Below are 106888 nucleotides of genomic sequence, written 5' to 3'. Positions count from 1 at the left end.
AGCACCCGACACACTGCCCATCTCCCGGTCCAGAGCATCGAAAAACCTCGCCTTCAACCCCTCAGAAACCACGATCCCCACAACTCCCTGAAATCCAGGGTGTTGCGGGGATCGCTAGAACCCGCCCGGCTCAGCCGAGGGAAGGGGGCCTTAACGCGTGTACGGGGTGCGGTGGACAAGTCAGGTTAGTGGCCGTTAACCTACGAGGGCGAGTTAACGACGGCTAACTTGGCGACGAGGAGCCATGGACACACCCGTATTGAGTACTTCGGCCGACCCGGGCAGCGACGAGTACGCCCGCGGCGTCACCTCCCATGCCGAGCTGGTCGAGGATCTGCGCAAGCGGCTCGCCGCGGCCCGGCTCGGCGGCCCGGAGAAATCCCGTACCCGCCACGTCGAACGGGGCAAACTCCTGCCGCGCGACCGGGTCGACACCCTCCTCGACCCGGGTTCGCCGTTCCTGGAGCTGTCCCCGCTGGCCGCCACCGGACTGTACGACGACGAAGCGCCGTCGGCCGGGATCATCACCGGAATCGGGCGGGTCTCCGGCCGCGAATGCGTGATCGTCGCCAACGACGCGACGGTCAAGGGCGGCACCTACTACCCGATGACCGTCAAGAAGCATCTGCGCGCCCAAGAGGTCGCGCTGCACAACAATCTGCCGTGCGTCTACCTGGTGGACTCCGGCGGCGCGTTCCTGCCGAGGCAGGACGAGGTCTTCCCGGATCGTGAGCACTTCGGCCGGATCTTCTTCAATCAGGCGACCATGTCCGCGCGCGGCATCCCGCAGATCGCCGCGGTGCTCGGTTCCTGCACCGCCGGCGGCGCGTACGTCCCGGCGATGAGCGACGAAGCGGTCATCGTGCGCAATCAGGGCACGATCTTCCTCGGCGGCCCGCCGCTGGTGAAGGCCGCGACCGGCGAGGTCGTCACGGCCGAGGAACTCGGCGGCGGGGACGTCCACTCGCGCCAGTCCGGCGTCACCGACCACCTGGCCGAAGACGACGCCGACGCGCTCCGCATTGTTCGCTCGATCGTGTCAACTTTGGGGCCGCGCGCGCCGCGCCCGTGGGACGTCCTCCCGACCGAGGCGCCCGTTGCCGACCCGAACGAGTTGTACGGCGTCGTCCCGACCGACCCGCGCGTGCCCTACGACGTCCGCGAGGTCATCGCCCGGATCGTCGACGGCAGCCGGTTCGGGGAGTTCAAGAAGGAATACGGCTCGACGCTGGTCACCGGGTTCGCCCGGATCCACGGCCACCCGGTCGGGATCATCGCGAACAACGGCGTGCTGTTCGCCGAGTCCGCGATGAAGGGCGCGCACTTCATCGAACTGTGCGACAAACGCTCGATCCCGCTGCTGTTCCTGCAGAACATCACCGGTTTCATGGTCGGCAAGGCCTACGAGGCCGGCGGTATCGCCAAGCACGGCGCGAAAATGGTCACCGCGGTCGCCTGCGCGCGCGTGCCGAAGCTGACCGTCGTCATCGGCGGCTCGTTCGGCGCGGGGAACTATTCGATGTGCGGCCGCGCGTACTCGCCGCGGTTCCTGTGGATGTGGCCGAACGCGCGGATCTCGGTGATGGGCGGTGAGCAGGCGGCGTCGGTGCTCTCGACCGTCCGCCGCGACGCCATCGAGGCACGCGGTGGCGAATGGTCCACAGAGGACGAAGAGACCTTCAAGGATCCGATCCGCGAGCAGTACGAGGCGCAGGGAAGCCCGTACTACTCGACGGCGCGGCTCTGGGACGACGGCGTGATCGACCCGGCGGACACCCGCACGGTGCTCGGCCTCGCGCTGTCCGCGGCGGCCAACGCGCCCCTTTCCGATGTCAACTACGGCGTTTTCCGGATGTGAGCATGTTCGACACGGTTCTGGTCGCCAATCGCGGGGAGATCGCCGTCCGCGTGATCCGTTCGCTGCAAGGGCTCGGTATCCGTTCGGTCGCGGTGTACAGCGACGCGGACGCCGACGCCCGGCACGTCCGCGAGGCGCATACGGCGGTCCGCATCGGCCCGGCCGAGGCGGCGAAAAGTTATCTGTCCATCCCGGCGATCGTCCAGGCGGCGCTCGACACGGGCGCGCAGGCGGTCCACCCCGGCTACGGATTCCTCGCGGAGAACGCGGAATTCGCTCGCGCCTGCGCCGACGCCGGACTGGTCTTCATCGGCCCGCCGGTCGAGGCCATCGACGCCATGGGCGACAAGATCCGCGCCAAGGCGACGGTGTCCAAGGCCGGTGTCCCCGTCGTGCCCGGAGCGTCCGATGTGGACATTCCCGAGGGTGGTTTCACCGCCGCCGCGGAGAAGGTCGGCTATCCGCTGCTGATCAAGCCGTCCGCCGGTGGTGGCGGCAAGGGCATGCGGCTGGTGACCGCGACGTCCGAATTGGACGCCGCCGTGGAGTCCGCTCGTCGTGAGGCCAAGGGTTCCTTCGGCGACGACACGCTGCTGATCGAGCGGTTCGTCACCACGCCGCGGCATATCGAGATCCAGGTGCTCGCCGACACGCACGGCAACGTGATCCACCTCGGCGAACGCGAGTGCAGTCTGCAACGGCGGCACCAGAAGATCATCGAAGAGGCGCCTTCGGTCCTGCTCGATGAGGCGACGCGCGCGAAGATGGGCGCGTCCGCCGTCGAGGCCGCCCGGTCGGTCGGGTACGTCGGCGCGGGAACGGTCGAGTTCATCGTGTCGGCCACCGCGCCCGACGAATTCTTCTTCATGGAGATGAACACGCGGCTCCAGGTCGAGCATCCGGTGACCGAACTGGTGACCGGACTCGATCTCGTGGAGTGGCAGGTCAAGATCGCCGCCGGCGACGTGCTCACCGTGTCGCAGGACGACGTCCGGCTGGACGGTCACGCCATCGAAGCTCGCGTGTACGCCGAAGATCCCGCGCGCGGTTTCATTCCCACGGGCGGAACCGTGCTCGCCGTCCATGAGCCGTCCGGCGAGGGCGTGCGTGTCGACTCGTGGATGAGCGAGGGCGCGGTCATCGGCTCGAATTACGACCCGATGCTGGCCAAGGTCATCGCCTGGGGCCCGGACCGCGCGGCCGCGCTGCACCGCCTCGACCTGGCGCTCGCCGACACGGCGTTGCTCGGCCTCGGCACGAACGTCGCGTTCCTGCGCGGGCTGCTGGCGGACCCCGATGTCCGGAACGGCAAGCTCGACACCGGCCTCGTCGACCGGCAACTGTCCACTTTGGTCTCCGAACAGGTGCCACCGGAGTTCTTCGTGGCGGCGGCACTCGATCGGCTGCTTTCCTTGCAGCCTCAGGGATCGGTCGTCGACCCGTGGGACGTTCCCGACGGCTGGCGGCTCGGCGCGTCCGGCGGGATCGATTTCGCTTTGAAGTCCGGAAGTTCCGAAGCGGTCGTGCGAGTGCAGGGTACCCCGGCGAACGCGCTCGTCAGTGTCGACGGCGGCGTCCCCGCACGGGTTTCCGCGCGACGCGAGGGCGATCTGCTGGAAGTCCGGCACCCCAGCGGATTCCATCGTTACCGGCACGCCGCCGGGCGCGGGAAGACCGTATGGCTCGCGCGGGACGGCCACAGCTTCGCGATCGGTGAGCGCGAGCGGCTGCGGTCGGCCGCCGGTGCCGCGGGCGGGGCGGGACCGGTCACGAGTCCGATGCCCGGCACCGTGCTCGTGGTCAAGGTCGCCGCGGGCGACGTGGTGAGCGCCGGGACGCCCCTCGTGGTCGTCGAGGCGATGAAGATGGAGCACACGATCACCGCGCCGATCGACGGCGTGGTCAGCGAACTCCCCGTCCGGGTGGGCCAACAGGTCGCGCTGGACGAAACAGTAGCCGTTGTGACACCCCAAAAGGATGGCCAATGATCGACTTTCGGCTGGATGACGAATACGAGGCGCTGCGCAAGACGGTCGAGGAATTCGCACGCTCCGAGGTCGCCCCGGTCATCGGCGACCTTTACGAGCGGGAAGAGTTCCCGTACGAGATCGTCGCGAAAATGGCGGAGATGGGCCTGTTTGGCCTGCCCTTCCCCGAGGAATACGGTGGCATGGGTGGCGACTACTTCGCGCTGTGCCTGACGCTGGAGGAACTCGCGCGGGTCGACTCGTCGGTCGCGATCACCGTCGAGGCCGGGGTTTCCCTTGGTGCCATGCCGATCTACCGGTTCGGCACCGAGGAGCAGAAGGAGAAGTGGCTCCCGGAGTTGTGCGCCGGGACCGCGCTCGGCGCTTTCGGACTCACCGAGCCGGGCGGCGGATCGGACGCCGGCGCCACCCGCACGCGCGCGAAACTCGACGGCGACACCTGGGTGATCAACGGCAGCAAGTCGTTCATCACCAACTCCGGTACCGACATCACGAAACTGGTCACGGTCACCGCCGTGACCGACGTGAAGGAGAACGGCCGCAAGGAGATCTCGGCGATCATCGTCCCGTCCGGCACCCCGGGCTTCGCGGTGGCGCCGAAGTACTCCAAGGTCGGCTGGAACTGCTCGGACACGCACGAACTGTCGTTCGACGACGTCCGCGTCCCGGCGGAGAACCTCGTCGGCGAACGCGGCCGGGGCTACGCCCAGTTCCTGTCCATTTTGGACGATGGCCGGGTCGCGATCGCCGCGCTGAGCGTCGGTCTCGCGCAGGGCTGTGTCGACGAATGCCTGCGGTACGTCAAGGAACGTGAGGCGTTCGGGCACAAGATCGGCGAGTACCAGGCGATCCAGTTCAAGGTCGCCGACATGGAGGTGCGCACGCACACCGCGCGGCTGGCGTACTACGCGGCGGCGTCGAAGATGCTGCGCGGCGAGCCGTTCAAGAAGGAGGCGTCGATCGCGAAGCTCGTCGCGTCGAACGCCGCCATGGACAACGCGCGCGAGGCGACGCAGATCTTCGGCGGATACGGCTTCATGAACGAGTTCCCGGTGAGCAGGTTCTACCGCGACGCGAAGATCCTGGAGATCGGGGAAGGGACTTCGGAGGTGCAGCGGATGCTGATCGCGCGGCACCTCGGCGTCGCCTGACCCGGTACGCCTTGACCATGCCGATAACTATACCGGTATAGTTATCGGCATGGTCGAGTTGAAATCCGCCGCCGAGCTGGACGCCATGCGTGAGTCCGGCCGTGTCGTGGCACAGACGTTGCAAGCGGTGAAAGAGGCGTCGGCGATCGGCGTCAGCTTGAAGGAGCTGGACGAGATCGCCGCGCAGGTGATCAGGGACGCCGGCGCGAAACCGTCGTTCCTGCACTACCAGCCCCATTCCGCCCCGACGCCGTTTCCCGCCGTGATCTGCGCGAGCGTCAACGACGCCGTGGTCCACGGGATCCCGTCGGACTACCGGCTCCGTGACGGTGACCTGGTCAGCATCGACTCCGGCGCCTACATCGACGGCTGGCACGGGGACTCGGCGATCAGTTACGTCGTCGGCAAGGCCGATCCCGCCGACCTCGAACTCATCGCGGCCACCGAACGCGCGCTGGCCGCCGGTATCGCGGCCGCGATACCGGGCAACAAGATGGGCGACATCTCCCACGCCGTCGGCACCGTCGGCCGCGAGGCCGGGTACGGCCTTCTCGACGGTCACGGCGGCCACGGCATCGGCCGCGCGATGCACGAGGACCCGCATCTGCCGAACGAGGGCAGGCCGGGTCGCGGCATGCGGCTCAAGCCGGGGCTCGTGCTCGCGATCGAGCCGATGCTCATCGCCGACGGCGTCGACGACTACCGGATCGCCGAGGACGGCTGGACGCTGCAGAGCATGAGCGGCTGCCGGGCCGCGCACGTCGAACACACAGTCGCGATCACCACAGAAGGCCCGCGTGTCCTCACGATGTTGTAGAACGGAAGGATGAACGATTTCGTCATCCGGCAGGGTGGTTCTGGGGACTTTCAAGCGTTGCTGGACATGTTCGACGAGGCCGTCGCCTGGCTGGTCGAACGCGGTAGTGAGGGCCAGTGGGGGACCGAGCCGTGGTCCACGATCCCGAAGCGGATCGAACGGGTGCGCGGGATGGCCGACGGGCCGGGGCTGTACATCGGCGAGGTCGGCGGCGAGGCGGCCGGGGCGATCATCCTCGGCGACCGGTTCCCGCACGTCCCGCCGGTCGAGGAGCCCGAGATCTACGTCGGCCTGTTGCTGACCTCGCGCAGGTTCTCCGGGCACCAGGTCGGCTCGCGGCTGATCGAGTTCGCGCTGGCCGAGGCGCGTGAACGCGGTATCGATCTGGTGCGGGTCGACTGCTGGGCCGGCGGTGACGGCGATTTGCAGCGGTACTACGAGAGCCAGGGCTTCAAGCCGACCGAGCGTTTCGACGTCAAGGGCTGGATCGGGCAGGTGTTCGAGCAGCGGCCGCTGGTTTAGGCTTGGGAGCGCAGCTCCTCCGTTGAGGGCGGTGGCGGGGGCATGGATGGATAGCGTCCTGGCGGCTTCGGGTGCACCATAGTTGACACATCGTCAACAGTGCCCGATGTCGCGGAGGAGCCCCATGGCCAAGCGTGAACGTTCCCTGGCAGGCAAGGTCGTCGTGATCACCGGAGCGGCGCAGGGTATCGGGGCCAGCACCGCCACGGCCTTGTCCCGGCTCGGCGCCAAGGTGGTCATCGGCGACCTGGACCAGGCCCTCGCGGAGAAGACCGCGGCCGGACTGGGCGCGGAGGCGCTGCCGCTCGACGTCACCGACACCCAGGGCTTCACCGAGTTCCTCGACGAGGTCGAGCGGCGCGTCGGCCCGATCGACGTGCTGATCAACAACGCGGGCATCATGCCGCTCGCGCCGCTCGACGAAGAGGACGACGCCGCGACCCGGCGCCTGCTCGAGATCAATCTGCACGCGGTCATCCACGGCACCAGGGAAGCCGTGAAACGGATGCGCCCGCGTGGCACCGGACACATCGTCAACATCGCTTCGATGGCCGGAAAGGCCGGATTCCCCGGTGCCGCCACCTACTGCGCCACGAAACACGCCGTCGTCGGTCTGTCGGAATCGGTGCATCTGGAACTGCACGGAACGGGCGTGCTGGTCTCGTGCGTGATGCCCGCCGTCGTGCGCACGGAGCTGGCCAGCGGACTCGGCGAGGCGAAGTTCTTCAAGTCGGTGCAGCCGGAAGATGTGGCGCAGGCCATTGTCGATGCGTTACGCCGTCCCAAATTCGACGTCTTCGTGCCCGCGTCGCTGGACGCCATGGGCAGGATCACACGGCTGCTCCCTCGGCGCCTCGGCGAAGGGCTCCTTCGGGCACTCGGCGGCGACAAGATCTTGTCCTCCGCAACGCATTCCAGCGCTCGCGCGGAGTACGAATCGCGTGCCGCGCGGAGTGCTCCGGCGGCGGAGAAAAACGCCGATTCTTAACTCGGACGGCCTAGCCACTGTCCGAAGTGGACGGCCTGTGACGGTGACGGTGTTGAGTCGTGCGCCCGCACGCGGCAAGATTACGTCTTACCGCGTTGATTCCTCTGGAGGCACCTCATGGCAACACCCCCGGCACGGCTCGCCGCCGCCGCGTCGAACGTCGTCGGGAAGGTGCTGCACGGTGGTGTCGCCGATCTTCGCCCGGTGCCGCGTGTCCTGATCGACCAGGGCCCCAACCGTTCGGTGTACCGGCTGACGAACGGCAAGGACCCGGCGTCCGGTCCGCCGGTGCTGCTGGTGCCGCCGCTGGCCGCGCCCGCGCTGTGTTTCGACCTGCGCCGCGGTTGCAGTCTCGCCGAGCACCTGGTCGACGGCGGCCGTAACACCTACCTGGTCGACTACGGGAACGTCGCCTTCTCCGACCGGCGCCTCGGCATCGAGCACTGGATCGACGAGGTGCTCCCGCGTGCGATCCGCAAGGTCAGCGAGGACTCCGGCGGCCAGCCCGTGCACGTCATCGCCTGGTGCCTCGGCGGGATCTTCTCCCTGCTGACGGCCGCCGACCAGCCCGATCTGCCGATCGAGTCGATCGCGACCATCGCGTCGCCGTTCGATTTCACCGCGATCCCGCTGATCGCCCCGTTCCGCCCGCTCGTGGATCTCACCGGTGGCCACCTGCTGACCCCGATCTACCGCGTGCTCGGCGGCGCACCGTCCTATTTGGTCAGCCGGGTCTTCCGCGCGACCGGTATCAGCAAGGAGATCACCAAACCGCTGGCCATCCTGAAGAATCTCGATGACCGGGACTATCTCGCGCAGATCGAGGCCGTCGACCACTTCATGGACAACATGATCGCCTACCCCGGGCGCACGTTCGGCCAGATCTACCACCGGTTCTTCCGCGCCAACGACCTGGCCGAGGGCACGGTGGACCTCAACGGCCGCATCATCGCGCTGTCCGGGGTCAAGGTACCGACCCTGGTCATCGCCGGGCAGAACGACACGATCGCCCCGCGCGCGGCCGTCGAACGGCTCACCGATCTGCTGGACAACTCACCGTCGGTGACCTTCGAGACCGCGCCCGGCGGGCACCTTGGCGTCCTCACCGGCCGGAAGGCACGCGGGACCACGTGGCGTTACCTCGACCGTTTCCTCGACGAACAGGCCGCCTGAGGTTCAGTCGGCGAGTTCGTCGCTCTTGCGCTGGGTCATGGCACTGCGCAACGACTGGCGTGGCGCGATCATGTCGACCATTTCGGTGATCTGGAACCAGGCTTCGGTAATCTCGGCGGTCGCGCGGTCGCGTTGCAGGACGATCGTGGACAGCACCAGCGCCGTCATCCCGACAGTGGCGTCGAAGCCCTGTACGTGCAGCATGCGGGGGACAAGCTCGTAGGAACCGTAGGGGCCGTGCCCGCGTACGGCGGCGAAGATCGTGAAAGTGCAGACGCACAGGGAACACAGCAGCGCCCCCGCCTGCCGGAAGCGCAGTGCCGCCCAGACGAGCACAGGAAAGACCACGAACAGCTTGGCCGGAGCGGTGGACGCGAGGAGCGCCGCGCCGGTGGCCACGACCGCCAGCGCGATCGCTTCGCCCCAGCGCGCCAGCGAGATCCGCGTCGGTAGGCGGAACCTCGGCGCCAGGAGCAGCAAAGGGGTGATTGTCAGGACGCCCATCGCGTCGCCGGTCCACCACACGAGCGCCGTGGACCAGAAGTCCCCGGCGCCCAGTGCTCCGTCGAGGACCAGCACGCCGGTGCCCAGTACGGCGCTGACGGCCGTGCCCCCGATCGCCCCGATCGTCACCAGGAGGACGGCGTCGGGAAGCCTGTCGAGCTGGTTGCGGAAGCCCAGCCGTCGCATCACCGTGTAGGCCAGCATCGGACCGATCGTGTTGCCCGCGGAGATCACCGAGACGGCGGCCAGTGAGGGGCCGATCGCGATGTTCGTGAGGAGGGCGCCGAGGAAGATCCCCGGCCAGAACCGGGGACCGAGCAGCATCGGCACCGCCAGCGCGACCCCGGCCGCCGGCCACAGTGGCGAGATCTGCTCCCGCACGATCGCCCACTGGATTCCGATCTGGCCGGTCGCGAAATAGCAGGCCGTCACGGCGAGGACGACGAGACACCAGCGTGCGACGGGGGAGAGCTGTCGAGCGGCGAGCCTCATCACGACTCCGGGCTTCGCGGACAGGGAAGGTTCGAGAGTACCTCTGCCCGGTCGTCGCGGTGGTTCACTTGATGGTGTTGTCGTGATGGCGGAGTTTGTTGGGAATAAACGAGAAAGAGGCCCGTGCAGCTGCACGGGCCCCTTCATGGCACTTCGGACGCTACTTGAGCTCCGCGCTCGTCTTGCCCAGGATCCGGCGAGCCACGATCAGCTGCTGGATCTGCTGTGTACCCTCGAAAATGTCGAGAATCTTCGCGTCCCGGCTCCACTTCTCCAGCAGTGATTCCTCGGTGTAGCCCAAGGTTCCGGCCAGCTCGACACACTTCAGCGTGATCTCGACGACCGAGCGGCCCGCCTTCGCCTTGGCCATCGAGGCCTGCAACGAGTTCGGCTTGCGGTTGTCGGCCATCCACGCCGATTCCATGGTCAGCAGGTACGCCGATTCGTAGTCGGCCTCCAGCTGAAGGAACGTCGCGGCCGCGGCGTGCTGGCTGTGGACGGGCTTGTCGTAGTCGATGGTCACCCCGGCGCCGGTGAGGATCTTCCGGGTCTCCTCCAGCGCCGCGCGCGCGACACCGATGGCCATGGCGGCGACCAGCGGACGGGTGTTGTCGAAGGTCTGCATGACCCCGGCGAAACCCTTGGCGGTGTCGATCTCCGGCGTGCCGAGAAGGTTTTCCTTGGGCACACGGACGTTCTCGAAACGCAGCACGGCGGTGTCGGAGGCGCGAATGCCGAGTTTGTGCTCGACGCGCACCACCTCGAAGCCGGGGGTGCCCTTCTCGACGACGAACGACTTGATCGCCGCGCGGCCCTTCGTCTTGTCCAGAGTGGCCCAGACGACGACGGCGTCCGCGCGTTCGCCCGCGGTCACGAAGATCTTCTCGCCGTTGATCACGTACTCGTCGCCGTCGAGGCGCGCGGTCGCGGTGATCGCGGCCGAGTCCGAGCCGCAGTCCGGTTCGGTGATCGCCATCGCGGCCCACAGCCCGGAGAACTTCTTGAGCTGTTCGTCGGTCGCGACCGAGCCGATGGCGGCGTTGCCGAGGCCCTGGCGCGGCATCGACAGCAGCAGTCCGACGTCGCCCCAGCACATCTCGATCGTGCCGAGCACGATGTTGAGGTTGGAACCGTTGCGGTTGCCCGGTTTCTCGTTCTTCTCGGACCGGCGGACCCCCGCCGCGCCCGCGCCGCCCTCGCCGGAGGAGTTCAGCCCGTCCAGCAGTGCGGCGAACATGTCCAGTTCGGCCGGATAGGTGTGCTCGGCGCGGTCGTACTTGCGCGAGATCGGCCGGAACACCTCGGCCGCGGCCTGGTACGCCTGGTTGATCAGGGTGCCGGCCTTCTTCGGAACCTCAAGGTTGATCATGATTGCCTTTCGAAAGTCCTAGAGAAGGACGGCGCCTTCCATGACGCCGATCGCGCGGAGATCGCGGTACCAGCGTTCGACCGGGTGTTCCTTGACGAACCCGTGTCCGCCGAGGAGCTGTACTCCGGCGCTGCCGATCTGCATTCCCTTGTCGGCGGCCAGTTTCCGGGCCAACGCGACCTCGCGGGCGTACGGCTTGCCCTGTTCGGCGCGGGCGGCGGCGCGCAACGCGACCAGCCGCAGTCCTTCCAGTTCGATGGCGATGTCGGCCACCGAGAACGCGACGGCCTGCCGGTGGCTCACCGGTTCGCCGAACGCCTTGCGCTCGTTGACGTAAGGCACCACGTAGTCGAGGACGGCCTTCGCGGTACCGGCGGCCAGCGCGGCCCAGCCGAGCCGCGAGAGCCGGACGACCTCGGTGAAGACCTCGGCCTTGCCGCCGCCGAGCAGCGCTCCGGCTGGCAGGGCGACCTTCTCCAGATGCAGCTTCCCGGTCGCCGCGCCGCGCAGGCCCATCGCGGGTTCGGTCTCGATGGTGACGCCCGCGTTGGTCGATTCCACGAGGAACAGTGCGGGACCGCGGCCTTCGAGGTCGGCCGAGACGATGAACAGTTCGGCGTCCGCGGCGCGCGGGACCAGCGACTTCACGCCGTCGAGCTGGTAGCCCTTCGGCGTGCGGCGGGCCTTGGTGGCGGGCTTGAACGGGTCGAACAGCGCCGTGCGCTCCTGCAGCGCCAGCGCCGCGGCCGGGACGTTCTCGCCGACGAACGCGGGCAGGTAGTCCGCCTGCTGCTGCTCGTCGCCGTAGGCCACCAGCGCCGTGCTGACCGCGGACGGCGCGAGTACCGCGACCGCCAGGCCGAGGTCGCCGTGCGCGAGAGCCTCGGCGACCAGCGCGTTCGTGACGACCGACCGTTCGGTGCCGACGCCGCCCAGCTCCTCGGGGATACCGACGAGCGTGATGCCGAGTTCGGCGGCGCGGCTCAGCAGACCTTCGGGCGCCTTGAGCTTCGCGTCGGCGTCGGCCGCGGCGGGCCGCAGCTGTTCGGCCGCGAACTCCGTCACGGTCTCGACGATGAGCTGCTGATCCTCACTCGGGGTGAGGTCGAACAGTCCCGTGTCCTCGGCCGGCGCGAGCCGCGCGGGCTTGCCGAGCTTCTGGGCGGATTTGAACGTCCGTCCCGCCGCGCCCGCGACCCGGAAGCCGGTGCGCGTCCCGGTACTGACCAGGTTCTGCACGGGCTTCCGAAGTCCGGCCCGTTCAATGACCTTGCTCCCGGCCAGCCGGGTGAGCGCGGACAGGCCGAAGCCCATCGCGTCTCGTTTCCTAGGCGCACCCACGGTGAGTCTCCCTGCCTCGCTTACCTACTCGTGAGTAGGTTAACTCTCCTCGGGCGGATGCGCTACTACGGGGGAGGCGAACGTCACGCTCGTGAGTGATTTGGGTCCTCCAGGCGACTCGGATTACTCACGAGCCACCAGCTTTCGCGGCGACCGTGGGGCAGGGCCGGTCGCTTCGCCGAGCCGAGCGTGTCGCGAAAGCCACTTTCGGGACATCAGATGTCCCGAAAGTGGCTTTCGCGACACCGGCGCCACCTTGGACGCGCGGACCCCGGACGCGCGATCGAAGAAGAGTTCCAGCGTGGTGACCCTTGTGGTCTTCTTCCCTGGTCACCAGATGCAGGCCGCGTTTCGTGGGCACGCGCACATCGTGCACCGCATGCCTTTGCGGGACACGCGAGCTTGCTAAGAGCTGACTTTCAGGACAGCGTGCATCAGCGCCGTCAGCTCCGCCTCGATGTTCGGGCGGCCGTTCACCCGCCGGGTGCGCGCGAGGTCGTTCGCGATGGTCAGCGCCGCGTGGACGGTGATCTTCACTTCGCGCAGGCTCAGTTCCGGACGGACTTCCGAAGCCAGCGCGATCCAACGCGCGACGTAGTCCCGCTGGACCCGGATCAGGTCCGCCTTGTCGCGTTCCGGCAGCTCCATCGGGCTGCCGGAGAACGACACCAGCAGTTCGGGCGTGTGCAGCAGGGTGTGCACATAGGACGCCGCCAGCCTGCGCAGCGCGTCTCGCTCGTCGTCGGTCCGCAACGCGCGTTCCGCGGCGAGGGCCAGCCTGTCCGCGGCGCGGTGACCGATCGCCACCATCAGTGCGGCCTTGCTGGGGAAGTGCCGGTACACGCTGGGCCCGGCGATCCCGGCGGCGGCGCCGATCTCCTCCATGCTCACCGCGCGGAACCCGCGTCGTCCGAACAGCTCGGTCGCGGCCGCGAGGATCTGCTCGCGCCGGGACGGCTCGCCGAGCGCGATCGACGGCGTCTCGGGGGACGGCTCGACGGGCTCGGGCAGTGTGACATGCAGCACCGACTCCGCCAGCTGCACCAGGATCTGCGCGAAGCGTTTCTTCGCCACGGACGTGTGATGGACGGACACGCTGCCGAAGACGCTCAGCCCCGCCCAGCACAGCAGTTCGGCGTCGTCGGCGGTCAGTTCGGGACGCAGTGCGAGCAGCGCCTTGGACCACGCGGCGAGCACCGCGCCCGACCGGCGGCGGATCTCCCGGTGGCCCTCCTTGGGCAGATGCCTGCCCTCCCAGCGCCACAGCGCGGCGACCTCGCGCCGCTCCACGGCCTGCGCGGCGAGCGTGCCCAACAGGGCGTTGACCTGGGCGGGGACCGGTGTGTCGAGGTCGGCGAGCGTCTCGAGGGTGGCCGTTTCCATGTCGTCGATGCCGGACAGCACGACGTAGGACAGTACCGCCTGCTTGTCCGCGAAATGCCGGTACAGCGCGGGCCCGGTGATCCCGGCCGCGGCGGCGATGTCGTTGATGCCGACCCCGTGGAACCCGCGGGCGCGGAACAGCTCCGCGGCGAGGCCTGCCAGCTGGGCCTTGCGGTCGCGCGGTCGGGCTGAACGCTCGGTCGGGTGATCCATAGGTGAACACACGATAGCGCCGGTTGCGTGCATCGCAACCCATTGACACCATGGGGTTATCGCGGTTTATGTTAATGACCATTAGCATGGCTACTGGCCGGTACGTTTCATCCTGATACAGCGCCGTACGCGGAGGAGTTTTTTCTGTGAGTAGCGAGGCCTACATCTACGAGGCGATCCGTACGCCTCGCGGCAAGAACAAGGGCGGTGCCCTCCACGGCACCAAGCCGGTCGATCTCGTGGTCGGCCTCATCGAGGAGCTGAAGGTCCGGCACCCGAACCTCGACCCCGCCGTCATCGACGACATCGTCCTCGGCGTGGTGTCCCCGGTCGGTGAGCAGGGCGCCGTGATCGCGCGCACCGCCGCGCTGAACGCGGGCCTTCCCGAAACGGTCGCCGGCGTACAGCTGAACCGCTTCTGCGCGTCCGGCCTCGAAGCCACCAACACCGCCGCGCAGAAGGTGCGCTCCGGCTGGGACCAGCTGATCATCGCCGGTGGCGTCGAGTCGATGTCGCGGGTGCCGATGGGCTCCGACGGCGGCGCGCTGTTCATGGACCCCGCCACCGCGTACGACAACTACATCGTCCCGCAGGGCACCGGCGCCGACCTGATCGCGACCATCGAGGGCTTCTCCCGCGAGGACGTCGACGCGTGGGCCGTGCGTTCGCAGGAGAAGGCCGAAGCGGCCTGGTCCGGCGGCTACTTCGCGAAGTCCGTCGTCCCGGTGAAGGACATCAACGGTGTCACGATCCTCGACCACGACGAGCACCGTCGCCCCGGCAGCACCGTCGAGGGCCTCGGCAAGCTGAAGCCCGCCTTCGCAGGCATCGGTGAGCTGGGCGGCTTCGACGCCGTCGCGCTGCAGAAGTACCACTCGGTCGAGCGCATCAACCACGTGCACACCGGCGGCAACTCGTCCGGCATCGTCGACGGCGCCGCGGTGGTCCTGGTCGGCAACGAGCAGATCGGCAAGGACTTCGGCCTGACCCCGCGCGCCCGCATCGTGGCGACCGCGACCGTCGGCTCCGAGCCCACGATCATGCTCACCGGCCCGACCCCGGCCACCGAGAAGGTCCTCAAGATCGCCGGTCTCACCCCCGACGACATCGACCTGTGGGAGCTGAACGAGGCCTTCGCCTCGGTCGTCCTCAAGTGGATCAAGGACCTGCACCTCGACGAGGAGAAGGTCAACGTCAACGGCGGCGCCATCGCGATGGGGCACCCGCTGGGCGCCACCGGCGCGATGCTGGTCGGCACCGTCGTGGACGAGCTGGAGCGTCGTCAGGCGCGCCGCGCCCTGGTCACCCTGTGCATCGGCGGCGGCATGGGCGTCGCGACCATCATCGAGCGGGTCTGAGGAAGAGACAATGACTGAAGCGAAGACCATCCGCTGGGAGCAGGACGCCGACGGCATCGTCGTGCTCACCCTTGACGACCCGAAGCAGTCCGCCAACACGATGAACGCCGACTTCCGCGAGTCGCTCGGCGTGGTCGTGGACCGCCTGGAGGCGGAGAAGGACACCATCACCGGTGTCGTCCTCACCTCGGCCAAGAAGACCTTCTTCGCCGGTGGTGACCTCAACGACCTGATCAAGGCCAAGCCGGAGAACGCGGCCGAGATCACCGAGAGCAGCGCCCTGATGAAGGGCCAGATGCGACGGCTCGAGCAGCTGGGCAAGCCGGTCGTGGCCGCCATCAACGGCGCCGCGCTCGGCGGCGGCCTCGAAATCGCGCTCGCGACGCACCACCGCATCGCGGCCGACGTCAAGGGCAGCCAGATCGGCCTCCCCGAGGTCACCCTCGGCTTGCTCCCCGGCGGCGGTGGCGTGGTCCGCACCGTTCGCCTGCTCGGTATCCAGAGCGCGCTGCTGAACGTGCTGCTGCAGGGCCAGCGGCACCGCCCGGCCAAGGCGAAGGAACTCGGCCTCGTGCACGAGCTCGTCGGGACCGTCGAGGAACTGGTCCCGGCCGCGAAGGCGTGGATCAAGGCCAACCCCGAGGGCGGCGTGCAGCCGTGGGACGTCAAGGGCTACAAGATCCCGGGCGGCACCCCGTCGAACCCGAGCTTCGCGGCGAACCTGCCCGCGTTCCCGGCGAACCTGCGCAAGCAGATCAAGGGCGCGAACATGCCGGCCCCGCGGGCGATCCTGGCCGCGGCCATCGAGGGTTCGACGGTCGACTTCGACACCGCGATCACCGTCGAGACGCGTTACTTCATCAGCCTCGCCACCGGCCAGGTCTCGAAGAACATGACGAAGGCGTTCTTCTTCGACCTGCAGAGCATCAACTCTGGCGGCTCGCGGCCTGACGGTTTCGAGAAGTACACCGCCAAGAAGGTCGGCGTCGTCGGCGCGGGCATGATGGGCGCCGCGATCGCGTACGTCTCGGCGAAGGCCGGTATCGACGTCGTGCTCAAGGACGTCACGCTCGAAGGCGCCGAAAAGGGCAAGGGCTACGCGGTCAAGCTCGAAGAGAAGGCCCTCTCCCGTGGCAAGACCACGCAGGAGAAGTCCGACGCGCTGCTCGCCAAGATCAAGCCGACCGACAAGGCGGAGGACTTCGCCGGGGTCGACTTCGTGATCGAGGCCGTGTTCGAGAGCGTCGAGCTGAAGCACAAGGTGTTCCAGGAGATCGAAGGCTTCGTCAACCCGGACGCCGTGCTGGGCTCGAACACCTCCACCCTGCCGATCACCTCGCTGGCCGAGGGCGTGCAGCGGACCGAGGACTTCATCGGGATCCACTTCTTCTCGCCGGTGGACAAGATGCCGCTGGTCGAGATCATCTGCGGTGAGAAGACCTCGCCCGCCACACTGGCGAAGGTCTTCGACTACACGCTGCAGATCAAGAAGACCCCGATCGTCGTCAACGACAGCCGCGGCTTCTTCACCTCGCGTGTCATCGGCACCTTCATCAACGAGGCCGTCGCCGCGCTGGGTGAGGGCGTCGAGCCCGCGTCGATCGAGCAGGCCGGTTCGCAGGCCGGCTACCCGGCCCCGCCGCTCCAGCTGATGGACGAGCTGACCCTGACGCTGCCGCGCAAGATCCGCAAGGAGACGCGCGAAGCGATCGAGGCCGCCGGTGGCACCTGGGCGCCGCACGCGTCCGAGGCCGTCATCGACACCATGCTCGACGAGTACGACCGCAAGGGCCGTTCCACCGGCTCGGGCTTCTACGACTACGACGAGGCGGGCAAGCGGACCGGTCTGTGGCCGGGCCTGCGTGACGCGTTCAAGTCGGGCAGCGCCGAGGTTCCCTTCGAGGACCTCAAGGAGCGCATGCTGTTCGCCGAGGCGCTCGAGACCGTGAAGTGTTTCGACGAAGGTGTGCTGACCACCATCGCCGACGCCAACATCGGCTCGATCTTCGGCATCGGTTTCCCGGCGTGGACCGGCGGTGTCATCCAGTACATCAACCAGTACGAGGGTGGCCTGCAGGGCTTCGTCGACCGTTCGCGCCAGCTGGCGGAGCGCTACGGCGACCACTTCACCCCGCCCGCTTCGCTGGTCGAGAAGGCCGCGAAGGGCGAGATCTACGAATAAGCGTGTGACATGAAAGGCCCCTTCATTGCAAATTTTGCAATGAAGGGGCCTTTCATGTCGTCCAGGGGCTAGCGGGACGAAGGTTCCAGCGCCACGTGCGGCAGCCGCCGGTCCAGCCAGCGCGGCAGCCACCAGGCGCGTTCCCCGAGCAGCCGCATCACCGCGGGCACCACGAGACAGCGGATGACGAACGCGTCCACCAGGACCGCCACCGCGAGCCCGAGGCCGAACTGCGCCAGCATCCGGTCCGGGTTGAGCAGGAAGGCCCCGAACACCAGGATCATGATCACCGCCGCGGCCGTGATCACTCCTCCGGTGGAGGCGAGCCCTTCGCGGACGGCGTGGCGCGCGTCGCCGGTGTGCCGCCATTCCTCGTGCATCCGGGACACCAGGAACACCTCGTAGTCCATGGAAAGCCCGAACACGATCGCGAAGATCAGCACCGGCACGAACGCCTCGATCGGTCCCGGCTGCACTCCGAACAGGCCGTCGCCGAACACGGCCGTCATCACGCCGAGCGCCGCGCCGATGCTCAGCAGGTTCAGCACGGCCGCCTTGAGTGGGATCAGGATCGAGCGGAACACCACCATCAGCAGCAAAGCCGACAGCCCGACGACCACCAGGACGAACAGCGGCAATCGGTCGCCGACGGCGTCCGCGAAGTCCACCGCCGCCGCGACACTCCCGCCGACCAGGTACTTGCCGGGCAGACCCGGCAGCACCTCGGTCCGCAGCCGCTCGACCAGTTCACCGGTCGCCTCGTCCTGCGGCGACGACGCGGGGAACGCGAGCACCGTCGTGACGCCCTGCCCCATCGGCGGTGTCACTTGGGCGATGCCCGGGGTGGCTTCGAGTTTCCGTTGCAGCGCAAAGCCGTCACCATTCTCCGTCACCACGATCAGTGGCTCGCTGAAGCCGGGTCCGAAGCCTTCCGACATCAGGTCGTAGGCCTTCCGGGTGGTCGACGCCGCCGGATCCGTGCCGGCGTCCGCGAAGCCGAGGCGCATGCCGAGGGCCGGGAGCGCGAGTCCGATGAGGACGATCAGGCCGATCGCGAGCGGGACCAGCGGCCGCCGCTGCACCGCGTCGCCGAGTTTGCCCCAGGCCTTGCCGTGTTCGCGCTTCTCGGCGTGTTTGCGGATGCCCTTCTCCAGGCGGCGGCCGAAAAGGGAGAGCAACGCGGGCAGCAGGGTGATCGACGCGAGCATCGTCACCAGAACGGTCAGCGCCACCGCGAGGGCGACACCGCGCAGCGAGCCGAGACCGAGCGCGAGCAGACCCAGCAGCGCGATGATCACCGTGCCACCGGCGAACAGCACCGAGCGTCCCGCGGTGTCGAGTGCGCGCCGCGCCGCCTGTTCACGGTCGAGACCACCCAGGATCTCGCTGCGATAGCGGGAAAAGATGAGCAGCGCGTAGTCCACGCCGACGCCGAACCCGACCAGCATCATCAGCGGCGTGGTGTAGCTCGCGATGTCGACGAACCTGCTGACGAGCACGATCACGCCGAGCGTGCTGCCGACGGCGAAGATCGCCGCGATCACCGGGAGCCCGGCGGCGAGGACCGAGCGGAACAGGAAGACGAGCACCACCAACGCGGCCAGCAACCCGATGCCCTCCGACGGCCCGCCACCTCCACCGGTCCGCTTGATCGGATCACCGCCGAGTTCGACCTGGAGCCCGGCCGATTCCGCCTTCTTCGCGGTGTCGACGACACGCACGATGTCGTCGTAGGGCAGGTCCTTCGACTCCTGGTCGAAAGCGATCGCGGCGTAACCGATCGTGCCTTCGCGCGAGACGGCCGACGGGGTGTCGAACGGACTCGTCACCGTCTTGACGTGGGGTTGGTTCCGGACTTCGGCGAGCATCGAGTCGATCGGTCCGCGTGCGGTCGCGAGTCCGCTTTCGGTCTTGAAGACGATCTCGGCGGTCGCCCCGGTCTGAGCGGGCGCCTGTGTCTTGAACAGGTCCATGATCTGCTGGGATTCGGTACCCGGCAGGGAGTGATCGTCGTGGTAGGCGCTGCCCGCCATTTGCGAACCGACGGTGACGCCGACGAGGGTGAGCAGCCAGAGCGATACAGCGAGCCAGCGGTGGCGCTGCGACCAGCCTGCCAGTCGCGAAAGGCCGCCCCCAGGCCGTCTTTCGGAGCGCGTGATGGTGTCCATGGCGGAAAGGATCGGCTTTTCCCGCCCGCATATCGTCGGGCTGCGGCGGGCACTCCGGCCACAACTTCTGGGTACCCCTAAGGCGCCTCCCGTACTACCGGGGTTGTGGTCACGGCGTCAGCCAGCGAGGGGTGACCATGCCCGATTCATAGGCCAGCACGACGAGTTGCGCTCGATCGCGGACGTCCACTTTGGTCATGATCCGGCTGACGTGCGTCTTCGCCGTCGCCGGGCTGAGCACGAGTTCCTTCGCGATCTCGTTGTTGGAAAGCCCGGCCGCCACCAGGCTCATCACCTCGCGTTCCCGCTCGGTGAGCCGGTTCAGCACCGGCGAGGGAGTGGGACGGGCGACCCGGCCGGCGAATTCGGAGATCAGGCGGCGGGTGATCGACGGCGCGAGTAGCGCGTCGCCCCTCGCGACCACTCGGACGCCGTGGATCAGTTCCTCCGGTTCGGTGTCCTTGACCAGGAATCCGCTGGCGCCCGCGCGCAGCGCGCCGTAGACCTCCTCGTCGAGGTCGAAGGTGGTGAGGATGACGACCTTGAGGCCGGTCAGCGCCGGGTCTTCGAGCAGATGCCTGGTCGCGGTGAGCCCGTCCATCCCCGGCATGCGGATGTCCATCAGGACCACGTCGGGCTTGTGTTCGTGCGCGGCTTCGAGGGACTCGCGTCCATCGGCGGCTTCCGCGACGACCGTGATGTCGTCCTCACTGTCCAAAATGGATTTGAACCCGGCGCGGACCAGCCGCTGGTCGTCGACGAGCAGCACCCGGATCATGTCGCTGCCCGCGAAGGAAGCCGGGCGCGCACGCGGAATCCGCCGTCTTCACGAGCGGACGCGGTCAGTTCGCCGCCGAGCGCCTCGGCGCGTTCGGTCATCCCGCGGATCCCGTTGCCGGGTTTCGCCGCGCCACCCCGGCCGTCGTCGTCGATCTGCACGGACACATCATGGTCGGTGTAACCGATCCGCACCACGACGGTGTCCGCGGCGGCGTGGCGGGCGACGTTGGTCAACGCCTCCTGAACGACGCGGAAGGCGGCGTGCTCGACGTCTGGCGGCAGATCCCTTGCCGTGCCGTCGATCTCGGTCCGGACGGTGAGCCCGTGCGCGCTCGCCGACTCGGCCAGTTCGGCGACCCCGGCCAGGCTCGGCGTATCCGCCTGCCGAAGGAGGCCCAAAGTGGCGCGGAGTTCCCGCAACGCCTCCTTGCTCGTCTGCTTGATCGTGGTGAGCGCTTCTTCGGACTTGGCCGGATCCTTGCCGTGCAGCGCGGCGCCCGCCTGGACGTTGATGAGCGCGAGATTGTGGCCGAGGACGTCGTGCAGTTCGCGGGCGATCCGAAGCCGTTCGTCGGCCGCCCGGCGCTGTGCTTCGGCTTCCTTGGTGTGCTCGGCTTCGCGGCGGTAGTACGTCACGGCTCCGACCGCGACCAGCGCGACGAACCAGCCCGCCATCAGCAGGAACGCGAAGTTGTCGACCTGTCGTGCGGTGCGCGCCTGCGCTTCGCCGATCGCGACACCGCCCATCGATGCCGCCGCGACGACCGCCGCGCTGCGGATCCGTCCCGTCGATGCGTTGTTGTACAGCGCGAAGGCGAACGCGAGCAGTACGAACCCATCGGGATCGGTTTGCGGGTAGTAGATCGCGCAGCACGCCGCGGTGAAGACCGCGACGGGGAGCGGGTACCGGCGGCGCAGGAACAGCGCGGCGCAGGCGAGCACCGCGCAGACCCAGCCGATGACCGCGTTGCGCGGGGGCTCGTCGCTGCCGCCGAGTGAGACCACGACAGAACCTGCGAGCACCGCCAGGGTGACCGCGAGTTCCACTGTGTACCGCCGCAGGAACGCCACACGACGAGAGTAGCGCGATCCGACGCGATTGACAAAATAGATTTTTACGTTCAAACTTATTTTTGTGATCGAAGTGGCGCAGTGAAGGACGTGGTGCTTTGAAAGATGTGGAGTACCTGGAGCGGCTCGAGCAGGCGGAGGCGTTGCTGAAGCCGCAGCGGGTGGACGTCCTGCGGCAACTGGCGGAGCCGCGGTCCTGCACCGAGGTGGCGGCGGCGCTGGATCAGACTCCGCAACGGATCTATTACCACGTGAAAAAGCTGGTGGAAGCCGGTCTCGTCACGCAGGTGTCGGAACGCAAGGTGCGCGGCATCAGCGAGGGCGTGTATCAGGCGAATGCGCGTTCGTATTGGTTGTCGCCGGGGCTGGTCGGCCGGATCGGCCCGCGGGCGGCGCGGGACGAACTGAGCCTCGGCTATCTGCTGGACCTCATGGAGGAGGTCCAGGCGGACGTCGCCGCGCTCGACCGGACCGCGCCGGAACTGCCGTCGATCGGCGTCTCCGGCGAGATCCGGGTGGAGCCGGAGCGGCGCCAGGAGTTCCTCGACGAACTGAAGACGACTTTGCAGGATCTGTTCACCCGCTACGGCGGAGCGGAAGGCGACGCCTTCAAACTCGCCGTGGCCTGTTACCCAAAAGGAGATGCCCGTGACTGAACCGGCGAGCTTCCAGGTGCGCGTGCGCGCGCCGATCGACGAGGTCTGGCACGCACTGATCGACCCCGGGGCACTGCGCACGTGGTTTTCCGAACACGCGGAAGTCGACCTGCCGTCCCGCTACGAGTTCTGGGGCCGCTACACGCCGGATGGCGAAGTCCCGCGTCAGCGGCTGTTGCTGGCCGAGGACAACGTTCTGCGGTTCGCCTGGACCATCGACGATACGGAGACCGTCGTCGAGCTCAAGCTGGCGGAAGACGGAGACGGAACCTCTTTGTCGTACAGCCAGACCGGTCTGCCGGACTTCGCCGCGCTGATTGCGGACTCGGACTCGCCGCTCGGCATGATGCACACGTTCTGGGCGCTGGCCGTCGCGAACCTCGTCGATCACGTCGAGGGACGTCCGATCACCGGCCGCTGCGATCTCACCTCCCCGGTGATGCGGGAAGAAGTGCTCATCGACGCGGCGCGACCGGAGGTCTACCGCTCGATCACCGATCCCGCCGAGTTCACGCGCTGGTTCGGCGCGCGGATCGAAGCCGAGATGCGTGTCGGCGGACGCTGGGCGATGGGCTCGCTGGAGATGGACCCGGACCCGGCGAAGATCGTCGATCTGGTACCCGACGGGAGGATGACGCTCGCGTACGAGGAAGGCATCGTGACGTCCTGGGAACTCGAGGACTCCGGCGGTGGCACGAAACTGACGTTCGTCCAAAGTGGATTCTCCGGCGAGAAGCCGCCGTATGGCTCCTGGATGGGCTGGCTCAGTGGCGTGGCCGAACTGCGCCGGTTCCACGAGGTCGACATGTGGCTTCCGATCTGGGTCGACGTCCACTTGGACGGAATGCCCGAAGGACTCATCGCGCTGGATGGGAAGTAGGAGGATCCGATGTTGCTCGAAGGCAGGAACGCGATCGTCTACGGTGCGGCGGGAGGGATCGGTGGCGCGGTGGCCCGCGGGTTCGCGAGGGAGGGCGCGACAGTCCATCTCGTCGGCCGCACGCTTGAGAAACTCGACGCGCTGGCCGACGAAATCCGTTCGGCGGGCGGGAAAGCCGAGACCGCGCAGTTCGACGCGCTCGACGAAACGGCCATCGACGAGCACGCCGCTTCGGTGGTTTCTTCGGCGGGCAGCGTCGACATCTCGATGAACGTGATCGCGCACAACGACGTCCAGGGCACCCCGCTGGCCGAGATGTCGTTGGCGGACTTCGAAAGCCCGGTACGGACGGCGGTACGGACGAACTTCCTGACCGCGCGGGCAGCCGCCCGGCACATGATCGGGCAGGGGTCCGGGGTGATCCTGATGTTCGGCGGGGACGGCGATCCCTTGCCGGGGTATCACCTCGGCGGGCTGCAAGTCGCGTTCAGCGCGATGGAAGCGTTGCGGCGAGGGCTGGCGTGCGAACTCGGACCGCACGGCATCCGGGTGGTGACCCTGCGTACCGGCGGGATCCCGGAGACGATCCCCGCGGATGCCGGACTCGACGACGCCATCCGCGACATGGTCGACTCCACGATGCTCAAACGGACCGCGTCCTTGGAAGACGTCGGCCGCGTCGCCGCCTTCGCCGCGTCCGATCACGCGCGCAGCATGACGGCGACGGCGCTGAACATCAGTTGCGGCACGATGGTCGACTAGGCCATGTCTCCCAACCTGAAGTCGGCAGGTTGGGAGAGGACACGCGCGCTTTGAGAGACACAGCCTTCTCCATCCGGCAGTAACACCGGCGAACGATCTCCCGACTACGCGGCACCACCACGTGTCGGGAGGCCGTTATGCCGAAGAGAACGACGAAGCTGGGCATGGCTCTGGCGATCGGGCTTCTGGTCGCCGGGGGTTGCGGTGTGGAGACCGTGCCCTCCGGGCGGGTCACGCCGCAAAGCGGCTCGGTGTCGACGTCATCGACGCTGTCGACGCCGACCAGTAGCTGGGCGCCGCCCACCACGACCACGGCGACTCCGACACCGACGTCTCAGCAGTTCGTGCCACCGACCACGGCCGCGGTCGAGGTGCCGAAGCAGGTCGAGCCGCCGCCGTCGAAAGCACGTCCTAAGACGACGCCCACGGCGAAGGCGCCGAGCCTGGCTGAGTGCGGCAGCGACTACTACCGCAACACCGACGGTGTCTGTGTCCACCGGCCGGCGACCGGACCCGGCGCGGCCGACGGTGCGACCGCCCTCTGCAAGGACGGTTCCTATAGCTACAGCCAGAATCGCCGAGGTACTTGTTCTGGCCATGGTGGGGTCCGCACCTGGTTGTGATCCCGTCGGTGAACCGTTCACCTCGAAGGGGGTGCTGTGTAAGGTCCGATCATGGGATGCGCATGAGGAAACCGGTCGGTAGGGCACCTTCGCCCCGGATCTTCGTCGTCGTACTCGCCACCTGTGGTCTGGTGGCCTCGTTCATGCAGACGCTCGTCGTCCCGCTGATCCCGGCGTTTCCGCGGCTGCTCAACACGACCCCGTCCGACGCGTCGTGGGTGGTGACGGCGACTCTGATCGCCGGGGCCGTGGTGATGCCGGTGAGTGGCAGGCTCGGCGATCTCTACGGCAAGCGCCGGTTGTTGCTGATCAGCCTGGGTTTCCTGGTCGCCGGTTCGGTGGTGTCCGCGCTGACCAGTTCGCTCGCGCTGATGGTCGTCGGCCGCGGGTTGCAGGGCTGCGCGATGGGCGCGATCCCGTTGGGGATCAGCATCATGCGCGACGAACTCGCGCCCGAACGCGTCGGCGCGGCGATCTCGGTGATGAGTTCGACGCTGGGTGTCGGCGGCGCCATCGGGCTTCCCGTGTCGGCGCTGGTCGCGCAGAACGCCGACTGGCATGTCCTGTTCTGGGCGTCGGCGGGGCTCGGGCTCGCCTGCGGCCTGCTGATCCTGTTCGTGGTGCCGGAGTCGCCGGTGAAGACACCCGCGCCGTTCGACTATCTCGGCGCGGTGGGGCTGACGGTCGGCCTGGTCTGCCTGCTGTTGCCGATCGTCAAGGGCGGTGAATGGGGCTGGGGCAGCGGCCGCACGCTCGGCTTCGCCGGGACCGCGGTCGGAATCCTGCTGGTCTGGGGCGTCTACCAGCTCCGGCGCCGCGATCCGCTCGTGGACCTGCGGGTCTCCGCGCGGCGTCCGGTGCTGTTCACCAACCTGGCGTCGATCATGATCGGGTTCGCGCTGTACTCGCTGGCGCTGTCGTTCCCGCAGTTGCTGCAAGCACCCGCGTCGACCGGCTACGGCCTCGGCCTGACGATGGTGCAGGCCGGGCTCTGCCTGGCGCCGAACGGGGTGGTCATGTTCATGCTGTCGCCGGTTTCGGCCCGGCTCATCGAGCGCCACGGACCGCGCACGACGCTGATGGTCGGCGCCGCCACCATCGCGGCCGGTTATGTCTTCGCGACCTTGTTGATGGACAACGCCTTCGAGCTGATCACGGCCTCGATCATCATCGGTGGCGGCGTCGGCATCGCCTACGCGGCGATGCCCGCGCTGATCATGGGCTCGGTCCCGGTCACCGAAACCGCGTCCGCGAACGGGCTGAACTCGTTGATGCGGTCCGTCGGCACGTCGACGTCCAGCGCGGTGATGGCGACCATGCTCTCGTCGCTGGCGATCACCGTCGGCGGGGTTTCGGTCCCCTCCGCCGAAGGCTTCCGGATGAGTTTCGTGGTCGCCGCCGGTGCGGCACTCCTGGGTCTCGTCTTGACCGCTTTCGTCCCGAAGCAACGCCAGTCCGAACCTCTGGTCGCCTCTGTCCACTAGCCTCGCGTGATCCTGCGGATCTTACGCGAGATCTCCGTCTGATCACGCGTAACCGCCGTCTGATCACGCGAGATCGCCATCTTCGGAACGAAACCCAACATCAAACAAGCAGGATCGCGCGACACTAGCCCGCGTGAGATGAAAGGCCCCTTCATCGCAAATTTCGCAATGAAGGGGCCTTTCATCTCACGTACTCAGAACAGCGTCGGAACGATCGCGTCGATCAGGTGCGGTCCCGGCTCGGCCAGCGCGCGCTGGAACTGCTCGGCGAGCTCCTCCGCGGTCGTCGCCCTTGTCGCGGGAACGCCCATGCCCTCGGCGATCTTGACGAAGTCCATGTCCGGCCGCGAGAGGTCGAGCAATTCGTTCGCCTTGGGGCCGTTGGCGTCCGCGCCGACGCGCTGCAACTCCAGCCGCAGGATCGCGTACGCGCGGTTGTTCAGCAGGACCGTGGTGACGTCGAGGTTCTCCCGCGCCTGCGTCCACAGCGCCGAGATCGTGTACAGCGCGCTGCCGTCGGCCTGAAGGTTGATCACCGGCCGGTCCGGGGCCGCGACGGCCGCGCCGGTCGCGACGGGCATGCCGTAGCCGATCGCGCCGCCGGTCAGGGTCAGCACGTCGTGCCGGGGCGCCCCCGCGGTCGCGGCGGGCAGCAGCAGACCGGAGGTGTTCGCCTCGTCCGCGATGATCGCGCGTTCCGGCAGCAGCGCGCCGATCACCTCGACCCAGTTCTGCGGCGTCAGCGGCCCGGACGGCAGCGCGGGCCGCGCGGCCTCCTGCAACACCGGCTCCGTCTCGGCGGCGACCAGATCCGCGACGTCGCTCAGGGCACGCGGGACGTCCTGCCCGACCTCGGCCAGCACGTGGACCTGCGCGCCTTCGGGGACCAGGTTGCTCGCCTTGCCGGGGTAGGCGAAGAACGACACGGGCGCCTTCGTCCCGGCGACGATCACGTGCTTGATCCCGTCGAGCTGGTACGCGACCTGCTCGGCGAGGTAGCCCAGCCGCTCGATCGTCGGCAGGCCCTCGCCGCGCTCGAGTCGGGCGGGGAACGTCTCGACGAACGTCTTCACCCCGGTCGCGGCGCCGATCCGGCTGGTCGCGCGCAACCCGGCTTCGCGGCAGCCGTTGCCGCCGACGAGCAGCGCGACCGGTTCACCGCTTGCCAGCACCTCGGCGATCTTCTTCACCTTCGTCGCGTCGACGGCCTGCGGGATCCGCGGCGGGATGGGCGCGCAGGTCTCGCCGCCCTCGCCCCAGGACGCGTCGGCGGGAAGGATCAGGGTCGCGATCTGTCCGGGCGCGTCCTGCGACGCGGCGACCGCCGCGGCGGCGTCGGCGCCGACGTCCTTCGTGTGCTCGGAGCGGCGGACCCAGCCTTCGAGGGAACCGGCGACGGCTTCGATGTCCGATTCGAGCGGGGCGTCGTATTGCTTGTGGTAAGTCGCGTGATCGCCGATCACGTTGACGATCGGAGTGTGCGCGCGGCGCGCGTTGTGCAGGTTCGCCAGCCCGTTCCCGAGGCCGGGGCCGAGGTGCAGCAGCGTGGCCGCCGGCTTGTCGGCGATGCGCGCGTACCCGTCCGCGGCGCCGGTCACGACGCCTTCGAACAAGCCGAGCACGCCACGCATCTCGGGCACGGTGTCGAGCGCCGCCACGAAATGCATCTCCGAGGTGCCCGGATTCGAGAAGCACACGTCGACGCCACTGTCGACCAGGGTGCGGATCAGGGACTGGGCGCCGTTCATCTCACTCACTTTTCAAGCCCTCTCAGCGAAAAGAACACCAGGGTTGAGGATCCCGGCGGGGTCGAAGCTCTCCTTGATCCGGCGCATCAGCGCGATCTTCGCCGGGTCCTCCAGGTCGAGGAAGTAGCCGGACTTGGCCTTCCCGAGGCCGTGCTCGCCGGAGATCGCGCCGCCGAGTTCCATGCCGAGCGCGAAGATGTCGGCCAGCAGTTTCTTCCGCTTCTCCTGGTCCTTGCAGAAGATGGCGAGGTGGACGTTGCCGTCACCGGCGTGCCCGCAGCCGAGTGCGCCCGCCTCGCGAGACAGCGCCATTTCCCTGGCCTTGCGCAGGAACTCGGGCATCGCGGACCTCGGGACGACCACGTCGATGACGTCGTCGGCTCCGGCCGCCTTCGCCGTCCAGAAGGCCTTCTCACGCGCTTCGATCAGCTTGCGCGCCGAACTGCCTTCGAGCACGTACACATCCATCGCGCCGACGTCGCCCAGCAGACCGCCGAGTTCTTCGATATCGGCGTGCAGCCGGTTGTTGTCGCGGTTTTCCAACGCCACCACCAGATACGCCTGTGCGGTGTCGCGGATCTTGTCCGGCACGCCGAGACTGAGCTTCTCGTTGTAACTGATCGCCGCGAGCGTCAGGTTGTCGATGTACTCGAGGATGTGCGGCGCCAGCCCACTGGAGATGATCTTCGGGACGACGGTCATCACCTCGTCGAAGGTCTCGAACGGGGCGAGGACCGTGGCGCCGTGCGGCAGGCGCGGGTACAGCTTCACGATGACCTCGGTCGCGATCGCGAGGGTGCCTTCGGAGCCGATGATCAGCTGGGTCAGGTCGTACCCGGTCGACACCTTCGAGGTCTTGCCGCCGGTGCGGATGATCTCGCCGGTCGGCAGCACCGCCTGCAAGCCCACGACGTTGTGCCGCGTGACGCCGTACTTGACCGCGCGCATGCCGCCCGCGTTCGTCCCGACGTTGCCGCCGACACTCGCGCTCAGTTCACCGGGGTAGACCGTGTAGCCGAGCCCGGCCTCGGCGGTCTTTTCGTCCAAATCGGACAGTGTGACGCCGGGCTGGACGACGGCGACGTGGTTTTCGGTGTCGATCTCCAGTACCGCGTTCATTCGCTCGAAGGAGATCACCAGGCTGTCTTCGCGTGGTTGCGCGCCACCAGAAAGCCCGGTGCCCGATCCCCTCGCGGTCACCGGCACGCCGTGTTCGCCCGCTGCCTTGAGCAGCTTCGCGACCTCCTCGGCGGTTCCCGGTTTCGCCAGGTAGGCGGGCTGCTGCGGCGTGGCAGTCAATGCCTCGTCGTGTGCGTAGTCCTCGGGGATCGCCTCGCCTGAAAGCAGATTCGCGTCCCCGACGATCTCGGCGAACCGTGCCGCAACATCGCCCATCGACAGCCCTTCCTCGCGCGTCTTTGCCTGGTTACCGAAGCGTAGTACGTCGTGGGCGGCGATGGCCATGAATCATTTTCATGTTTGACCGTGTTCGCTGGGCCACCCCTCACAACCTCGCGACAACCTCACTCGGTTACCCATGTCGCAGCGGGTCGCGGTGGCCCGCCGGAAGGGGTGGACTCTCGATGGGACCAACGATGAGACGGATCGCGACGCTGGGGGCGGCGCTCGCGGTCACGTTCGGACTCACGGTACCGGTGGCTGAAGGCGGGGAAGCGGGCTGCACGGCGCCCGTGGTGAACGTCAGCGGCGTCAGCCAGGCCGAGGGAACAAGCACCGGGTACACCACCCTCGTCTTCACCGTTTCCGTCGCCGATGGCGGTTGCGCGCCGCAGGGCTCGGTCGAGTACCGGACGATCGAAGGCAACGGCTCGCCGATCGATCCGGCGGTCACCGCCAAGGAAGGCGTCGACTACCTGCCGAGCGCCGGCACGCTGACCTGGTCCGGGAGCACGGACGCGCAGACCGTCGCGGTCAAGGTCCGCGCCGACGCCCTCGTCGAGAACGACGAGATGTTCTCTCTCCGGCTTTACGGCGAGAAGGGCGTGCGGATCGGACACAGTGTCGGAGTCGCATGGGTGGCTGACGACGACGCGACCAAGACCGCGCCGCTGGCCACCACCCAGGAAGGTGAAATCTGCTGGTCGATCCCTCCCAATTTCGCACCGGGGGCCACCTGCAAGGTGCCCATCGTGCTCTCCCGGCCGGTGGCCGGACCGCTCACGATCCGCTATCGCACCGAGGGCTCCGGTCACGTGCCGGTGAAGGACGGTGTCGTCACCTTCCCGCGCGGTGAGACCAGGGGATACGCCGAATTCACGTACCTGCCCGGTCAAGCGGGAAAGGCGCGGGTCGAGTTCTTCGAGCCGTCGCAGGGCAGGCTCGTGTACTCCACCTCGACCATGGTGATCAGCCCCGCCCGGTGACGAGGTCGGCGTCGGCCGTCGCGTTCGCCCGCCGGTACAGCTCGATCGCTCGAGCCCAGTGGGTGGCCGCGGCGGCCGTGTCGCCGCACCGCGCCTCCAAGTCGCCGAGGTCGCGGTGCAGATGAGCCTCCTCGTACGGATCCGGGACGCCCGCCCGGACCGCGAGGCCGCGCTCAAGGTTTTCCCTGGCCGCCGCGAGATCGCCGAGCCCCAGGTGGGCGCGGCCGAGCCGGTCGAGCGCGGCGGCTTCGCTGTGCCGGTTCCCGACGTCCCGGCTGATCGACAGCGCTTGGTCGAAGTCGTCCCGCGCGGCGAGGAAGTCGCGGCGGGAAAGGTGGACCTGACCGGCGTGCAGCAGTGATTCCCACTCCTGCCACCGGTCGCCGATCGCCCGGGACGCGGCCAGCGCCTTGCCGAGATGCTCCAGCGCGACGTCGTGATCGCCGAGTTCCTCGTAGGCCTCGCCGAGTGTGTCCAGGGTGGCGGCCTCCAGCCGGGCGTTGCCGAGTTCGCGGAACGTCTCCAGCGCGGCCGCCAGCGGGGTGAGCCCGTCCATCGGCTGGCCACGCCGGATGTAGGCGTGGCCGAGATTGCGCTGGGACAGCGCACGCCCGAGCCGGTTGCCCGCCGAAGTGCACCGTTCCACCGCGAGCCGGTACGCGGTGATCGCCTCGTCGAACCGGCGCAGCGCGGCATAGGCGTTCGCGGTGTTGTTGTAGATATGCCCTTCGCCTTCGAGATCGCCCGCCGCGCGGGCGGCCTTCAGCGCGCGGGCGTTGGTTTCGAGCGCGTCTGTCAGCCTGCGGGTCATGAAGTAGGCCGCGCCCAGCGCGCGCAGCATTTCCGCCTCCGCCAAGGGATCGTCGAGTTCCGCGGCCGCCGCGGCACCTTCGCGGCAGAGTCCGATCCGCTCGTTCCAGCCGCCCATGGTGTCGTAGAAACTGGTGAGCAGATAGGTGAGCTGCCAGGCGGCGGTGTTGCGGCCGTGTTCGCGCGCGAACCGCACCACGGGCAGCAGATTCGCGCGTTCGGCACCCAGGAACGCCAGTGCCGCACGCCTTTCCGCCGGGAACGGCCGCTCGGGCGCGGGGTGACGCAACGCCGGGGTGACCAGGTCGCGGTTCGGGTCGATGATCCGGTTCGCCTCGGCGGCGACGTGCAGGTACCAGTCGATCAGCCGGTCCGCCGCCTCGGCGCGGCTCGATGTCGTTTCGTCGGCGCGGGCGCACGCGACGGCGAATTCGCGGATCAGATCGTGGAAGCGGTAGCGGTCCTGGCCCGCCGGGGTGATCAGATGCGCGGCGGACAGCGCGGCGACCGCCGCCCGGCCCGCTTCGGCGGGCACCCCGCACAACGCGCTTCCGAGGGCCGAGCTGAACGACGTCCCCGGAGTCGACCCGGCCAGCCGGAACACCTGCGCCGGCGCGTGGTCCAACGGTAGGTAGGCGCTCGCGAGAACGGTTTCGACCGTCCGGGAATCTCCTTGCACCGCAAGGGTTTCCAGGCGTCCGACGCCGGTCAGTTCGCGGGTGAGCTCCGCGATCGGACGGCCCGGCTCACCGGTCAGGCGCGCGGCGGCGATCCGCAACGCCAGCGGCATCCCGTCGCACAGCCTTGCCAGGCGCGCGGCCTGCTCGGGTTCGCGGGCGACCCGGTCGGTGCCCAGGACGCGGGTGAGCAGGGTCATCGACTCCGGGTCGGCCAGCGCGTCGAGGGCGAGTACGCGGACGGCGTGCCTGCTGCCGAGCGCGGCCAGGGTCTGCCTGCTGGTCACGATCAGCATCGTCTTCGCCGTCCCGGGGACGAGCGGCAGGATCTGGTCGACGCCGCCCGCGTTGTCGGCGACGATCACGCAACGCCTGCCGTGCAACAGCGAGCGATAGAGCGCCGCGCGTTCGGGTATCGCGTCGGGCAGCCGATCGTCGGGGAGGCCGAGCCCCCGCGACAGATGGGCGAGCGCGTCACCCGGCGAGACCGCTTCTTGCGGGTCGTGCCCGGCGAGGTCGAGGAAGAGCTGCCCGTCGGGGAAGCGGTCGGCGATGCGGTGCGCCCACTGCACGGCGAGCGCGGATTTCCCCATCCCGGCGGCACCGGAGATGACCACGACCGGCGGTTCGGGTTCGTCGAGCAGCCGGTCCAGCGACGCGAGTTCCTGCTGTCTTCCGGTGAAATGCCCGACACGGGCGGGAAGCTGCGCGGGCGCCGTACCCCGCGCGGGCGCGTCGAGTTCGGGCGCCCGGCGCAGGATCGCCGTATGCAGTTCGACCAGCTCCGGGCCGGGGTCGGCGCCGAACTCCTCGGCGAGGCCCCGGCGTACGGACTGGAAGGTTTCGAGTGCTTCGGCGTGCCTGCCGCAGCGATGCAGGGCGAGCATGTGCAGCGCGGCGAGCCGTTCGCGGTAGGGATGGCTCGCCCTCAGGCGCGGTAGTTCCCGGACGACCTCGTCGTGGCCACCGAGCCGGAGTTCGGCGTCCCACAGCTCTTCCCAGGCGGACAGCCACAGCTCTTGGAGGCGTTCGACCTCGCGTAATCCCCAGCCGTCGAGTTCGGCGTCCGCGAAGGCTTCGCCGCGCCAGAGCCGCAACGCCTCGCGCAAGGCGGTCACCGCCTGGCCGGGATTGTTCCGTTTGGCGGCACGAAGTTCCTCCTCGAAGCGCAGCGCGTCGACCGAGGACGGCGCGACCGTCAAGACGTACCCGGGTTTGCGCGTCAGCAGGACCGGCGGGAACCCGCTGTCCTCCAGTGCCTGCCGGATCCTGGCGACGTGGCTGTGCAGGGTCTTCACCGCGGTTCGGGGCGGGTCCTCGCCCCAGAGGACGTCGACCAGCCGGGGGATCGGCACGATCGTGCCCGCGTGCAGGGCCAATACGCCGAGCACGGCTCGCTGGCGGGCGCCGTGAAGCTCCGCCCGCCCGGTGGGACCGATCGCTTCGACCGGGCCCAGCACCCGCAATTCCCCTGGCCCGGGCACCCTGCTCCCTCCGGCATGTGACCTCGGTGAGCGTATCCGGGGGAAGACTCACCGAAATCGGCCAATTAGGGCACAAGATCCCGACAACCGCGCCACAACCGGCCTGTCCGACGGTCAGCAGGTCGAATGTTTCGCCCAAGGAGGGAAACATGATCAGCAGGAACCCGCGGCGCCGCCGAACCTTGATCGCCTCGGCCGCACTGGCCGTCGCGACGTTGTTCGCAGGTGTCGCACCGGCGGTGCAGGCCGCACCGGAAGCCCGCAGCGACGTCTTCATCCGGGACAACGGAAACGACTACGGGTACGAGGACTCGTCCGGCTCGCTCTACTCCAGCCCCGACGTCCGGGTGTGCTTCACACAGATCTTGTGCGCCACCGACGACCCGATCGTCCAGGGCGGCGACGCCTTCATCCACGTCACACTGAACCGCCCCGGCCCGTACGGTGACGGATACGAGAAGGGGAACCTGCAAGTCTGGTACACCAAACAGGGCACCGTGGCCCAGTGGCCGAACCAGTGGAACTACATCGGTTCGGCAGCCAACGTGGACGTGCCCTACGGCACCAAGACGGTCATCATCCCGTGGAAGGTCCCGATCGGCTCGCACTTCTGCCTGCTGGCACGGTGGCTCTCGCCGACCGACCTGCCGACGGAAGGCCTGAGCACGTCCACCAACACCCGGAAGAACAACAACATCGCCTGGCACAACGTGAACGCGGTGCCCGCGAAGATCAAGATCCCGCAGTTCCGGCCGATCGTGTTCGGTTGGGACGGTCGTGAACCCACGGCGGTCGGCGACATCGTCTTCACCCAGCCGGGCAAGCCGTTCACCGGTCCGGGACGGATCACCATCGACCTCGGTCCCGACCTCGCCGCACGCTGGCGGGCAGGCGGCGCGAAGGGTGAAGGCATCGAACGGGTCGGCGAGACCGAACTGGCCATCGTGAACCCGCAAAAGGCCCGGATCAGCGGGCTTACGTTCAAGTCGGGTGAGCAGGTGCCCGCCCAGTTGAGCTTCACCGCGGGCGCCGAGGCTCTCGAAGGGAAGTACACCGTCCACGTGACCCAGGTCGACCAGCGCGGCAACGAAGTCGGCGGCGTCGAGTACCGGATCACCGGCGTTCAGTAAGCCAGGGAGGGGTGCCGGCCTGTGGGAGGTGAGGGTGGGGAACCCTCACCTCCCACAGGCTTTTACGCGCGTGCGAACGAGAGCGTCTCGCCCTCGACACCTCGCAACCAGAGGTCCTGCGCGGCCTCCGCCATTTCGGCCAGTCCCTCTTCGATCGTCGCGAACACGTTGCCGGGCACCCAGCCCGCGTCGCCGTTGATCAGCAGGTTGTTGCGGCCGTAGAAGATCGCGAGATCCGTCGCGCCCTGGTCGCTGTGTGCCTCACTGCCGTCGTCGTAGCCGTACGCCGGGTTGCCGATCTCCCACGCCTCGAACCCGAAGTACACGACATCACCCGGAATCGGGGTCACCGTGGGGTTTTCCCGGCCAGGCTTCGGTTCGGCGAAGGGCGGCACGAGGGTGTAGACCTCGTTGCGCGCGTACTTCGCGTGATAGGCCGAACCGCTCTGCGGCAACGCGTCCCACACCGCGCGGCAGGTCCGCGGGGCTTCGGCGTCGAGCAGCCGGGCCCGGCAGGACACTCCGCGCTTGTCGAGGGTGATCGTGATGTAGCGGGCCATCACTCGACCCCCGCCACGACGTCACCCCAGATCCGCAGCGCCTCGTCGACCTGCTCGGTATCGACGATCAGCGGCGGCACCATCCGGACGACGTTCATGTACGCCCCGCAGGTCAGCAGCAGTAACCCGTTGGCGGACGCGGCTTTCTGCGCCGCCTGGGCCTTCACCGTGTCCGGCTCGCCGTCCGGCGTGGTGAACTCGGAACCGACCAGCAGCCCCAGTCCTCGGACGTCGCCGATCGACGGTGACTTGTCCGCGATCACCCGCACGCCTTCGAGCAGCTGGCGGCCGCGTTCGGCGGCGTTCTCGACCAGCCCCTCCCGCTGGATCACCTCGAGCGTGGCGATCGCCGCCGCGCAGGCCACCGCGTTACCGCCGTAAGTACCGCCCTGCGAACCGGGGAGTGCCTTCGCCATCAGCTCCTCGGACGCGGCGATGGCCGAGATCGGGAACCCGCTCGCGAGTCCCTTCGCGATGAGCACGATGTCCGGGCACACCCTGAAGTGGTCGTGTCCCCAGAACTTGCCCGTCCGGCCGAAGCCGGTCTGGATCTCGTCCATCACCAGCAGGATCCCGTGCTTGTCCGCGCGTTCCCGGATCCCGGCCAGGAACTCGGGGTTCGCCGGGACGTACCCGCCCTCGCCGAGCACCGGCTCGATGAAGAACGCGGCCGTCTCGTTCGGCGCGCAGACCGTCGCGAACAGGTAGTCGAGCTCGCGCAGGGCGAACTTCGTCGCCGTCTCCTCGTCCCAGCCGTAGTGGAAGGCGTACGGGAAGGGCGCGACGTGCACACCGGACATCAGCGGCGAGATCCCGGCACTGAATCGCGTGCCCGAGGTCGTCATGGTCGCCGCCGCGACGGTCCGGCCGTGGAAACCGCCCTGGAAGACGATGACGTTGGGCCGCTTGGTCGCCTGTCGCGACAGCCGGAGCGCCGCCTCGACCGCTTCGCTGCCCGAGTTCGCGTAGAAGAGGGAATTCAGGCCTTCCGGCAGGACGCCGCCCAGCTTCTCGGTCAGCTCCAGCATCGGCTTGTGCATCACCGTCGTGTACTGCCCGTGGATGAGTTTGCCGATCTGCTCCTGCGCGGCGCTCACCACGTGTGGGTGGCAGTGGCCAGTGCTGGTCACGCCGATACCGGCGGTGAAGTCCAGGTGACGTTTGCCATCGGTGTCGTAGAGGTACACCCCTTCACCGTGGTCGACCACGACCGGCGTTGCCTGCTTGAGCAGCGGTGATAGCTGGGCCATGGGCTGCGCTCCTAGGTCGGCTGAGCTGTTGTCGATTGTTGACAATATCCATAGCATGGCGTTCGGGACAACATGGAGGAGCGTTGGGATGAGCTCGATCAGTGAGGCCGGCGTAGTCGCGGCGGTCGACAAGGAACTGTTCATCGGCGGCAAGTGGGTGCCCGCCACGAGCGGGAAGACCTTCCCCGTTCTCGACCCCTCGACAGGTGAAGCCCTGTGCGAGGTGGCCGACGCGTCACCGGCGGACGGTGTCAGCGCACTCGACGCCGCCGTGGCCGCACAGGCCGCCTGGGCGAACGTCGCCCCGCGCGAACGCGGCGAGATCCTGCGCCGCGCCTACGAGCTGCTCATCAAGCGCGCCGACGAACTCGCGCTGCTGATGACCCTCGAGATGGGCAAGCCACTCGCGGAGTCGAAAGGCGAGGTCACCTACGCGGCTGAATTCTTCCGCTGGTTCGCGGAAGAGGCCGTCCGGATCGACGGTGGCTACGCCGTCGCCCCCAACGGCACCGGTCGCTTCCTGGTGACGAAGCAGCCCGTCGGGCCGTGTCTGCTGATCACGCCCTGGAACTTCCCCATGGCGATGGGCACCCGCAAGATCGGGCCCGCGGTCGCGGCAGGCTGCACGATGATCATCAAGCCCGCTGCTCAAACCCCCCTTTCGATGCTGGCCCTCGCGGCGATCCTCGCCGAAGCGGGACTGCCCGAAGGTGTGCTGAACGTGCTCACGACCTCGGACTCCGGCGGCGTGATGGAGCCGCTGATCCGCGACGGCCGTGCCCGGAAGCTGTCCTTCACCGGCTCGACCGGAGTCGGGCGGAAGCTGTTGGAACAGTGTGCGGACAAGGTGCTCCGCACCTCGATGGAACTCGGTGGCAACGCTCCTTTCCTGGTCTTCGAAGACGCCGACCTCGACGCGGCCGTCGAAGGCGCGATGACCGCGAAGATGCGCAACATCGGCGAGGCCTGCACGGCCGCGAACCGCTTCTATGTCCAACGAGGCATCGTCGGTGAGTTCTCCCGGCGCCTCACCGAGCGCATGGAGGCCCTGCCGATGGGGCGCGGCACCGAGGAAGGTGTCGTCGTCGGCCCGCTCATCGATGAAGCCGCGGTCGAGAAGGTGAGCGGCCTCGTCGCGGACGCCACCGAGCGAGGAGCACGCGTCCTCACCGGTGGGTCTACTGTGGACGGTCCGGGTAACTTCTATCAGGCCACAGTGCTCACCGACGTACCCAAGGACGCCAGGCTGGCTTCGGAGGAGATCTTCGGGCCGGTCGCCCCGATCACTCCGTTCGACAGCGAGGACGAGGCCATCGCGGCGGCGAACGACACCGAATTCGGTCTCGTGTCCTACGTGTACACCTCCGATCTCAAGCGGGCACTGCGGGTTTCGGAACGACTGGAAGCCGGCATGATCGGCCTCAACCAGGGGCTGGTCTCGAACCCGGCGGCACCGTTCGGCGGGATCAAGCAGTCGGGACTCGGTCGTGAAGGCGGCACCGTCGGCATCGAAGAGTTCCTCGAGACCAAGTACATCGCGGTGGCTCTGTGAGTTCTCAAGCAGTGAGTTCTTCTTATCGCATCGCCAGCATTCCCGGCGACGGGATCGGTGTAGACGTCACGGTCGAGGCCCGCAAGGTTCTCGACCGTGCGGCGGTGTCACATGGGTTTTCCTTGTCCTGGAAGGAATTCGATTGGAGCTGTGAGCGGTACACCAAGGTCGGCTCGATGATGCCGGACGACGGCATCGAGCAGCTTTCCCGGTTCGACGGGATCTTCCTCGGTGCAGTCGGCTTTCCCGGTGTGCCGGACCATGTCTCGTTGTGGGGTCTCCTCATTCCGGTGCGGCGCGCGTTCACCCAGTACGTCAATCTCCGGCCGGTCCGGTTGCTCCCTGGGACGACTTCGGCACTGGCAGGCCGGAGCGCCGAAGAACTGGAGATGGTGATCGTCCGCGAGAACTCCGAGGGCGAGTACTCGGAGATCGGTGGCAGGCACAATCGTGGTCAGGGGAACGAGTTCGTCTTACAGGAATCCGTGTTCACGCGGGTCGGGGTGGAGCGGATCATCCGTTATGCCTTCGAGCTGGCGAAGACGCGGACAGGACGCGTTTGCTCGGCGACGAAGTCCAACGGGCTCATTCACTCGATGCCGTTCTGGGACGAGATCTTCTTCGAAATCGCTTCGGAATACCCGGACGTGCACGCCGAACAGTGCCATGTCGACGCGCTCGCCGCGCGAATGGTGCAGGCGCCGGACCGGCTCGACGTCGTGGTCGCTTCCAATCTGTTCGGCGACATCCTGAGCGACCTGGCGGCGGCCGTGACGGGCGGACTCGGAATGGCGCCTTCGGGCAACATCAATCCATCTGGCGAGTTTCCTTCCATGTTCGAGGCGGTACACGGTAGCGCTCCCGACATCGCCGGACAGGGCATCGCGAATCCGGTGGCGCAGATCCTGGCGGGTGCGATGCTGCTCGACCATCTCGGGGAAACCGCTGCGGCACAAGACGTTCACGCCGCGGTGGAGAAGGTGCTCGAGGAGGGGGCCGTGCGAACCCCTGACCTCGGCGGGAAGTCCACCACCGCCGAACTCGGGTCCGCGGTGGTCGCCGCTCTATCTTGAACCATCCGCATAGTGGCGTGTCAAGTCCCGGGATGTCATGAACGGTCCGTTCATGACATCCCGGGTGATGTGGTCGGCTGGTGACGCGCGTTAAGTACGTGAAAGGGTCCTTCGCGTACTTATTGAGGGGTCGGGCCCGGTGGCGTCGGGTGAGGGGTGTGTGGAAATAGGGACGTTGAGTGCCCCTATTTCCACACACCCCCTCCGGGTCCGGTGGTCACAGGGACTTTCGTGCGGGACTGTGTGGATTTTGGGTCATCTAACGCCCCAAAATCCACACAGTGAGAGACGCGGTCCGGCATCGGGACCGCGCCCGAACACGACACCCTTGCTCTACCTCTCGGACACCCGCTCATGACCCACCTGTCCTGCCGCGCGAATTCAAGTCGCTCAACAAGATAAAATTCGCGCAAGTCCCTGCCTCGCAACGGAAAACTGCGGAAGCAAGGCCTCCGTATCGCCCGAGTGCTCACTCGAGCCGCGAGTTTTTGTCGGTGCCCCGGTGCACAGTGTCGATCATCGATTCGACGACTGGAGGAGTGCCGATGTGCTGGCATTGCGACAACCCGGGGAAGACCCGCGACGACTACCTCCTCGAGGAGGTCCGTCCGTTGATCCGGAAGTACGGCTGGATGGTGCAGACCGTCGAGCGTGGAGCCGTCCACCCCGGCTTCGCCTACACGGTCGGGCTCACCGATGCAGGGCTGCCGGAGCTCGTCGTCACCGGCTTGAGAGAGCGAAGATCCGGTCAGCTGCTGAACTATTTCGCTCAGGAGGTGGTCCGGTCGGGGCCGCCGGAATGCGGCGAGGTACTGCCCGCGGCGGTGGGATGGCCCGCGTTCGAGGTCGTTCCGCTCAGCTCTCCCTCGGCGCACATGCTCACCGCCGTTCTCTTGTACGGTGATGATTTCCGTGCCCTGCAACTGGTCTACGAGGACGAGCACGGAAACTGGCCGTGGGACAGGGAGTTTCGCGGCGGGACCGGCGGGCAGCCGGTGCTGGGGGCGCGGGGCCGTGGCTGAATCCCTCAGCGGTCACCATCGGAAGTCCTCCGGGGTCTCGACGGCCCAGCTTCCCGCTGGACGCACGGCCGCAGTACAGCACCGGTACGAGGACCTCGCGGCCGCACGCCCAGCGGAAACCTGGATCCACCGAATACCCCGGAGGACCTTCGATGGCAACCACTAAGGCACCGCGGGAGCTTCGCCCTCTCGCAGGCTGGTCCCCGGCGCCAGCCGCTGGACGGCGTCCTCCATATGGGCTTCCAGCAACGACAGCGCGGTCTCTTCGTCGCCCGCGCGCAGGGCCTCGATGATCCGGGTGTGCTCGGTGACCCGTTCTTCGACCTGCTGATAGGTCCCCTGCAGGGCGGTGAGGCACATCCGGGTCTCGATCAGCAGGGTCCGTGCCATGCGCACGAGCCGCTTGCTGCCGGAAGCGGCGATCAGTGCCTCGTGGAAACGGAGGTCCGCCCACGACAGGGCGGTCGGATCGTCGTCGTCGGCGGCGACGGCCATGGCGCCCACGGCCTGTTCGAGTTCGGTGGCGACCTTCTCCCGGTCGCCGCGCAGGGCTCGCAGCATCGCGGCGCGCTCGATGGCCGAGCGTGCCGCGTAGATGTCGTAGACGTCGCCGGGTTCGAGGTCGATCACGAACAGGCCGCGGTGACGCTCGCTGCGCAGGAGCCCCTCGGAGACGAGGTGCTGCATCGCCTCTCGCAGCGGCCCCCGCGAGACTTGGAACCGGGAGGCCAGGTCGGTTTCACCGAGCTGGGTGCCGGGAGGAAGAGCGCCGGTCATGATCGCGTCCCGCAACTGGCGCGCGATGATCCCGGCGGTCGATTCCCGGCTGACCGGCTCGATATCCGGCAAGGACATGGTTCAGTTGCCTCTCTTGCCGAACAGGGCGCCCAGTGTGCGGACGAGCGGGGACTTCCCGGTGAGCCGCAGGCCCTCCCAGACGGTGACCTGATTGGCGGTCAGCACCGGTTTGCCGAGCCGGGTCTCGAGCGTGTTGATCTCGCCGAGCGTCCGCATCGCGGTGTCGGGGACGAGCAGCGCGTCGGCGGCCGGGTGGTCGCGGCTCACCGCGAGTTCGACGACGGCTTCCGGGCTGAGTTCGCCGACCTCGGCGGCGGTGTCGATGTCCGCACTGCCCATCGAAACCACTTCGATCCCGCCAGCACCGAGGAACTCGACGAACAATCTGGCGACGTCGTCCGGGTAGCTGGCGGCGACTGCGACCCGCCGGACGCCGAGTGCCTGAGCGGCGTGGACGAAGGCGAAGGAGGTGCTTGACGCCGGGACGCCGGCCACGGCGGCCAGCCGGTCGGCCTGGTCGCGGGCGCCTTCCCAGCCGTAGACGAAGCTGCCGCTCGTGCACGCCCACACCACCGCGTCCGGTTCGTGTTTGGCCAGCAGCGCGGCGCCGTCGGCGAGACGGCTTTCGCTGCCGAGGTCCAGGAGTTCGGGCACGGCGTGCAGATCGGTCCCGTAGATGTGCTCGACCGGCAGCTTGATCCCGGCCATGTCCCCGCCGAGGAGCTGCTCCGCGAGCGGGTAGTCGTCTTCGGCCGCGTGATCGGGGTAGATGAACCCGATCGTGGTCGTCTCGGACGGCGGCTCGGGCGGGGTGAGCGGCGAGATGGGCACGGAACCTCCGGAGGCAGATTGTCGACAATCGTAGGGGAAGAGGTCAATCGACCTCGCGGAGCCACTTGCCGGGCCCGACGATCGGCAGATGCATCCGCCGGAGGCAGGCCCACATCGTGAGCTGGTTCGCGGTGAGGACGGGTTTGCCGAGCGCGCTTTCGAGCGGCTCGATCAGATCGTAGGTGGGGAGGTTGGTACAGCTGACGAAGATGGCGTCCGCGTCGGCGTGGTCGGCGGCGAGGATGCGTTCGGCGATGGTCCGGTAGCTGACCTTCCAGATGCCGCCACCCAGGCCGAGGTGGTCGCTCGAGACGGTGTGCACGCCGAGTTCGGCCAGGAAGTCGTGCAGCTTCCCGGTCAGGTCGCCGTCATAGGGCGTCAGCACCGAGACCCGCTGGAGGTCGAGCTGGTGCAGAACTTCGGCCAGCGCCCCGGACGTGGTGACGGCGTCCGGCGCGCCGGCGTCGCAGATCGCCTTGGTCAAGGAGCGTTCGTAATCCACACCGTTGACGAAACTGCCGGAGGTGCACAGATAGGCGACGACTTCGGGCTCCACGTGGAGCACGTCTCTCGTGGCGGCGGCGAGGTGCCTGCTGTCACTGACGAGCTGGGCCATCTCCATGCTGACGGGCACGGGTTCGTATGGCGTCCGTGCCAGATGGAGGGAGACCTCCATGGGCACCCAGCGCCACAGCTCGCGTTCCAGGGCGAGGTCGAACGGAGCGATCACGCCGATGCCGCGTTGCGCCAAGGGCCCTTCGAACTCCAATAAGTCGAAATCCAAGTTTCAGCCTCCGGAGAACTTCTGCTGTCACAGGTCCGGTGCTCCGGGGGTCGTTCCTCGGATTGTTGACAATCATACGAGCCACTTTTACGGTGTCAATGTGATCGCCTCGGAGACCCCTGTTCTGGCGGTGCTCTGCGGAGACGCACGCCCACCGGATATGCGCGCTATCGAAGCCGAAGCGGTGGTTCGTTACACCGACGAGGCCGGGTTGGCCGATGCGTTGTCCGGAGCTGACGCACTCTTCGTCTACGACTTCCTGTCGACCGCCGTTCCGGGTGCCTGGCCCGCGGCCGACCGCCTTCGCTGGCTGCACATCGCCAGCGCGGGGGTCGATCCCGTGCTGTTCCCCGGGTTGCAGGGGAGCGACGTCGTGCTCACCAACTCGCGCGGGGTATTCGACGGGGCGATCGCCGAGTACGTCCTCGGTGTCGTCCTCACGTTCGCCAAGGACTTCGTCCGTTCGTGGGACCTGCAGCGGCAGAAGAAGTGGAAGCACCGGGAGAGTGAACGGGTCTCCGGTCGCCGGGTCCTCGTGGTCGGCACCGGGCCGATCGGCCGGTCGATCGCGCGGCTGCTGCGGGCCGCCGGGATGTCGGTGGCCGGTGTCGGGCGACGTGCCCGCACGGGCGATCCCGACTTCGGTGACGTATACGCGTCCTCGGAGCTGGTACACCATCTGGCCGAGGCGGACTATGTCGTCGCGGTCGCGCCACTGACGGAGCAGACGAAGGGCATGTTCGACGCCGAGACCTTCGCCGCGATGAAACCCGGCGCGCGGTTCGTCAACGTCGGCCGCGGTGAACTGGTCGTCACCTCCGACCTGGTCGGCGCGCTGCGGGACGGGCCGCTCGGAGGTGCGGCGCTCGACGTCTTCGACACCGAGCCGCTGCCGCCCGAGAGTCCTTTGTGGACCATGGAGAACGTGCTGATCTCGCCGCATATGTCGGGTGACTTCGTCGGCTGGCGGAATACTCTGGTAGAGGTGTTCGCGGACAACTTCCGTCGCTGGCGCGCGGGGGAGCCACTGCGCAACGTCGTGGACAAGCAGCTCGGGTACGTGCCGTCGGAGACGCTTCGCCAAGGTTAGGGGCCGGATGAACGACACCAAGTTGACCGCGAGTGAGCTGGTCGCCGCGTATGCCACCGGAGAGCTGTCACCGGTCGAGGCCACCCAGAACGCTTTGCGCGTCATCGAAGAACGGGACGGCGAGACCAACGCCTACTGCTTGGTCGACGCCGACGGTGCACTCGAACAGGCGAAAGCGTCCGAGATCCGCTGGCGGGACGGTAATCCGATCGGCTGGCTCGACGGTGTGCCCGCTTCGATCAAGGACATGTTCCTGACGCAGGGCTGGCCGACGCTGCGCGGCTCGCGGTGCATCGACCCCGACCAGCAGTGGGACGTCGACAGCCCCGTCACCGCCCGCCTGCGCGAAAACGGCTTGGTGCTGCTGGGAAAGACCACGACGCCGGAACTCGCGTGGAAGGGCGTCACGGACAACACGCTGACCGGGATCACCCGTAACCCGCACGACCCGTCGACGACGGCGGGCGGGTCCAGCGGTGGCAGCGCCGCGGCCGTCGCGGCCGGGATGGGCGAGCTCTCCGTCGGCACCGACGGCGGTGGCTCGATCCGGATTCCGGCTTCGTTCTGCGGGATCGTCGGCCTCAAGCCGACACACGGCCGGATCCCGCTGTTCCCGGCGAGCCCGTTCGGCCCGCTCTCGCACGCGGGCCCGCTGGCACGTTCGGTGGACGACACGGCACTGCTTCTCGACGTCCTCGCGATGCCCGACTACCGCGACCCGGCCGCGCTCGCTCCGCCCGTCTCGACCTTCCGCGAAGCCGTCCGCAGGGATGTGCGCGGGTTGATCGCCGCCTACTCGCCGACACTCGGTTACGTCGATGTCGACCCGGAGGTCGCGGAGATCGTCAAGTCGGCGGTCCAGTCGCTGGGCGACGCGGGCCTGCACATCGAAGAGACCGATCCCGGCTTCACCGACCCCAAGCCCGCCTTCGACATCCTGTGGTCGACGGGTGCGGCCAAGTGGCTGGACACCTTCCCCGCCGGATCGGACGAAAGGGTCGACCCCGGGCTGCGGAAGGTATGGGAATTCGGCAAGACCTTCTCGGCGAGCGACTACCTCGGCGCCAACGCCGAGCGGGCCGCGCTGGGCATCCTGATGGGCGAGTTCCACACGCGCTACGACGTGCTGATCACGCCGACCGTCCCGATCCCCGCCTTCGAAGCCGGGCACGAGGTGCCGCCGGGCAGCGGGATGAGCGGCTGGCCGGACTGGACGCCGTTCACCTACCCGTTCAACATGACCCAGCAGCCCGCCATCAGCGTTCCGGCGGGCCGCACCTCCAGCGGCCTTCCGGTCGGCTTGCAGATCGTCGGCCCCCGGCACTCCGACGACCTGGTGCTCGCGGTCGCGAAACTCCTCGAGGAGGTCCGTCCCTGGCCGTGACCAGCGGAAAGGGAGCAAGGGACCTTTGCTATCGCCTGGCGAGGTCGGTGAGGTCAGGATTGGGCGGCGTGGGTTTTCCGGACCAGGCCGCGCACCTGCCCACTGCACAGGGCGAGGCAGGTGGCGACCACGACCAGCCCGGCGCACGCGAGCAAAGTCGTGTCGGCGCCGAAGTGCTGCGCGGCTGGCCCCGCCGCCATCTGGCCGAGCGGCAGGGCGATGAAGGAACCGAGCATGTCGTAGGAGTAGACACGCGCGAGCTTTTCCTCGGGCACGTTCTCCTGCAGCGAGACGTCCCACGCCACCACGAACTGCTCGATCGCCATGCCGGAGACGAACATGGCCGCCAGCAGTAGGGGCAGCCATGGCGCTTGGCCGAGCAGGATCAACGGCGGCGCTTCGAAAAGGATCACCGCGACCCCGACGAACAGTGCGCGCCGCGGTTGCCATCGGGCCACGAGAACTCCGCCGACGAGTGAACCGATCGTCTGCGCGGCGAGGGCGAATCCCCAGCCGGAGCGGCCGAAGGTGCTGTCGGCGACGAGGGGGCCGAGCACTGCGATACCGCCGGCGATGACGGCGTTCACGACCATGAATTGCACGACCACGACCCACACCCAGGTCCGTGACCGGAACTCGCGCCAGCCTTCGGCGAGTTCCGCCAGCGGACGGCTGCCGGGGATCCGTTCCCGGCGGTTGAGGCGGATGCGCCCGTAGGACAGGGCGGAGCCCAGGAACAGCAGCGCATTTCCGCCGAGCGCCCAGCCAGGGCCGACCGCGGTGACCAGGACGCCGCCGAGCCCGGCGCCGGCGATCCGGCCGGAATTCGAGAGTAGTCTGCCCAGCGCGTTGGCCTGCGTCAGCAGGACGGCGGGCACCGTCAACGGGGTGAGCGACGCCGAAGCGGGGGCGGAGATCGCGGCCACCGCGCCGTTGACCACGCTCAGCCCGACGAGTAACGGAATCGATGCGAATCCACAAAGGACACTCGCCGCGATGGTCGCCTGGGTCAGTGTCGCGGCGAGTTCGGTGCCCTGCAAGATCACCGAGCGCGGAAGCCGGTCCGCCAGCACCCCACCGAACAGCAGCAACACGACGCTCGCCACCGACCGCGCGCCGACGACGATGCCGATGTCGACGGCCGAACCGGTCAGGTCGATCACCGCGAACGCCAGCGCGAGCGGCGCGACGGCGTTGCCGAACTCCCCGAACGTGCGGCCGCCGATCAGCCAGCGGAAGTTGTGGTGGCGCAGGGGTTCACGCAGTGAAGTCACGGTCGCGTCATTTCGAACAGCGAAACCGTCGCGCTGACCGGGATCGTGCCCCGGGTGCGGGGCGGTCGCGCGGCGGTGTGCAGAAGCCTGCTCAGTTCGCGGGCGTGTTCGAGCGCCTGCTCCCAGGTCTCGCGGTCGACCCACATCTCCGCGTCGGTCATCGCCCCTTGCTCGCCGAGGACACGGAATTCGCTGCGGCGCTTGAGTTCTTCCGCCATCGCCGTGAGAAGAAGGTGCTCCTCCCGCGGATTCGCCGATGTGAACCGTGCGCCGGACTCCGGGTCATGCCGGTAACGTTTCGCCAGCCCGCCCCGGATCCGGACCTCCTCGGCGACGTCGAGCAGTCCGGCTTCGTGCAGCCGTCGCAGGTGATAGCTGACATTCGCTTGTGTCTCACCGAGTTCGCGCGCGGCTTCGGCCGCACTCATCGCGACACCGGTCAAAAGCGACAGAATGCGCAGCCGCACGGGATGGGCGAGGACGCGCAGCTCGTCAAGGCTGGGGGACTCGGACACGGGACCGAGTATCGACTGCCGGGACACCGACCGTCAAACAGTTATTTGGGGGTTTCGTTGGCCGGGAGATCCGGTGCACTGGTCCGATGTCTGTGTTCTGCTGGAGGTATGCGTACGACGACATTGGGCAAGAGCGGTCTCGAGGTGTCGAGGATCGCCTTCGGCACCTGGCAGCTCGGCGGGGACTGGGGCTCGTTCGACGAGGACGCGGCGATCGCCGCCATCCACCACGCGCGCGAACTCGGGGTCGACTTCTTCGACACCGCACAGGCCTACGGTTTCGGGAAGTCCGAAGCGATGCTCGGGAAGGCGTTGCGCGAGGAACTCAAGCGCGACCGCGACAACCTCGTCATCGCCACGAAGGGCGGCATCAAACCGCGTTCCGAACGGCCGCGCGACTCCCGGCGCGAATGGCTGACGCAAGGAATCGAGGACAGTCTCCGCTTCCTCGACGTCGACCACATCGACCTCTACCAGATCCACTGGCCCGATTCCGACGCCCCGGCCGAGGAGACCGCGGGGATCCTGCAAGAGTTCGTCGACGCCGGGAAGGTCCGGCACATCGGCGTTTCGAACTACGACACCGCGCGGCTGGCCGACTTCGACAAGACCCGTCCGGTGGAAACCCTTCAGCCGCCGTATCACCTGTTCCGCCGCGACATCGAGGCCGATCCGCTGCCGTACGCGCGGGAGAACGACATCGGCGTGCTCGTGTACAGCCCACTGGGCAGTGGCCTGCTGACCGGATCCTTCACGCCGGAGACGACGTTCGAGAAGACCGACTGGCGCTCGCGCTCGTCGGCGTTCACCGGAGAGACCTTCCGGCGCAACCTCGCCATCGTCGACAAGCTCAAGGATTTCGCCGCGGACAAGGGAATCTCGGTCAGTCAGCTCGCGATCGCGTGGACACTCGCCCAGCCGGGTGTGCACGTCGCGATCGTCGGCGCGCGCAAGGCGGCCAACATCGAAGCCAGTCTCGCCGCGGCCGACGTCGACCTGACCGCGGACGAGCTCGCGGAGATCGACAGCCTCACCGCCGACGCCGTTCCCGTTTCAGGTGCGAGCCCCGAAGGTATCGCCTAAAGCTTGAATTCAGTGCCGTCCAAGGGAAGTGAGGCACCGCCGTCCAGCACGGCGGCGTGCTCCGGCGAGGACGGTTCGACGACAGGGTTCGTGTTGTTCAGATGCGTGTACGCCCAACGCGGACCAGGGTGGAGCTTCGCGAGACTGCCGGTGATCGGCAGATGCCCCATCGCCAGCTGGGCGCCGTCGCCGACCTTGGCCGCGGTGGCGCCCGACATCTCGTCCGGCGCGTAGAAGGTTCCGTCCAGCAGCACCAGATCCGCGCCGTCGGTGAAGGAATCGAACCCGTCCGGCCAGCTCTTCAGACAGGGCGCGTACACGAAGACGCCGCCGGTCTGGACGTCTTCGATCCGGTACGCCACCACCCACGGGCCGTCCTCAGTGGACGAACGCGCGTACTTCGGGCGTTTGTCGCTCACGGGAAGCGCGCTCACCCGGAGCCCGTCGATGGCGATTCCCGAGGCCGGAAGCCAATCCCAGCCACCATAGCCGTCGATGATCGACCGCGCGGGGAACTGATCGGACAGCGCGTGCAGCACCGCGTCCGGTGCCCACACCGGGAGTCCGCCTGCTTCCCGTAACAGCAGCAGGCCGAGCGAATGATCGAGTTCGGCGTCGGTGAGCAGCACTCCGCGCAGCGGGATCTCCCTCGGCCCCGGCCCGGCCCGCAGTGGCGGTGTGGCGAGGATCTGCGCGCGAATGTCCGGAGACGCGTTGAGCAGGTACCAGCCCTCGCCGTCCGCGCTCACCGCGACGCAGTCCTGCGTGCGTGGCGGAGCGTCCGAAGTGCACAGTGCGCAGGCGCAGTTCCATTGCGGGAAACCGCCGCCCGCCGCGGTTCCGAGCAGGATCACCCTCATCGCGGCGCCCGCATCACGAGTTCGTCCGTTTTCGGGGGTGTGGCGAGGATGAGATCGACGACGTCGCGCCGCGGCGATCGCGAGCACACCGGATCGGTCGCCGCGGCGTCACCGGTGAGCTGGAACGCCTGGCAGCGGCAGCCACCGAAGTCGATCGAGCGCCGATCACAGGTGCCGCAGGTGTCCGGCATCCAGTCCTCACCGCGGTACGCGTTGAAGGAACGGGATTCGTACCAGATCCAGGCCAGTGGTTTGTCCCGCACGTTGTCGAACTTCAGCGTCTCGATCGCGGTCGACGCGGGGCACGGCAGCACGCTCCCGTCGGGCGCCACGGTCAATTGCCGTGCGCCCCAGCCGTACATGCACGGCTTGGGGTACTGCTCGTAGTAGTCGGCGACGACGTAGATGATCTCCATGGTGCCGCGCAGCCGTTCGGTGGCCGCGCGCACGATCGGCTCGGCCTCGTCGAGTTGCCGCCTGGTCGGCATCAGGGCATCGCGGTTCCGCAGAGCCCAGCCGTAGTACTGCGTGTTGGCCAGTTCGAGCCGGTCCGCGCCCATTTCCTCGGCCAGGTCGATGATCCCGGCGAGCTGGTCGTGGTTCTGCCGGTGCAGGACCACGTTCACCGAAAGCGGCAGCCCGGCCTTCTTGATCAGTTTGGCGACGACCAGTTTCCGGTCGTGGGCCCGCGCACCCGCGAGCCGGTCCGCGCGCTCTGCGGTCGCACCTTGGACGGACAGCTGGATATGCGCGATACCGCGGTCAACGAGATCGTCCAATCTGGACTCTGTGAGTCCGAGGCCGGACGTCACCAGGTTGACGTAGCAACCCAGTTTCGTGGCGTGCTCGACCAGGACAGGCAGATCCGGCCTGGCGAGTGGTTCGCCGCCCGACATGTGCACCTGGAGCACGCCCAGTTCCCGCGCCTGCGAGAGGACGGACAACCATTCCTCTGTGGACAGTTCGCTGTCGCGGGTGATCAGTTCCACCGGATTCGAGCAGTACGGGCAGTGCAGCGGGCAACGATGGGTCAGTTCGGCCAGCATCCCCAGCGGCGGTGCCGCGGTCGAGGTGTTCAGGTCCATTCGACGATCCGCCGATCTCCCAGCCGGGACAGGACGTCCAGGATTTCTTCCTCTCGCACACCGGAATAGCGCTCGCGCAAGGCCGAAGCGATCGCCGCGACGTCTCCGACCCCGTCGCAGAGTGCGAGAACGGCCGCCGCGGTCGGATTCGGGACGAGTACGCCTTCGGGGAACAGGAGGACGTGCGTTTCCCTGGTCTGGTCGTAACTCAGCCGGACCCCGCGCCGCAGTCGCGGCACGGAACCGGTGGTGATGGTGGTCATCGCTACTCCTTGGCCGCGGCGCGCTCGATGGCGTCGAGCATGGACCAGAGCACGTCGGTCTTGAACGACAGCGCGGCGATCGCCTTCTCCTGCTGCTCGCGGGTGACGGCGTACCGCACGACGATGTCGAGTGTCCCCTTGCCCTCACCGGAGACCTTGTCGATGCGATTGGTGAAGTAGGCGAGGTCTTCCGGCGAGATCCACGAGTAGTTCGCCAGCATGTCGGCGACTCGTCGTTGCATGAGGTGGCCGGCGAACATTTCGGTCAGCCCCGAAGCGACCGCTTCGAGCCAAGGCTTCGTGCGGGCGAAATTCACGTAGGCGTCGACGGCGAATCGCACGCCGGGGGCGACGTGCCGCTGATCGAGAACCTCTTCGCGGTCGAGCCCGACCGCGGTGCACAAACGGAGCCACCGCTCGATTCCGCCGTCTCCGGCTTCCGCTCCGTCGTGATAGACGATGCGGTCGAGCCATTCCCGGCGGATTTCCGGCACCGGGCAGTTGCTGATGATCGCCGCGTCCTTCTGCGGCAGCACGCACTGGTAGTACCAGCGGTTCGCGGCCCAGATCTTCAGCTCGTACTCGGACAGGTCCCCGCCGTGCATCCGGTGGTGGAACGGGTGCGTGCCCCAGTAGCGATGGGAGAGCCCGCGCAAGGCCGCGATGAATTCCGGCGGCGACATCGGCGCGGCGGAAAGGGAAAGAGACACGGTGCTGCCTCCAGCGGCTCGCTCATCGGGACGGCGGCACGGTGGTGGGGGACGGCCCCCACCACCGGGTGGGAAGTCAGTCCTCCATGCGGGCCGCGTAAGCGGTGACCTCCATGGGAGTTTCGTACTCGACGAAGTCGGGCGTGGTCCATACCTCGATGGGTTCGATCATTTTCGTGCTCCTCGGATCGCTGACGTTCATCCCCGGAACGTCCACATGGGAACGAACCGGGCCGAGCACCGTCACCCTAGAAGCGGGGCGCCGATTCTGACCAGACGTAAGGTCCAAGTTCAGGAGGCGTTTTGTAAAGTTTCCTACCTATGGCGGATCGAGTCGCCCCGCCGGTCACGCTCGGCGCACACAACGGTTAACGGCAAGCGCTTTCCTTACCCCGTCCAGTGGTGTCCGTTTCGTCCTACGGTGTGTTTGTATCCAACCCGACGGGTGAACCCCGGCCACCCGTCTTCCGCCGCCATCCGAGCTCCAGGGGTGTAGCTGAAGGAGGCGTCCCATGTCCTTACGTCGTACTCTCGCCGCCACGTTCGCCGCCGCGACGGCCGTGTCGATCGCGGCCGTCCCGGCGGCCGCCGCCGAAGCGCCGTCCATCCAGGCGATCAGACAGCTCGCCAGTGGCCTCAACCAGGCCTGGTCGATCGACTTCCTGCCCGACGGCACCGGCCTCTTCACGCAGAAGGACGCCAGGACGATCAGCAGGATCGACAAGGCGGGCAAGGTCACCACGGTCCAGACCATCCCCGGGGTGAGCGTCACCGTGGAGGCCGGTCTGCTCGGCATCGCCGTCTCGCCGAACTACGCCACCGACGAGACGGTCTTCATCTACTACACGACCAGTTCCGACAACCGCATCGCCAAACTGAAGCTGGGGCAGACGCCGACGCCGATCGTCACCGGCATCCCGCGTGGTTCGCAGTACCACCACGGCGGGCGGATCAGGTTCGGCCCCGACGGCTACCTCTACGCGGGGACCGGCGACGGCCAGAACGGCGCCAACGCGCAGAACAAGAACTCCCTCGGCGGCAAGGTCCTGCGGGTCACCACCGACGGCGCGGCCGCGCCGGGCAACCCGTTCAACAGCCGCGTCTACTCCTACGGCCACCGCAACGTCCAGGGCCTGACCTGGGCGAACGGGCAGCTGTACGTCTCCGACATCGGTGCCAACAGGCTCGACGAGCTGAACAAGATCGACCCTGGCAAGAACTACGGCTGGCCGACCTGCGAGGGTCCGTGCAACACGGCGGGGATGACCAACCCGGTCAAGGCCTGGCCGACGTCTTCGGCGACGCCGAGCGGGCTGGCGGCCTACAAGGGTTCGCTGTACATGGCTTCGCTCAAGGGCGGCACGTACAAGCTCGACCTGAACGGCAACGGCGGCAAGCTCTGGACCAACCTCGGCCGCACGCGTGACGCCACCGCCGGCCCCGACGGTCAGCTCTACACGATCACTCCGGGCGCCCTGTACGTCTCCGACGGGAGCTAGCCCCTGACGCAATTCGGCACCTGGTTGCGGTGGTTCGACATCGAACCACCGCAACCAGGTGCCGAATTGCGGGTGTCAGCTGCGCCCAATAGATACAGCGTGTTCGAGTTCGGCGAGCGCGGTGTCCAGGTGGGTCAGGATGCGCTGGAGATGCGGGACGCTCCGGCGGCAGCCGGTGATGCCGAAGTCCAGGTTGTCCCCGTTGCTGGTCAGCGTGATGTTCAGCGCCTGCCCGTCGAGCAGCACCGACGCCGGGTAGATGCCGTCGAGCGACGCGCCGTTCCAGTACATCTGCTTGCGTGGCCCCGGCACGTTGGAGATCACCAGGTTGAACGGCGGTTTCGTGTTGTTCACGAAACCAGGGAGCGGTGACACGCCGAGCTGGGCGACGTTGATCCCCGACAGCAGCAGGGTCTGGAGCGGGGTCAGCTCAGAGAAGAGCTTCTTCCCGTTGCGCATGGACGCGTTGATCGCCGCGAGCCGCCCCGCCGGATCGGTCAGATGGGTGGCAAGGTTGCACAGCAGCGCGCCGATGTTGTTGCCCGACGCGTCGCCGCTGTCCTTGCGCCGCAACGAAACCGGGACCATCGCGGTCAGCGGCGCGTCGGGAAGCGCGTTCTGTTCGATCAGGTAGTCCCGCAGCGCGCCCGAGCACATCGCGAGGACGACGTCGTTGCGCGACACCCCGGCGGCGGTCGCCACCTTGCGCACCCGGTCCAGCGACCACGACTGCGCGGCGAACCGCCGGGCCCCGCCGATCGGCACGTTCAGCATCGTCTTCGGCGCCTGCGACGGCAGCGTGAGCGTGTGCTCCTGGAACGCCTCCCGCGCCACCTTCAACGCGGCGGGCGCGATGCCGGCGAGCTGGTTGACCGTCTTGCCCATGCTCTGGAACACCGACGGCGACGCCTTGCCGTTGCGGCTCGCGTCCGGTTTGGGCCGGGAGCCCCACGGCGGCGGGCAGTCGAGATCGTTCGGGTCGTCCGACAGCGTTCCCTGCAGATGCCGCAGCGCCGAGACGCCGTCCATCAGCGCGTGGTGGATCTTGCTGTAGATCGCGAACCGGCCGTCGTGGAGGCCCTCGACCAGGTGGATCTCCCACAGTGGGCGGTGCCTGTCGAGCAGCGTGCCGTGCCAGCGGCCGGTCAGTTCCAGCAGTTCGCGGATCCGGCCGGGCTGGGGCAGCGCCGAATGCCGGAAGTGATAGTCGAGTTCGAGTTCGGAATCGGTCGCCCAGGCGATATGGCCCGCGGTACCCACCGGCCTCGCGGGGCGACGGCGGAACACGTCGCGCATGTTGCCGGATTCGAGCATGTTCTTGCGGACGTCACGCAGGTAGTCGGGGCCGGCGCCCTCGGGTTTCTTGAACAGTTGCAGTCCGCCGACGTGCATCGGATGTTCGCGCGTCTCCACGAGAAGGAACATCGAGTCAGTCACGGGCATCAACGGCATCGTGGGACCACCTTCCGCGCGGCGGCGTGCGAGCACGCCGGGTGCGAGAGTCTACGCACACCGAAACCACCTTCTCACGCTTTAGGGTGACTGACATGACGATCCCGACTGATCCGGAGACGGGCGAGTTCAGCCGGTCCGCCAACCACTTCGACGCGCGCATCACCGCAGACGGCGGCGAAGGCTGGCCGGTGGAGGCAGGAAGATACCGGCTGGTGGTGAGCCGTGCCTGCCCCTGGGCGAGCCGGGGTCTGATCGTCCGGCGGCTCCTCGGTCTCGAGGCCGCGCTGAGCGTCGCCGTCGCCGACCCGATCCAGGACGACAAGAGCTGGCGGTTCACCCTCGATCCCGATGACCGGGACCCGGTACTGGGCATCAAGTACCTGGCCGAGGCCTATCACGCCGCGGATCCGCACTACATGGGCGGGATCAGCGTGCCGGCCATTGTGGACATTCCGAGCAAGCGGCTCGTGAGCAACGACTATCCGCGGATCACGCTCGATTTCTCCACCGAATGGACCAGCCTTCACCGGCCCGCCGCGCCCGACCTCTATCCCGAGCGGCTGCGCGACGAGATCGACGCCGTCAACGTCGGCGTCTTCGCCGATGTCAACGCCGCCGTCTACCAGGCCGGTTTCGCGACCAAGCAGGCCGCGTACGAGGACGCGTACACCCGGCTCTTCGCCATGCTGGACGTGCTTTCCGAGCGGCTGGAAAACCAGCGTTACCTCGTCGGCGACACGATCACCGAGGCGGACATCCGGTTGTTCACCACGCTCGTCCGCTTCGATCCGGTCTATCACGGGCATTTCAAGTGCAACCGGAACAAACTGGCCGAAATGCCGGTGCTGTGGGCCTATGCCCGCGACCTCTTCCAAACGCCGGGCTTCGGTGACACCGTCGACTTCGACCACATCAAGCGGCACTACTACGCGGTGCACGGGCAGGTGAACCCGACGCGGATCGTCCCACTGGGACCGGATCTGTCCGGCTGGACGACGCCGCATCACCGGGAGCAGCTGGGCGGGCGCCCGTTCGGCGACGGCACACCGCCGGGACCGCCGCCCGAGGACGAACGGATCGGGGAAACGGATGGAGCCACTTCCTGACCGCACCGACGTCGTCGTGATCGGCGGCGGCATCATCGGGGTCAGCTGCGCGTACCGGCTCGCCGCCGCCGGTGTCCCGGTGCTGCTGCTCGAACGCGACAGCCTGGGCGCGGGCTCGACGGGGAAGGCGGCGGGCGGGATCCGGTCGTCGTTCACCACGCACGTCAACATCGAGATCGGGCTGCGCGGGCTGGCCGAGTACGCCTCCTTCGTCGAGACGTACGGGGCCGAGATCGACTTTCGCCGCGACGGCTACCTGTACCTGGTCACCGACCCCGCGGACCTGCCGGAGTTCGAGCGCTGTGCCGAGTTGCAGAACTCCTACGGCGTCCGCAGCCGGCTCGTCGAACCGGCCGAAGCGCGGCGATTCTCCCCGCTGATCGACACCGAAGGCGTGGTCGCGGCGCTGTGGTCGCCGGACGACGCCAAGGCCACGCCGGACTCCGCGGTCCAGGGTTACGCGCGGGCGGCCCGCGCGCACGGCGCGGTGCTGAAGACCGGCGTCGAGGTCGTCGGGATCGAACGCGACGGCGACGAGATCACCGGCGTCCGGACCAGCGAAGGCTTCGTACGGACGGACGCGGTGGTCTGCGCGGCGGGCGCGTGGTCGGGGAAGGTCGGCGAGTTCGCCGGCGTCGACCTGCCGGTGCGGCCGTTCCGCCGTCAGGTCGTGTTCACCGGCCCGGTCGACGGCCTGCCCGAATCCGTGCCGCTGACCATCGAGATGCCGTCGGCGTTCTACTTCCACCGCGAGGGTCGCGGCCTGGCGATGTCCTTCTGCGACGGTGACGGCGACCCCGGGTTCGACAGCCGGTACCAGCCGGGCGACTGGCTGCCGAAACTCGCCGAGATCGCCGCGCGGCGGGTGCCCGCCGTACTCGACGCGGGGATCCGCGGCGGCTGGGCCGGGCTGTATGAAGTGACCCCCGACCGCAACCAGATCGTGGGGGAAAGCGTGCAGGTGTCGCGGTTCTTCTACGCGACGGGGTTTTCGGGACACGGGTTCCAGATGGGCCCGGCCGTGGGGGAGCTCGTGCGGGACCTCTACCTGGGGCGGGTCCCGGCCATCGACATCACCGGGCTCGACGTGCGCCGGTTCGCCGGCGACCGGGCCGTGACGAGGGAGCACAACATTGTCTGACGGGTTCATCGAGGTCACCACCGAGGCGGAGCTGCGCGAGATCCTGCCGCCGCCGCTGGAACGGACGGCGAACAAGGCGCGACCCAAACTGCACGAGATGGACCGGCAATGGCTGGCGGAATCGCCGTTCGTGCTGATCGCGACGTCGGCGGCGGACGGCACCTGCGACGTCTCGCCGAAGGGCGACCCCGCCGGGTTCACGCTGGTACTGGACGACACGCGGATCGCGATCCCGGAGCGCCCCGGCAATCGCCGCGCCGACGGGTTCCACAACGTGCTGTCGAACCCGCACGTCGGGCTGATCTACCTGATCCCCGGCCGCGGTGACACGCTGCGGATCAACGGCCGCGCGCGGCTGGTGCGGGAGGCGCCGTTCTTCGACGACATGATCGTGAAGGGGAGCAGGCCGAAGCTCGCGCTGGTGGTCGACATCGACGAGATCTTCCACCACTGCCAGAAGGCGTTCATGCGGTCGAAGCTCTGGTCGCCGGAGACCTGGACACCCGACGCGATGCCGTCCAGGGCGGTCATCGCCAAGACCTTCGAACGGCCGGAGGAGACCGTGGCCGACCTGGAGGCGTATTACGGTCCTGCCTACGCGGCCGGGTTGTACTGACCTCGCGAGTAAGGCATCGGGTGTCGCGAAAGCCACTTTCGGGATATCAGGCGTCCCGAAAGTGGCTTTCGCGACACCGCCACTCCGCCCTGCACGGATCTGCGAACCACTCACGAGGCCCTTTCCCGATGGTTGCTGGATCGTTGAACGATCTGGCACTATCGGCGAGGTGCCTTCACCCACCGGAGCCCAGCATCTGGCCGACGCGCTGACCGCTCTGGGGACCGAAGTCGTCTTCGGTCTCCCTGGGGTGCACAACCTGCCGTTATGGGAGGCGCTGGCCGATACGGACATCCGGCTCGTCGGGGTCCGGCACGAGCAGACGGCCGGGTACGCGGCCGACGGTTACGCCCGCGCGACCGGGAAGCTCGGCATCGCCATGGTGACCACGGGGCCCGGTGCCGCGAACACGCTCGCCGCCGTCGGCGAGGCGATGGCCTCGGCCGCGCCGATGCTGGTCATCGCGACCGACATCCCGTCCACGTTACGGCGGCCGGGCGTGGTCCGCGGCGTCCTGCACGAGACTTCGGATCAGCAGGCGATGTTCGCGCCGGTCACCAAGGCCGGGTTCACCGTCCAGAGCGCCGACCAGGTCGCCGCCACCCTCCACCGCGCGGCCCGGCTCGCGCTCCAGCCGCAGAGCGGGCCGGTCTACCTCGGCATCCCGACCGACTTCCTGTCGGAGCGGACACCGGCCCGTCGTCCGCCGAGGTCGCACGCCCGGCCGTCCGAGATCCCCGACCTCTCCGAGGCCGAGGCGCTGCTGGCCACCGCCGAGCGGCCGGTGATCTGGGCGGGCGGCGGCGCGCTGCGCGCCGGGGCGGGTGAGGCGATCGGGAAACTCGCCGAACGGCTGGCCGCGCCGGTGCTCACCACGTTCGGCGCCCGCGGGCTCCTGCCGGTCGACCATCCTTGTCTCGCCCCGAACCCGGTGCACGCGCCCGAGGTCGGCGCGCTGTGGGACGAGGCCGACGTCGTCCTCGCCATCGGCACCGACTTCGACGGGCTGATGACGCAGAACTGGCTGATGCCGCAGCCGAAGAAGCTCATCGCGATCAACGTCGACCCGGACGACGCGGCCAAGAACTACCAGCCGGACATCACGCTGGTCGGTGACGCCCGTGTGCTCACCGAGGCGTTGAAAGTCGAGGAACGGCCCGGGATCGCGGCGCTCGTCGGCAGGCTCGCCAAGGTTTCCGCGCGGGTCCGGCAGCGGATCAAGGAAGAGGAACCACAGGCCGCCGACCTTTTGTCCACTTTGGACGAAGTGTTGCCGCAGGACGCCGTCGTGGTCGCGGACATGTGTGTGGCCGGGTACTGGATCGGCGGATTCCACCGCGTTCGTGCCCCGCGCAAACTCGCGTACCCGATGGGCTGGGGCACGCTCGGCTACGGCTTCCCGTCCGCGCTCGGCGCCGCCGCGGCGGGCGTCGGACGCGCGATCTGTATCAGCGGCGACGGCGGTTTCCTGTTCGGCTGCGGCGATCTCGCCACGCTGGCGCAGGAACAGCTACCGGTCACGGTGATCATCGTCGACGACGGTGGCTACGGCATGCTCCGGTACGACCAGGATCGCGCCGGGCTGCCGCGCCGCGGCGTCGACTGGGACAGCCCCGATTTCGTCGGCCTGGCCCGGTCTTTCGGGGTGCACGCGGACCGCGTCTCCGGCTTCGGGCGCGCGTTCCGGCGGTTGCTCGGTGAGTTCGTCGAGTCCGACGAGCCGAACGTGCTGGTCGTCCGCGCGAAGATGGCGCCGCCGCTCAACACCTCGCCGCGCTGGTACCGCAAGGGTTCTTCGTGACCGGGCTCCGCGTCGGCGTGGACATCGGCGGCACGTTCACCGATCTCTGCGTGCTCGACGAGACCGGTGTCGTCGCCGTCGGCAAGGTGCTGACGACGCACGACGAGCCCGCCCGCGCGGTCGAGGAAGGTCTCAAAAGGACACTCGCCGACGCTGGACTGGACGCGGCCGACGTCGAGCAGTTCGTGCACGGCACCACACTGGTCACGAACGCGCTGATCGAACGCAAGGGTTCGCGCACCGCGCTGCTGGCGACCGCCGGTTTCCGTGACGTGCTGGAGATGCGGCGCGAGCACCGGTACGAGCTGTACGACCTGCTCATCGAGCTGCCGAAGCCGCTGGTCCCGCGCCACCTGCGGTTCGACGTCCCCGAACGGATCCTCGCTGACGGGACCGTCCACACCGGACTGGATGAGGACTATGTCGCGCGTCTCGGCCGTGAGCTGGACGCCCGCGGTATCGATGCGGCGGCGATCTGTTTCCTGCATGCCTTCACGAATCCCGCGCACGAACGCCGGGCCGCCGAAGTGCTCAAGGAGGTCGCGCCGCGGCTCCGGGTCGCGTTGTCCAGTGAGGTCGTCCCGGAGATCCGCGAGTTCGAACGCGCGTCGACCACGGTCGCGAACGTGTACGTCCAGGACCTCACCGAACGCTATCTGCGCGATCTCGAACGACGTCTGCACGAGGCCGGAATCCGGCCGTCGCCGCACATCATGCTGTCCAACGGCGGGATCGCGACCGTCGACACAGCCGCGCGTTACCCGATTCGCATCCTCGAGTCCGGCCCCGCGGGCGGGGCGCTGGCCGCCTCCGCGATCGGGTCCGCGGCCGGTGTCGAGGACTTGCTGGCCTTCGACATGGGCGGCACGACGGCGAAACTGTGCATGATCTCCGGCGGCGCACCGCTGGTGACGCACGAGTTCGAAGTGGACCGGAAGTACCGGCTGCTGCCGGGATCCGGGCTGCCGGTCAAGGTCCCGGTCACCGACATGATCGAGATCGGTGTCGGCGGTGGCTCGATCGCCCGCATCGACGCGCTCGGCCTGCTCACCGTCGGCCCGGATTCAGCCGGTTCCGAGCCCGGCCCGGTCTGCTACGGACGAGGCGGCACCGAACCCACCGTGACCGACGCCGACCTCGTGCTCGGCTACCTGGATCCCGGATATTTCCTCGGTGGCGGAATGACTTTGGACGCCGAGGGCGCACGCGAGGCGATCCGGTCGAAGATCGCCGGACCGCTCGGCGTCAGCGTGGAAGAGGCCGCCTGGGGTATCCACACCAGCGTCAACGAGGACATGGCGAACGCCGCCCGCGTCCACGCCGTCGAACGGGGCAAGGATCCGGCGAAGCTGCCGATGTTCACTTTCGGCGGCGCCGGACCGGTGCACGGTGTCGGCGTGGCGCGGGCGCTCGGCGCACCCGAGGTGGTCGCCCCTCCTGCGGCCGGAGTCCTGAGCGCGGTGGGATTCCTCACCGCACCGCTGGCCTTCGACTTCGTGCGCTCGGCACGTTCGGCGGTACTCGATCTCTCCGGAGAACAGGTCGACGCGCTCTTCGCCGAGATGGAGACCGAGGGCAGGGAACTGCTGGAGAAGTCCGGTGTGGACGGTGCGCGGGTGACGCATCGCCGGATCGCGGAGATGCGGTACTCCGGGCAGGGCTACGAGATCCGCGTACCGGTCGAGCCGGGGAAGTGGCCGGAGTCGCTGGTCGACGCGTTCACCGAGACCTATCGGACGCTCTATCGGCGGACCGGGCCGGACGTCGCCGTCGAGGTGCTCAACTGGCGGGTCGTGTCGAGCGGCCCGGTGCCGGCGGTCACGCTGAAACTCGCGGCCGCCACGGTCGAAGGTGACGCGCGCAAGGGGAGTCGTCCGGCGTACTTTCCCGCCGAGGGTGGATTTGTCGACACAGCGGTGTTCGACCGGTACCGGCTCGCGCCCGGTGATCGCGTCGAGGGTCCGGCCATCGTCGAGGAGCGTGAGTCCACTGTGGTCATTCCGCCGGGCGCTCGGTGCGTGGTCGGCGACGACGCCGGTCTGGTGGTGACGGTATGAGCGTCGACCCGATCCTCGTGGGAGTGCTGGGAAACCGGCTGCACTCGATCCTGGCCGAGCAGCAGAACGCGCTCGTCAACACGGCGTTCTCCTCCGTGGTGCGAGAGTCGCTCGACCTCGCCTGTGCGGTGTTCGACTCGCGCGGCGAGATGATCGGCCAGTCCGTCGGCGGGACTCCCGGCCACATCAACGCGATGGCGACCGGGATGCACCACTTCGTCGCCGCGTACCCGCCGGAGACCCTGGAGCCGGGCGACGTTCTGCTCACCAACGACCCGTGGCAGACGGCCGGGCAGATCAACGACATCACCGTCGCCACACCGGTCTTCCTGCGTGGACGGCTGGTCGCGTGGTTCGCTTCCTGTTGCCACGCACCGGATATCGGCGGTCGGCTGGTTTCGGCCGAGGCCAACGAGGTCTTCGAAGAGGGGCTGCGCCTGCCGATCATGAAGTTCCTCCGCGCGGGCGAGGTCAACGCGGATCTGGAACTGCTGATCCGCGCGAACGTCCGTACACCCGAAGAGACCATCGGCGATCTGTACGCCCAGGTCACCGGGAACGAGGTCGGCGCGGCGAGTCTGGTGCGGTTGCTGGAGGAATTCGCTCTCGACTCGCTCGACGATATCGCCGCGGAGATCATGAATCGCTCCGAGCGGGCACTGCGGGACGCGTTGGCGAAACTGCCGGACGGCAGGTACACCAGCGAGCTGGTGACCGACGGGTTCGACGACGAAGAGGTCGTCCTCAAGGTCGCCGTGACCATCGACGGTGACGAGATCCGTCTCGACTTCGCCGGGTCGTCGCCGCAAAGCCGTCGCGGGATCAACGTCGTTCTCAACTACACGCGGGCGTACGCCTCGTTCGCGGTCAAGGCGGCCATTTCCCCGGAGGTGCCGCACAACGCGGGTTCGTTCCGGCCGGTGCACGTCACCGCGCCGGAAGGATCGGTGCTCAACTGCACGCCGCCCGCGCCGGTCGCGTCCCGGCACCTGATCGGGCACTTCCTGCCGTCGCTGCTGATCACCGCGCTCCACGAAGCGTTACCCGGCAACGCGTTGGCACACAGCGCGGACGCGTTGTGGATGACGATCTGGCGCGGCGCCGACGCGGTGGGCGACGAGTTCATGCTCAATGTCTTCCAGACCGGCGGGATCGGCGCACGGGCCACAAAGGACGGTCTGAGCACCACCGGATTCCCGAGTGGACTGCGGTCCACCCCGACGGAGGTCATCGAGACGATGGCGCCGCTGATCCAGCGCGAACGCGTGCTGCGAGCGGATTCCGGCGGCGCCGGACGGCGGCGCGGCGGCCTCGGCCAGCGCACGTCGATGGCGGCACGCGGCGAGATCTCGTGGAGTGTCAACGGGAACGTCGATCGGGTACTTCGACCGGCGTCCGGTGTGGACTCGGGGCATGATGGCGCCGCGGGCCGGTTCGGGCTCTCCGGTGGAGCCGACCTGCCGTCGAAAAGCCGGGTGAATTTGCGGCCGGACGACGTCGTGGACGTGATCCTGCCCGGCGGTGGCGGATACGGCGACCCGTTCGACCGGGAGCCGGAAGCCGTGCTCGCCGACGTCGTCGATGGTTACGTCTCAGTGGAAGCGGCGCGCGAACTGTACGGCGTCGAGGTCACCTATCACGGAGAACCCGGGGCGCTGGTGCGGCTTCCGGAAGACTACAGAGGGAAGAGATGAGCATGGGTCGGCTGGCAGGCAAGGTCGCGGTGGTCTTCGGCGGCGCGAGGGGCATCGGTCTCGCCACCGTGAAGGAGTTCGTCGCCGAGGGCGCGACCGTGTTCTCCAGTGACATCCGCGATCCAGCGGAGTCCGTCGACGGCGCCCGACACTCCCTTGTGGACGCTACCGACGAGGGACAGGTCGACGAGTTCGTGCGCGGTGTCCTGGCCGAAACCGGCCGGATCGACGTGCTGTTCAACAACGTCGGCATCCACCTCGGCAAGCCGCTGGCGGACACCACACTGGCGGAGTTCGACAACATCTTCGCGCTGAACGTGCGGGCCGCCTTCCTCGGTACGCGAGCGGTGCTGCCGCACATGATCGCGAACAAGGCGGGCAGCATCATCACCACGTCGTCCAACGGTGGCGTGATGGGCCGCCCCGGCGACCCGGTGTACAACGCCACCAAACACGCGCTGGTCGGCCTGACGAAGTCGATCGCCGTCGCGCACGCGCACCAGGGGATCCGGGCGAACACGGTCAACCCGGGCGCGATCGACACCGACATGCTGCGCGGCACACTCGCCTCCCCGGAGGACTTCGAGGCGAAGCAACACCAACTGACCGCGAGCACACCGGCCGGGCGGGTCGGCGAGGCGTGGGAGGTCGCGAAGGCCGTCGTCTTCCTGGCGAGCGACGAATCCCGGTTCATCAACGGGGTCGCGCTCCCGATCGACGGCGCCAAGGCTGCCGGTGCCATGCCGGGCAACCGGTACAGTCTCGACTTCGAACTCGGTGTCAGGTAGCGCCATGTCGACTCCTGCCGCCGAGGAGACACTGGCCCGTGACCGGCCCCTGCTCGAACGGAGCGGGACGGCGGAACGGGTCGCCGAGATCCTGCGCCAGCGCATCACCGAAGGCGTTTTCCCGCCGGGGTCGAGGCTTTCCGAACCGTCGATCAGCGCCGCGCTGGGCGTTTCGCGCAACACCCTGCGCGAGTCGTTCCAGCTGCTGGCGCACGAACGGCTCGCGGTGCACGAACTCAACCGCGGTGTGTTCGTCCGGGAGCTGACCGCGCAGGACATCTCGGATCTCTACGTGATGCGGCGGGTCACCGAATGCGGTGCGCTGCGACGCGCGTCCGAACTGTCCACTGTGGATCTTTCGGCCGTCGCCGACGCGGTGCGGGAAGGCCGTGTCGCGGCGGACGAAGGCGACTGGCAGGCTGTCGGGACCGCGAGCATCGCTTTCCATCAGGCGATCGGCGACCTGGCGGGCAGCGAGCGGGTCAGCACGACGATGCGTCAGGTGCTGGCGGAGACCCGGCTCTTCTTCGTGCTGGCGGAGAACACGCGGACGTTCTTCGAACCGTTCCTGGTGCGGCACGAGCGGATCTTGCGGGATCTGGAGCGCGGACGGTTCGGGCCCGCGGAGGCGGCGCTGGAGAAGTACCTGCGGGATGCGGAGAAGCAGCTTCTGTCCGCTTACGACCGCCGCGGCTGAAGGGGACTTTCCCCGCATCGCACGCGGTGAAGGGAGCTTTCCCCGCATGCCATGCGGGGAAAGTCCCCTTCAGCTCGCGGCGGCCGCCGCCGGAACGGCGCAGAGGGCGGTGAGCGTGCAGGCGGCGACGAGCGCGCCAGCGAGACGACGCATAAGTTCCTCCCAGAATGCTCAACTCTGAACAAACTCACTCATCAAACAACAGGATCGACCGGCGCGGGCAAGAGCCGATGGGATGGTGCCGGAATTCACCGCCGGTTGCCGTGACAGACCGGACAGGTCCGCGGCGCGAACTGTGCACGATGGAGTGTTCGCGCCGCGGCCGGATCCGGGTGAGGATGGGGGCACGAGCACAAGGAGGAAGATCATGGTGTCGTCGGCGTCCGCGCACAATCCGCTGTGGCATCCCTTCGCGGACATGGGAGCGGTCGATGGCGACCGGCTGGTCATCACCCGCGGTGAGGGTTCCTACGTCTGGGACGACGAGGGGAAGCGTTATTTCGACGCGACCGCGTCGCTTTGGTACGCGAACTTCGGACACGGGCGTGAGGAGATCGCGCTGGCCGTCGCGGACCAGCTGCGGACGCTCGATTCGTACAACCTGTTCGGCTACCACGCCAACGAGCCCGCGCTGAAACTCGCCGAGCGGGTCTCCGCGCTGGCACCGGAGCCGGGTTCGAAGGTGTTCTTCGGCTCGGGTGGCGGTGACGCCATCGACACGGCGGTCAAGATCGCCCGCTCGTATTTCGCGCATACCGGGCGCCCGGAAAAGGCGCACGTCATCGGGCGGGTGCAGGGCTACCACGGCACCCACGGTTTCGGCACGGCCGTCGGGGGCATCGCGGCCAACGCCGTGGGTTTCGGGCCGCTGCCGGGCGACTTCTCGCACGTGCCGTACGACAGTGCCGAAGCGCTCGAAGCTGAGATCCAGCGGGTGGGTCCGGAGCGGGTCGCGGCGTTCTTCTGCGAACCGGTGATCGGCGCGGGCGGCGTCCTGCTGCCGCCGGACGGCTACATCGAGACGGTCGCCGAGATCTGCCGCAAACACGACGTGCTGTTCGTCGCGGACTGTGTGATCGCGGCTTTCGGGCGGCTGGGGACCTGGTTCGGGATCGACCGGTGGGCCGTGAAGCCGGACATGATCACGACGGCGAAGGGCATCACCGGCGGGACGATCCCGCTGGGTGCGCTGATCGTCGCGCCGAGGGTGGCCGAGCCGTTCTTCACCGGCAAGCCGGGGGCGCCGGTGCTGCGGCACGGCGCGACCTACGCGGGGCATCCGGTCGCCTGCGCCGCCGGGAACGCGACGCTGGACATCTACGAACGCGACGGGCTCATCCCGCGCGGACGGGAACTGGAGAAACCGCTGGCGGACGCGCTTTCCGGACTGGCGTCACATCCGTTGGTCGCGGAGGTGCGAGCTGGGTTGGGCTTCCTCGGCGCGGTGGAACTGAAGGCAGACTTCCTGGCGTCCGACGCCGGCGCGCCGAACCGGTTGCAGCGGATCGCGCGAGAGGAAGGCGTCCTGGTGCGGAACCTGGCCAAGGGGATCGCGGTCTCGCCGCCGCTGATCGCCGGAGAGGCCGAACTGGACCTGCTCGCCTCGGCCTTGCCGCGTGCGCTGGACCGGCTCGGCTGAGTCACCCGGCGACAGCGGTCACCTGAGGCTGCCGCGGGAAGGCGTTCCGGTAGGCACCGGGTGAGACGCCGACCTGCTTGAGGAAGTGGTGGCGCAGGTTGTTCGCGGTGCCGAGACCGCTGAGTTCCGCGATCCTCTCCACCGGGAGGTCGGTCGATTCCAGCAGGCTCTGCGCTTGGGAAAGACGCTGGGTGAGCAGCCATTGGAGCGGTGTCGTGCCGGTGGCCTGTTGCAGACGCCGGTAGAAGGTCCGGCGGCTCATCATGGCGCGCCGCGCGAGATCTTCGATCGTCAGCGGCCGGTCGAGATGCGCTCTCGCCCAGTCGAGCACCGGCGCCAGCCCTTGGTCGTCGGTGGCCGGGACGGACAGGTCGATGAACTGGGCCTGTCCGCCCGGCCGGTGCGCGGGCACGACCATCCGGCGGGCCAGCTGGTTGGCCACATGCGCTCCGAGATCGCGACGGACCAAGTGCAGGCACAGATCCAGGCCGGCGGTCATCCCGGCGCTGGTGAGCACGTCGCCGCCGTCCACGTAGAGCACCGAGTCGTCGACCTCGACCTCGGGAAAGCGCTCGGCCAGCAGTGCGGTGTGCATCCAGTGCGAGGTGGCGCGACGGCCGTCGAGCAGCCCGGCCTCGGCGAGCGCGAACGCGCCGGAGCACAGGGAAACCATCCGTGCGCCCGCGTCGTGGGCGCGGCGCAACGCGCTGATCAGCTCGGGTGAGACCGGCGCGCCTTCGCTGAGGACCTCGTCCGGTACCGACGACACGATGACCGTGTCGGCGCCGACGATGTCGTCGAGCCGGTACGGGGTGCGCAGCGCGAATCCCGGGGCGGCCTCGGAGGCCCTGTCGCCGGTCCCACACATCCGGAGGTCGTACCAGGGGTCGGCGAGATCGGGCTGCGGCATCCCGAAAACGGTGGCGGGGATGCTCACCTCGTACAGGTCCCAGAAGGCGACCCCGATCTCCTCGGGGACGACCAGGGCGACCGAACCAGCGCTCATGGCCACATCCTATGGCACGAATTTGGTGGTTCCGGTCATCTGTGTCACTGGCAGCGGGAAGGCCGCGTCGCGAGGCTGGACTCATGAGCACAACACCTGAGCGCGTCACCGTCATCGGCCTCGGCAACCTGGGCCGTGCGCTGGCCGAGACCTTCCTTCGCCACGGCCATCCCACGACCGTCTGGAACCGCGACGCGGCCAAAGCGGACGCGCTCGTCGCGGCCGGGGCGACGGCGGCGGCCACCGCCGCGGAGGCGATCTCGGCGGGCGATCTCGTGATCGTCGCGCTGCTGGATTCCGCCGTCACCCGGCAGGTACTGGCCGGTGCGTCCGACGCGGTCGCCAGGCGCGCGCTGGTCAACGTCACCTCCGGCGGGCCGGAGGACGCGCGGGAACTGGCCGCGTGGGCGGCCGAGCAAGGGGCGGACTACCTCCACGGAGCCGTCTACGCGGTGCCGCAAACGATCGGCACCACCGAGTCTTCGATCAGCTACAGCGGTTCCGAGACCGTCCACCAGCGTTGGCAGACGAGGCTGGACCTGTTGGGAAGGGGCACTTTCCTCGGCGCCGACGCCGGTCTCGCCTCGGGCTACGACGTCGCCATCCTGGCCGGGATGTACGGCATGATCGGCGGTTTCCTGCACGCGACGGCGATGGCGTCGGCAGCCGGGGTCCGCGCCACCGAACTGACGCCGATGCTGCTGTCCTGGCTGGCGGATTCGTTCCCGGCGCTGTCCACCTTCGCCGAGGAGATCGACAGCGGCGGATACACCGGCGGGGAGTCCAGTCTGGCCATGAATCAGGCAGGCTTGGCCACGATCATCCGGGCTAGCCAGGAGCTGGACGTCCCGGCGGGCACCCTGCTCCCGATCAAGGACCTGATCGACCGGCAGATCGCCGCCGGACACGCCGCGGCCAGCCTCTCCCGCGCCGTCGAGTCCTTCCGGAGCGCGGCATGAGCACGACGACCGGCGACTTCGGCAAACTGGAAACCGAGTTCAACACCTACGTCGGCGCCATCAACTACGCCACGATGGTGACAGTCGACGCCGAGAACCGGCCGCGGACCCGTGTCCTCATCCCGGTGTGGGAGAAGGTCGACGGCAAACCACTCGGCTGGTTGGCCACCTACCGGACCCCGGTCAAGGCGGCGCACCTCGCCGGCAACCCGCACACCAACTTCTCTTACTGGGCGCCAGGGAACAACTCGGTGGCCGTCGACGCGGTCGCCGTCTGGGACAACGAGCTCTCGGTCAAGGAACACGTGTGGGACCTGTATCGCAAGACGAGTCCGCGCGGCGCCGGGTATCCGCTCGGCAACTTCTGGAAGTCCCCGGCCGATCCGCAGTTGCACGTGCTGCGGCTGACGCCGTGGCGGATTCAGGTGATCCGCGGGGCCGACCTGCGGAGCCGGATCTGGCGAGCGGACCGGACTTAGGGGTCCTAACAGAATGAGCGGGTTTTGAGTCGGCGCCAGCAGATGATGGTGCAGCCGATGGTGAGGAAGGCTTCGTGGATGTCGTCGCGGACCTCCCAGCGGATGCGTAGACGCCGGAACCAGTGCAGTAGGGCGAACGCGCCCTCGACGACCCACCGGTGCACGCCGAGGCCGGAGCCGTGTTCCTCGCCGCGGCGAGCGATGACAGGCGTGATTCCCACGGCGCGGACCAGTTTGCGGTACTTGTCGTGGTCGTAGGCGCGGTCGGCGTAGATCCGACGCGGCCGACGGCGAGGCCGCCCACGGCGGCCACGCACCGGTGGCACCGCGTGGATCAACGGCATCAGCTGGGTGACGTCATGCCGATTCCCGCCGATCAGGGTGGCTGCCAGCGGGATACCGGTGCCGTCGGTGATCACGTGGTGCTTCGACCCGGTGCGGGCTCGGTCTACCGGGCTGGGTCCGGTTTTCGGCCCCCTTTTAACGCCCGCACATGCGATCCATCGACCGCCGCCCGCGACCAATCCAGCAGGTTCGCCGCGTGCAACTCCGCCAGCAGCAGCTCGTGCAGCTGCTGCCACACACCCGCCTCGGTCCAGTCCCGCAGCCGGCGCCAGCACGTCATGCCCGACCCGTAGCCCATCTCCTGCGGCAGGAACTCCCACGGGATCGCCGTGTAGAGCACGAACATGATCCCGCACAACGCCTTACGGTCGTCCAACCGCTTACGCCCAGGATGCCGAAACCGACGCTCCACCTGTGGCAACAACGGCTCGATCCGCTCCCACAGACCGTCATCGACCTCCCATGGACGCCGCTGCCCCACCCAGCCCACCCCTCACCCAAGACCACCAAGACACGACATCAAACCACACCAAAGATCATTTTGTTAGGACCCCTTAGGGGCTGTGGCGGTTGCTTGCCTGAAGTACATGAAGGCCCCTTGCTTGCGCCTAGGTACAGGAAGGAGGCCTTCATGTACTTGGGGAAGGTCGGCCGAACGCAATGAAGGGGCCTTTCATAGCAAATTTCGCTATGAAAGGCCCCTTCATGTCATCACCTCCGCGATCAGGGACGCGGAGTGTGACGCGCACGAGGGCCTCGCGCTCGGTCATGAAGGGCGCAGCCGACGGGACCAGGTCCCTTCATGACACCCCCAGTGCGACGGGCCCGCGTGGGCCCGCCTCAGCAGAGGCGGAGTTCGGTGCCCTCGGGGTCCGCGGTGGTGAACCACGCGGACGGCCTCGGTCTTACCTGGAAGTCATACGCCATACCGGCACATTAACCACCCGCCCCGACAATTCCGGGAGCTCATGCCCGCTGACCACGGTGAACCGCCACTTGTCGACCCCGCCGCCGATGATCTCGGCGTAGCGGCGGGCGCCGTCCGCGTTGGCGAAGCGCACCTGCTGGCCATTGGTGAGATGGGTGATCTTGACCGCCATCCGTGTCTCCTCTGCTCCGGTGCCGGCCCGCGGAGCTTCCCCCTCCGGGGCCGGCTCGGACAGTAGAACACATGTTCGATAGACGTGGCCAACCGAACCCCCCGCCCGGGTCATCGCCGCATGGTCACCCTCGGCCACGCGTCCAGCCCACGCGCGATTTCGTGCCCTCGGATGGCGCGCAGCCCCTCGGTGAGGTCGTCTTCGCCGAGCGTCACGAAGCCGAGCCGGGCGTAGTACGGCGCGTTCCACGGCACCTCGGTGTACGTCGTCAGCGTCAGCCCCGCGAGTCCTTCGCGCGCGGCCCACTCCGCGGTGTGCTCGATCAGCTGCCGCCCGAGACCCCGTCGTGCGTGGTCCGGATGGACGGACACCTGCTCGATGTGGCCGTAGCCGTCGACGACCTCGGCGAGCAGGTACGCCAGCGGGCCGTCGCCCTCGTCGAGGACCCAGGCGCGGCCCGCGTTCCGGTAGGCCGCGAGGTCCTCGAGCGAAGGCGGGTCGTCGTCGGCGATCGCGGCCATGCCGAGCGCGCGGAACGGCTCGCCCGCGGCTCGTTCGATGTCCTGGAGCACGGGCAGGTCTTCGGGTACGGCGAGTCGGATCACGGATCGAGTTCTACCCCGCCGCGAGGGCGGCCGCCCACGAATTACCGCCCCGTCAGAGGGAAAACGACGAAACGGCCCGGTGGATCCTGCCCGCGTACGACTGGAGCGTGACGATGGCGGCCCGTTTCGCGTCGTCGCTGATCCGGGTCGCGGGGGCGGCCAGGCTCAGCACCGCGGGCCGGTGCCCGGTGGTCGGGATCGGCACCGAACACGACCAGACGCCGTCGTCCAGTTCGCCCCAGCTGACCGAATACCGGTTGATACCGGCGCGTTTGACCTCTTCGCGCACGCTCGGCCCGCGACGCTGGACGATCGACGAAAGCCGCCGTTCGCGTTCGCTTTCCGGCAGCATGGCGAGCAGCATCTTGCCCGACGCGCCCGCGCCGAGCGGGACGGAATGGCCGGGCTGGAAGGTGAAACGCATCGCGCGTTCGCATTCGACCCGGTCCGCGCAGACCGCCGCGTCGCCGAAATGCTGGAACAGCAGGACGGTCTCGCCGAGGTCGCGCGCGGCCTCCTCCATCGCCGGACGCGCCAGCCTGGCGAGATCGTTGGCCAGCTGGGCGGCCCGCGCGAGCGGCATCACCTGGCTCGTCACGTGATAGCGCCCGGTCTTGCCCTCCTCCAGAAGCTGGAGTTCCTTCAGCAGTGCGACATAGCGGTACGTCGTGGCGACCGGGGTGCCGATCCTCGCGGCCAGTTCGGCGACGCTCGCGTCCCAGCGCCGTTCGGAAAAGGAGAGCAGTAGTTGCAGTACCTTTCGTGAACTGCTGGCGCCGGGAGTGCGTTTCGGGGGAGCGGTGGAGTCCAGGGATCGTGCGGCAGGCGTCATCTCGACCTCTCGCCGGGGCAATCACAAAGAGTCAAGAAAGTAGCACATTGTGTGAATTGCGGACCAGGGTCTTTGGTCCACGAACAAGCGGACTTCTTGCTAGGTTCGGATCATGGAAAAGCCATTGGCCGGCAAGATCGCCTTGGTCGCCGGAGCGACTCGCGGGGCCGGGCGGGGAATAGCCGTGCAGCTGGGGGCCGCGGGCGCGACCGTTTACGTGACCGGCCGCAGCACCGGTTCCAGGAGATCGGAAATGAATCGCCCGGAGACGATCGAGGAGACCGCGGCACTCGTCGACGAGGCAGGCGGTCGCGGGATCGCGATCGGTGTGGATCATTTGGTGGCCGACGAGGTTCGTGAGCTGGTCGCCCGGATCGACGCCGAGCAGGGCGCGCTGAACATCCTGGTCAACGACATCTACGGCGCACCCATCGAATGGAACAAAACCGTCTGGGAGTCCACTTTGGACACCGGGTTGCGGACGCTGCGGCTCGCCATCGACACCCATGCCATCACCAGCCATTTCGCGCTCCCTCTCATGATCAGAAAGCCGGGCGCACTGGTCGTCGAGGTCAACGACGGGACCACCGAGTACAACTCGGGGAACTACCGCGTTTCGTTCTTCTACGACCTCGCCAAGACCGCGGTGAACCGGATGGCGTTCGCGCTCGCCCACGAATTGGAACCGCATGGCGGTACCGCGGTGGCGGTCACGCCGGGCTGGTTGCGTTCCGAAGCGATGCTCGACGCTTATCAGGTGACCGAAGAGAATTGGCGGGACGCGACGAAGGTCCAGCCGCATTTCGCCATTTCTGAAAGCCCGGCCTTCGTCGGCAGGGCGGTCGCGGCGCTGGCCGGTGACGCGGAAGTGGCCCGCTGGAACGGGAAATCGGTGTCCAGCGGTGAATTGGCGAAGGATTACGGATTCACCGACCTCGACGGCAGCCGTCCCGACTGCTGGCGTTATCTCGTCGAGGTCCAGGATCCTGGCAAACCCGCGGACGTCACCGGCTACCGCTGAGGAGTCCGCCGCAGGAAGGGCGTGAGCAGGCCAGGAGCGGCCTGCTCCGCCATCGCCAGCCCGGCCGATTCGCCGACGTCGACCACCTGATAGCCGCCCCGGCCCGCCGCGATAGGGGCGGTCACGGTGATCAACCCGCCGCGGTGCTGGAAGAACGAGCGGCTGACGACGATCCCGGTGACCCCCTCGCGCCGGATCGCCACCGTCGCTCGCGCGAGTGAACCGGAGCGGCTGACCAGATACCGTCCGACGATCGCGTGGCCGAGGTTGCGGTAGCGGTCCCAGCCCACGAGCGCGGCGAACGGCACGAGCCCGAGCGCGACCTGCCACATCCAGCCCGGCAGGAAATCGATCCACGCCAGGCCGAACAGCGCCGCCGCCAGGATCAGCACGCCACCGATCGCCCGGGTGAGCCGCCGGGTCAGAGCCCGCCGTGGATGCCGGTTCAGCGGCACGGTCGCCGGGTCGAAGTTCTCCCGAAGCACCTCGGCAGCGACCTCGTGGACTCGGCCGACGGGCGCGGGCGGCAGCAGGAGACCGCCGCCCTTGTCCCCGCCTTTGCCCTCGCGCAGCCCGCCCGCGATCGCGGTGAGCCGCGCCCCGCCCGCGATCCGCAGTGGCAGCGGCTCCTTCACCTCGACGCCGCGAAGCCGGTCTTCTTCGATGGACACCGAACGCGTCGTGATCAGCCCGCGCCGGACGTGCAGGGTGCCTTCCGATTCCCGGGTCAGCTTGAAGTTCCAGAACGAAAGCACGTAGCCGCCGACGGAAAGCAGCGAGACGACCACCAGCAGGGCGACGGCCGCGATCACGACGGTCAGCCACACGGCGGTGTTCGCCAGATCGTCCAGGAGGTCCCGCAGCGGCCCGACGTTCTCCGGGGCGATGTTCAACTGGTGCGCGAAATGCCAGACCGCGGCGAACACCGCGCCCACCACGGCGAGCCCGGACAGCGTGAACGGCGCGTACCGCACCCACTTCCGGTCGACCTCCGCCACGATCTGCTCCGGCGGCGGCGCGGACTCGGTTTCGGCGGCGACTTCCTTACGGTGCAACAGAACTGTGCGCAGCCGGTGTGCTTCGGTCGCGCTGACGGCGTCGAGGACCAGCTGGTCGCTGCCCGCGCCCTGGACGGCCGAATGCCGTCCGGTGCCGATGCGCACTGCGCTGAGGGAGAACAGGCGGTGCTTCGGTTCCGAGGTGACGTCGACCGTGCGGACGCGGTCGAGCGGGATGGCGCGATGCTTGCGCAATAACAGTCCGGTGGTCCATTCCACCTGGCCGCCGGCGATGCGATAACGCGACGTGAGCACGTGCGAGATGCCGACGAGCACGGTCAGCGCGGTGATGCCCAGCCCGACCCACTCCCAGCCGTTGCCCCGGCCGAGGATCACCGTCCCGATCAGCACCGGCAGTGATTTGACGACGTCGAGCACCGGCCGGATCAGCAGCATCCGGCGGTCGAGGCGGTGCCACTGGTCGACGGCGGCCTCCTCCGGCAGCGCTTCGGTGCTCATGTCGCGTCACCAGGGGTGGCCTGCGTGGTCTTCGTGAGTTCCGCGGCGAGCGCCAGCGCGTCGGCGTGGTCGAGCCCGGCGATCTTCACCGGTCCCGCGGCCGACGCCGTCGTCACGGTGATCTTCGCCAGTTTGAACAACTGCTCGACCGGGTCGCGTTCGATGTCGACGGTCTGGATCCGCGAGATCGGCGCGATCCGCCAGTCCTGTTTGAGCCAGCCTTCCTGGGTGTACACGGCCTCGCCGGTCACCTCCCAGCGGTGGATCCGGTAGCGCCACTGCGGCATGACCAGCAGATGGAGCGGCGCGAGCACGCACGAGATCGTCAGCGTCACCGTGAGCCACGTCGGCGGGTCGTCGCTCGTGAACACGAACACCGCCTGCGCGCCGACGAGTATCACCCAGCCGACCGCGGCCCACACCGTCCAATACCCGATGGCGCGGCGGCTGACCCGGTTGGCGGGCGGGCGCAGGCTGAGCCGTTCCGCCGGTGCTGTCTCCTCTGTCACCCCTTCAGCCTGCACCACCCCGGCACCGACCGCCCACGACAACCGTCACGCTTGGATAGGATCGCGGCCACCATCGGCGGAATGGATGCCCCCCATCGGGGCGTTGCCACCTGTAGACGGTGGTACGTACGAGACCTGGAGGATCTGGTGGCGCTGGACCCGGAAGACCTGTACGAGGTGGACTCGGACGTCCCTGACCTCGGCGGGGCCGTGCTCCTGCACTACTTCGACGGGTTCATGGACGCCGGTTCGGCGGGCAAACTCGTCGCCGAGCAACTCCTGAACTCCTCCGAGCACCGCGTGATCGCGCGCTTCGACGTCGACCGCCTCATCGACTACCGCTCGCGCCGCCCGACGATGACCTACTCCGTCGACCACTGGGAGGCCTACGACGCCCCCGAACTGGTCGTCCACCTGCTGCACGACGCCGACGGCGTGCCGTTCCTGCTGCTCACCGGGCCGGAACCGGACCACGACTGGGAGCGGTTCTGCGCGGCCGTGCGCGCGCTCGTCGAACGCTGGGACGTCCGGCTCACCACCGGCTTCCACGGCATCCCGATGGGCGCGCCGCACACCCGCCCGCTCGGCGTGACCGCGCACGCGACGCGGAACGAACTGGTCGGCGAGCACCGCCCGCTGCCCAACCGGATGCAGGTGCCGGGCAGCGTCGCCGGCCTGCTGGAGTTCCGGTTCGGCGAGTGGGGACACGACGCGTCCGGATTCGCCGCGCACGTGCCGCACTACCTGGCGGACTCGACGTACCCGAGCGCGGCACTGCACCTGCTCGAGGCCGTCGCCGAGGCGACCGGGCTGAACCTGCCGGACGGGGATCTGCGGGAAGCCTCCCACGAGGCCGAAGCCGAGATCGCCCGCCAGGTCGCCGGATCGGAGAAGGTCGCCGACGTCGTGCGCGCGCTGGAGCAGCAGTACGACACGTTCATGGAGGCGTCCGACAAGGAGAGCCTGCTCGCGGAGTCGGTCGAGCACATGCCGACCGCGGAGGAGTTGGGGACGCAGTTCGAGCGGTTCCTGGCCGAGCAGCAGAACGGCGGCGACACCCCGGAGCGGTGACCGCTGGTCGCGAGTGGCGATTCGGGTTCTGGTGGACCCGCTCGGAGCGGCTCGGCGACGATGGTCCGGCGGGCCTGAAGTACATGAAGGCCCCCTTGCTTGCGCCTAGGTTAGGGTCCCGGCAAAGTCATATACCTGCTGGTCGACGTGGCGTGTCGCGAAAGCCACTTTCGGGACGTCTGGTGTCCCGAAAGTGGCTTTCGCGACACGAGCTTCGTTGCCGTGCGGGCCAGATGCTGCCCTGCTGTCCACAAGAGACACTCGTGGGAAGTGAGATGTACGGTTAATGGCGATATGCCCGATTGTCGGGCGAGGTCGCGAGTCCCCGATGCCCCACCTGATCGGCCAGTATGCGACTTTGCCGGGACCCTGCGCCTAGGTACAGGAAGGGGGCCTTCATGTACTTGGGAAGGCGTGAAGGTCGCGTTTCCTCGGCTGAGCCGAGGGAAGGAGTCCTTCACGCGCCGCGGTCCCGGGTCAGTGCCACCCGAGCGAGGCGAGCACACCCCAGGTGCTCTGCAACCCACCCGAACTGCCCAGCCCGGCCGTCAGCATCCCCGGAGTGCCGGGAACAGCGGCGAACCCGAGGATCGAACTCCCTTCGGCCGTCTTCGCCACCTCCGGCGGGAGGGCGTCCTTCCGCCATTCGGTCCCGTTCCACACCGCCATCAGGACGTGGCCGTCACCGGGCACCCAGCCCGCGGTCCACAGCTTCCCGGAGCCGTCGAGCGCGGCGGCGTTGATCTCGTCGAACGGGCCGGCGGGCAGCGGGCGCCAGCTCTGCCCGTCCCAGCGCGTGACGAACGCCGGGATACCGGTCGCGTTCCATTCGTTCACCCTGCCGACGACGTAGGCCGAGCCTCGGCCGTCGGGTACGACGTGGTTGACCACCCAGCCGGTGCGGTAGTCCGACGGCACGGGAACCTCGACCTGCCGCCAGCTCTTGCCGTTCCAGTGCAGCAGGAACGGAGTCTCCTTGCCGTCGGCCGCCACGGACGTCGCGGAGACCCAGAGATCGTCGTCGCCGGTGCCGCTGACACGGGTCGGGCGCAGGGGGAGGGCGCCGATCTGCGGGATCTCGACCTGCTCCCAGGCGTTTCCGGTCCAGTGTTCGAAGTGGTCGACGGACTTGTTCGTCTTGAAGTCGTAGTCGTAGGTGATCAGCCACACCGACTTCGGCGAGAACGCGGCGATGTCGCTGGTGAAGCCTTCCATGCCCGCCGGCGGTTTCGGGCGTTCGATGTCGGTCCACGCCTGGCCGTCCCACCGCTGGACCAGCGTCGACGAGCCGGTCGCCGCCGGGCGGGCGGGTCGCGGACGCCGGGGATCCGCGACCTGCCGCGTGCCCATTTCGACCGTGCGGTCACCGGCGGCCCAGACGTTGTCCGGTGCCGAGGCGGAGATCTCGGTGAACCGGGCGCTGGTGCCGGTGACCGGGGCCGGGGTGGTGTCGGCCCAGGTCGTACCGTCCCACCGGACCGCGATCGGGACCTCGGCGCTGCCGGTCCAGGTGCTGCCGACGGTCCAGGCATCGTCCGCGCCGGTGGCCGCGACGCCGAAGTAGATCCGGTTCACCGTGCTGTCCAGCGGTTGTTCGAGCCGCCAGCTCTCGCTCGCCGACGCCGTACTCGTGAGCAGGCCGGACAGGCCGAGGACCAGACCGGACACGGTCAGCGCGGATCGTCTTGCTACGCCTTGCATCTGGGACCCTTCCAGTTGTCGCAGGGAGTGCATGTGAACTCCTTACGAACCACCCGCCCGGAAGGTTGCCCGGTCAGTGGTCGATGGCGACCATTTCCCTCGAATGCTTCGGCCGTTCGATCTCGTCGACCAGCGCGACCGCGAGATCCGCGTAGGAGAACGGCCTGGCGTCCTCCGCGCGCGGCAGCACCCGGTGGTCCCCGCTGCGGTATTCGCCCGTGCGTTCGGCGCGTTCGCCGATCATCGCGGGCGGCGGCGCGACGATCACCCAGTCCAGTCCGCCGCCGGACGCACGGAGGACCTCCAGTTCCGCCGTGTGCCCGAGTGAGAACTCGCGGTGCGCCGACGGCCAGCCCGGCTGGTCGTGGAAGGCGACGCCCGGCGCGATCTCCAGTGCGGATCCGACGCCGACGACGATCAGCCGCGTGACGCCTGCCCTGCCGAGGCCGTCGATCAGCGCGTGCGCGGCGGCGTCCGCCTGCCCCGAAGATGACGATCCTGCTCATTGCGCTCCCTTTGTCCGTGCCGGTACTCGGGTCACCGGCGGCGAACGCGATGCTAGGAGCGGACCCCTCGGTTACCGCAACGAAACCGACTCCTCGGGAGTTCTGGACCCGTTCACTCGAATGGTGCTGGTGTATCGTCCCGGAATGCGTCACCTGGTACCCCATTCAGCCATGAAGACCTTGGGCCGATCGGCCCGCGGCACCCTCGGCCGGGGCCTGCACCGGCTCGCCCGGCGTTTCCACGACTCTTATACCGAGGAACTGAACCGGGTCGCCGCGGAACTGCGCGCGGAGATCGTCCGGCAAGGGGATCGCTGCTTCGACCGGGTCATCGAGTTCGAAATCCGGAGCCGCCGCGACATGATCTACGCCGGCGATCAGGACGCGGCGCGGGACAGCAACCGGTTCGCCCGCGAGCACCTGACCGGAACCCGCCACTTCGCGCGTCCACAAGAGACTCTCGCGTACGCGCTTTCCCTTGCCCCGTCAGGAGGAATGGCCCTCGAATTCGGTGTCGCCAGCGGGAACACACTGAGGGTGATCGCCAAGGCGCGCGGCGGTGTCGAGACCTACGGGTTCGACTGGTTCCAGGGCCTGCCGGAGAATTGGCTCAACGGGATGCCCGCCGGTTCGTTCGCGCGCGAGGATCTGCCGGACGTCCCCGGCGCCGAACTCGTCGTCGGCCTCTTCGCCGACACGCTCCCCGGCTTTCTCGAGCACCACGATGGCGTCGTCGATTTCCTTCACGTCGACGGTGATCTCTACAGCTCGGCGAAAACCGTGCTGGATCTGGCGGGCCCGCGCCTTCGGCCGGGCAGCATCGTGCACTTCGACGAGTTCTTCAATTACCCCGGCTGGCAGCAGCACGAACACAAGGCGTGGCTGGAATACGTCGAGCGCACCGGCACCGAATTCGAATACGTGGCCTACACCTACGCCGACAATCAGGTCACCGCGCGGATCACCTAGCGCATTTCGCGGACTTCGATCGTCCCGATCGCGGCCCACGGGTGACTTTTCGCCGCCTCGACGGCTTGTTCGCGACTCTCGCATTCGAGGATGTTGATGCCGCCGATCTGTTCCTTCGTCTCGGCGAACGGGCCATCGGTGAGCAGCGCTTTGCCGCCGCGGACGCGGACGGTCGTCGCCGACTCCGGCGCGTGCAGGCCCATTCCGTTGGCGCGCATACCGCGTCGCGTCATCTCTTCGCCCCAAGCCAGACAGGGTTCGGTGATGTCGGTGCCGATCGCTTCGTCATCGACGTTCCCGCAGAGCATGAGCAGGTATCGCACGGTTTCTCCTAGTCCGTGAGCCCGTCTTCGTAGGCACGCAGGGTATCGATGAACGTACGGCGCTCGGCTGGGGTCAGCGGCGCGAGCGCCTTCTGCCAGGCGCGGGCGCCCTGTGCGAGCCAGCCGTCGATCGCGGGCCGCATCCGGTCGGTGATGGCGATGATCCGGCGCCGCCGGTCCGCCTCGTCCTCGCGCCGGTCGAGAACGTCCTTTTTGGTCAGTTCGCCCACCATCAGGCTCACCGTGGTCGGGGCGACCTCGAGCCGTTCGGCCAGTTCGTTCACCGTCATCGGCCCGTCGAAGAGCAGGTACGACAGCAGCGAAAGATGACGCGGGGCCAGCGACAGGGACTGGAGTTCGTCGGGGATCTTGATCCGCTTCGCGCGCCCGACCATGCGCGGCATGAGCAGCAGCAAGGCCCGCACGGCGTCGTCGACTTCCAAATCCTCGGTTGACACCGGGCGCCCTCCTGTATACCTTTGCAAGCAAAGAAGCTTTGCTTGCAAAGCAAAATAGCTTTCAGGACGATGTTACCTGGGGGAGAGCTGTGGAAACGTTGCTGATGACCACCGCGGACGCCGAGACGGGGCGTCCGCGTACGACTCGCCTGCCTTATCGGCGGGCGGGGGATCGCTACCTGCTGGACGTGCCGGACGCCGGGGCGCCGTGGTTCCGCGATCTCGACAAGAGTCCACAAGCGACGCTCGAGATCGACGAGGTCCCGCACGCCGCCCACGCCGTGCCGTTCGAAGGCGGGGTCACGTTGCATCCGCTCGAGGTCGACGCCGCCCGTGGGCGGGCGATCGCCGATCAGCTGCTCGTCCACCACGACGAACTCCGCAAGGCGCTGGCGGACGCCCGTGCCGAACTCGACGGCGCGCCGCCGTCGGACCGGCCGGTGCTGCACCGTGAACTGCTCGGGAACTGTGTGACCTTCTGCAACGGGCTGCGTATGCACCACCTTCGCGAGGACGGTGCGTTCACCGCGATCGAAAAGGCCCATCCCGGCCTCGCGCCGACTCTGAACCGGCTGCGCGAGGAGCACGAAACCGTGTCCCGCGCGCTGCTCGACCTCGACGATTTGCTGCAAGGCAGGGGAGATCTCGAAAGCGCCGCGCTACGCGAGGAGTTCGAGCGGGTCGCCAAGGGCCTCGAAGAACATTTCGCCTACGAAGAAGCGAATCTGCTCCCGACGCTCCGCGGAGCCGGTGCTCCGGACCTGGGAACACGCGGCGGGGTTACTCCGAGTGGGTGAGAACTGCGGCCCGCCTGGCGGGGGACGGTGGTAACGAATGCCCGTTACCGGGCGACTGATCGTTGTCCGCACCGATCGGCGCGACGCCCCCGACCGGAACAGTGAGAACCGATGAAGCTTCGAAGAGCCTCACTTCTGTCTCTCGTGGCCGCCGTGGCCGCGATCATGCTCGTTGCGCCGTCCTCCGCCCTCGCGGCCCCGCCGACCAGCGCGGTGGAGGTTTCGCCGACCACTGTCCAACGTGGACAGACGTTCACCGTCAAGCAGACCGTCTACAACGCCGACGCGACGTCGACCATCGAAGGTGGCAAGGCGACGCTCTACGGCAAGGAATCTTCCCTGCCGGGGATCGTCGACCTGGTGTCCTGTCCCGGCGCGTTCGCCTGCGACATGCTCGGCGGCAGCATCCGCGGCGGGGTCGGCACCGTGACGCCCGGTGAGAGCAAGACCGTGCTGTTCACCTTCCGGGTCAAGGACGACGCCCCGCTGGGCAGTGTCACCCTGCAGCACCAGTTCGTCGGTGACAACTACAGCTTCGAGATCCTCGACGGCCCCGTGCTGACCGTCACCGGAGCGCAGAGCGCCGCCGATCTCGGTGTCACGCTGACCGCGTCCCCGCGCGGGATCCTGACGTCGTCGATCGAGTACACGGTCAAGGTCACGAACTCCGGTCCGGGCACGGCGTCCGGGATCCGGGTCGCGTCGACCCTCGGCAACGGGCTGCGGTTCACCGGTTCGTCCACCTGCTCGAACCCGAGCGGGACGAAGGTCGTCAACTGCGACATCTCGTCGCTCGCGTCCGGAACCAGTGCCACGGCCAAGTTCTCGGTGGCCGCCGGGCTCCTGGCCCTCGGGCCGGTCAAGACGACCGCGAAGATCACGCAGAGTTCCGTCGCCGACCCGAACGCGGCCAACAACACCGCGTCGTCGACCTGCACCGCGATCACCGGGCTCCTGCTCACCTGCTAGAACCCGCCATTCGGCACCTACTTGCGCTGAACCATCGCGAGTAGGTGCCGAATGGCGTCAGCGCAGGCGGGCTGCCCGTGAGTGGAGATAACGCTGGCGTGGCAGGCTTGTCGCGCGTCGCGCGGCCTCCACATAGGACTCGACCGCCTCGTCGGTGTCCCCGGCCATTTCGAGCAGATGCGCGCGAGCGGCATGGAACCGGTGGTCGCCGGGGATCCGGTCGCCGAGCTTTTCCAGCGCTACCAGTCCTTCTCTCGGCCCCTGAGTCATTCCGACGGCGACGGCGTGGTTCAGCGCGACCACAGGATTATCGGAGAGTCGCAGCAGAAGTTCGTACAGGGCTTCGATCTGTGGCCAATCTGTCTCTTCGTTGCTCGGCGCCTCGTCGTGCAGCGCGGCGATCGCCGCCTGGATCTGGAACTGCCCGGTCGGTCCGTTGGGCAACGCCTCGGACAGCAGCGCGATGCCTTCGGCGACGTACTCGGTGTTCCAACGGCTTCGGTCCTGTTCGGACATCGGGATCGGCGCGCCGTCCGGTCCGGTCCTCGCCGGACGGCGGGCGTCGGTGAGCAGCATCAGCGCGAGCAGTCCGGTGACCTCGCTGTCGTCCGGCAAGAGCCGATGGACGATCCGGGTCAGCCGGATGGCTTCGGTGGAAAGCTCGCTCCGCACCAGATCGGGGCCGGACGTGCTGGCGTATCCCTCGTTGAAGATCAGGTACAGCACGTGGAGCACCGCGTCGAGCCGCGCCACGCGGTCGGCTTCCGGCGGCATACCGAACGGGACGCCGCTGGTCTTGATACTGGTCTTCGCGCGGCTGATCCGCCGGGTCATCGTCGCTTCGGGGACCAGGAACGCGCGCGCGATCTCGGCCGTGGTGAGGCTGCCGACCGCCCGCAGCGTCAGCGCGATCTGCGACGACGGCGACAGGGACGGGTGGCAGCACAGGAAAAGCAGGATAAGCGTGTCGTCGGAGTCAGCGGCTCGCCGGTCCGCTGCGGGGGCGAGGTGTTCCTCCGACAAGGTCCACTGGGTGACGGTGTCCTCGCGACGGCGCCGCGCCTGCTCGCCGCGAAGCAGATCGGTCAGCCGCCGCGAGGCGACGGTGATGAGCCACGCCCGCGGGTTGTCCGGCAGCCCGTCGGCGGGCCACTGCGTCGCCGCCGCGAGCAACGCTTCCTGCGTCGCGTCCTCCGCCAGGTCGAAGTGGCCGTACCGGCGGACGACGGCGCCGAGGACCGGCGGTGACAGCTCGCGCAGCATGTCCTCGACGCCGCTGTCCGGCATCTAGAGCTCCAGTTCTTCGAAGCTGTCGGCGCACGGCCGGATGTCGACGTACCAGTCGCGGCCGAGGTCGGTGCCTTCCGGATACGGGGTGGCCGCCAGCTTGGCCGCGATCTCGGTCGCGCGGTCGTAGCTCGCGCAATCGACGGTCGTGTACCCGACCAGGACCTCCTGCGTCTCGGCGTAGGGCCCGTCGGTCACCACGGGAGCGCCGTTCCGCAGGGAGATGCGGCGGGCGTGCGCCGGCTGGGAGAGGCCCTGCGCGTCGACGAACTCGCCGGACTCGACCAGGTCGTTGTTCCACTTGGCCATGAACTCGTGCAGGGCGGTGATGTCCTCGGCGCTCCAGCTGCCGCCGATGTTGGCGAGATCCTGCTGCGACCCGAACATCATGATCATGTACTTCACGGTTTCTCCTCTCGGCGGGCACCGCGTCGGTGCCCTTCTGCCGGAGACGTCGGAGCCGCCGGACCAGACCGGACACGGTCGCCGGAGATTGTCCCTCAACCTCGGTCGGCGGCGGTGTTCATCGCGTCGGCAGGTTCGAGGATCCGTCCGCCGGTGATCTTCGCGTAGAGATGTTCACCGCGCGGTGAGGTCGCCGAGGTTCACCACCAGCGCGCCTTCGGCAGGGATGACGTCGTGCCAGGTGCTCAGGACGATCGTCGGTACGAGAGTCATGAAACGACGGTAGTCAGGCGAAGGGGTTTCCGTGGTCGTCCGACCCCCGCAAGTCGTCCCCTGGTTGCGATCCTTGCGTGTGCAACTACCGCAACTAGAGGACGACTTGCGGTTGTACTGGGGTGTGAAGGTCGAGTTTCTTCGGCTGAGCCGAGGGAAGGGGGCCTTCACGCAGCCTTGAGACAGGTTGGCTGCGAGTGTCCCCAATGTGGCATTGGGAACCGTCGCGCGCCCCAGCCCCACGCAAGTAGTCCTCTACTTGCGGTCCTTGCGCGGGCAACTACCGCAACCAGTGGACGAAACGCGGGCTTGACCGGTCCAGACCATTCGCGCCTTAACGCAGCGTGCCGATCCGCGGTCAGGTGATCACTCCACGAGAAAGGTCGGGACATCGGGAACCGAGGACGACCTCCCGACGACTTGTGGGGCTGAATCGTGCGGCGCGGCGAGCGGAGAAAGATGCACTGGTACGAGGACGACGACCTGTGGGTCGGCTTCGCGGACGTGATGTTCCCGCCCAGCCGGGCCGAAGAGGCCGAACGCCTGACGGCCACGTCGCCGCTGCTCGCGGTCACGGAAGACACGAAGGTGCTGGATCTGGCGTGCGGCCCAGCGATCCACGTCGTGCCGCTGGCGAGGAAGGGCGCCGACGTGACGGGCGTCGACCTCAGTCCCTCCATGCTCGAACGCGCGCGCGAGGCCTGCGAAAGCGCGGGTGTCGCCGCGAAGCTGATCGAAGCCGACATGCTCGAGTACGTCGAGCCTGGCGCGTACGACCTGATCATCAACATGTACACCTCGTTCGGCTACTTCACCGAGCCCGGCGACAACCTCACCGTGCTGCGAAATGCCTACGCGAGCCTCGCGCCCGGCGGCAGGCTGCTGATCGACGTGCTCGGCAAGGAGGTGCTCGCCGGCTGGGTCGGCCGCCCGAAAGCGGTCGACGTCGACGGCGGGACGGTCTTCATGCGCGACACGATTCTCGACGACTGGACCCGGCTCAAGACCGACTGGACCCTGGTCCGTGAAGGCGCGGCGAAGCAGGCGTCGATCCTGTCCTTCCTTTACAGCGCAGCGGAACTGAAGGCGTTGTTCGAGAGGGTGGGCTTCACGGACGTCGAGTGTTTCGGCGACTTCGACGGCTCGCCTTACGACAACCACGCGCGCCGCCTGATCGTGCGTGGTGAACGTGCCGGCTGAAACGCTCCGCCTGTTCGCGGAGCCCGACGACGAGACCGCTCGCCCGCTCCGGCTCACCGGGCCGGTGATCCTGCTGTCGGCGGCGCTCCTGATCTCGCTCATCGCCGGTATCGCGCTCGGCCCGACCAACGTCGCCCTCCCAGATGTCCTGCGCTACCTGGGAAAGGCGATCGTCGGCGGCACCATCACCGGCGACGAGGTCACCGGGTACTCGATCGTGTGGCAGGTCCGGACCCCGCGTGTGCTGCTCGCCGCCGTGGTCGGCGCGGGTCTCGCGGTGGTCGGGGTCGCCGTGCAGGCACTGGTCCGCAACGCCCTCGCCGATCCGTTCGTGCTCGGGATCTCCTCGGGCGCCTCGGTCGGCGCCGCCGCGGTCGTGGTGTTCGGCCTGTTCGCCGGGCTCGGTGTGCTGGCGCTGTCGACGGCCGCGTTCCTCGGGGCACTGGGCGCGACCGCGCTGGTCTACCTGGCCGCCCGCAGCAAGTTCGGCCTGACGCCGTTGCGTCTCGTGCTCACCGGGGTCGCGCTCACCTACGCCTTCCAGGCCGTGATGAGCGTGCTCGTCTACCTCTCCCCGAATGGCCAGGCCGCGCAGACCGTGCTGTTCTGGCTGCTCGGCAGCCTGGGGTCGGCGACCTGGACCTCCTTGCCGCTGGCCGCGCTCGGGGTGGCCGTCGCGATCGTGGTCCTGCTGCGGTACGGCACCGCGCTCGACGTCCTGTCCATGGGCGACGAGACCGCGATGAGCCTCGGTACCGACGCGGCCGCGTTGCGCCGCTGGCTTTTCCTGCTCACCGCGGTCGTCACCGGCCTGCTGGTGGCGGTGAGCGGCTCGATCGGGTTCGTCGGGCTGGTCCTGCCGCATGTGGTGCGGATGGTCGCCGGTTCGGGGCACCGGCGCGTGCTGGCACTCGCGCCGCTGGTGGGCGCGGTCTTCCTGGTCTGGGTCGACCTGCTCGCCCGCACGCTCGTCGCACCGGAGGAACTGCCGCTCGGCGTGATCACCGCGCTGATCGGTGTCCCGGTGTTCCTCGTGGTGATGCGGCGCCGCGGCTACGCGTTCGGGGGTCGCTGATGCTTTCCCTGACCGAACTTTCCGTCGAGGTGGCCGGATCGACGTTGATCCGCGAACTGTGCCTGGACGTCGGCGCGGGCGAGGTCGTCGGCCTGCTCGGTCCCAACGGCAGCGGCAAATCGACGGCGTTGCGCTGCGTCTACCGGGCACTGACGCCGTCTGGCGGCGCTGTCCTGCTCGACGGCACCGACCTCGCGGAGCAGGGCCTGCGTGACACCGCCCGCCGGATCGCCGCGCTCACCCAGGACAGCCGCGCGGATCTGGACTTCACCGTCGAGGAGGTCGTCGCGCTCGGCCGGTCGCCGCATCAGCGCGGCAATCTCCGGCTGTCGGCCCGCGAACGCGAGCTGTGCCGGGAAGCGTTGCGACGCCTGGACATCACGCATCTCGCGCAGCGCAGTGTGCTGACGCTTTCGGGCGGTGAACGTCAGCGGGTCCTGGTGGCGCGGGCACTCGTCCAGGAACCCGAGGTGCTGGTCCTCGACGAGCCGACCAACCACCTCGACGTCCGGCACCAGGTGGAACTGCTGAAGTTCCTGCGCGACTGCGGCCTCACCGTCCTGGTCGCGTTGCACGACCTGAACCTCGCCGCCGCCGTCTGTCACCGGATCGCCTTGCTGCGCGGCGGTTCCCTCGCCGCCTGCGGGACACCGGCCGAAGTGCTCACGCCCGAAACGGTCCGCGCGGTGTTCGGCGTCGAGGTCACCCAGGTGACCCATCCCGTGACCGGTGCGCTCCAACTGCTTTACGACCTTCCCGCCGAAGAAACCGAGGGGATCTCACGATGAAGCCGTCCAGGGTGGCCGCGCTCTTCACCGCGGCAATGCTCCTGAGTGCCTGCGGTGCCCAGGTCGAGGCCGGACCGGCCGCGCCGGCACAGGCCACGGTGACCAACTGTGGCGCGCAAGTCACCTTCCCGGCGCCGCAGCGTCCGGTGGCCTACGACGTTTCCGGCGCCGAGAAGATGTTCGCGCTCGGGCTCGCGGGCCGGATGCGCGGCTACGTCATGAATTCGCTCGGCGACCCGTCGATCGCCGGATCGCCGTGGAAGGACGACTACGGACGAGTCGAACGCCTCGGCACTTCGCGGGTCACGCGCGAGATCCTGGTCAACGCCAAGGCGGACTGGGTGATCGCCGGGTGGAACTCCGGGTTCAGCGAGGAGCGCGGGATCACCCCGAAGCTGCTGGACCAGGTCGGCATTCGCAGCTACCTGCACACCGAGACCTGCTGGGAGTATCCCACCGCGAAGGCCGAGGTGACGCCGTTGGAGGCGCTCTACACCGACCTGCGCAACCTCGGCGACATCTTCGGCGTTCGTCAGCGTGCCGACGAACTGGTCGCGGAGCTCAAGGGGCGCTTCGACAAGGTCCGCTCAGGAGCACCGAAAACCCCGCCCGCCAAGGTGTTCGTCTACGACTCCGGCACCGACCAGCCCTTCACCTCCGGGAAACACGCCGCTCCCAACGACATCATCGACGCCGCGGGCGGCACCAACGTCTTCCGCGACCTCCAGGACGGCTGGGGCAGCGTCGGCTGGGAAGCGGTGGTGAAGGCCGAACCCGAGGTGATCGTCGTGGTGGACTACGCCGACCAGCCCGCCCAGGACAAGATCGCGTTCATCAAATCCGCGCCACAGCTGAAGAACACGCCCGCCGTGCGCGACAACCGGTTCCACGTCGTTTCCTACGGGGACTTCGTGAGCGGGCCGCGCAACGCCGCGGGTGCCGAATCGCTGGCCGCCTATCTGCGGTCGATCGGCCGGTGAACGCGATGCCCGTCGAGACGGAGTCCCTGGTGCACGAGCACGTCACGGACGCGATCAAGACACCGGCGCTGATCCGGCTCGCGCCGAACGTCGTGCTGATCCGGTTCGAAACCCTCAAGATCTACGCGGCGCTCGGCGCGGTCCGGTCACTGCTCGCCGACGGATCTGTCCGAAAAGGACAGACACTGATCGACAGCTCCAGCGGGATCTACGCCCTCGCCCTGGCGATGGCCTGTCACCGCTACGGCTTGCGCTGCCACATCGTCGCGTCCACCACCGTCGATCTCACGATGCGTTCGCAACTGGAGATCCTGGGCGCGACCGTGGACCAGATGCCGCCTTCGGAGGATCTCCGCCTCGACCAGCGGCGCCGGGTCACGCGCGTGCAAGAACTGCTGGAGTGTCACCCGGACATGCACTGGATGCGCCAATACCACGATCCCGTGCACTATCTGGGCTACCGCGAGGTCGCCGACCTCGTCGCCCGCGCGCTGCCCGCCGGGCCGCTGACCGTCGTCGGCAGTGTGGGCACCGGCGCGTCGACCGGCGGCATCGCGCGGTCGCTGCGCGAACGTGATCCGGACGTCCGCCTGACCGGGGTCCAGCCGTTCGGCAGCGTCACCTTCGGCAGCGAACGGTTCACCGATCCGGACGCGATCATCGCGGGCATCGGCAGCGCCATCCCGTTCGACAATGTCGATCACGAACTGTACGACCGGATCCACTGGCTGGACTTCGTACACGCCATGGCCGCGACCATCGGCCTGATGCGTGACCACGCCGTCTTCGCCGGGCTTTCCACCGGCGCCGCGTACCTCGCCGCGGGCTGGGAGGCGGCGCGGAATCCGGAACGGACGCATGTCGTGATCGGCGCCGACACCGGACATCGTTACACGGCAAGGGTCTTCGCGCGGCACCGCGAGGCTGTCGACCCGGCGGGGCTCGCGCCGCGTGAGATCGCGTCGCTGGACGACCTCGCCCTGCCCTGGGCGGTGATGGACTGGCGGCGTCGCCGATTTGGGAATCCTTCGCTGCCTTCCCAGCAGTCATACCGGAAGGAGCGGGCGTCATGACCGTGTCTCTCCAAGCGCGCTTTCGGATTTCCGCAGCCGGGCCGTGGCGTCGGCTGGCCACTCACTTGGCCGTGTCAGCGGCCCGTCTCCGCAAATCCGAGGCCTCCGGCCGAACAGAAACGCGCGCGCGTGTCCTCGCTCGACCTACCGACTTCAGTGGAGAGTCACGCTCATGACCGTCGTCCTGTTGGAAGCACTCACCTTCGGCCTCGGCAGGCTGGCCGACGCGGCGGCGGAAGCCGGACGGAAACTGGTGCTGTTCACCGGAAACCGCGACATCTACCGTTACGAACTCGGCATACTCGGGCCGGACAAGGTCGAGGTCGTCGACATCGACACCACCGACATCGCGGCCTGCGAAGCCGCGTTGCGCGCCATCCCGGACCTCGCCGGGATCATCAACTCGACCGACACCTGGGCGCTGCCGGGCGCTGAACTCACCGCCCGACTAGGCCTGCCCGGTCCGGACGCGGCGGCCGTCCGCGTGCTGCGGGACAAGGGCGCTGTGCGCGACCTCCTGTACGAACACGGGCTCACCCGCGGTCGCCCGGTACCCGTCATGGTCGCCGAAGAACTCGGTTTTCCTTTGGTGGTCAAGGATTCGTCGGGGACGTCATCGCGAGGGGTGTGGCTCGTCCGCGATGCCGCCGAACTCGAGCGAGCCCGGCTGGAGGCCAAAGACACCCCGCTCAAGGGACACCTGATCGCCGAACCGTATTTCTCCGGCCCGCTTTACAGTGCGGAAACTGTGACCTGGCAAGGAAAGACCCGGCTGCTCGGCGTCCTCTCCCGTCAGCTGTCGCCCGAGCCCGTGCGGCGCGAGGAAGCCGCCGCGTTCCCGGTTGCCTTTCCTGACGCCGAACACGCCGAACTGGCCGAGTGGATCGGGCAGGTGCTCAAGGCCGCTGGACACGTGCAGGGCTTCGCGCATACCGAATTCGTCCTCACCGTCGACGGACCGGAGGTCGTCGAGATCAACATCCGGATCGGCGGGGCGATGCTCGGCGAGGCGCTGTGCCGTTCTTTGGACACCAACGTCTACGCCGCGATGATCTCCATGGCGCTGGGCGAGGAGCCCGCCTTGCTCACGCAGGCGATCGGCGGGGGACCGGGTATCGGCTTCGTCCTGGCGTATCCGGCCACGGAAGGCGTGCTGAAGGGCTGGTCCGGGCTCGATCGGCTGCCCGGCCTGCCCGGTGCGCCGGAGTGGTATCCGACGGCGAGCCCCGGTGACGAGATCCGGCATCTCGCGGATCAGCGGTCCTGTACCGGGATCGTGCTGGCCGAGGGGGCGACGGCCGAGCTCGCCCTGCATCGCGCGCTCGCCGCGGCGGGCGGGATCACGCCGGAGATCGATTCTTGAGAGTTCTCTCAGATGGATAGCTCTACTTTCTGCTTTGGGAAGTGAAGCTATCCATCTGGAGGAAACTGTGGGCGAAGCAGTGGGCAGGCGCGCGGTGCTCGGCGGCGCGGCGGCGGCCGGTGTGGCGATGCTGGCCGCGAACACCGCCACGGCGCAGGAAGATCGGCGGGGCAAGGGCCGGTTCGCGGGCAAGGTCGTGATCGTCACGGGGGCGACGTCGGGGATCGGCAGGGCGGCAGCCATCGCCTTCGCCGCGGCCGGTGCCAAGGTCGGTTTCTGTGGCAGGCGGGAAGAACTCGGCCGCGAGGTCGAACGAGAGATCCGGCGCGCGGGCGGGGAAGCGACCTATCTCGCGGCGGATGTCCGGGTGCCCGAACAGGTCCAGGCGTTCGTGGACGGCGTCGTCCGCAGGTACGGCAGGCTCGACATCGCGTTCAACAACGCCGGAATCCACCTCGGCAAGCCGTTGCACGAGATCTCGGTCGACGAGTGGGAGGACGTGCAGCGCACCAACGCGCGCGGCGTGTTCCTCTCGATCAAGTACGAGGTACCGCATCTGCTGAAGGCGGGTGGCGGGGTGATCGTCTGCACCGCGTCGGCGCAGGCCGAACAGACCAGGCCGGGGCATGCCGCCTACACCTCGAGCAAACGCGCCGTGCAGGGGCTGGTGCGCGCGGCCGCGCTGGACTACGGCGCCAAGGGGATCCGGGTGCTGTCGATCGACCCGGGCACGGTCGACACGCGGCTCGTGCGCCCGCCGGGTATCCCGGACGACCTGTGGGCACAGTTCAAGCAGGCTTGGGGACCGCTGAATGTCCATGGCCTGCCGAGGATGGGCGAGGCGGCGGATATCGCTTCGGCCGTACTCGCCTTGGCGTCACCGGATTTCGGCTATCTGACCGGGACTTCCGTCCTCGTCGACGGCGGCCTGAACACCGGACGGCCGATGACCATGCCGCCCGGCTTCACCCCACCCACCTGACTCAAGGGCTGGGCACGCATTTCTTGGCGGCGGCGACGGCGGTCAGCAGTTCCGGCGTCTCCATTTTGACCGACGCGAAGGGATCGGTGGTCTCCATGAGCGGCTTCTGCGCCGCCTCCAGTGCTTTGAGACCGCCGTCCAGTGCGGCCTGGCTCTGGGAGGAGTCCAGCTTCCGCTTTCCTTCCGCCGCTGCGTCCCGTGCCGTCGTGTAACTGTCCACAAGGGACTTCCTCGCCGCGTCGCCGCCGGGAATCGGCGACGAGGGCAGCGCGTTCAGCTCGTCGACGACCTTGCCGGCCAGCTCGGCGCGAACCCCGAGATTTTCGCTCAGCCAGGGGCGGGTCACCTCGATCCCGGAACTCTGCCGGTTCGCGTGGTCGTTGCTGGCCTTCACGAATCCGTAGATCGCGCCGCACATCCCGTCCAGCCAGGCCACCGTCGTGGTGTCCGGGGCAGCGGGGGGCGGGGTGACGGTGACCGTCGCCGGAGCGGACGGAGCCTCCCCTGAACAGGCCGTCACCGCGAGCAGCGCCCCCACCAGGGAAACGAGCAGTACCTTCGTTTTCATGGGACTCCGTTTCGCGGTGACGCCCTGGTCAGCGGGGAGACGCGCAGCTCTTGGCCTCGGCAGCGGCGGCCATCAGCTCCGGTGTCTCGAGTTTGAGCGCGGGCAAGAGATCGGGGGTTTCCGTGACCGGTTTCTGCGTGGCGTCCATCGCCTTGATCGCCGCGTCCATGGCCGCTTCGTTCCCGGACTTCTCCAGGCGCTGCTTCCCGGAGGCCGCCGCGTCCCTCGCCGCGGTGTACTGGTCCACAAGGGACTTCTTCACCGCGTCACCGCCCGGAATCGGCGACGGGGGCAGCGCGTTCAGGTCGTCGACGACCTTGCCCGCGAATCCCGCGCGGATGCCGAGTTCTTCCTTGAGCGCGCCGCGGGTCACTTCGATTCCCGACTGCTGCTTGCGCGAGTATTCGTCGTGGGCCTTCATGAACCCGTACACCGCGCCGCACACCCCGTCGAGCCAGGCGACGGTCTTGGTGTCCGGCCCCGACGGTGGGGCGGGGATCGTGGATGACGGCGTGGCGGTGACCGTCGTGGGCGGCGGTGGTGGCTCCCCGGAACAGGCCGTCACCGCGAACAGTGCCCCCGCCAGGGAAACGAGCAGAAGTTTCGTCTTCATGGGATCTCCCCTCCGGCGTGAACACGTTCCGGAAGGAAGATGGGTTGCCTGAGGAGTCTCAGTCGCAGTCGCCCATGAGCCGCGCCAGCTCGTCGGGCAGCAGCGGCGGCTCCGGCAGCGGGCTCGCGGACGTGGCGCGCATCCCGTCGAACAGCAGGGCGAGATGACGGCGCCAGACCTCCGGCCGGACGGCCGCGGTCGCCTCCACGGTGCGCGCGATTCCCCAGGTCACGAAGGCCATGTCCTCGAGGGTGAAGTCGGCGCGCAGGGCCCCGCTCTCCTTGGCGCGCTCGACGACACGGGTCATGAGGTCGTACCCGCGTTCGAGGTCCTCGGTCTGCGGTGGCCGCGTCGAGGCCAGCTCGTTGTAGCCGAGATCGGCGGCTTGCAGTTCGCAGATCCGTTCCACGAAGGACGTCAACCCGGCCCAGGCGTCGTCGAGGGTCAGCGCGTGTTCGGCGATGGCCGCGACGGTCTCGGTCCGGTCGGCGAAAACGGCGTTCACCAGATCCACGCGCTGGGGAAAGTGGTTGTACAGCGTGCCGATGCTGACGCCGGCGGTCTTGGCGATCTCTTCGAGCGCGACGTCGAGGCCACGCACCGCGTAGAGCCCCCTGGCTGCCTCGACCAGCAGGTCGCGGTTGCGCTGGGCGTCCTTCCGCAGGGGTTTGGTCATGACCGCATCGTAGTCAAGTTGAAGGTGGCCTCAAGTTGTGTGTACCTTCGAAGAAGTTGAGGGCATCCTCAACTTAAGTCTTCTGGGAGGACACATGACCAAAACGCTCGCGATCTTCGGCGCCGGACCGGTGCTGGGACTGTCGCTCGCCCGTCGCTTCGGCCGCGAAGGCTTCCGCGTCGCCCTCGTCGCGCGCACCACCGAGAACCTCGACGCCCTCGTCGCCACACTCGACGGCGACGGCATCGAAGCGAGCGGGTTCGTCGCCGACGTCTACGAACCGGCTCAGATCGCGGCCGCCGTCACCGCCATCGGCCGGATCGACGCGGTCGCGTTCAACCCCGGCGGCGGGGACATGGGCGAGGGCATCGCGCCGGTGCTCGACGTCGATCCGGAGAACCTGCGGCTGATCCTGGACCGGTTCCTGGTGTCCGCGGTGGCGCTGGTGCGAGCCGTGCTGCCCGGCATGACCGAGCGCGGCGACGGCGCGATCCTGTTCACCGCGGGCCAATCCGGCCTGCACCCGGCGCCGTTCCTCGGCAACGTGGGGATGGCACAGGCGGCGCTGCGGAACTACTTCCACAACCTGAACTCCGTGCTCGCCGAGAAGGGCGTCTACGCCGGAGCGGTCAATGTCGGTGCGCTGATCGAGGGCAGCGTTCCGCACCGGGAGATCACCTCGGTCCCGCTGGACTTCGAACCCGAGGTGATCCACCCGGACGTCTTCGCCGACGCCTTCTGGAAGCTCTACGCGACGCGTGAGACTCCCGAAGTGCTGGTCGGTTCGTTCGGGAGGTAGCTACTTCTCGATGGCGTAGGCCTCGATCTCGACCTTCATCTTCGGGTCGAGCAACGCCGAGACCTCGACCATTGTGGCCGCAGGCAGCACGTCGCCGAAGGCTTCGCGGTGGGCCTGCGCCACCAGTTGGGCGTCCTTGATGTCGGTCACGTAAGTGACTGTCCGCACCACCGCGGCAAGGCTGGAACCGGCCTCCCGCAAGGCTGTCTCGATGATCGAAAGCACGGCCGCCGCCTGCTCGTACGCGTCACCCGACCGGAACGGCTCGCGCGCCGTCGTCCCGGACACGTGGATGTGCTCGCCGACGCGCACCGCCCGGCTGTAGCCGAAAATCTGCTCGAAGTCTCCGCCGGAGGAGATGTTCACCCGCTCAGTCATGATCCGAACGAAAGCACACTCGGTGGAACCTGGTCCAGTGGGTGTCGCGGTGGTGGCCATAGCGCGAAGTCGACGGTGCGGGTGTCCTGTGTGGACACCCGCACCGGGTTCAACGCCTATTCCTTCTTGTCGGATCCAGAAGCGTTATCCCCTCGCCATTCATCGGGGAAGGCCTCTCCGGCCGCCACGCCGGGGAGCAACGCGCCCCGGATCATGTCGATCGTGCTCTTCGTGATGAGCGCCGTGCCGCTGTGGTTCGGATCGGTGAACGTCTTGATGATGTTCGTCATTTTATCGACGCCCGCTTCATCGAAGCCCATCGCTTTGAGCCCGGCGGGAGTTCCGTCCGTGTACTTGATGAACTTGGCCAGCTTGTCCTCGAATTGCTGAAGCTCGCCCGGCTTTATCGCTCCGGGGTGCTCGAGGTCGTACTTCTTTGCGGCTTCGAGGAACTGTTCTTGGATTTTTTCCTTGCTGCCGAACAGCCAGCCCTTGTCCTTTTCGGGACTGCCGGTACCAGGTCCGCCGTTGCCGTCGGCGTTGTTGGTTCCGCCGGTGCCCCCGGAGTCGGTTCCGCCGTTGCCGCCGGTTCCGCCGTTGCCGTCGGCGTTGTTCGTGCCGCCGGTGCCGCCGGTGCCGCCGGTGCCGCCGGAGTCGGTTCCGCCGGTTCCGCTGGTTCCGCCAGTTCCGCCGGAGTCGGTTCCGCCGGTTCCGCCGCTGGTTCCGCCGGAGTCAGTCCCGCCGGTCCCGCCAGTGCCACCGGAGTCGGTCCCGCCGGTACCGCCGGAGTCGGTGCCACCGGAGTTGGTCCCGCCTGTGCCGCCGTTGTCGGCGCTGTTGGTGCCCCCGCTTCCGGAACCGGAACCGGAACCGGAACCGGAGTTGTTGTCGGCCTTGGGGTCTGTCCAGGGGTTGTAGGTGGGGTCGTTGTTGTCTCGGTATGGGTTGCCGTTTGCGTCGGTGTCGCGCCCCCCGCCGGTGCCGCCGGAATCGGTTCCGCCGGTCCCGCCAGTACCGCCGTTGTCGGCGCTGTTGGTGCCCCCGTTGCCACTTCCGGAGCCAGAGCCACTTCCGGAACCAGAGCCGCTGCCGGAGCCGGAGTTGTTGTCGGCCTTGGGGTCTGTCCAGGGGTTGTAGGTGGGGTCGTTGTTGTCTCGGTACGGGTTGCCGTTTGCGTCAGTGTCGCGCCCGCCACCAGTCCCGCCAGTGCCACCGTTGCCGTCGGCGTTGTTGGTGCCGCCTGTGCCGCCTGTGCCGCCGTTGTCCGCGCTGTTGGTGCCCCCGCTGCCGCTACCGGAGCCGCTGCCTGAACCGGTGCCGGTGCTGCCACCGGAGTCGGTGCCCGAGCCGCTACCAGAGCCAGAACCCGAACCACTGCCCGAACCAGACCCGGAACCGCTGCCACCACCGGAACCGGTGCCGCCGCCGGTGTCGGCGCCCGAGCCAGAACCACTACCGGAACCGCTGCCGGACCCCGAACCACTACCGGTGCCGGAGCCCGAACCGCCACCGGACCCAGAGCCCGAACCGCCGCCGGAACCGGAGCCGGAGCCGCTGCCACTACCAGAACCGCCGCCACTACCCGAACCCGAACCACCGCCGGTGCCACCACCGGGCGTGGGCGCGGGCACGACGTCGTCCACCACCTTGCCGACGTCGTCGGCCAATCCCTTGGTGCTCTTCCCGAGGTTCTTGATCGACTTCGCCGCGGCCGTGATGGCCTTGGTCAGCTTCGCGATCTGGGCGGCGATCTTGGACAGCGCGATGGCGACCGTCGCGAACACGGTGCCGAGGAAGATGCCGACCGAAGCGCCGAACGTGAAAGGCATGGCCGCGACCGCGGCGATCGCGCCCGCGAGGATGCCGCCGAGGACGCCGGAGATGAGGTCGCGGATGATGCCTCGGACGGCGCCGATGACGGCACCGCAGATCGACACGGTCTTCTTCGCGGAATCGAGGGACGTGCCCAGCGCGTCCATGCCCGCGGCGAGCTCCTCGGTGCTCTTCTTGAAGGAGTCGGCGCCGTCACCTTTCCAGGAGTCCACGAGTTTGCCGACATCCGCTTTCAGCTTCTCGGCCCATTGCTCGACGTTTTCTTTTTGCTTGCCGAGAGCGGCGGACGCTGTCGAGATGCCCTCGGGATCACCCAACAGCATGTCGAGCGGTATCCGGAACGGGGTGACGTGCTCGATGAGCCAGCCGATTCCCGCGGCGAGCACACTGCCGAGCGGATCGATCACCAGTCCGAGCGTTTCGAGGACCAGACCCGCGCCGGCGATGCCCTGCATCACCTTGTCGTTGTCTTTGACAGCGAATTGCAGCTGATCGATCGTGTTGATGATTCCCGCGCCGCTGGTGCGGGTATCGTCGGAGGTGATCAGGTCCTTCGGGTTGTGCCAGAAATCGTTGGGCTTGTAGTCGACATTGTCTTCGTATTTGTTCTTGTCGCCGAGTTTGCCGGTGTCTGCGCCGCTCACGCCTTGTACCTCGAGATCTCGTCGCGCGCGTGTTCGTCCTGGGCCCTGTATGCCTTCACGGCTTTGTCGAGCTTCTCTTTGTGCTTTTCGAGAGACTCGCCGTACTTATTGAAGGCGTCGCGCGTTTCCCCGCAGTAGGCGGACGCGGCCGCGCCGATGATCTGGCCCATGAGGATTCCGTACAGACCCGGGTCGGCGACCATGTGGCCCACGAGATCACCGGTTTTGCGGATGTTGTCCGCGAGTCCGTTCAGCTCGCGGCCGAAGGTGTCGAAAGCTTCGGAAGCCGGGATGTCTTGTCCGCCGCTCACCAGGGGTTCCCTTCGTCCTCGTCCATGTCGTCGCGGGCAGGACGACGTCGCGGTGCGGGCCTTCCCGAAGGCGGTTGCTGTTGCGGAGGCGGCGGCGGGGTGAAGGGCCTCGGCGGCGGGGGAGCTTCCTCCGGCTCGGAGGGCTCAACGAACTTGTTGTCGTCCATGTACGCGTCGACGGCCGGTTCCGGCGGGAGGAAGCTCTTCATCATCTCGACGGCTTCACCGTCGCCGACGATGGTTTCCACCGAGTTCGTCACGGCGCGCGCGGTCTGGATCTGCGCCTCGCGCACGGCCGCCATGATCGTCGCGGTCAACCGGGGCTCGCCCAGCGCGCACGCCCGCCTGCCGAGCTGGATGTTGCTCAGGGCGCCGTTCGGCGCCAGCGTCACGGTGACGGATCCGTCCGGTGACGTCACGGTGGCGCCCGCCGTGGCGAAGGCCTCCTGTAGCCGGGCCGCCTTTTCCTGCATTTCACGGGCTTGTCGTTCGAGGTAGTACTCGAGGTCCTCGCCTGGCCTCAGATCCGGCTCCACACCTTGCTCCCTGAAAACGCCTGATTCGTTGAAGACACGCCGCCCCACGCGGTCACCAAGGTGAAGCAGTTTTTGCCGGCGCGAGCCGAGTTCGACGAGGAGGCGACCATGCCATGATCCGCACCGTATCGTTACCACTAAGCAGGGGTCAGGACAAGCCTGCCGACTCGGGACTGCCCGAAAGGTCCCTCCGGGGTGGCAGATCAGGTCAGGGTGCAGGGGAAAGGCGGCGCGATGGGAACCGAACCGGTCGTGCGGAACGCCCAACGAGACGAAGTCATGGCCATTTGCCGCTTCGGTGAGGAGCACGTCCGAGCCCACTACACGCCGTTGATCGGCGCGGAGGCCGCGGACAAGCAGGTCCGGATGTGGTGGCACGAGACGAACATCGGCGGGGCCGTTGCCCGCGGTTCGGTCGTGGTCGCCGACGACGGCGGGCGATTGGTCGGCGTCGGGCAGCGTGGACGCGACGGCGACGACCACGTGATCTACAAGCTTTACGTGCACCCCGCGCATCGTGGCGGCGGGTTGGGCCCGCGGCTGCTCGACGCCCTCATCGGACAGTTGCCCGTGGACGCCGATCGGCTGTACATCGAGCATTTCGTGGCCAACGAGCGTGCGGGTGCTTTCTACGAGCGCGAGGGCTTCACGGTGGAGCGGATCGAGCCGAGTTCGACCGGAGACCCCGGCCTCGGCGTGGTCTGGCGTGCCCGGAATCTCCACTAGCGTCGCGTGATCGGACGGCGATCTCGCGTGATCCTGCGGCGATCACGCGTGATCAGACGGAGATCACGGCGATCTCCGTCTGATCACGGGAGATCTCCGTCCAGTCACGGGTAAGACCTGCAGGATCACGCGACACCAGCGGAGCCATGCTGCCGCGCCGGACTTGATCGACTGTCCACTTTTTATCATTTTTTTGGACAATTTCGCCATTTTGGCAACTTATTTTTCTGGTGCTACGGCATTCGACCTGCTTATGATCGATCGCGTGTCCGATTACAAGTACGACCTGTTCATCAGTTACAGTCGGCACGGAAGTGCGCCGAAATGGCTGCTCAACCACTTCTATCCGAAGCTCGAGGAATATCTCGTCGATGAGATTTACCCGAGTCCGAAGATTTTCATCGACAAGGGTATGTCGCGAGGTGTGGCCTGGTCTCCGGAGTTGAAGCGCGCCTTGCGGTACAGCAAGATCATGGTCGCCGTGCTGTCCGCGCCCTACTTCGGATCGAACTGGTGCATGGCCGAATGGGACAGTATGGCGGCCCGCGAGAAGATGCTCGGACTGGCCAGTGATGATCGCCCGCAAGGATTGATCTATCCCATTCGCTACTCGGACTCGGTGGATTTCGAAAACGAGGGTCGCCTGCGGTCATGGTGGGACTTCAAGGGGCTCGATGGCGCGGACAGGGCGTTTCACGGGAGCAAGGACTGGCACGCGTTCCAGCTGAAGGTCCGGGATTGCGCCAGGGACCTCGCCGAGCTGTTGCGGCAGGTGCCGCCCTGGCGGCCCGACTGGCCCATCATCGAGGAGCCGAACCCCGTGCTGACCCCGTCGCCGCCCATGCCGAGGTTCGACCCATGACCAGTACCGGCACGGTCGTCACCTTCTATTCCTACAAGGGCGGCGTGGGGCGCAGTTTCACGTTGGCCAACGTCGCGGTGCTGCTGGCCCGGTGGGGCTATCGGGTGCTCGCCATCGACTGGGATCTGGAAGCACCCGGCCTTCAGCACTACTTCGGCCCATTGCTGCGCCGACGGCCGAAAGGCGGGGTGATCGACCTCGCGTACGACTTCCTCAACGGTGCCAAGGGGCCGTCGGCTCACGCGGTCCGGGTCGACATCGATGGCGGTCACCTCGCGCTGCTCGCCGCCGGCCGGGAAGACGACAACTATTCCCGGCGAGTCCAAGGCATCAACTGGGAAGACCTGTACGCGCGGGGTTTCGCCGACTTCCTCGAGCGGTGCCGGGCCAAGTGGACCGGTGACTACGACTTCGTCCTGATCGACAGCCGCACCGGGATCTCGGACATCGCCGGGATCTGTACCGCCCATCTGCCGGACCGGCTCGTGGTGGTGTTCACCGCCAACCAGCAGAGCATCGACGGCGCGGTCCGGATCGCGAAACAGGCGAACGCCGCGCGAGACCGGTTGCCCTACGACCGTCCGCCGCACTTCGTGCTCCCGATCCTTTCCCGGCTGGACAACCGGGTGGAGTACGAGCGAGCCGAGTTTTGGCGGCGGCAGGCCGCGGAGTCGACGGAAGTCCTGTTCAGCAACTGGCTCGACAAGAATGTGACGCAGGAACTGATGCTGCGCCACATGACCGTGCCCTACGTCTCCTACTGGAGCTTCGGCGAGCAACTACCGGTCCACGAGGAGAGGACGCCTTCGTCGGACCAGATCTCGTTCGCACTGGAGACCGTGGCCGCGATCATCGCGCAGCAGTTCGACCGCACCGACCTGCTCGCGGACAACCGGGACGCCTACGTCGCGGTGGCACGGACACATCAGCAGTCGTACAGCCTGGACCTGCTGGTGTCGGTGCCCAGGCTGGAATCGCGCGTCGCCGACGAGCTGATCAGGACCATGGCGGCACTCGGACTCCGGGTGGACCGGTCACAGTCCGGCGATCTGGAGTTCGAGCAAAGCAGCTTCCCGGCAAAGCACCTGTGTCTCGTCGTGGACGGCACGTTGAGCCGTTGGCAGGCGGTGGAGGCGGAGCGGTTTCTCCGGCAGACGCTGGACGCCGACGGTGACCGGCAGCTGTTCTGCGTGCTCACCAGCCGGACCGATCCCGAGGCCTTGCCGCCGTTCCTCCTCAACCTGCGGCTCTTCCGGCTGGGCGAGGAGTTGCTGCCGCTCCAGGTGGCGCGGCAGCTGCACGCCATCGTCACCGAAGAACCACCGGGTCGCGACGGTTCGGACCTCGCCACGCTCGAAGACGTCGCCGCCGTGCTCCGCACAGTCCCGGCCGAGGTGTCACATCCCGGCCGCTGGGCGCTCATCGAGCAGACCGTCGATGACCTGGCCGCCGCACTGCACAACGACGATCTGAGATTGCTCAAGGACCTGACGGTGGATCTGGCCCAGCTGAACCAAGTTCGCTCGACCGGCGATCTCGTCACGGCTTCGGACGGTCTTCACGCCCGGATCGGTGACCTGCTCGATCGGGTCGACCGCCGGATCAGAGTTTCGACCAAGTGAGGGAGCGGGAATGCCGGAGAAGTATGAACCCTATGCGCGCGCGGCTTTGTTCGTGCTGATGCTCAACAGCGGGGAAATGACCAATCCAGACCTCAAGAACGAGCACGGGGTCGACCTCAAGCCCGTCGGCAGGGCAAAGCTGATCAAGGCAGGCTTGCTGGAGACCGAGACCAGCAAGCGGCCCTACGTCCACCGGATCACCCCGGCCGGAAAGGACTGGTGCGAGCGGGCACTCGCCGACCTCGAACCTCCGGAGCGGTCCGGTGGTCTCGTCCGGATCGGCTTCGAGTTCCTGCGTCACCTCGCCCGTTACGCGCGGAAGCACGGCATCTCGATCGCCGATCTGATCGCCGGGGACGAGACTCTCGAAGAGCTGATCCGCCGCGTTTACCAGGAACTCGCGCCCAGGCCTAATGCGCAGGTTCGCTTGGCACATCTTCGTCCCAAGCTTGACGGGGCGGAGCGGGAAGAGGTGGATCAGACCCTGATCGCCATGACGAAGACCGGTCTCGTCAACCTCTCCCCGGATTCCGACCGACGGAGTCTCACCGATGCCGACCGTGCCGCGGCCATCCGGATCGGCTCCGAGGACAAACACGTCGTGGCGATCGAGGAAATATGACCGAGGAACAGCAACAGCAAGCGCTCGCCGCGGTCCGGTTCAACTCCGCCGAGACCCCGGACGATGTCTGGGGGGATTCGCCGTTCCACGTCGAGGGTTTGCACACACGCGTTAAAGCCCGGATCCGTGCGAGCGTCGCCGACGCCAAGAACAGCCGGGGATCGAGCCCCCTCGGGCTCACGATGACGGGGCAGAAAGGTGCGGGCAAGACCCACCTGCTCGGCGGGGTCCGGCGAACTGTCCAGGACGAGGAGGGCTACTTCTTCCTGATCGAAATCTCGACCGGACCCGCGTTCTGGGACGACGTCGTGCGGGCCATGCGCAGCGAGCTGTTGCGCAAAGGAGCCGACTCCCAGCTCCAGCTGACCAACCTGCTGCGGCGGCTGTGCACCTTGGCGAAACCGCCGGAGCCGGTGGTGGACGCGGTGCTGGGGCGCACGCGGATCACCGCCGAGGCCCTCAACGGGTTCCTGGGCGCGCTGCGACCGGTCGACGCACAGGTCGCCGTTGAGTGCGCCGACACGATTCGTGCGCTGGTGTTGTACGGGGCGGCCGATATCGAATTGGCCGATATCGGCAAGGACTACCTTTCCGGCGCGGCGGACGACGACAAGAAGCGGAAGGCTCGCCGGGCGTGGGGCCTGCCCGTCGAGGCCAAGCCGTCTCTCGAGCTGGCCGCGGAGATCTCCCGGGTACTCGCGCTCACCGGTCCGAGCGTGGCCGCGATCGACCAGCTCGACTCGCTGATCAACAAGGCGATCGATGAACCTCCGGTCGAAAAAAGCGAGCTGTCGCTCATCGCGGACGGCTTGATCCAGTTGCGGCAGCGGGCCCGGCGAACGGTCACCATCGTCGCCTGCTTGCCGACCACGTGGGAACTGCTGTGCGGTGCGGCCACTGATTCGTTCGACGATCGCTTCACCGACACGCCGCAACTCGGGGTCATCGTCGATCCGGAACTCGCGCGGACACTGGTCGAGAAGTGGCTCGGGGTGATCTACCAGGGCATCGGCTTCACACCACCGCATCCGGCCTGGCCCGTGGCCGCGGCGACCTTCGCCGAGCCCTGGCCGGGTTACACCCCGAGACAGCTGCTCCGGAGCATCCAGAAACACGCCGAAGCGTGTCTTCACGGCAGGATCAGCGAACTCACTTCGTTCGAGGAAAAGCCGCGCGAAGCCGTCGAGCAGGAGCCGCCGCCACCGGCGGAACCCGGCATGGAACCGGACTACTTCGCCGACTTCGACCGCCGGTTCGCCGAACTGCGCGAGAGCACCGACGTCGACGCCGTCCTGAACTATCACGCCGAAGACGAGGTGATGCCGGACCTGATGCAGGCCGCGTTGCGGTGCTGGATCACCGAAGTCGGGAACGACGACCGGGCGTGGGAGACCGAACCGCCTGACGGCGGCCGAAATCTGCACGTCGGGCTACTGCGGGTGCTGGACGAGGAAACGGACGTCAAGGAACGGTGGATGTTCCGCGTGTTCGGACCGAATCAGCACGGCAACCGGGTGCTGCGGCGAATGCGGGACGCGAGGAAGGCTGCCGGGATCGGTGACGGCGTGCGCCATCGGCACCTGGTGCTGGTCCACCATGGACTCGACGGCTGGACCGGAAAGGTGACGACCAGGGAATTCAAACAGGTCGAGCACAATGGCGGCTTCCGGGTCGAGATCAGCAAGGACGATGTCAAGACGTTTTGGGCGCTGAGCCAGCTGCTCACCGAGCAGAGTTACCGGCTGTTGAACTGGCTCGTCGCCAGGAAACCTGCCAGCCGGACGAACTTGCTGCGGAAGCTCTTGCCCGATCAGGGAAAGCCACATGGCAACCAGCGGGAAACCCGTCCTCCGCCGCCGAAACCCGCTAGTGAGGACGAAATCACCCTTGGCGCGGACAACGAGATCCGCATCGAACTCGAATCCCTCCGCAAACACGCGGTCATCTTCGCCGGTTCCGGTTCCGGAAAAACCGTGCTGCTGCGCCGGATCGTCGAGGAGTGCGCTCTACGGGGAGTCTCGGCCATCGTGCTCGATCCGAACAACGACCTCGCGCGGCTCGGAGACGCGTGGCCGGACCCGCCGGGTGACTGGGGGCCGGGCGACGCGAAGAGCGCTGCCGAGTATCTCGCCGATGTCGAGGTCGTCGTCTGGACTCCTGGACGTTCCAGCGGGCGGCCACTCAGTTTCCACCCGCTGCCGGACTTCGCCGGGGTACGTGACGATGCCGACGAGTTCACCGCCGCCGTCGAGGCCGCCGTCGCGCGGCTGGTGCCGTACGCCAGGGTCGCCGGTGGCACGAAGGCCGCGGTTCGCGGGAAGGCCGTGCTGAGGGAGGCCCTGACGCACTACGCGCGGAAGGAGTCACGCAGCTTGTCCGGCTTTGTCGACGTGCTCGCGGAGTTGCCGGAGGGCGTCAGCCGGCTCAGCACCGCCACCAAGATGGCGGCGGACCTCGCCGAGACCCTGCGGGCGGCCATGGTCAACGATCCACTGCTCGGCGGCACCGGTACGCCGGTCGATCCGGCGGCCTTGCTCACCCCGGCGCCCGGCAGGCGGGCGCGTGTCTCGGTGATCAGTTTCATCGGCCTGCCGTCGGAAGCACAGCGTCAGGGGTTCGTCAGCCAGCTCCAGCTGGAAGTGTTCGCCTGGATCAAGCGCAATCCGGCGGGGGACCGGCCATTGGGCGGGTTGTTCGTGATGGACGAAGCGCAGACGATCGCGCCGTCCGGGGCCTGGACGGCGAGTACCCAGAGCACGATCATGCTCGCCTCGCAGGCCCGCAAGTACGGGCTCGGCCTCCTGCTCGCGACCCAGGCGCCGAAGGGGTTGCACAACCAGATCACCGGCAACGCCACGACGCAGTTCTTCGGCCGGTTGAACAGTCCGGCTCAGGTGGCCGCCGCGAATGAGATGGCGCGGGCCAAGGGAAGTACCGTCGGGGACATTTCGCAACTCGAACGCGGGCAGTTCTACGTCACCGGAGAGACGTTCGGCTTCCGGCGCTTGCAGGCGCCGCTCTGCTTGAGCCATCACCCGCCCAGCCCGCTGCGGCTGGAGGAAGTGCTCGACAGGGCCCGCGACGGCCGCTGACCCGAAGGCCGCGTCCCGAAACGGGACGCGGCCTTCGCGCTGATCAACCGGCGGTGGCCGTCAGCACGGTGTCGATCCGCTGCCAGAGTGCGGTGAACAACTCCTCCCGGGTCAGCGTCCGGGGCTCGGTGCGGTCGCGGCCGAACACCGACTGGTCGTGCAGTTCCAGCTTGGCCGTGCCGGTTTCGGTGTCGTAGATCGGGCGTGCCCAGCCGTTCGTGCAAGCGCTCGTGGCGTCATGCAAGCCGACGACGAAGTTCAGCGTCTCGTCACCGCCGATGCCGCCGCGCTGGACGTCCAGCGCGTAGACGATGTCGCCCGCCCGCTCGATCCGCAAGGCGATCCGCTCGTCACCGTGATGCGTGGTGCCCGCGAACCCGCGGCTTCGCAGCCTCGGGATGGCCGCGGCGAACTGCTCACCCAAGTAGCGCAGGGCCGCGTCCTGCTCGACGTACCGGCTGAAGGTGACCGGCACCGCCGCGGGCGGCTCGATCTCCCGTGCCCGGGTCACCACGTCCGCGAGCCTGCCGCGCTCCCACCCGGCGGCCTCAGCCCTCTCGACCCGGCCTGCCAGCTCCTCGATCAAGTGGTCGCCGTCGCGCAGGTAGGACACGTGCGGGTGCAGCAGTTCCGGCGGCACGACGACGTCGTTGGCCAGGACGGGGAGCACATGCTGGTCGCCGGTCGCGACCGCGCGCAGCATGGCCGTGGTGAAGTCGTCCATGGCCGAGATGACCGGGACGAAGAACCGGACGTGGACGTCGGGGAGATCGCCCGCGCTCTTGCGGGCCCACCACTCGTGGGTTCGCTCGGGGTCGTGCAGCACGGTCAGACCCCGCTGCCTGCTCGCGTCCTCCAGCTCGCGGGTACCTGACTGCCGGTCTTCGGCGAACGATATCGCCAGGTCATAGCTCGGGATCTCTTCCACGGTGCGCCTTTCTGCTCGTAACCGGCTTGCCGCCGGTCTTCGGCGCAGCATCGACGTGGCGTGTGGACCAGACGTGCACAGGGCGTGGATTCCCGTGCCCCGTTGACCGCTGCTTTCGGGCAACGGTCAACTCCTTGTCGGCGAATCCCTGATCACGAATCCTGGTTACAGGGCGCGGAAATCACGAAAAGCGCTCAATCAATCACCTTTCACTGGAGGATTCGTCATGTACAAGAAGCTGGCCAAAATCGGTGCTCCCGTCCTCGCGATCTGCGCCGTCCTGGCGCTGCCGATGCTCGGTTCCACCACCGCGTACGCCGGTGACGACGGTGGAACGCCGCCGCCCAGCACCGTCACGCCGCCGCCGACGACCGTCGGCTCCGACGGCAATCCCTGGCACGGCTGACCCCGGCGCGCCGGGCCGGGCCGGCGGACGTCGGCCCGGCAATTGCGCCGCCTCCGCCGGAATGATGTACTCGAAAACTCGGAATGGAGGTCGGCGTGGCCGAAACATTCGGTGCCTTGTTGCGGGAACAACGGAATGCCGCCGGCATCTCGATGGGCCAGCTCGCGAAGCGGGTCAATTACAGCAAGAGCTACCTGAGCAAGATCGAAAACGATCTCAAGCCACCGAACGCGACGCTCGCTCGTATCTGCGACGGCGTCTTGGACGCCGGCGGCGCCCTGATCGAGGCGGCGCACTCCGCGCGGGCCGGTGCCCTCGGGCGCCGTCAGGTGCTGGCCGGTGCGGGAGCGGTACTCGGCGTCGTACTGGCGGGCGGGTCACGCCCGATCCTCGACGAGGGCGTGGTCAACGGCCTGCGGACGTCGTTCGAGCAGTTGCGCGGGCTCGGCATGCAGACCAGCCCGGCGGTGGTCCTCGAACCGCTCGTCACCCAGACGCATACGGTCCACACGCTCGCCATCGGGAACCCCGAGCCCGTCCGATGCCGGTTGCTGCTGCTCGCCGCCCGCATGGCGGAGTACGTCGGGTGGCTGAGCCAGGAAGCCGGGAACGAACCGGACGCGCTGTCGTGGACACGGCACGCCGCGGAGCTGGCCAGGGCAGGCGGTGACCGGGAGATCGCGAGTTACGCGTTCGTCCGTGAAGCAGGGCTGGCCCTGTACCGCCAAGACCCGGTCGGCACGATCGACCTCGCCCGGCAGGCCCAGCGGCTGGACCGGCCGGGAACGCGGACGTTCGGCCTCGCGGCCCGGCGGGAGGCACAGGGACACGCGCTGGCCGGTGACCGGGACGCGTTCGAGCGCGCGCTGGACCGCGCGGGTGAAACGTTGTTCGCGCACACCGCCGATTACCCCGTGCTCGGTTCGACCGTGTCGAATCCGCTGGCGCTCGCCCGCGGCTGGTCGCTGGCCGACCTCGGCCAGGTCGGTGCGGCGGCGGCCATCTTGGACGTCGAGGTGGCGAAGGTGCCGTTGTCCAACCGCCGGTCGCGGGCCCGGTTCGGGGCACGCCGGTCACTCGCCCACGCGCTGAACGGGGAAATCGACGAGAGCTGCCGGACGTTGCCGGAGACGCTCGACGACGCGGCGCGCGTCGACTCGGCGACGGTGCGGACCGACCTCCGGGAACTGTCCCGGTGCCTGAGCCGGTGGCGCGGCCACCACACGGTTCGGGAGGTCTACCCGGAGCTGAGCCGGGTGCTACATCAGCGCTGAGCAGGCGCACCCGAGCATCGCGCGGGCGTCCCGCGTTTCACCGGCCTCCGGCAGCCCGAGCGCGGCGAACTCGCTTTCCGCCGCGGCCCAATGGGAGAGGGCGCCCTCGTGGTCGCCCATCGCGTGCCGGGTCTTGGCGACCCCGTGGTGCGCCCGGGCCCGATAGGCTCGATTCCCGTTGCCGTCGGCCAAATCCAGCGCGGCTTCGCAGGCTGTCAGCGCCTCCTGCTGCGCACCGCGGGCGAGAGCGGTGGCGCCACGGTCGAGGTAGAGCTGGGTCAGCAGGTCCGCGTCCGGCACGTCCGCCGCCACCATCCGGGCCTTTTCGTGGTAGCGCACCGCTTCGGTGAGTCGGCCGCGCTGCCGGTGCACGTTGCCGATGTTGTTCAACGCGTAGGCCTCGACGCAGCGGTCGCCCACTTCGGCCGCGTGCCCGTGAGCGCCGGTGTAGCTGGCCAGCGCCTCGGAGTGCAGTCCGAGCTTCTCCTGCACGGATCCGAGGTTGTTCAGAACGTGCGCCATCCCTTGGACGTGACCGATCTCGGTCAGTATCCGGGCCGAGGACTCGTGCTGGCGCAGCGCGACGTCGAGGTCCCCGCGAGTTTCGTTGAGGTAGCCGAGCATGCTCAACGCGTGTGCTTCGCCGCGCGGGTCGTCGATCTGCTCGTACTTGCCCAGTGCGGCGGTGAGGTACGCCATGGCCTGGTCATGCCTGCCGAGCTCCATCATGGGGATGGCGAGGGCGCACAACGTCGCCGCTTCGCCGCCCACATCACCGAGACGGCGCCATTTCGGCAGCGCTTTCGAGGCCAGCTCCATCGCCTCCGCGTGCTGCCCGCGCCGGTCGCGCGCGGTGGCCAGCCGGAGCAGCACATGGGCTTGGCCGTAAGCGTTTCCCGGGTCCGCGGACACCGTCCGCCAGGCGAGTTCGAGCGTGTCGATCCAGTCCTCGAACTGGTTCGCCGTGTTGAAGTAGCGCCACAGCAGGACGGCAGGCCGCCAGGTGTGTTCGGGCAGGCCGTTCGTGGCCGCGTAACGGATCGCGGCGACGAGGTTGTCCCGTTCGACGGCGATCCACCGCAACCCGGCGTCCGCGTCGGCGAAGCCGGGTGTCGCCAGGCCGGTGTGGTCCACCGCGGGCAGCTGCGCGCGGTCGAACGGGTAGGCGGCGCCGACCGCGGCCTCCAGCGTGACCAGGTAGAAGTCGAGCAGCCGCACCAACGCGGTCGCGCGGCCTGGCTGCTGCTCGCCTGCCGCGAACTCCTTGAGCGGGTCCAACATCCGGTACCGCTCCAGCGCGGTTTCCTCCAGGAGACTCACTTCGTGCAGCTCATCGAGTAGCTGCCGTGCCTCACCGGCGTCGCATCCGGCGAGCGCCGCGCCACCGGCGACGCCGACGTCGGGGCCGGGCAGGTGGCCGAGTAGGCGTAACAGAGCGCGTTGCCGTTCGCCAAGCTGTCGATAGGACGCCCGGATCGCGGCCGTGCCGTCGGCCTCGCCCCACGGCCCGTTCTCTTCGAGCAGTTTCAGCAAGTGCTCCAGCGGCCACCGGTCGTGCCGCCGGAACATCGCGGCGGTCACGCGGATGGGCATCGGCAGGAAGCCGCATCGGGCGACCGCCGCGGCGACCCCGGCCGCGCGGCCACGCAGCCGTGCCGGGCCGACCAGCGCGTGGAACAGTTCGGCCGCTTCGTCCGGCGACAGCGGGGCGAGCCGGACGGGTTCGCCGGAGTCGGCGTCTCCCATCCGCCGGCTGGTGACGATGGCCAGGCAGCCGTCCGC

99 protein-coding genes (1 of these 99 running past the window's edge) are annotated in these 106888 nt (G+C 68.0%); 54 read left to right on the top strand and 45 right to left on the bottom strand.

Annotated features, from left to right (window positions below):
* The first annotated feature begins 244 nt into the window (after positions 1–244).
* From ACLARN_RS26065 to ACLARN_RS26035, 7 genes are all read left to right on the top strand, one after another.
* A complete protein-coding gene (locus ACLARN_RS26065; protein ID WP_409494079.1) occupies positions 245–1858 on the top strand; it encodes a carboxyl transferase domain-containing protein in 1614 nt (537 codons plus the stop codon).
* A gap of 2 nt (positions 1859–1860) precedes the next feature.
* Entirely contained in the window at positions 1861–3846 is a 1986-nt protein-coding gene (locus ACLARN_RS26060) for a biotin carboxylase N-terminal domain-containing protein (protein ID WP_409494078.1), read from the top strand.
* Complete coding sequence (locus ACLARN_RS26055) at positions 3843–4997, top strand: acyl-CoA dehydrogenase family protein (protein ID WP_409494077.1); 1155 nt, start codon at positions 3843–3845, stop codon at positions 4995–4997. Before ACLARN_RS26060 ends, ACLARN_RS26055 begins: the two co-directional genes overlap by 4 nt.
* A gap of 49 nt (positions 4998–5046) precedes the next feature.
* Positions 5047–5814: a type I methionyl aminopeptidase gene (map, locus tag ACLARN_RS26050; RefSeq protein ID WP_409494076.1), complete on the top strand. Its 768-nt coding sequence runs from the start codon at positions 5047–5049 to the stop codon at positions 5812–5814.
* Positions 5815–5823: 9 nt separating this feature from the next.
* A complete protein-coding gene (locus tag ACLARN_RS26045; RefSeq protein ID WP_409494075.1) occupies positions 5824–6336 on the top strand; it encodes a GNAT family N-acetyltransferase in 513 nt (170 codons plus the stop codon).
* A gap of 124 nt (positions 6337–6460) precedes the next feature.
* Positions 6461–7324: an SDR family oxidoreductase gene (locus tag ACLARN_RS26040; RefSeq protein ID WP_409494074.1), complete on the top strand. Its 864-nt coding sequence runs from the start codon at positions 6461–6463 to the stop codon at positions 7322–7324.
* 117 nt (positions 7325–7441) lie between these two features.
* Positions 7442–8497, top strand: a complete 1056-nt coding sequence (locus tag ACLARN_RS26035) for an alpha/beta fold hydrolase (RefSeq protein ID WP_409494073.1) — start codon at positions 7442–7444, stop codon at positions 8495–8497.
* Between the two features lie 3 nt (positions 8498–8500).
* On the opposite strand, the gene ACLARN_RS26030 is transcribed toward ACLARN_RS26035, so the two are convergent.
* The 4 genes from ACLARN_RS26030 to ACLARN_RS26015 form a co-directional block, all read right to left on the bottom strand.
* The gene (locus ACLARN_RS26030) at positions 8501–9493 is read right to left on the bottom strand and encodes an MASE1 domain-containing protein (RefSeq protein WP_409494072.1); all 993 of its coding nucleotides are present in this window, start codon (positions 9491–9493) and stop codon (positions 8501–8503) included.
* A 160-nt stretch (positions 9494–9653) separates the two neighbouring features.
* Entirely contained in the window at positions 9654–10862 is a 1209-nt protein-coding gene (locus ACLARN_RS26025) for an acyl-CoA dehydrogenase family protein (protein ID WP_005150627.1), read from the bottom strand.
* Positions 10863–10880: 18 nt separating this feature from the next.
* Entirely contained in the window at positions 10881–12176 is a 1296-nt protein-coding gene (locus ACLARN_RS26020) for an acyl-CoA dehydrogenase family protein (RefSeq protein WP_409494086.1), read from the bottom strand.
* A gap of 432 nt (positions 12177–12608) precedes the next feature.
* Positions 12609–13799, bottom strand: coding sequence for a TetR/AcrR family transcriptional regulator (locus tag ACLARN_RS26015; protein WP_409494071.1), 1191 nt, complete (start codon positions 13797–13799; stop codon positions 12609–12611).
* A gap of 146 nt (positions 13800–13945) precedes the next feature.
* Here ACLARN_RS26015 and ACLARN_RS26010 point away from each other — a divergent pair, with 146 nt between their 5' ends.
* The gene (locus ACLARN_RS26010; protein WP_184895221.1) at positions 13946–15157 is read left to right on the top strand and encodes an acetyl-CoA C-acetyltransferase; all 1212 of its coding nucleotides are present in this window, start codon (positions 13946–13948) and stop codon (positions 15155–15157) included.
* Between the two features lie 10 nt (positions 15158–15167).
* A complete protein-coding gene (locus ACLARN_RS26005) occupies positions 15168–17339 on the top strand; it encodes a 3-hydroxyacyl-CoA dehydrogenase NAD-binding domain-containing protein (RefSeq protein WP_409494070.1) in 2172 nt (723 codons plus the stop codon).
* 68 nt (positions 17340–17407) lie between these two features.
* Here the strand turns inward: ACLARN_RS26005 and ACLARN_RS26000 are convergent, their stop codons facing one another.
* The 3 genes from ACLARN_RS26000 to ACLARN_RS25990 all read right to left on the bottom strand — a co-directional run bounded on the left by ACLARN_RS26000 (position 17408) and on the right by ACLARN_RS25990 (position 21358).
* Entirely contained in the window at positions 17408–19507 is a 2100-nt protein-coding gene (locus ACLARN_RS26000; RefSeq protein ID WP_409494069.1) for an MMPL family transporter, read from the bottom strand.
* Between the two features lie 109 nt (positions 19508–19616).
* The gene (locus ACLARN_RS25995; RefSeq protein ID WP_409494068.1) at positions 19617–20285 is read right to left on the bottom strand and encodes a response regulator; all 669 of its coding nucleotides are present in this window, start codon (positions 20283–20285) and stop codon (positions 19617–19619) included.
* Positions 20282–21358 (bottom strand): sensor histidine kinase, encoded by a 1077-nt coding sequence (locus tag ACLARN_RS25990; protein ID WP_409494067.1) that lies wholly within the window; start codon positions 21356–21358, stop codon positions 20282–20284. Before ACLARN_RS25990 ends, ACLARN_RS25995 begins: the two co-directional genes overlap by 4 nt.
* 98 nt (positions 21359–21456) lie before the next feature.
* Between ACLARN_RS25990 and ACLARN_RS25985 the strand changes: the two genes are divergently transcribed.
* The 5 genes from ACLARN_RS25985 (at position 21457) to ACLARN_RS25965 (ending at position 25763) form a co-directional block, all read left to right on the top strand.
* On the top strand, positions 21457–22014 hold the full coding sequence (locus ACLARN_RS25985; RefSeq protein WP_409494066.1) for a helix-turn-helix domain-containing protein: 558 nt from the start codon (positions 21457–21459) through the stop codon (positions 22012–22014).
* On the top strand, positions 22007–22894 hold the full coding sequence (locus tag ACLARN_RS25980; protein ID WP_409494065.1) for an SRPBCC domain-containing protein: 888 nt from the start codon (positions 22007–22009) through the stop codon (positions 22892–22894). Before ACLARN_RS25985 ends, ACLARN_RS25980 begins: the two co-directional genes overlap by 8 nt.
* 9 nt (positions 22895–22903) lie before the next feature.
* Positions 22904–23656: an SDR family NAD(P)-dependent oxidoreductase gene (locus tag ACLARN_RS25975; RefSeq protein WP_409494064.1), complete on the top strand. Its 753-nt coding sequence runs from the start codon at positions 22904–22906 to the stop codon at positions 23654–23656.
* Between the two features lie 137 nt (positions 23657–23793).
* The gene (locus ACLARN_RS25970; RefSeq protein ID WP_409494063.1) at positions 23794–24279 is read left to right on the top strand and encodes a DUF3761 domain-containing protein; all 486 of its coding nucleotides are present in this window, start codon (positions 23794–23796) and stop codon (positions 24277–24279) included.
* A 56-nt stretch (positions 24280–24335) separates the two neighbouring features.
* Positions 24336–25763, top strand: a complete 1428-nt coding sequence (locus ACLARN_RS25965) for an MFS transporter (RefSeq protein WP_409494062.1) — start codon at positions 24336–24338, stop codon at positions 25761–25763.
* A 194-nt stretch (positions 25764–25957) separates the two neighbouring features.
* Here ACLARN_RS25965 and ACLARN_RS25960 read toward each other — a convergent pair whose 3' ends face one another.
* Together ACLARN_RS25960 and ACLARN_RS25955 are read right to left on the bottom strand one after the other, a co-directional pair.
* Positions 25958–27511, bottom strand: coding sequence for an acetolactate synthase large subunit (locus ACLARN_RS25960; RefSeq protein ID WP_409494061.1), 1554 nt, complete (start codon positions 27509–27511; stop codon positions 25958–25960).
* A 12-nt stretch (positions 27512–27523) separates the two neighbouring features.
* Positions 27524–28906: an FAD-binding oxidoreductase gene (locus tag ACLARN_RS25955; RefSeq protein ID WP_409494060.1), complete on the bottom strand. Its 1383-nt coding sequence runs from the start codon at positions 28904–28906 to the stop codon at positions 27524–27526.
* Positions 28907–29106: 200 nt separating this feature from the next.
* Between ACLARN_RS25955 and ACLARN_RS25950 the strand changes: the two genes are divergently transcribed.
* Entirely contained in the window at positions 29107–29895 is a 789-nt protein-coding gene (locus ACLARN_RS25950) for a Calx-beta domain-containing protein (protein ID WP_409494059.1), read from the top strand.
* Here the strand turns inward: ACLARN_RS25950 and ACLARN_RS25945 are convergent.
* Entirely contained in the window at positions 29879–32842 is a 2964-nt protein-coding gene (locus ACLARN_RS25945; RefSeq protein WP_409494085.1) for a BTAD domain-containing putative transcriptional regulator, read from the bottom strand. The genes ACLARN_RS25950 and ACLARN_RS25945 overlap by 17 nt on opposite strands.
* Positions 32843–33015: 173 nt before the next feature.
* On the opposite strand from ACLARN_RS25945, the gene ACLARN_RS25940 reads away from it, so the two are divergent.
* Complete coding sequence (locus ACLARN_RS25940; protein ID WP_409494058.1) at positions 33016–33996, top strand: hypothetical protein; 981 nt, start codon at positions 33016–33018, stop codon at positions 33994–33996.
* A gap of 62 nt (positions 33997–34058) precedes the next feature.
* Here the strand turns inward: ACLARN_RS25940 and ACLARN_RS25935 are convergent, their stop codons facing one another.
* Together ACLARN_RS25935 and ACLARN_RS25930 are read right to left on the bottom strand one after the other, a co-directional pair.
* Positions 34059–34556 (bottom strand): DUF3830 family protein, encoded by a 498-nt coding sequence (locus ACLARN_RS25935; protein ID WP_409494057.1) that lies wholly within the window; start codon positions 34554–34556, stop codon positions 34059–34061.
* Positions 34556–35806, bottom strand: coding sequence for an aspartate aminotransferase family protein (locus ACLARN_RS25930; RefSeq protein WP_409494056.1), 1251 nt, complete (start codon positions 35804–35806; stop codon positions 34556–34558). The genes ACLARN_RS25935 and ACLARN_RS25930 overlap by 1 nt, the downstream gene beginning before the upstream one ends.
* A gap of 88 nt (positions 35807–35894) precedes the next feature.
* On the opposite strand from ACLARN_RS25930, the gene ACLARN_RS25925 reads away from it, so the two are divergent.
* The 3 genes from ACLARN_RS25925 (at position 35895) to ACLARN_RS25915 (ending at position 39453) form a co-directional block, all read left to right on the top strand.
* Positions 35895–37358 (top strand): NAD-dependent succinate-semialdehyde dehydrogenase, encoded by a 1464-nt coding sequence (locus tag ACLARN_RS25925; protein WP_409494055.1) that lies wholly within the window; start codon positions 35895–35897, stop codon positions 37356–37358.
* A gap of 11 nt (positions 37359–37369) precedes the next feature.
* On the top strand, positions 37370–38431 hold the full coding sequence (locus ACLARN_RS25920) for a tartrate dehydrogenase (RefSeq protein ID WP_409494084.1): 1062 nt from the start codon (positions 37370–37372) through the stop codon (positions 38429–38431).
* A gap of 545 nt (positions 38432–38976) precedes the next feature.
* Positions 38977–39453, top strand: coding sequence for a DUF4262 domain-containing protein (locus ACLARN_RS25915; RefSeq protein ID WP_409494054.1), 477 nt, complete (start codon positions 38977–38979; stop codon positions 39451–39453).
* Between the two features lie 162 nt (positions 39454–39615).
* On the opposite strand, the gene ACLARN_RS25910 is transcribed toward ACLARN_RS25915, so the two are convergent.
* The 3 genes from ACLARN_RS25910 to ACLARN_RS25900 are packed head-to-tail and all read right to left on the bottom strand — an operon-like array spanning position 39616 to position 41866.
* Positions 39616–40308 (bottom strand): GntR family transcriptional regulator, encoded by a 693-nt coding sequence (locus ACLARN_RS25910; RefSeq protein ID WP_409494053.1) that lies wholly within the window; start codon positions 40306–40308, stop codon positions 39616–39618.
* A gap of 3 nt (positions 40309–40311) precedes the next feature.
* Positions 40312–41082 carry a maleate cis-trans isomerase gene (locus ACLARN_RS25905; protein WP_409494052.1) on the bottom strand — a complete coding sequence of 257 codons (771 nt, stop codon included), beginning with the start codon at positions 41080–41082 and terminating at the stop codon, positions 40312–40314.
* A 43-nt stretch (positions 41083–41125) separates the two neighbouring features.
* Entirely contained in the window at positions 41126–41866 is a 741-nt protein-coding gene (locus tag ACLARN_RS25900; protein ID WP_409494051.1) for an Asp/Glu/hydantoin racemase, read from the bottom strand.
* Positions 41867–41966: 100 nt separating this feature from the next.
* Between ACLARN_RS25900 and ACLARN_RS25895 the strand changes: the two genes are divergently transcribed.
* Together ACLARN_RS25895 and ACLARN_RS25890 are read left to right on the top strand one after the other, a co-directional pair.
* On the top strand, positions 41967–42956 hold the full coding sequence (locus ACLARN_RS25895; protein WP_409494050.1) for a D-2-hydroxyacid dehydrogenase: 990 nt from the start codon (positions 41967–41969) through the stop codon (positions 42954–42956).
* 7 nt (positions 42957–42963) lie between these two features.
* Positions 42964–44340: an amidase gene (locus ACLARN_RS25890; RefSeq protein WP_409494049.1), complete on the top strand. Its 1377-nt coding sequence runs from the start codon at positions 42964–42966 to the stop codon at positions 44338–44340.
* A gap of 53 nt (positions 44341–44393) precedes the next feature.
* Here ACLARN_RS25890 and ACLARN_RS25885 read toward each other — a convergent pair whose 3' ends face one another.
* Positions 44394–45614 (bottom strand): MFS transporter, encoded by a 1221-nt coding sequence (locus ACLARN_RS25885; protein WP_409494048.1) that lies wholly within the window; start codon positions 45612–45614, stop codon positions 44394–44396.
* Positions 45611–46129: an ArsR/SmtB family transcription factor gene (locus ACLARN_RS25880; RefSeq protein ID WP_409494047.1), complete on the bottom strand. Its 519-nt coding sequence runs from the start codon at positions 46127–46129 to the stop codon at positions 45611–45613. Before ACLARN_RS25880 ends, ACLARN_RS25885 begins: the two co-directional genes overlap by 4 nt.
* Before the next feature lie 108 nt (positions 46130–46237).
* On the opposite strand from ACLARN_RS25880, the gene ACLARN_RS25875 reads away from it, so the two are divergent.
* The gene (locus ACLARN_RS25875) at positions 46238–47212 is read left to right on the top strand and encodes an aldo/keto reductase (protein WP_409494046.1); all 975 of its coding nucleotides are present in this window, start codon (positions 46238–46240) and stop codon (positions 47210–47212) included.
* On the opposite strand, the gene pqqB is transcribed toward ACLARN_RS25875, so the two are convergent.
* From pqqB to pqqA, 5 genes are all read right to left on the bottom strand, one after another.
* Positions 47209–48072: a pyrroloquinoline quinone biosynthesis protein PqqB gene (pqqB, locus tag ACLARN_RS25870; RefSeq protein WP_409494045.1), complete on the bottom strand. Its 864-nt coding sequence runs from the start codon at positions 48070–48072 to the stop codon at positions 47209–47211. The two genes, ACLARN_RS25875 and pqqB, sit on opposite strands and share 4 nt — an antisense overlap.
* Positions 48069–49157, bottom strand: coding sequence for a pyrroloquinoline quinone biosynthesis protein PqqE (gene pqqE / locus ACLARN_RS25865; protein ID WP_409494044.1), 1089 nt, complete (start codon positions 49155–49157; stop codon positions 48069–48071). Before pqqE ends, pqqB begins: the two co-directional genes overlap by 4 nt.
* A complete protein-coding gene (gene pqqD, locus ACLARN_RS25860; protein ID WP_409494043.1) occupies positions 49148–49420 on the bottom strand; it encodes a pyrroloquinoline quinone biosynthesis peptide chaperone PqqD in 273 nt (90 codons plus the stop codon). The genes pqqE and pqqD overlap by 10 nt, the downstream gene beginning before the upstream one ends.
* Before the next feature lie 2 nt (positions 49421–49422).
* Positions 49423–50103, bottom strand: a complete 681-nt coding sequence (pqqC, locus tag ACLARN_RS25855) for a pyrroloquinoline-quinone synthase PqqC (RefSeq protein WP_409494083.1) — start codon at positions 50101–50103, stop codon at positions 49423–49425.
* A 103-nt stretch (positions 50104–50206) separates the two neighbouring features.
* Complete coding sequence (gene pqqA, locus ACLARN_RS25850; RefSeq protein ID WP_076160001.1) at positions 50207–50302, bottom strand: pyrroloquinoline quinone precursor peptide PqqA; 96 nt, start codon at positions 50300–50302, stop codon at positions 50207–50209.
* A 340-nt stretch (positions 50303–50642) separates the two neighbouring features.
* Between pqqA and ACLARN_RS25845 the strand changes: the two genes are divergently transcribed.
* Positions 50643–51629: a PQQ-dependent sugar dehydrogenase gene (locus ACLARN_RS25845; RefSeq protein ID WP_409494042.1), complete on the top strand. Its 987-nt coding sequence runs from the start codon at positions 50643–50645 to the stop codon at positions 51627–51629.
* A gap of 75 nt (positions 51630–51704) precedes the next feature.
* Here ACLARN_RS25845 and ACLARN_RS25840 read toward each other — a convergent pair whose 3' ends face one another.
* On the bottom strand, positions 51705–53081 hold the full coding sequence (locus ACLARN_RS25840; protein WP_409494041.1) for a WS/DGAT/MGAT family O-acyltransferase: 1377 nt from the start codon (positions 53079–53081) through the stop codon (positions 51705–51707).
* Positions 53082–53176: 95 nt separating this feature from the next.
* Between ACLARN_RS25840 and ACLARN_RS25835 the strand changes: the two genes are divergently transcribed.
* The 9 genes from ACLARN_RS25835 to ACLARN_RS25795 all read left to right on the top strand — a co-directional run bounded on the left by ACLARN_RS25835 (position 53177) and on the right by ACLARN_RS25795 (position 64623).
* Entirely contained in the window at positions 53177–54190 is a 1014-nt protein-coding gene (locus ACLARN_RS25835; protein WP_409494040.1) for a glutathione S-transferase family protein, read from the top strand.
* On the top strand, positions 54174–55331 hold the full coding sequence (locus ACLARN_RS25830; protein WP_409494039.1) for an NAD(P)/FAD-dependent oxidoreductase: 1158 nt from the start codon (positions 54174–54176) through the stop codon (positions 55329–55331). Before ACLARN_RS25835 ends, ACLARN_RS25830 begins: the two co-directional genes overlap by 17 nt.
* Positions 55324–55947: a pyridoxamine 5'-phosphate oxidase family protein gene (locus ACLARN_RS25825; RefSeq protein WP_409494038.1), complete on the top strand. Its 624-nt coding sequence runs from the start codon at positions 55324–55326 to the stop codon at positions 55945–55947. The genes ACLARN_RS25830 and ACLARN_RS25825 overlap by 8 nt, the downstream gene beginning before the upstream one ends.
* A 169-nt stretch (positions 55948–56116) precedes the next feature.
* On the top strand, positions 56117–57748 hold the full coding sequence (locus tag ACLARN_RS25820) for a thiamine pyrophosphate-binding protein (protein WP_409494037.1): 1632 nt from the start codon (positions 56117–56119) through the stop codon (positions 57746–57748).
* Positions 57745–59805, top strand: coding sequence for a hydantoinase/oxoprolinase family protein (locus tag ACLARN_RS25815; protein WP_409494036.1), 2061 nt, complete (start codon positions 57745–57747; stop codon positions 59803–59805). Before ACLARN_RS25820 ends, ACLARN_RS25815 begins: the two co-directional genes overlap by 4 nt.
* A complete protein-coding gene (locus ACLARN_RS25810; RefSeq protein ID WP_409494035.1) occupies positions 59802–61499 on the top strand; it encodes a hydantoinase B/oxoprolinase family protein in 1698 nt (565 codons plus the stop codon). Before ACLARN_RS25815 ends, ACLARN_RS25810 begins: the two co-directional genes overlap by 4 nt.
* A gap of 2 nt (positions 61500–61501) precedes the next feature.
* Complete coding sequence (locus ACLARN_RS25805) at positions 61502–62287, top strand: SDR family NAD(P)-dependent oxidoreductase (RefSeq protein WP_409494034.1); 786 nt, start codon at positions 61502–61504, stop codon at positions 62285–62287.
* A 4-nt stretch (positions 62288–62291) separates the two neighbouring features.
* Positions 62292–62984, top strand: coding sequence for a GntR family transcriptional regulator (locus tag ACLARN_RS25800; RefSeq protein WP_409494033.1), 693 nt, complete (start codon positions 62292–62294; stop codon positions 62982–62984).
* A 367-nt stretch (positions 62985–63351) separates the two neighbouring features.
* Positions 63352–64623, top strand: coding sequence for an aspartate aminotransferase family protein (locus tag ACLARN_RS25795; RefSeq protein WP_409494032.1), 1272 nt, complete (start codon positions 63352–63354; stop codon positions 64621–64623).
* Between the two features lies 1 nt (position 64624).
* Here the strand turns inward: ACLARN_RS25795 and ACLARN_RS25790 are convergent, their stop codons facing one another.
* A complete protein-coding gene (locus ACLARN_RS25790; RefSeq protein WP_409494031.1) occupies positions 64625–65629 on the bottom strand; it encodes a GlxA family transcriptional regulator in 1005 nt (334 codons plus the stop codon).
* Positions 65630–65712: 83 nt separating this feature from the next.
* Between ACLARN_RS25790 and ACLARN_RS25785 the strand changes: the two genes are divergently transcribed.
* Both ACLARN_RS25785 and ACLARN_RS25780 read left to right on the top strand, forming a co-directional pair.
* Positions 65713–66588 (top strand): NAD(P)-dependent oxidoreductase, encoded by an 876-nt coding sequence (locus tag ACLARN_RS25785; protein ID WP_409494030.1) that lies wholly within the window; start codon positions 65713–65715, stop codon positions 66586–66588.
* Positions 66585–67067, top strand: a complete 483-nt coding sequence (locus ACLARN_RS25780; RefSeq protein ID WP_409494029.1) for a pyridoxamine 5'-phosphate oxidase family protein — start codon at positions 66585–66587, stop codon at positions 67065–67067. Before ACLARN_RS25785 ends, ACLARN_RS25780 begins: the two co-directional genes overlap by 4 nt.
* A 5-nt stretch (positions 67068–67072) precedes the next feature.
* Here ACLARN_RS25780 and ACLARN_RS25775 read toward each other — a convergent pair.
* The 4 genes from ACLARN_RS25775 to ACLARN_RS25760 form a co-directional block, all read right to left on the bottom strand.
* Positions 67073–67893, bottom strand: a protein-coding gene (locus tag ACLARN_RS25775) for an IS5 family transposase (protein ID WP_409494028.1) whose coding sequence is annotated in 2 segments (ribosomal slippage) — positions 67073–67551 and positions 67551–67893 — 822 coding nt in all. Because the reading frame shifts where the segments join, the coding sequence is not laid out codon by codon here.
* Between the two features lie 424 nt (positions 67894–68317).
* Positions 68318–68512: a hypothetical protein gene (locus ACLARN_RS25770; protein ID WP_076160033.1), complete on the bottom strand. Its 195-nt coding sequence runs from the start codon at positions 68510–68512 to the stop codon at positions 68318–68320.
* Between the two features lie 110 nt (positions 68513–68622).
* Complete coding sequence (locus ACLARN_RS25765) at positions 68623–69117, bottom strand: GNAT family N-acetyltransferase (RefSeq protein ID WP_409494027.1); 495 nt, start codon at positions 69115–69117, stop codon at positions 68623–68625.
* A 52-nt stretch (positions 69118–69169) separates the two neighbouring features.
* On the bottom strand, positions 69170–69949 hold the full coding sequence (locus ACLARN_RS25760) for an IclR family transcriptional regulator (RefSeq protein ID WP_409494082.1): 780 nt from the start codon (positions 69947–69949) through the stop codon (positions 69170–69172).
* Between the two features lie 112 nt (positions 69950–70061).
* Here ACLARN_RS25760 and ACLARN_RS25755 point away from each other — a divergent pair, with 112 nt between their 5' ends.
* Positions 70062–70970 (top strand): SDR family oxidoreductase, encoded by a 909-nt coding sequence (locus ACLARN_RS25755; RefSeq protein WP_409494026.1) that lies wholly within the window; start codon positions 70062–70064, stop codon positions 70968–70970.
* Here the strand turns inward: ACLARN_RS25755 and ACLARN_RS25750 are convergent.
* Positions 70961–72487 carry a PH domain-containing protein gene (locus tag ACLARN_RS25750; protein WP_409494025.1) on the bottom strand — a complete coding sequence of 509 codons (1527 nt, stop codon included), beginning with the start codon at positions 72485–72487 and terminating at the stop codon, positions 70961–70963. The two genes, ACLARN_RS25755 and ACLARN_RS25750, sit on opposite strands and share 10 nt — an antisense overlap.
* Positions 72484–73038 carry a PH domain-containing protein gene (locus ACLARN_RS25745; RefSeq protein ID WP_409494024.1) on the bottom strand — a complete coding sequence of 185 codons (555 nt, stop codon included), beginning with the start codon at positions 73036–73038 and terminating at the stop codon, positions 72484–72486. The genes ACLARN_RS25750 and ACLARN_RS25745 overlap by 4 nt, the downstream gene beginning before the upstream one ends.
* 105 nt (positions 73039–73143) lie before the next feature.
* On the opposite strand from ACLARN_RS25745, the gene ACLARN_RS25740 reads away from it, so the two are divergent.
* Complete coding sequence (locus tag ACLARN_RS25740; RefSeq protein ID WP_409494023.1) at positions 73144–74067, top strand: proteasome assembly chaperone family protein; 924 nt, start codon at positions 73144–73146, stop codon at positions 74065–74067.
* 477 nt (positions 74068–74544) lie between these two features.
* Here ACLARN_RS25740 and ACLARN_RS25735 read toward each other — a convergent pair whose 3' ends face one another.
* Positions 74545–75801, bottom strand: coding sequence for a hypothetical protein (locus ACLARN_RS25735; RefSeq protein ID WP_409494022.1), 1257 nt, complete (start codon positions 75799–75801; stop codon positions 74545–74547).
* Between the two features lie 40 nt (positions 75802–75841).
* Complete coding sequence (locus tag ACLARN_RS25730; protein ID WP_409494081.1) at positions 75842–76222, bottom strand: NAD(P)-dependent oxidoreductase; 381 nt, start codon at positions 76220–76222, stop codon at positions 75842–75844.
* A 223-nt stretch (positions 76223–76445) separates the two neighbouring features.
* On the opposite strand from ACLARN_RS25730, the gene ACLARN_RS25725 reads away from it, so the two are divergent.
* On the top strand, positions 76446–77243 hold the full coding sequence (locus ACLARN_RS25725) for a class I SAM-dependent methyltransferase (RefSeq protein WP_409494021.1): 798 nt from the start codon (positions 76446–76448) through the stop codon (positions 77241–77243).
* Here ACLARN_RS25725 and ACLARN_RS25720 read toward each other — a convergent pair.
* Complete coding sequence (locus ACLARN_RS25720) at positions 77240–77566, bottom strand: YciI family protein (RefSeq protein WP_409494020.1); 327 nt, start codon at positions 77564–77566, stop codon at positions 77240–77242. The two genes, ACLARN_RS25725 and ACLARN_RS25720, sit on opposite strands and share 4 nt — an antisense overlap.
* Before the next feature lie 8 nt (positions 77567–77574).
* Positions 77575–78024, bottom strand: coding sequence for a MarR family winged helix-turn-helix transcriptional regulator (locus ACLARN_RS25715; protein WP_409494019.1), 450 nt, complete (start codon positions 78022–78024; stop codon positions 77575–77577).
* An 89-nt stretch (positions 78025–78113) separates the two neighbouring features.
* On the opposite strand from ACLARN_RS25715, the gene ACLARN_RS25710 reads away from it, so the two are divergent.
* Both ACLARN_RS25710 and ACLARN_RS25705 read left to right on the top strand, forming a co-directional pair.
* Complete coding sequence (locus tag ACLARN_RS25710) at positions 78114–78821, top strand: nitroreductase/quinone reductase family protein (protein ID WP_409494018.1); 708 nt, start codon at positions 78114–78116, stop codon at positions 78819–78821.
* A gap of 111 nt (positions 78822–78932) precedes the next feature.
* Positions 78933–79790 carry a DUF11 domain-containing protein gene (locus tag ACLARN_RS25705; protein WP_409494017.1) on the top strand — a complete coding sequence of 286 codons (858 nt, stop codon included), beginning with the start codon at positions 78933–78935 and terminating at the stop codon, positions 79788–79790.
* A gap of 57 nt (positions 79791–79847) precedes the next feature.
* On the opposite strand, the gene ACLARN_RS25700 is transcribed toward ACLARN_RS25705, so the two are convergent.
* Both ACLARN_RS25700 and ACLARN_RS25695 read right to left on the bottom strand, forming a co-directional pair.
* Positions 79848–81077, bottom strand: a complete 1230-nt coding sequence (locus ACLARN_RS25700) for an RNA polymerase sigma factor (RefSeq protein WP_409494016.1) — start codon at positions 81075–81077, stop codon at positions 79848–79850.
* Positions 81078–81473, bottom strand: coding sequence for a YciI family protein (locus ACLARN_RS25695; protein WP_409494080.1), 396 nt, complete (start codon positions 81471–81473; stop codon positions 81078–81080).
* 741 nt (positions 81474–82214) lie between these two features.
* Here ACLARN_RS25695 and ACLARN_RS25690 point away from each other — a divergent pair.
* From ACLARN_RS25690 to ACLARN_RS25660, 7 genes are all read left to right on the top strand, one after another.
* A complete protein-coding gene (locus ACLARN_RS25690) occupies positions 82215–82955 on the top strand; it encodes a class I SAM-dependent methyltransferase (protein WP_409494015.1) in 741 nt (246 codons plus the stop codon).
* Positions 82936–84030, top strand: coding sequence for a FecCD family ABC transporter permease (locus tag ACLARN_RS25685; RefSeq protein ID WP_409494014.1), 1095 nt, complete (start codon positions 82936–82938; stop codon positions 84028–84030). Before ACLARN_RS25690 ends, ACLARN_RS25685 begins: the two co-directional genes overlap by 20 nt.
* On the top strand, positions 84030–84818 hold the full coding sequence (locus tag ACLARN_RS25680; RefSeq protein ID WP_409494013.1) for an ABC transporter ATP-binding protein: 789 nt from the start codon (positions 84030–84032) through the stop codon (positions 84816–84818). The genes ACLARN_RS25685 and ACLARN_RS25680 overlap by 1 nt, the downstream gene beginning before the upstream one ends.
* Positions 84815–85798 (top strand): ABC transporter substrate-binding protein, encoded by a 984-nt coding sequence (locus ACLARN_RS25675; protein ID WP_409494012.1) that lies wholly within the window; start codon positions 84815–84817, stop codon positions 85796–85798. Before ACLARN_RS25680 ends, ACLARN_RS25675 begins: the two co-directional genes overlap by 4 nt.
* 5 nt (positions 85799–85803) lie before the next feature.
* Entirely contained in the window at positions 85804–86871 is a 1068-nt protein-coding gene (locus ACLARN_RS25670) for a cysteine synthase family protein (protein ID WP_409494011.1), read from the top strand.
* Between the two features lie 172 nt (positions 86872–87043).
* Positions 87044–88234 carry an ATP-grasp domain-containing protein gene (locus ACLARN_RS25665; RefSeq protein ID WP_409494010.1) on the top strand — a complete coding sequence of 397 codons (1191 nt, stop codon included), beginning with the start codon at positions 87044–87046 and terminating at the stop codon, positions 88232–88234.
* Between the two features lie 67 nt (positions 88235–88301).
* A complete protein-coding gene (locus ACLARN_RS25660; protein ID WP_409494009.1) occupies positions 88302–89216 on the top strand; it encodes an SDR family NAD(P)-dependent oxidoreductase in 915 nt (304 codons plus the stop codon).
* Between the two features lies 1 nt (position 89217).
* Here the strand turns inward: ACLARN_RS25660 and ACLARN_RS25655 are convergent, their stop codons facing one another.
* From ACLARN_RS25655 to ACLARN_RS25645, 3 genes are read right to left on the bottom strand one after another with little or no spacing between them, the layout of a single operon-like run.
* Entirely contained in the window at positions 89218–89784 is a 567-nt protein-coding gene (locus ACLARN_RS25655) for a hypothetical protein (RefSeq protein WP_409494008.1), read from the bottom strand.
* 28 nt (positions 89785–89812) lie between these two features.
* Positions 89813–90397 (bottom strand): hypothetical protein, encoded by a 585-nt coding sequence (locus ACLARN_RS25650; RefSeq protein ID WP_409494007.1) that lies wholly within the window; start codon positions 90395–90397, stop codon positions 89813–89815.
* Positions 90398–90455: 58 nt separating this feature from the next.
* Positions 90456–91073 carry a TetR/AcrR family transcriptional regulator gene (locus ACLARN_RS25645; protein ID WP_409494006.1) on the bottom strand — a complete coding sequence of 206 codons (618 nt, stop codon included), beginning with the start codon at positions 91071–91073 and terminating at the stop codon, positions 90456–90458.
* A 94-nt stretch (positions 91074–91167) separates the two neighbouring features.
* Between ACLARN_RS25645 and ACLARN_RS25640 the strand changes: the two genes are divergently transcribed.
* A complete protein-coding gene (locus tag ACLARN_RS25640; RefSeq protein ID WP_409494005.1) occupies positions 91168–91872 on the top strand; it encodes an SDR family NAD(P)-dependent oxidoreductase in 705 nt (234 codons plus the stop codon).
* Here ACLARN_RS25640 and ACLARN_RS25635 read toward each other — a convergent pair whose 3' ends face one another.
* From ACLARN_RS25635 to ACLARN_RS25620, 4 genes are all read right to left on the bottom strand, one after another.
* Positions 91873–92250: a RidA family protein gene (locus ACLARN_RS25635; protein ID WP_409494004.1), complete on the bottom strand. Its 378-nt coding sequence runs from the start codon at positions 92248–92250 to the stop codon at positions 91873–91875.
* 116 nt (positions 92251–92366) lie between these two features.
* Positions 92367–94727, bottom strand: coding sequence for a WXG100 family type VII secretion target (locus ACLARN_RS25630; protein ID WP_409494003.1), 2361 nt, complete (start codon positions 94725–94727; stop codon positions 92367–92369).
* Positions 94724–95038 carry a hypothetical protein gene (locus ACLARN_RS25625; RefSeq protein ID WP_409494002.1) on the bottom strand — a complete coding sequence of 105 codons (315 nt, stop codon included), beginning with the start codon at positions 95036–95038 and terminating at the stop codon, positions 94724–94726. Before ACLARN_RS25625 ends, ACLARN_RS25630 begins: the two co-directional genes overlap by 4 nt.
* Positions 95035–95574, bottom strand: a complete 540-nt coding sequence (locus ACLARN_RS25620; RefSeq protein WP_409494001.1) for a YbaB/EbfC family nucleoid-associated protein — start codon at positions 95572–95574, stop codon at positions 95035–95037. Before ACLARN_RS25620 ends, ACLARN_RS25625 begins: the two co-directional genes overlap by 4 nt.
* Positions 95575–95808: 234 nt before the next feature.
* Here ACLARN_RS25620 and ACLARN_RS25615 point away from each other — a divergent pair, with 234 nt between their 5' ends.
* The 5 genes from ACLARN_RS25615 to ACLARN_RS25595 all read left to right on the top strand — a co-directional run bounded on the left by ACLARN_RS25615 (position 95809) and on the right by ACLARN_RS25595 (position 102498).
* On the top strand, positions 95809–96300 hold the full coding sequence (locus ACLARN_RS25615; RefSeq protein WP_409494000.1) for an N-acetyltransferase family protein: 492 nt from the start codon (positions 95809–95811) through the stop codon (positions 96298–96300).
* A gap of 265 nt (positions 96301–96565) precedes the next feature.
* The gene (locus tag ACLARN_RS25610) at positions 96566–97162 is read left to right on the top strand and encodes a toll/interleukin-1 receptor domain-containing protein (protein WP_409493999.1); all 597 of its coding nucleotides are present in this window, start codon (positions 96566–96568) and stop codon (positions 97160–97162) included.
* On the top strand, positions 97159–98784 hold the full coding sequence (locus ACLARN_RS25605; protein WP_409493998.1) for a tyrosine-protein kinase family protein: 1626 nt from the start codon (positions 97159–97161) through the stop codon (positions 98782–98784). Before ACLARN_RS25610 ends, ACLARN_RS25605 begins: the two co-directional genes overlap by 4 nt.
* Positions 98785–98794: 10 nt before the next feature.
* The gene (locus ACLARN_RS25600; RefSeq protein WP_409493997.1) at positions 98795–99406 is read left to right on the top strand and encodes a hypothetical protein; all 612 of its coding nucleotides are present in this window, start codon (positions 98795–98797) and stop codon (positions 99404–99406) included.
* The gene (locus tag ACLARN_RS25595) at positions 99403–102498 is read left to right on the top strand and encodes an ATP-binding protein (RefSeq protein WP_409493996.1); all 3096 of its coding nucleotides are present in this window, start codon (positions 99403–99405) and stop codon (positions 102496–102498) included. The genes ACLARN_RS25600 and ACLARN_RS25595 overlap by 4 nt, the downstream gene beginning before the upstream one ends.
* Positions 102499–102541: 43 nt before the next feature.
* Here ACLARN_RS25595 and ACLARN_RS25590 read toward each other — a convergent pair whose 3' ends face one another.
* Positions 102542–103426 (bottom strand): hypothetical protein, encoded by an 885-nt coding sequence (locus ACLARN_RS25590; RefSeq protein WP_409493995.1) that lies wholly within the window; start codon positions 103424–103426, stop codon positions 102542–102544.
* Positions 103427–103652: 226 nt separating this feature from the next.
* Here ACLARN_RS25590 and ACLARN_RS25585 point away from each other — a divergent pair, with 226 nt between their 5' ends.
* Together ACLARN_RS25585 and ACLARN_RS25580 are read left to right on the top strand one after the other, a co-directional pair.
* Positions 103653–103832, top strand: a complete 180-nt coding sequence (locus ACLARN_RS25585; RefSeq protein ID WP_409493994.1) for a hypothetical protein — start codon at positions 103653–103655, stop codon at positions 103830–103832.
* A 95-nt stretch (positions 103833–103927) separates the two neighbouring features.
* Positions 103928–105106, top strand: a complete 1179-nt coding sequence (locus ACLARN_RS25580) for a helix-turn-helix domain-containing protein (RefSeq protein WP_409493993.1) — start codon at positions 103928–103930, stop codon at positions 105104–105106.
* On the opposite strand, the gene ACLARN_RS25575 is transcribed toward ACLARN_RS25580, so the two are convergent.
* Positions 105092–106888, bottom strand: partial view of a BTAD domain-containing putative transcriptional regulator gene (locus ACLARN_RS25575; protein WP_409493992.1) — the 3' portion only. 1116 nt of this gene lie beyond the right edge of the window; only the last 1797 of its 2913 coding nucleotides appear in the window; its start codon lies beyond the right edge, outside the window; it ends in the stop codon at positions 105092–105094. The two genes, ACLARN_RS25580 and ACLARN_RS25575, sit on opposite strands and share 15 nt — an antisense overlap.

Origin of the sequence: Amycolatopsis sp. cmx-11-12 (assembly GCF_046269425.1) — a bacterium.
Lineage (GTDB): Bacteria > Actinomycetota > Actinomycetes > Mycobacteriales > Pseudonocardiaceae > Amycolatopsis.
This window is presented reverse-complemented; position numbering and strand designations above follow the sequence as displayed.

Coding starts and splice junctions, on each gene's coding strand:
- ACLARN_RS25680 (WP_409494013.1), top strand. CDS start 84,030: ATGCTTTCCCTGACCGAACTTTCCGTCGAGGTGGCCGGATCGACGTTG.
- ACLARN_RS25695 (WP_409494080.1), bottom strand. CDS start 81,473: ATGATCATGATGTTCGGGTCGCAGCAGGATCTCGCCAACATCGGCGGC.
- ACLARN_RS25640 (WP_409494005.1), top strand. CDS start 91,168: ATGACCAAAACGCTCGCGATCTTCGGCGCCGGACCGGTGCTGGGACTG.
- ACLARN_RS25645 (WP_409494006.1), bottom strand. CDS start 91,073: ATGACCAAACCCCTGCGGAAGGACGCCCAGCGCAACCGCGACCTGCTG.
- ACLARN_RS26035 (WP_409494073.1), top strand. CDS start 7,442: ATGGCAACACCCCCGGCACGGCTCGCCGCCGCCGCGTCGAACGTCGTC.
- ACLARN_RS25805 (WP_409494034.1), top strand. CDS start 61,502: ATGGGTCGGCTGGCAGGCAAGGTCGCGGTGGTCTTCGGCGGCGCGAGG.
- ACLARN_RS26025 (WP_005150627.1), bottom strand. CDS start 10,862: ATGATCAACCTTGAGGTTCCGAAGAAGGCCGGCACCCTGATCAACCAG.
- ACLARN_RS26065 (WP_409494079.1), top strand. CDS start 245: ATGGACACACCCGTATTGAGTACTTCGGCCGACCCGGGCAGCGACGAG.
- ACLARN_RS25930 (WP_409494056.1), bottom strand. CDS start 35,806: ATGGCCCAGCTATCACCGCTGCTCAAGCAGGCAACGCCGGTCGTGGTC.
- map (WP_409494076.1), top strand. CDS start 5,047: ATGGTCGAGTTGAAATCCGCCGCCGAGCTGGACGCCATGCGTGAGTCC.
- ACLARN_RS25955 (WP_409494060.1), bottom strand. CDS start 28,906: ATGGGCGATGTTGCGGCACGGTTCGCCGAGATCGTCGGGGACGCGAAT.
- ACLARN_RS25845 (WP_409494042.1), top strand. CDS start 50,643: ATGTCCTTACGTCGTACTCTCGCCGCCACGTTCGCCGCCGCGACGGCC.
- ACLARN_RS25750 (WP_409494025.1), bottom strand. CDS start 72,487: ATGAGCACCGAAGCGCTGCCGGAGGAGGCCGCCGTCGACCAGTGGCAC.
- ACLARN_RS25890 (WP_409494049.1), top strand. CDS start 42,964: ATGAACGACACCAAGTTGACCGCGAGTGAGCTGGTCGCCGCGTATGCC.
- ACLARN_RS25875 (WP_409494046.1), top strand. CDS start 46,238: ATGCGTACGACGACATTGGGCAAGAGCGGTCTCGAGGTGTCGAGGATC.
- ACLARN_RS25700 (WP_409494016.1), bottom strand. CDS start 81,077: ATGCCGGACAGCGGCGTCGAGGACATGCTGCGCGAGCTGTCACCGCCG.
- ACLARN_RS25690 (WP_409494015.1), top strand. CDS start 82,215: ATGCACTGGTACGAGGACGACGACCTGTGGGTCGGCTTCGCGGACGTG.
- ACLARN_RS25915 (WP_409494054.1), top strand. CDS start 38,977: ATGTGCTGGCATTGCGACAACCCGGGGAAGACCCGCGACGACTACCTC.
- ACLARN_RS25800 (WP_409494033.1), top strand. CDS start 62,292: ATGTCGACTCCTGCCGCCGAGGAGACACTGGCCCGTGACCGGCCCCTG.
- pqqB (WP_409494045.1), bottom strand. CDS start 48,072: ATGAGGGTGATCCTGCTCGGAACCGCGGCGGGCGGCGGTTTCCCGCAA.
- ACLARN_RS25925 (WP_409494055.1), top strand. CDS start 35,895: ATGAGCTCGATCAGTGAGGCCGGCGTAGTCGCGGCGGTCGACAAGGAA.
- ACLARN_RS25595 (WP_409493996.1), top strand. CDS start 99,403: ATGACCGAGGAACAGCAACAGCAAGCGCTCGCCGCGGTCCGGTTCAAC.
- ACLARN_RS25970 (WP_409494063.1), top strand. CDS start 23,794: ATGCCGAAGAGAACGACGAAGCTGGGCATGGCTCTGGCGATCGGGCTT.
- ACLARN_RS25835 (WP_409494040.1), top strand. CDS start 53,177: ATGACGATCCCGACTGATCCGGAGACGGGCGAGTTCAGCCGGTCCGCC.
- ACLARN_RS25795 (WP_409494032.1), top strand. CDS start 63,352: ATGGTGTCGTCGGCGTCCGCGCACAATCCGCTGTGGCATCCCTTCGCG.
- ACLARN_RS25655 (WP_409494008.1), bottom strand. CDS start 89,784: ATGAAAACGAAGGTACTGCTCGTTTCCCTGGTGGGGGCGCTGCTCGCG.
- ACLARN_RS25770 (WP_076160033.1), bottom strand. CDS start 68,512: ATGGCGGTCAAGATCACCCATCTCACCAATGGCCAGCAGGTGCGCTTC.
- ACLARN_RS25950 (WP_409494059.1), top strand. CDS start 29,107: ATGAGACGGATCGCGACGCTGGGGGCGGCGCTCGCGGTCACGTTCGGA.
- ACLARN_RS25910 (WP_409494053.1), bottom strand. CDS start 40,308: ATGTCCTTGCCGGATATCGAGCCGGTCAGCCGGGAATCGACCGCCGGG.
- ACLARN_RS25585 (WP_409493994.1), top strand. CDS start 103,653: ATGTACAAGAAGCTGGCCAAAATCGGTGCTCCCGTCCTCGCGATCTGC.
- ACLARN_RS25725 (WP_409494021.1), top strand. CDS start 76,446: ATGAAGACCTTGGGCCGATCGGCCCGCGGCACCCTCGGCCGGGGCCTG.
- ACLARN_RS25670 (WP_409494011.1), top strand. CDS start 85,804: ATGCCCGTCGAGACGGAGTCCCTGGTGCACGAGCACGTCACGGACGCG.
- ACLARN_RS25675 (WP_409494012.1), top strand. CDS start 84,815: ATGAAGCCGTCCAGGGTGGCCGCGCTCTTCACCGCGGCAATGCTCCTG.
- ACLARN_RS25650 (WP_409494007.1), bottom strand. CDS start 90,397: ATGAAGACGAAACTTCTGCTCGTTTCCCTGGCGGGGGCACTGTTCGCG.
- ACLARN_RS26020 (WP_409494086.1), bottom strand. CDS start 12,176: ATGGGCTTCGGCCTGTCCGCGCTCACCCGGCTGGCCGGGAGCAAGGTC.
- ACLARN_RS25780 (WP_409494029.1), top strand. CDS start 66,585: ATGAGCACGACGACCGGCGACTTCGGCAAACTGGAAACCGAGTTCAAC.
- ACLARN_RS25975 (WP_409494064.1), top strand. CDS start 22,904: ATGTTGCTCGAAGGCAGGAACGCGATCGTCTACGGTGCGGCGGGAGGG.
- ACLARN_RS25965 (WP_409494062.1), top strand. CDS start 24,336: ATGCGCATGAGGAAACCGGTCGGTAGGGCACCTTCGCCCCGGATCTTC.
- ACLARN_RS25840 (WP_409494041.1), bottom strand. CDS start 53,081: ATGCCGTTGATGCCCGTGACTGACTCGATGTTCCTTCTCGTGGAGACG.
- ACLARN_RS25810 (WP_409494035.1), top strand. CDS start 59,802: ATGAGCGTCGACCCGATCCTCGTGGGAGTGCTGGGAAACCGGCTGCAC.
- ACLARN_RS25600 (WP_409493997.1), top strand. CDS start 98,795: ATGCCGGAGAAGTATGAACCCTATGCGCGCGCGGCTTTGTTCGTGCTG.
- pqqE (WP_409494044.1), bottom strand. CDS start 49,157: ATGGACCTGAACACCTCGACCGCGGCACCGCCGCTGGGGATGCTGGCC.
- ACLARN_RS26000 (WP_409494069.1), bottom strand. CDS start 19,507: ATGGACACCATCACGCGCTCCGAAAGACGGCCTGGGGGCGGCCTTTCG.
- ACLARN_RS25665 (WP_409494010.1), top strand. CDS start 87,044: ATGACCGTCGTCCTGTTGGAAGCACTCACCTTCGGCCTCGGCAGGCTG.
- ACLARN_RS26030 (WP_409494072.1), bottom strand. CDS start 9,493: ATGAGGCTCGCCGCTCGACAGCTCTCCCCCGTCGCACGCTGGTGTCTC.
- ACLARN_RS25705 (WP_409494017.1), top strand. CDS start 78,933: ATGAAGCTTCGAAGAGCCTCACTTCTGTCTCTCGTGGCCGCCGTGGCC.
- ACLARN_RS25790 (WP_409494031.1), bottom strand. CDS start 65,629: ATGAGCGCTGGTTCGGTCGCCCTGGTCGTCCCCGAGGAGATCGGGGTC.
- ACLARN_RS25830 (WP_409494039.1), top strand. CDS start 54,174: ATGGAGCCACTTCCTGACCGCACCGACGTCGTCGTGATCGGCGGCGGC.
- ACLARN_RS25785 (WP_409494030.1), top strand. CDS start 65,713: ATGAGCACAACACCTGAGCGCGTCACCGTCATCGGCCTCGGCAACCTG.
- ACLARN_RS26040 (WP_409494074.1), top strand. CDS start 6,461: ATGGCCAAGCGTGAACGTTCCCTGGCAGGCAAGGTCGTCGTGATCACC.
- ACLARN_RS25755 (WP_409494026.1), top strand. CDS start 70,062: ATGGAAAAGCCATTGGCCGGCAAGATCGCCTTGGTCGCCGGAGCGACT.
- ACLARN_RS26055 (WP_409494077.1), top strand. CDS start 3,843: ATGATCGACTTTCGGCTGGATGACGAATACGAGGCGCTGCGCAAGACG.
- ACLARN_RS25635 (WP_409494004.1), bottom strand. CDS start 92,250: ATGACTGAGCGGGTGAACATCTCCTCCGGCGGAGACTTCGAGCAGATT.
- pqqC (WP_409494083.1), bottom strand. CDS start 50,103: ATGTCGCCGCCGGAATTCATCGCGGCCTTGCGCGGGCTCTCCCATCGC.
- ACLARN_RS25940 (WP_409494058.1), top strand. CDS start 33,016: ATGATCAGCAGGAACCCGCGGCGCCGCCGAACCTTGATCGCCTCGGCC.
- pqqA (WP_076160001.1), bottom strand. CDS start 50,302: ATGATCGAACCCATCGAGGTATGGACCACGCCCGACTTCGTCGAGTAC.
- ACLARN_RS26045 (WP_409494075.1), top strand. CDS start 5,824: ATGAACGATTTCGTCATCCGGCAGGGTGGTTCTGGGGACTTTCAAGCG.
- ACLARN_RS25615 (WP_409494000.1), top strand. CDS start 95,809: ATGGGAACCGAACCGGTCGTGCGGAACGCCCAACGAGACGAAGTCATG.
- ACLARN_RS25605 (WP_409493998.1), top strand. CDS start 97,159: ATGACCAGTACCGGCACGGTCGTCACCTTCTATTCCTACAAGGGCGGC.
- ACLARN_RS26005 (WP_409494070.1), top strand. CDS start 15,168: ATGACTGAAGCGAAGACCATCCGCTGGGAGCAGGACGCCGACGGCATC.
- ACLARN_RS25760 (WP_409494082.1), bottom strand. CDS start 69,949: ATGACGCCTGCCGCACGATCCCTGGACTCCACCGCTCCCCCGAAACGC.
- ACLARN_RS26060 (WP_409494078.1), top strand. CDS start 1,861: ATGTTCGACACGGTTCTGGTCGCCAATCGCGGGGAGATCGCCGTCCGC.
- ACLARN_RS25960 (WP_409494061.1), bottom strand. CDS start 27,511: ATGAACGGCGCCCAGTCCCTGATCCGCACCCTGGTCGACAGTGGCGTC.
- ACLARN_RS25735 (WP_409494022.1), bottom strand. CDS start 75,801: ATGCACTCCCTGCGACAACTGGAAGGGTCCCAGATGCAAGGCGTAGCA.
- ACLARN_RS26015 (WP_409494071.1), bottom strand. CDS start 13,799: ATGGATCACCCGACCGAGCGTTCAGCCCGACCGCGCGACCGCAAGGCC.
- pqqD (WP_409494043.1), bottom strand. CDS start 49,420: ATGACCACCATCACCACCGGTTCCGTGCCGCGACTGCGGCGCGGGGTC.
- ACLARN_RS25935 (WP_409494057.1), bottom strand. CDS start 34,556: ATGGCCCGCTACATCACGATCACCCTCGACAAGCGCGGAGTGTCCTGC.
- ACLARN_RS25995 (WP_409494068.1), bottom strand. CDS start 20,285: ATGATCCGGGTGCTGCTCGTCGACGACCAGCGGCTGGTCCGCGCCGGG.